115 protein-coding genes, 1 pseudogene and 2 riboswitches (2 of these 118 only partly in view) are annotated in these 115,343 nt (G+C 37.3%); of the genes and pseudogenes, 41 read left to right on the top strand and 75 right to left on the bottom strand.

Annotation, left to right across the window (positions count from 1 at the left end):
- From CZ487_RS06630 to CZ487_RS06620, 3 genes are all read right to left on the bottom strand, one after another.
- Nucleotides 1–774: the 5' portion of an SDR family oxidoreductase gene (locus CZ487_RS06630; protein ID WP_077211340.1), read on the bottom strand. It extends 12 nt beyond the left edge of the window; the window shows 774 of its 786 coding nt (coding positions 1–774); its start codon is at nucleotides 772–774; the stop codon falls past the left edge of the window.
- Between the two features lie 160 nt (nucleotides 775–934).
- Nucleotides 935–2,665: a phosphoenolpyruvate--protein phosphotransferase gene (ptsP, locus tag CZ487_RS06625; RefSeq protein ID WP_077211339.1), complete on the bottom strand. Its 1,731-nt coding sequence runs from the start codon at nucleotides 2,663–2,665 to the stop codon at nucleotides 935–937.
- Complete coding sequence (locus CZ487_RS06620; protein ID WP_077211338.1) at nucleotides 2,665–2,931, bottom strand: phosphocarrier protein HPr; 267 nt, start codon at nucleotides 2,929–2,931, stop codon at nucleotides 2,665–2,667. The genes ptsP and CZ487_RS06620 overlap by 1 nt, the downstream gene beginning before the upstream one ends.
- A 377-nt stretch (nucleotides 2,932–3,308) precedes the next feature.
- On the opposite strand from CZ487_RS06620, the gene CZ487_RS06615 reads away from it, so the two are divergent.
- On the top strand, nucleotides 3,309–3,692 hold the full coding sequence (locus CZ487_RS06615; protein ID WP_077211337.1) for a hypothetical protein: 384 nt from the start codon (nucleotides 3,309–3,311) through the stop codon (nucleotides 3,690–3,692).
- Between the two features lie 107 nt (nucleotides 3,693–3,799).
- On the opposite strand, the gene CZ487_RS06610 is transcribed toward CZ487_RS06615, so the two are convergent.
- Both CZ487_RS06610 and CZ487_RS06605 read right to left on the bottom strand, forming a co-directional pair.
- Entirely contained in the window at nucleotides 3,800–3,985 is a 186-nt protein-coding gene (locus CZ487_RS06610; protein ID WP_077211336.1) for an aspartyl-phosphate phosphatase Spo0E family protein, read from the bottom strand.
- Nucleotides 3,986–4,098: 113 nt separating this feature from the next.
- Nucleotides 4,099–4,293, bottom strand: coding sequence for a hypothetical protein (locus CZ487_RS06605; protein WP_077211335.1), 195 nt, complete (start codon nucleotides 4,291–4,293; stop codon nucleotides 4,099–4,101).
- A gap of 173 nt (nucleotides 4,294–4,466) precedes the next feature.
- On the opposite strand from CZ487_RS06605, the gene CZ487_RS06600 reads away from it, so the two are divergent.
- Nucleotides 4,467–4,655, top strand: a complete 189-nt coding sequence (locus tag CZ487_RS06600; protein ID WP_077211334.1) for a YkvS family protein — start codon at nucleotides 4,467–4,469, stop codon at nucleotides 4,653–4,655.
- Between the two features lie 143 nt (nucleotides 4,656–4,798).
- Here CZ487_RS06600 and CZ487_RS27430 read toward each other — a convergent pair whose 3' ends face one another.
- Nucleotides 4,799–4,909 carry a DUF6254 family protein gene (locus CZ487_RS27430; protein WP_237562811.1) on the bottom strand — a complete coding sequence of 37 codons (111 nt, stop codon included), beginning with the start codon at nucleotides 4,907–4,909 and terminating at the stop codon, nucleotides 4,799–4,801.
- Between the two features lie 191 nt (nucleotides 4,910–5,100).
- Between CZ487_RS27430 and CZ487_RS06595 the strand changes: the two genes are divergently transcribed.
- Both CZ487_RS06595 and CZ487_RS06590 read left to right on the top strand, forming a co-directional pair.
- Nucleotides 5,101–5,718 carry a CPBP family intramembrane glutamic endopeptidase gene (locus tag CZ487_RS06595; protein ID WP_077211333.1) on the top strand — a complete coding sequence of 206 codons (618 nt, stop codon included), beginning with the start codon at nucleotides 5,101–5,103 and terminating at the stop codon, nucleotides 5,716–5,718.
- Nucleotides 5,719–5,856: 138 nt separating this feature from the next.
- Nucleotides 5,857–6,543 carry a hypothetical protein gene (locus CZ487_RS06590; RefSeq protein WP_077211332.1) on the top strand — a complete coding sequence of 229 codons (687 nt, stop codon included), beginning with the start codon at nucleotides 5,857–5,859 and terminating at the stop codon, nucleotides 6,541–6,543.
- A 45-nt stretch (nucleotides 6,544–6,588) separates the two neighbouring features.
- Here the strand turns inward: CZ487_RS06590 and CZ487_RS06585 are convergent, their stop codons facing one another.
- On the bottom strand, nucleotides 6,589–7,629 hold the full coding sequence (locus tag CZ487_RS06585) for a YkvI family membrane protein (RefSeq protein WP_077211331.1): 1,041 nt from the start codon (nucleotides 7,627–7,629) through the stop codon (nucleotides 6,589–6,591).
- A gap of 202 nt (nucleotides 7,630–7,831) precedes the next feature.
- On the opposite strand from CZ487_RS06585, the gene CZ487_RS06580 reads away from it, so the two are divergent.
- Nucleotides 7,832–9,982, top strand: coding sequence for an ATP-dependent Clp protease ATP-binding subunit (locus CZ487_RS06580; protein WP_077211330.1), 2,151 nt, complete (start codon nucleotides 7,832–7,834; stop codon nucleotides 9,980–9,982).
- A 167-nt stretch (nucleotides 9,983–10,149) separates the two neighbouring features.
- Here the strand turns inward: CZ487_RS06580 and CZ487_RS06575 are convergent, their stop codons facing one another.
- The 15 genes from CZ487_RS06575 to CZ487_RS06505 all read right to left on the bottom strand — a co-directional run bounded on the left by CZ487_RS06575 (nucleotide 10,150) and on the right by CZ487_RS06505 (nucleotide 21,664).
- Complete coding sequence (locus CZ487_RS06575; RefSeq protein WP_139339527.1) at nucleotides 10,150–11,583, bottom strand: ammonia-forming cytochrome c nitrite reductase subunit c552; 1,434 nt, start codon at nucleotides 11,581–11,583, stop codon at nucleotides 10,150–10,152.
- Entirely contained in the window at nucleotides 11,576–12,085 is a 510-nt protein-coding gene (locus tag CZ487_RS06570; RefSeq protein ID WP_077211328.1) for a cytochrome c3 family protein, read from the bottom strand. Before CZ487_RS06570 ends, CZ487_RS06575 begins: the two co-directional genes overlap by 8 nt.
- Nucleotides 12,086–12,146: 61 nt before the next feature.
- Entirely contained in the window at nucleotides 12,147–12,653 is a 507-nt protein-coding gene (locus CZ487_RS06565; RefSeq protein ID WP_077211327.1) for a TlpA family protein disulfide reductase, read from the bottom strand.
- Between the two features lie 16 nt (nucleotides 12,654–12,669).
- Complete coding sequence (locus tag CZ487_RS06560) at nucleotides 12,670–12,801, bottom strand: CcmD family protein (protein ID WP_077211326.1); 132 nt, start codon at nucleotides 12,799–12,801, stop codon at nucleotides 12,670–12,672.
- A gap of 17 nt (nucleotides 12,802–12,818) precedes the next feature.
- Nucleotides 12,819–13,529 carry a cytochrome c biogenesis protein gene (locus tag CZ487_RS06555; protein WP_084783142.1) on the bottom strand — a complete coding sequence of 237 codons (711 nt, stop codon included), beginning with the start codon at nucleotides 13,527–13,529 and terminating at the stop codon, nucleotides 12,819–12,821.
- Complete coding sequence (locus tag CZ487_RS06550) at nucleotides 13,529–14,212, bottom strand: heme exporter protein CcmB (RefSeq protein WP_077211325.1); 684 nt, start codon at nucleotides 14,210–14,212, stop codon at nucleotides 13,529–13,531. Before CZ487_RS06550 ends, CZ487_RS06555 begins: the two co-directional genes overlap by 1 nt.
- Nucleotides 14,209–14,913 carry a heme ABC exporter ATP-binding protein CcmA gene (gene ccmA, locus CZ487_RS06545; RefSeq protein WP_077211324.1) on the bottom strand — a complete coding sequence of 235 codons (705 nt, stop codon included), beginning with the start codon at nucleotides 14,911–14,913 and terminating at the stop codon, nucleotides 14,209–14,211. Before ccmA ends, CZ487_RS06550 begins: the two co-directional genes overlap by 4 nt.
- Before the next feature lie 14 nt (nucleotides 14,914–14,927).
- Nucleotides 14,928–15,269: a hypothetical protein gene (locus CZ487_RS06540; protein ID WP_077211323.1), complete on the bottom strand. Its 342-nt coding sequence runs from the start codon at nucleotides 15,267–15,269 to the stop codon at nucleotides 14,928–14,930.
- A gap of 2 nt (nucleotides 15,270–15,271) precedes the next feature.
- Complete coding sequence (locus CZ487_RS06535) at nucleotides 15,272–15,625, bottom strand: hypothetical protein (protein ID WP_077211322.1); 354 nt, start codon at nucleotides 15,623–15,625, stop codon at nucleotides 15,272–15,274.
- An 11-nt stretch (nucleotides 15,626–15,636) separates the two neighbouring features.
- Nucleotides 15,637–16,113, bottom strand: coding sequence for a cytochrome c-type biogenesis protein CcmH (locus CZ487_RS06530; protein WP_077211321.1), 477 nt, complete (start codon nucleotides 16,111–16,113; stop codon nucleotides 15,637–15,639).
- Nucleotide 16,114: 1 nt separating this feature from the next.
- Entirely contained in the window at nucleotides 16,115–18,094 is a 1,980-nt protein-coding gene (locus CZ487_RS06525; RefSeq protein ID WP_077211320.1) for a heme lyase CcmF/NrfE family subunit, read from the bottom strand.
- Nucleotides 18,095–18,124: 30 nt separating this feature from the next.
- Complete coding sequence (locus CZ487_RS06520; RefSeq protein WP_077211319.1) at nucleotides 18,125–18,562, bottom strand: cytochrome c maturation protein CcmE; 438 nt, start codon at nucleotides 18,560–18,562, stop codon at nucleotides 18,125–18,127.
- A 1-nt stretch (nucleotide 18,563) separates the two neighbouring features.
- Nucleotides 18,564–19,529 (bottom strand): hypothetical protein, encoded by a 966-nt coding sequence (locus tag CZ487_RS06515; protein ID WP_077211318.1) that lies wholly within the window; start codon nucleotides 19,527–19,529, stop codon nucleotides 18,564–18,566.
- Between the two features lie 315 nt (nucleotides 19,530–19,844).
- The gene (locus tag CZ487_RS06510) at nucleotides 19,845–21,080 is read right to left on the bottom strand and encodes a hemolysin family protein (RefSeq protein ID WP_077211317.1); all 1,236 of its coding nucleotides are present in this window, start codon (nucleotides 21,078–21,080) and stop codon (nucleotides 19,845–19,847) included.
- Between the two features lie 143 nt (nucleotides 21,081–21,223).
- Nucleotides 21,224–21,664: a MarR family winged helix-turn-helix transcriptional regulator gene (locus CZ487_RS06505; RefSeq protein ID WP_077211316.1), complete on the bottom strand. Its 441-nt coding sequence runs from the start codon at nucleotides 21,662–21,664 to the stop codon at nucleotides 21,224–21,226.
- A gap of 182 nt (nucleotides 21,665–21,846) precedes the next feature.
- Between CZ487_RS06505 and CZ487_RS06500 the strand changes: the two genes are divergently transcribed.
- Together CZ487_RS06500 and CZ487_RS06495 are read left to right on the top strand one after the other, a co-directional pair.
- Complete coding sequence (locus CZ487_RS06500) at nucleotides 21,847–23,355, top strand: PAS domain-containing sensor histidine kinase (RefSeq protein WP_077211315.1); 1,509 nt, start codon at nucleotides 21,847–21,849, stop codon at nucleotides 23,353–23,355.
- Between the two features lie 228 nt (nucleotides 23,356–23,583).
- Nucleotides 23,584–24,807, top strand: a complete 1,224-nt coding sequence (locus CZ487_RS06495) for an MFS transporter (RefSeq protein ID WP_077211314.1) — start codon at nucleotides 23,584–23,586, stop codon at nucleotides 24,805–24,807.
- A gap of 35 nt (nucleotides 24,808–24,842) precedes the next feature.
- Here the strand turns inward: CZ487_RS06495 and CZ487_RS06490 are convergent, their stop codons facing one another.
- The 10 genes from CZ487_RS06490 to CZ487_RS06445 all read right to left on the bottom strand — a co-directional run bounded on the left by CZ487_RS06490 (nucleotide 24,843) and on the right by CZ487_RS06445 (nucleotide 35,970).
- The gene (locus CZ487_RS06490) at nucleotides 24,843–25,370 is read right to left on the bottom strand and encodes a hemerythrin domain-containing protein (protein ID WP_077211313.1); all 528 of its coding nucleotides are present in this window, start codon (nucleotides 25,368–25,370) and stop codon (nucleotides 24,843–24,845) included.
- A 306-nt stretch (nucleotides 25,371–25,676) separates the two neighbouring features.
- Nucleotides 25,677–25,916: an aspartyl-phosphate phosphatase Spo0E family protein gene (locus CZ487_RS06485; protein WP_237562810.1), complete on the bottom strand. Its 240-nt coding sequence runs from the start codon at nucleotides 25,914–25,916 to the stop codon at nucleotides 25,677–25,679.
- Between the two features lie 304 nt (nucleotides 25,917–26,220).
- Complete coding sequence (locus tag CZ487_RS06480) at nucleotides 26,221–26,724, bottom strand: methylated-DNA--[protein]-cysteine S-methyltransferase (RefSeq protein WP_077211312.1); 504 nt, start codon at nucleotides 26,722–26,724, stop codon at nucleotides 26,221–26,223.
- Nucleotides 26,724–28,202: a PAS domain-containing sensor histidine kinase gene (locus tag CZ487_RS06475; RefSeq protein ID WP_077211311.1), complete on the bottom strand. Its 1,479-nt coding sequence runs from the start codon at nucleotides 28,200–28,202 to the stop codon at nucleotides 26,724–26,726. Before CZ487_RS06475 ends, CZ487_RS06480 begins: the two co-directional genes overlap by 1 nt.
- Before the next feature lie 185 nt (nucleotides 28,203–28,387).
- Nucleotides 28,388–30,691 (bottom strand): thiamine pyrophosphate-dependent enzyme, encoded by a 2,304-nt coding sequence (locus CZ487_RS06470; RefSeq protein WP_077211310.1) that lies wholly within the window; start codon nucleotides 30,689–30,691, stop codon nucleotides 28,388–28,390.
- Nucleotides 30,691–31,704: a 2-oxoacid:acceptor oxidoreductase family protein gene (locus CZ487_RS06465; RefSeq protein WP_077211309.1), complete on the bottom strand. Its 1,014-nt coding sequence runs from the start codon at nucleotides 31,702–31,704 to the stop codon at nucleotides 30,691–30,693. Before CZ487_RS06465 ends, CZ487_RS06470 begins: the two co-directional genes overlap by 1 nt.
- 301 nt (nucleotides 31,705–32,005) lie before the next feature.
- A complete protein-coding gene (locus CZ487_RS06460) occupies nucleotides 32,006–32,722 on the bottom strand; it encodes a LutC/YkgG family protein (RefSeq protein ID WP_077211308.1) in 717 nt (238 codons plus the stop codon).
- On the bottom strand, nucleotides 32,722–34,149 hold the full coding sequence (locus CZ487_RS06455; protein ID WP_077211307.1) for a LutB/LldF family L-lactate oxidation iron-sulfur protein: 1,428 nt from the start codon (nucleotides 34,147–34,149) through the stop codon (nucleotides 32,722–32,724). Before CZ487_RS06455 ends, CZ487_RS06460 begins: the two co-directional genes overlap by 1 nt.
- 46 nt (nucleotides 34,150–34,195) lie before the next feature.
- The gene (locus CZ487_RS06450) at nucleotides 34,196–34,912 is read right to left on the bottom strand and encodes a (Fe-S)-binding protein (protein ID WP_077211306.1); all 717 of its coding nucleotides are present in this window, start codon (nucleotides 34,910–34,912) and stop codon (nucleotides 34,196–34,198) included.
- Between the two features lie 329 nt (nucleotides 34,913–35,241).
- A complete protein-coding gene (locus CZ487_RS06445) occupies nucleotides 35,242–35,970 on the bottom strand; it encodes a FadR/GntR family transcriptional regulator (RefSeq protein WP_077211886.1) in 729 nt (242 codons plus the stop codon).
- Nucleotides 35,971–36,291: 321 nt separating this feature from the next.
- Here CZ487_RS06445 and CZ487_RS06440 point away from each other — a divergent pair, with 321 nt between their 5' ends.
- Nucleotides 36,292–37,986 (top strand): L-lactate permease, encoded by a 1,695-nt coding sequence (locus CZ487_RS06440; protein WP_077211305.1) that lies wholly within the window; start codon nucleotides 36,292–36,294, stop codon nucleotides 37,984–37,986.
- Nucleotides 37,987–38,133: 147 nt separating this feature from the next.
- On the top strand, nucleotides 38,134–39,891 hold the full coding sequence (locus CZ487_RS06435) for a B12-binding domain-containing radical SAM protein (protein ID WP_077211304.1): 1,758 nt from the start codon (nucleotides 38,134–38,136) through the stop codon (nucleotides 39,889–39,891).
- 190 nt (nucleotides 39,892–40,081) lie between these two features.
- On the opposite strand, the gene CZ487_RS27675 is transcribed toward CZ487_RS06435, so the two are convergent.
- Both CZ487_RS27675 and CZ487_RS27060 read right to left on the bottom strand, forming a co-directional pair.
- Nucleotides 40,082–40,213 carry a hypothetical protein gene (locus tag CZ487_RS27675; RefSeq protein ID WP_272914190.1) on the bottom strand — a complete coding sequence of 44 codons (132 nt, stop codon included), beginning with the start codon at nucleotides 40,211–40,213 and terminating at the stop codon, nucleotides 40,082–40,084.
- A complete protein-coding gene (locus tag CZ487_RS27060) occupies nucleotides 40,210–40,374 on the bottom strand; it encodes a hypothetical protein (protein ID WP_202617792.1) in 165 nt (54 codons plus the stop codon). The genes CZ487_RS27675 and CZ487_RS27060 overlap by 4 nt, the downstream gene beginning before the upstream one ends.
- Nucleotides 40,375–40,526: 152 nt before the next feature.
- On the opposite strand from CZ487_RS27060, the gene CZ487_RS06430 reads away from it, so the two are divergent.
- Entirely contained in the window at nucleotides 40,527–40,871 is a 345-nt protein-coding gene (locus CZ487_RS06430; RefSeq protein ID WP_077211303.1) for a DUF3905 domain-containing protein, read from the top strand.
- Nucleotides 40,872–40,928: 57 nt separating this feature from the next.
- On the opposite strand, the gene CZ487_RS06425 is transcribed toward CZ487_RS06430, so the two are convergent.
- Nucleotides 40,929–42,287 carry a TrkH family potassium uptake protein gene (locus CZ487_RS06425; protein ID WP_077211302.1) on the bottom strand — a complete coding sequence of 453 codons (1,359 nt, stop codon included), beginning with the start codon at nucleotides 42,285–42,287 and terminating at the stop codon, nucleotides 40,929–40,931.
- A gap of 135 nt (nucleotides 42,288–42,422) precedes the next feature.
- Between CZ487_RS06425 and CZ487_RS06420 the strand changes: the two genes are divergently transcribed.
- From CZ487_RS06420 to CZ487_RS06405, 4 genes are all read left to right on the top strand, one after another.
- Nucleotides 42,423–43,535, top strand: a complete 1,113-nt coding sequence (locus CZ487_RS06420; protein WP_077211301.1) for a CdaR family transcriptional regulator — start codon at nucleotides 42,423–42,425, stop codon at nucleotides 43,533–43,535.
- A gap of 134 nt (nucleotides 43,536–43,669) precedes the next feature.
- Nucleotides 43,670–45,082: a glycolate oxidase subunit GlcD gene (gene glcD, locus CZ487_RS06415; RefSeq protein ID WP_077211300.1), complete on the top strand. Its 1,413-nt coding sequence runs from the start codon at nucleotides 43,670–43,672 to the stop codon at nucleotides 45,080–45,082.
- The gene (locus tag CZ487_RS06410) at nucleotides 45,079–46,404 is read left to right on the top strand and encodes a (Fe-S)-binding protein (protein ID WP_077211299.1); all 1,326 of its coding nucleotides are present in this window, start codon (nucleotides 45,079–45,081) and stop codon (nucleotides 46,402–46,404) included. Before glcD ends, CZ487_RS06410 begins: the two co-directional genes overlap by 4 nt.
- Nucleotides 46,405–46,542: 138 nt before the next feature.
- Nucleotides 46,543–46,746 (top strand): alpha/beta-type small acid-soluble spore protein, encoded by a 204-nt coding sequence (locus CZ487_RS06405; RefSeq protein ID WP_077211298.1) that lies wholly within the window; start codon nucleotides 46,543–46,545, stop codon nucleotides 46,744–46,746.
- Nucleotides 46,747–46,833: 87 nt separating this feature from the next.
- Here the strand turns inward: CZ487_RS06405 and CZ487_RS06400 are convergent, their stop codons facing one another.
- The 4 genes from CZ487_RS06400 to CZ487_RS06385 form a co-directional block, all read right to left on the bottom strand.
- Nucleotides 46,834–47,919 (bottom strand): anti-sigma factor domain-containing protein, encoded by a 1,086-nt coding sequence (locus tag CZ487_RS06400; RefSeq protein WP_077211297.1) that lies wholly within the window; start codon nucleotides 47,917–47,919, stop codon nucleotides 46,834–46,836.
- Nucleotides 47,916–48,668, bottom strand: a complete 753-nt coding sequence (sigI, locus tag CZ487_RS06395) for an RNA polymerase sigma factor SigI (RefSeq protein ID WP_077211296.1) — start codon at nucleotides 48,666–48,668, stop codon at nucleotides 47,916–47,918. The genes CZ487_RS06400 and sigI overlap by 4 nt, the downstream gene beginning before the upstream one ends.
- A gap of 282 nt (nucleotides 48,669–48,950) precedes the next feature.
- Entirely contained in the window at nucleotides 48,951–50,336 is a 1,386-nt protein-coding gene (nhaC, locus tag CZ487_RS06390) for a Na+/H+ antiporter NhaC (protein WP_077211295.1), read from the bottom strand.
- 153 nt (nucleotides 50,337–50,489) lie between these two features.
- Nucleotides 50,490–52,073, bottom strand: a complete 1,584-nt coding sequence (locus CZ487_RS06385; RefSeq protein ID WP_077211294.1) for a peptide chain release factor 3 — start codon at nucleotides 52,071–52,073, stop codon at nucleotides 50,490–50,492.
- A gap of 205 nt (nucleotides 52,074–52,278) precedes the next feature.
- Here CZ487_RS06385 and CZ487_RS06380 point away from each other — a divergent pair, with 205 nt between their 5' ends.
- The 6 genes from CZ487_RS06380 (at nucleotide 52,279) to CZ487_RS06355 (ending at nucleotide 57,292) form a co-directional block, all read left to right on the top strand.
- Complete coding sequence (locus CZ487_RS06380) at nucleotides 52,279–53,370, top strand: aromatic acid exporter family protein (protein ID WP_084783138.1); 1,092 nt, start codon at nucleotides 52,279–52,281, stop codon at nucleotides 53,368–53,370.
- A 61-nt stretch (nucleotides 53,371–53,431) separates the two neighbouring features.
- A riboswitch (TPP riboswitch) is annotated at nucleotides 53,432–53,541 on the top strand.
- A gap of 99 nt (nucleotides 53,542–53,640) precedes the next feature.
- Complete coding sequence (locus CZ487_RS06375; RefSeq protein WP_077211292.1) at nucleotides 53,641–54,651, top strand: ABC transporter substrate-binding protein; 1,011 nt, start codon at nucleotides 53,641–53,643, stop codon at nucleotides 54,649–54,651.
- A gap of 14 nt (nucleotides 54,652–54,665) precedes the next feature.
- The gene (locus CZ487_RS06370) at nucleotides 54,666–54,959 is read left to right on the top strand and encodes a thiamine-binding protein (RefSeq protein ID WP_077211291.1); all 294 of its coding nucleotides are present in this window, start codon (nucleotides 54,666–54,668) and stop codon (nucleotides 54,957–54,959) included.
- 5 nt (nucleotides 54,960–54,964) lie between these two features.
- Nucleotides 54,965–55,720, top strand: coding sequence for an ABC transporter permease (locus CZ487_RS06365; protein WP_419865710.1), 756 nt, complete (start codon nucleotides 54,965–54,967; stop codon nucleotides 55,718–55,720).
- Nucleotides 55,717–56,475 carry an ABC transporter ATP-binding protein gene (locus CZ487_RS06360; RefSeq protein WP_077211289.1) on the top strand — a complete coding sequence of 253 codons (759 nt, stop codon included), beginning with the start codon at nucleotides 55,717–55,719 and terminating at the stop codon, nucleotides 56,473–56,475. Before CZ487_RS06365 ends, CZ487_RS06360 begins: the two co-directional genes overlap by 4 nt.
- Before the next feature lie 40 nt (nucleotides 56,476–56,515).
- Nucleotides 56,516–57,292 carry a TatD family hydrolase gene (locus tag CZ487_RS06355; RefSeq protein ID WP_077211885.1) on the top strand — a complete coding sequence of 259 codons (777 nt, stop codon included), beginning with the start codon at nucleotides 56,516–56,518 and terminating at the stop codon, nucleotides 57,290–57,292.
- A gap of 50 nt (nucleotides 57,293–57,342) precedes the next feature.
- On the opposite strand, the pseudogene CZ487_RS28150 reads toward CZ487_RS06355, so the two are convergent.
- From CZ487_RS28150 to CZ487_RS06340, 3 genes and pseudogenes are all read right to left on the bottom strand, one after another.
- A pseudogene (locus tag CZ487_RS28150) lies at nucleotides 57,343–57,426 on the bottom strand (YjcZ family sporulation protein); the annotation flags it as partial.
- A 75-nt stretch (nucleotides 57,427–57,501) separates the two neighbouring features.
- A complete protein-coding gene (locus CZ487_RS06345; RefSeq protein ID WP_077211287.1) occupies nucleotides 57,502–57,603 on the bottom strand; it encodes a YjcZ family sporulation protein in 102 nt (33 codons plus the stop codon).
- Between the two features lie 106 nt (nucleotides 57,604–57,709).
- Complete coding sequence (locus CZ487_RS06340) at nucleotides 57,710–58,432, bottom strand: protein-glutamine gamma-glutamyltransferase (protein ID WP_077211286.1); 723 nt, start codon at nucleotides 58,430–58,432, stop codon at nucleotides 57,710–57,712.
- Between the two features lie 164 nt (nucleotides 58,433–58,596).
- Here CZ487_RS06340 and CZ487_RS06335 point away from each other — a divergent pair, with 164 nt between their 5' ends.
- Complete coding sequence (locus CZ487_RS06335) at nucleotides 58,597–58,872, top strand: YqhV family protein (protein ID WP_077211285.1); 276 nt, start codon at nucleotides 58,597–58,599, stop codon at nucleotides 58,870–58,872.
- A 71-nt stretch (nucleotides 58,873–58,943) separates the two neighbouring features.
- Here CZ487_RS06335 and CZ487_RS06330 read toward each other — a convergent pair whose 3' ends face one another.
- The 4 genes from CZ487_RS06330 to CZ487_RS06315 all read right to left on the bottom strand — a co-directional run bounded on the left by CZ487_RS06330 (nucleotide 58,944) and on the right by CZ487_RS06315 (nucleotide 62,644).
- Nucleotides 58,944–59,447: a DoxX family protein gene (locus CZ487_RS06330; protein ID WP_077211284.1), complete on the bottom strand. Its 504-nt coding sequence runs from the start codon at nucleotides 59,445–59,447 to the stop codon at nucleotides 58,944–58,946.
- A 155-nt stretch (nucleotides 59,448–59,602) separates the two neighbouring features.
- Nucleotides 59,603–60,337: an exonuclease domain-containing protein gene (locus CZ487_RS06325; protein ID WP_077211283.1), complete on the bottom strand. Its 735-nt coding sequence runs from the start codon at nucleotides 60,335–60,337 to the stop codon at nucleotides 59,603–59,605.
- The gene (locus tag CZ487_RS06320) at nucleotides 60,327–61,316 is read right to left on the bottom strand and encodes a DUF294 nucleotidyltransferase-like domain-containing protein (protein WP_077211282.1); all 990 of its coding nucleotides are present in this window, start codon (nucleotides 61,314–61,316) and stop codon (nucleotides 60,327–60,329) included. Before CZ487_RS06320 ends, CZ487_RS06325 begins: the two co-directional genes overlap by 11 nt.
- 56 nt (nucleotides 61,317–61,372) lie before the next feature.
- A complete protein-coding gene (locus CZ487_RS06315) occupies nucleotides 61,373–62,644 on the bottom strand; it encodes an ammonium transporter (RefSeq protein WP_077211281.1) in 1,272 nt (423 codons plus the stop codon).
- 254 nt (nucleotides 62,645–62,898) lie between these two features.
- Here CZ487_RS06315 and trhA (CZ487_RS06310) point away from each other — a divergent pair, with 254 nt between their 5' ends.
- On the top strand, nucleotides 62,899–63,543 hold the full coding sequence (trhA, locus tag CZ487_RS06310) for a PAQR family membrane homeostasis protein TrhA (protein ID WP_077211280.1): 645 nt from the start codon (nucleotides 62,899–62,901) through the stop codon (nucleotides 63,541–63,543).
- A 37-nt stretch (nucleotides 63,544–63,580) separates the two neighbouring features.
- On the opposite strand, the gene CZ487_RS06305 is transcribed toward trhA (CZ487_RS06310), so the two are convergent.
- The 7 genes from CZ487_RS06305 to nirB (CZ487_RS06275) all read right to left on the bottom strand — a co-directional run bounded on the left by CZ487_RS06305 (nucleotide 63,581) and on the right by nirB (CZ487_RS06275) (nucleotide 73,970).
- Nucleotides 63,581–64,357: a sirohydrochlorin chelatase gene (locus CZ487_RS06305; RefSeq protein ID WP_077211279.1), complete on the bottom strand. Its 777-nt coding sequence runs from the start codon at nucleotides 64,355–64,357 to the stop codon at nucleotides 63,581–63,583.
- Nucleotides 64,358–64,374: 17 nt separating this feature from the next.
- Nucleotides 64,375–65,862: a uroporphyrinogen-III C-methyltransferase gene (gene cobA / locus CZ487_RS06300; RefSeq protein ID WP_084783137.1), complete on the bottom strand. Its 1,488-nt coding sequence runs from the start codon at nucleotides 65,860–65,862 to the stop codon at nucleotides 64,375–64,377.
- Between the two features lie 19 nt (nucleotides 65,863–65,881).
- Nucleotides 65,882–66,691: a uroporphyrinogen-III synthase gene (locus CZ487_RS06295; RefSeq protein WP_077211277.1), complete on the bottom strand. Its 810-nt coding sequence runs from the start codon at nucleotides 66,689–66,691 to the stop codon at nucleotides 65,882–65,884.
- Between the two features lie 137 nt (nucleotides 66,692–66,828).
- Nucleotides 66,829–67,155 (bottom strand): nitrite reductase small subunit NirD, encoded by a 327-nt coding sequence (gene nirD, locus CZ487_RS06290; RefSeq protein ID WP_077211276.1) that lies wholly within the window; start codon nucleotides 67,153–67,155, stop codon nucleotides 66,829–66,831.
- Between the two features lie 31 nt (nucleotides 67,156–67,186).
- Nucleotides 67,187–69,601, bottom strand: coding sequence for a nitrite reductase large subunit NirB (gene nirB, locus CZ487_RS06285; protein ID WP_077211275.1), 2,415 nt, complete (start codon nucleotides 69,599–69,601; stop codon nucleotides 67,187–67,189).
- A 30-nt stretch (nucleotides 69,602–69,631) separates the two neighbouring features.
- On the bottom strand, nucleotides 69,632–71,767 hold the full coding sequence (nasC, locus tag CZ487_RS06280; protein WP_077211274.1) for an assimilatory nitrate reductase catalytic subunit NasC: 2,136 nt from the start codon (nucleotides 71,765–71,767) through the stop codon (nucleotides 69,632–69,634).
- A gap of 61 nt (nucleotides 71,768–71,828) precedes the next feature.
- Nucleotides 71,829–73,970 (bottom strand): nitrite reductase large subunit NirB, encoded by a 2,142-nt coding sequence (gene nirB, locus CZ487_RS06275; protein ID WP_077211273.1) that lies wholly within the window; start codon nucleotides 73,968–73,970, stop codon nucleotides 71,829–71,831.
- Between the two features lie 363 nt (nucleotides 73,971–74,333).
- Between nirB (CZ487_RS06275) and CZ487_RS06270 the strand changes: the two genes are divergently transcribed.
- Nucleotides 74,334–75,536, top strand: a complete 1,203-nt coding sequence (locus CZ487_RS06270; RefSeq protein ID WP_077211272.1) for a nitrate/nitrite transporter — start codon at nucleotides 74,334–74,336, stop codon at nucleotides 75,534–75,536.
- 58 nt (nucleotides 75,537–75,594) lie between these two features.
- Here the strand turns inward: CZ487_RS06270 and CZ487_RS06265 are convergent, their stop codons facing one another.
- Nucleotides 75,595–76,185: a molybdopterin-dependent oxidoreductase gene (locus CZ487_RS06265; protein WP_077211271.1), complete on the bottom strand. Its 591-nt coding sequence runs from the start codon at nucleotides 76,183–76,185 to the stop codon at nucleotides 75,595–75,597.
- Between the two features lie 153 nt (nucleotides 76,186–76,338).
- On the opposite strand from CZ487_RS06265, the gene CZ487_RS06260 reads away from it, so the two are divergent.
- The gene (locus CZ487_RS06260) at nucleotides 76,339–77,382 is read left to right on the top strand and encodes an LLM class flavin-dependent oxidoreductase (protein WP_237562809.1); all 1,044 of its coding nucleotides are present in this window, start codon (nucleotides 76,339–76,341) and stop codon (nucleotides 77,380–77,382) included.
- Nucleotides 77,383–77,424: 42 nt separating this feature from the next.
- Here CZ487_RS06260 and CZ487_RS06255 read toward each other — a convergent pair whose 3' ends face one another.
- Together CZ487_RS06255 and CZ487_RS06250 are read right to left on the bottom strand one after the other, a co-directional pair.
- Complete coding sequence (locus CZ487_RS06255; protein ID WP_077211269.1) at nucleotides 77,425–78,603, bottom strand: toxic anion resistance protein; 1,179 nt, start codon at nucleotides 78,601–78,603, stop codon at nucleotides 77,425–77,427.
- Nucleotides 78,600–79,256 (bottom strand): 5-bromo-4-chloroindolyl phosphate hydrolysis family protein, encoded by a 657-nt coding sequence (locus CZ487_RS06250; RefSeq protein WP_077211268.1) that lies wholly within the window; start codon nucleotides 79,254–79,256, stop codon nucleotides 78,600–78,602. The genes CZ487_RS06255 and CZ487_RS06250 overlap by 4 nt, the downstream gene beginning before the upstream one ends.
- 358 nt (nucleotides 79,257–79,614) lie before the next feature.
- On the opposite strand from CZ487_RS06250, the gene CZ487_RS06245 reads away from it, so the two are divergent.
- Nucleotides 79,615–79,980 carry a group I truncated hemoglobin gene (locus CZ487_RS06245; protein WP_077211267.1) on the top strand — a complete coding sequence of 122 codons (366 nt, stop codon included), beginning with the start codon at nucleotides 79,615–79,617 and terminating at the stop codon, nucleotides 79,978–79,980.
- Between the two features lie 38 nt (nucleotides 79,981–80,018).
- Here CZ487_RS06245 and CZ487_RS06240 read toward each other — a convergent pair whose 3' ends face one another.
- From CZ487_RS06240 to CZ487_RS06205, 8 genes are all read right to left on the bottom strand, one after another.
- On the bottom strand, nucleotides 80,019–80,735 hold the full coding sequence (locus CZ487_RS06240; protein ID WP_077211266.1) for a metallophosphoesterase family protein: 717 nt from the start codon (nucleotides 80,733–80,735) through the stop codon (nucleotides 80,019–80,021).
- Nucleotides 80,736–80,887: 152 nt separating this feature from the next.
- Entirely contained in the window at nucleotides 80,888–81,667 is a 780-nt protein-coding gene (locus tag CZ487_RS06235; protein ID WP_077211265.1) for a DUF2268 domain-containing putative Zn-dependent protease, read from the bottom strand.
- An 86-nt stretch (nucleotides 81,668–81,753) separates the two neighbouring features.
- A complete protein-coding gene (locus tag CZ487_RS06230; protein WP_077211264.1) occupies nucleotides 81,754–82,983 on the bottom strand; it encodes a DUF438 domain-containing protein in 1,230 nt (409 codons plus the stop codon).
- 178 nt (nucleotides 82,984–83,161) lie between these two features.
- The gene (gene trhA / locus CZ487_RS06225; protein WP_077211263.1) at nucleotides 83,162–83,809 is read right to left on the bottom strand and encodes a PAQR family membrane homeostasis protein TrhA; all 648 of its coding nucleotides are present in this window, start codon (nucleotides 83,807–83,809) and stop codon (nucleotides 83,162–83,164) included.
- Complete coding sequence (locus tag CZ487_RS06220) at nucleotides 83,806–84,402, bottom strand: DUF1836 domain-containing protein (protein WP_077211262.1); 597 nt, start codon at nucleotides 84,400–84,402, stop codon at nucleotides 83,806–83,808. The genes trhA (CZ487_RS06225) and CZ487_RS06220 overlap by 4 nt, the downstream gene beginning before the upstream one ends.
- A 214-nt stretch (nucleotides 84,403–84,616) precedes the next feature.
- On the bottom strand, nucleotides 84,617–85,381 hold the full coding sequence (locus CZ487_RS06215) for a sulfite exporter TauE/SafE family protein (protein WP_077211261.1): 765 nt from the start codon (nucleotides 85,379–85,381) through the stop codon (nucleotides 84,617–84,619).
- A gap of 169 nt (nucleotides 85,382–85,550) precedes the next feature.
- On the bottom strand, nucleotides 85,551–85,832 hold the full coding sequence (locus CZ487_RS06210; RefSeq protein WP_077211260.1) for a hypothetical protein: 282 nt from the start codon (nucleotides 85,830–85,832) through the stop codon (nucleotides 85,551–85,553).
- Nucleotides 85,833–85,874: 42 nt separating this feature from the next.
- Entirely contained in the window at nucleotides 85,875–87,119 is a 1,245-nt protein-coding gene (locus CZ487_RS06205; protein WP_077211259.1) for an MFS transporter, read from the bottom strand.
- A gap of 168 nt (nucleotides 87,120–87,287) precedes the next feature.
- Between CZ487_RS06205 and CZ487_RS06200 the strand changes: the two genes are divergently transcribed.
- The 5 genes from CZ487_RS06200 to cysC are packed head-to-tail and all read left to right on the top strand — an operon-like array spanning nucleotide 87,288 to nucleotide 91,113.
- Nucleotides 87,288–88,058, top strand: a complete 771-nt coding sequence (locus CZ487_RS06200) for a phosphosulfolactate synthase (protein ID WP_077211258.1) — start codon at nucleotides 87,288–87,290, stop codon at nucleotides 88,056–88,058.
- Entirely contained in the window at nucleotides 88,040–88,567 is a 528-nt protein-coding gene (locus CZ487_RS06195; RefSeq protein WP_077211257.1) for a histidine phosphatase family protein, read from the top strand. Before CZ487_RS06200 ends, CZ487_RS06195 begins: the two co-directional genes overlap by 19 nt.
- Before the next feature lie 31 nt (nucleotides 88,568–88,598).
- On the top strand, nucleotides 88,599–89,303 hold the full coding sequence (locus CZ487_RS06190) for a phosphoadenylyl-sulfate reductase (protein ID WP_077211256.1): 705 nt from the start codon (nucleotides 88,599–88,601) through the stop codon (nucleotides 89,301–89,303).
- 49 nt (nucleotides 89,304–89,352) lie between these two features.
- Complete coding sequence (gene sat, locus CZ487_RS06185; protein WP_202617791.1) at nucleotides 89,353–90,510, top strand: sulfate adenylyltransferase; 1,158 nt, start codon at nucleotides 89,353–89,355, stop codon at nucleotides 90,508–90,510.
- Between the two features lie 3 nt (nucleotides 90,511–90,513).
- Nucleotides 90,514–91,113, top strand: a complete 600-nt coding sequence (gene cysC / locus CZ487_RS06180) for an adenylyl-sulfate kinase (RefSeq protein WP_077211254.1) — start codon at nucleotides 90,514–90,516, stop codon at nucleotides 91,111–91,113.
- Between the two features lie 12 nt (nucleotides 91,114–91,125).
- On the opposite strand, the gene CZ487_RS06175 is transcribed toward cysC, so the two are convergent.
- Nucleotides 91,126–91,749 carry a YitT family protein gene (locus CZ487_RS06175; protein WP_077211253.1) on the bottom strand — a complete coding sequence of 208 codons (624 nt, stop codon included), beginning with the start codon at nucleotides 91,747–91,749 and terminating at the stop codon, nucleotides 91,126–91,128.
- 373 nt (nucleotides 91,750–92,122) lie between these two features.
- On the opposite strand from CZ487_RS06175, the gene ilvD reads away from it, so the two are divergent.
- The 3 genes from ilvD (at nucleotide 92,123) to CZ487_RS06160 (ending at nucleotide 95,051) form a co-directional block, all read left to right on the top strand.
- Complete coding sequence (ilvD, locus tag CZ487_RS06170) at nucleotides 92,123–93,802, top strand: dihydroxy-acid dehydratase (RefSeq protein WP_161949601.1); 1,680 nt, start codon at nucleotides 92,123–92,125, stop codon at nucleotides 93,800–93,802.
- Between the two features lie 237 nt (nucleotides 93,803–94,039).
- Nucleotides 94,040–94,408 carry a hypothetical protein gene (locus CZ487_RS06165; RefSeq protein WP_077211252.1) on the top strand — a complete coding sequence of 123 codons (369 nt, stop codon included), beginning with the start codon at nucleotides 94,040–94,042 and terminating at the stop codon, nucleotides 94,406–94,408.
- A gap of 28 nt (nucleotides 94,409–94,436) precedes the next feature.
- Nucleotides 94,437–95,051: a spore coat protein gene (locus CZ487_RS06160; RefSeq protein ID WP_077211251.1), complete on the top strand. Its 615-nt coding sequence runs from the start codon at nucleotides 94,437–94,439 to the stop codon at nucleotides 95,049–95,051.
- Between the two features lie 54 nt (nucleotides 95,052–95,105).
- Here the strand turns inward: CZ487_RS06160 and CZ487_RS06155 are convergent, their stop codons facing one another.
- Nucleotides 95,106–95,801 (bottom strand): YetF domain-containing protein, encoded by a 696-nt coding sequence (locus tag CZ487_RS06155; protein WP_077211250.1) that lies wholly within the window; start codon nucleotides 95,799–95,801, stop codon nucleotides 95,106–95,108.
- 182 nt (nucleotides 95,802–95,983) lie between these two features.
- Here CZ487_RS06155 and CZ487_RS06150 point away from each other — a divergent pair, with 182 nt between their 5' ends.
- The gene (locus tag CZ487_RS06150; protein WP_077211249.1) at nucleotides 95,984–96,091 is read left to right on the top strand and encodes a YjcZ family sporulation protein; all 108 of its coding nucleotides are present in this window, start codon (nucleotides 95,984–95,986) and stop codon (nucleotides 96,089–96,091) included.
- Nucleotides 96,092–96,545: 454 nt separating this feature from the next.
- Nucleotides 96,546–97,568 (top strand): ABC transporter substrate-binding protein, encoded by a 1,023-nt coding sequence (locus CZ487_RS06145; protein WP_077211248.1) that lies wholly within the window; start codon nucleotides 96,546–96,548, stop codon nucleotides 97,566–97,568.
- Nucleotides 97,569–97,630: 62 nt separating this feature from the next.
- Here the strand turns inward: CZ487_RS06145 and CZ487_RS06140 are convergent, their stop codons facing one another.
- A complete protein-coding gene (locus tag CZ487_RS06140; protein ID WP_077211247.1) occupies nucleotides 97,631–99,232 on the bottom strand; it encodes a hypothetical protein in 1,602 nt (533 codons plus the stop codon).
- A gap of 248 nt (nucleotides 99,233–99,480) precedes the next feature.
- On the opposite strand from CZ487_RS06140, the gene CZ487_RS06135 reads away from it, so the two are divergent.
- From CZ487_RS06135 to CZ487_RS06110, 6 genes are read left to right on the top strand one after another with little or no spacing between them, the layout of a single operon-like run.
- Nucleotides 99,481–100,188 carry a cytochrome c biogenesis CcdA family protein gene (locus tag CZ487_RS06135; RefSeq protein ID WP_077211246.1) on the top strand — a complete coding sequence of 236 codons (708 nt, stop codon included), beginning with the start codon at nucleotides 99,481–99,483 and terminating at the stop codon, nucleotides 100,186–100,188.
- Between the two features lie 27 nt (nucleotides 100,189–100,215).
- Nucleotides 100,216–100,911, top strand: coding sequence for a response regulator (locus CZ487_RS06130; RefSeq protein ID WP_077211245.1), 696 nt, complete (start codon nucleotides 100,216–100,218; stop codon nucleotides 100,909–100,911).
- Nucleotides 100,898–101,992, top strand: coding sequence for a sensor histidine kinase (locus CZ487_RS06125; RefSeq protein ID WP_077211244.1), 1,095 nt, complete (start codon nucleotides 100,898–100,900; stop codon nucleotides 101,990–101,992). The genes CZ487_RS06130 and CZ487_RS06125 overlap by 14 nt, the downstream gene beginning before the upstream one ends.
- 49 nt (nucleotides 101,993–102,041) lie before the next feature.
- Nucleotides 102,042–102,443: an OsmC family protein gene (locus tag CZ487_RS06120; protein ID WP_077211243.1), complete on the top strand. Its 402-nt coding sequence runs from the start codon at nucleotides 102,042–102,044 to the stop codon at nucleotides 102,441–102,443.
- Entirely contained in the window at nucleotides 102,443–103,069 is a 627-nt protein-coding gene (locus CZ487_RS06115) for a hypothetical protein (RefSeq protein ID WP_077211242.1), read from the top strand. Before CZ487_RS06120 ends, CZ487_RS06115 begins: the two co-directional genes overlap by 1 nt.
- Nucleotides 103,062–103,649 (top strand): redoxin domain-containing protein, encoded by a 588-nt coding sequence (locus CZ487_RS06110; protein ID WP_077211241.1) that lies wholly within the window; start codon nucleotides 103,062–103,064, stop codon nucleotides 103,647–103,649. The genes CZ487_RS06115 and CZ487_RS06110 overlap by 8 nt, the downstream gene beginning before the upstream one ends.
- Before the next feature lie 86 nt (nucleotides 103,650–103,735).
- On the opposite strand, the gene CZ487_RS06105 is transcribed toward CZ487_RS06110, so the two are convergent.
- From CZ487_RS06105 to CZ487_RS27855, 8 genes are all read right to left on the bottom strand, one after another.
- On the bottom strand, nucleotides 103,736–104,215 hold the full coding sequence (locus CZ487_RS06105) for a DsrE/DsrF/DrsH-like family protein (protein WP_077211240.1): 480 nt from the start codon (nucleotides 104,213–104,215) through the stop codon (nucleotides 103,736–103,738).
- Nucleotides 104,216–104,356: 141 nt separating this feature from the next.
- Nucleotides 104,357–104,698, bottom strand: a complete 342-nt coding sequence (locus CZ487_RS06100) for a rhodanese-like domain-containing protein (protein WP_077211883.1) — start codon at nucleotides 104,696–104,698, stop codon at nucleotides 104,357–104,359.
- A gap of 221 nt (nucleotides 104,699–104,919) precedes the next feature.
- A complete protein-coding gene (locus CZ487_RS06095; RefSeq protein WP_077211239.1) occupies nucleotides 104,920–106,863 on the bottom strand; it encodes a CoA-disulfide reductase in 1,944 nt (647 codons plus the stop codon).
- A 315-nt stretch (nucleotides 106,864–107,178) separates the two neighbouring features.
- Nucleotides 107,179–107,967, bottom strand: a complete 789-nt coding sequence (locus CZ487_RS06090; RefSeq protein ID WP_077211238.1) for an enoyl-CoA hydratase-related protein — start codon at nucleotides 107,965–107,967, stop codon at nucleotides 107,179–107,181.
- A 145-nt stretch (nucleotides 107,968–108,112) separates the two neighbouring features.
- Nucleotides 108,113–108,940, bottom strand: a complete 828-nt coding sequence (locus tag CZ487_RS06085) for a CheR family methyltransferase (RefSeq protein WP_077211237.1) — start codon at nucleotides 108,938–108,940, stop codon at nucleotides 108,113–108,115.
- Nucleotides 108,941–108,943: 3 nt separating this feature from the next.
- Nucleotides 108,944–112,192, bottom strand: a complete 3,249-nt coding sequence (locus CZ487_RS06080) for a response regulator (protein WP_077211236.1) — start codon at nucleotides 112,190–112,192, stop codon at nucleotides 108,944–108,946.
- 30 nt (nucleotides 112,193–112,222) lie between these two features.
- Complete coding sequence (locus CZ487_RS06075; RefSeq protein ID WP_077211235.1) at nucleotides 112,223–114,778, bottom strand: EAL domain-containing protein; 2,556 nt, start codon at nucleotides 114,776–114,778, stop codon at nucleotides 112,223–112,225.
- 112 nt (nucleotides 114,779–114,890) lie between these two features.
- Nucleotides 114,891–114,977: riboswitch (cyclic di-GMP riboswitch) on the bottom strand.
- Nucleotides 114,978–115,207: 230 nt separating this feature from the next.
- Nucleotides 115,208–115,343, bottom strand: the end of a protein-coding gene (locus tag CZ487_RS27855; protein WP_273701393.1) for a UGSC family (seleno)protein. It continues 392 nt past the right edge of the window; 136 of the gene's 528 nt are visible here — the last part of the coding sequence; its start codon lies beyond the right edge, outside the window — the gene reads right to left on this strand; it ends in the stop codon at nucleotides 115,208–115,210.

Below are 115,343 nucleotides of genomic sequence, written 5' to 3'. Positions count from 1 at the left end.
AATCATTCCACCATCTACCAAAAATGAACTTCCCGTCATATAACTATTTGCATCAGAGGCTAAGAAAGTAACAACCTTAGCAAACTCTTCTGGTGTTCCATATCTTTTTAAAGGAATGTTTGCCTTTGAGTTTTTTTCTGCCTCTTCTACGGTTATTCCTTGTGCTTTGGCTCTGACAGAATCTAAATGCTTTGTACGGTCTGTAGAAATACGCCCTGGCGCAACCGTGTTGATTAAAATTCCATCCTTTGCAAGTTCTCCAGCCAATGTCTTAGATAAACCGGCAATACCCGTTCTAAAAGTATTTGATAAAATTAGACCAGGTATCGGTTCCTTGATCGAAGTTGATGCGACATTAATAATTTTTCCACCTTGTTTTCGCAGATATGGAAGGGACTCCCTAATTAAACGAATAAAAGATAGAAGGTTCAATTCAAAGGCATTTTGCCACATTTCATCTGTAATTGTATCGAATGAACCGGCAGGAGGACCACCAGCATTATTAACAAGAATATCAATTCCTCCATATTTCTTGACAGTATGATCAACCAAAGTGACAATCTCTTCATTATTCGTTAAGTCCACCTTAAAATAGTTGACCTGCCCCTTTCCGATGGATTTAAGTTCCTCTTGAACTCCAGAAAGCTTTTCTTCATCGCGGCCACAAATCATCACATTTGCACCTTCTTTTAGCAGTTCTTCGGCAATCGCCCTGCCCAGTCCTTGACTTGATGCTGCAACCAATGCTGTCTTACCAGATAAATTAAAGTTCATTGTTACTCCTCCTTCCTCCCCATTATATAGAAAAGAAAGCATAGAAAAAAGAACCGATTATCAACCGGTTCCATAGGGGGAAAATGACAATGATTTAGCTTAACGATATCAACCTAAGTGCTTACCATACTATACCCGCAAATCCACTTTCTAAACCTAGCTAGCTCGTTTTTTTATCACCGTTAACGGCTTCATTAACTGCCTGTATAACCTCTTCCGTTGTAGACATTTCCAAAACTCGGCGAGCTAGTTTTTCCATCTCCGTTTTCTCTAATTGCAGGATTTGTGACCGCGCTTTCAGAATTGAAGTCGCACTCATCGAAAATTCATCCAAACCTAGACCAAGGAGAATAGGAATCGCAGTTTCATCACCGGCCATTTCTCCACACATTCCTGCCCACTTGCCTTCCTTATGAGCTGCATCAATGACCATTTTCACGAGTCGAAGTATGGATGGACTATAAGGCTGATACAAATAGGATACACGTTCATTCATTCGATCTGCGGCCATCGTATACTGTATTAAATCATTCGTTCCAATACTGAAGAAATCTACCTCTTTGGCAAAAGCGTCTGCAATTATTGCAGTAGAAGGAATTTCAACCATTATTCCTACCTCAATATTGTCCGCTACCTTTACCCCTTCATTGGTTAGCTTTTCCTTCTCTTCTTTCAGCAGTCTTTTTGCTTCTCGGAACTCATCTATTGTCGCAATCATCGGAAACATAATTTTTAAGTTTCCGAACACACTTGCTCTCAACAATGCTCTTAATTGTGTGCGGAAAATATCTTGCTCCTCTAAGCATAGCCGAATGGCACGGAAACCTAAAAACGGATTCATTTCTTTAGGTAATTGTAAATATGGCAGTTCCTTATCTCCACCGATGTCTAATGTACGAACTACAACTGGTTTCTCTTTTATTCCCTCTAAGACAGCCTTATATGATTCAAACTGCTCTTCCTCTGTAGGAAGATGATCTCTGCCCATGTAAAGAAATTCAGTACGATACAGGCCTACCGCCTCTCCACCGTTATCTAAGACGCCTTTTAGATCTTTCGGAGTACCAATATTGGCAGCTAATTCAACACGGTAACCGTCCGCTGTTACTGTCTTTTCATTAACAAGCTTGGCCCACTCTGCTTTTTGTATTTCATAGGCTTCATATTCCTTTTTATATTGTTCGACAGCTTCTTGCGTAGGATTAATATGTACTTCCCCTTTTAATCCATCTACGATCACTAAATCCCCATTTTCAATTTCTTTTGTTGCTGTTCTCGTTCCCACAACCGCAGGAATTTCTAAAGAACGTGCCATAATAGCTGAATGGGATGTTCGACCGCCAATATCAGTCGTGAACCCTTTAACGTACTTACGGTTCAATTGCGCTGTATCAGATGGAGTTAAGTCCTCAGCCACAATTACGACTTCTTCTGAAATCATACTAGGATTTGGCAGCTGAACGTTTAACAAATGTGCTAGTATCCGTTTCGTAACATCACGAATATCCGCTGCTCGTTCTTTCATGTATTCATTTTCCATTGCTTCAAACATGGAAACAAATCGTTCAGCGATTTCCTTTAATGCGTGTTCTGCATTTACTTTTTCTGTTTTTATCATGTCTTCAATTGGATTCGTCAGTTCTGGATCGTTAAGAACAAGTAGATGCGCATCGAATATGGCTGCTTTGTCTTCTCCTAGATTCTCTTTAGCATGATCTCTAATACTTTCGAGATCTGTTGTAGATCGATTTAATGCATTTTGAAATCTTTCAATTTCCTTTGTAGGATTTTCTATTGTCTTCTTTTCAAAGGAAAGATTAGGTTCAACTAAGTGGTAAGCTTTTGCGATTGAAATGCCATTGGAAGCAGCAATTCCTTTTAAAAAACTCATTATGAGATTAACCCTTCTTTCATCATTGTTTCTTCAAGACTTCTTAGAGCTTCGTCTGCATCGTTTCCCTCAGCAATAATAGTGATGTCAGCATCTTTACCCACTCCAACTGACATCACCCCCATAATCGACTTTAAATTAACCTTTTTTTCATTGTACACAAGAAGAATTTCGGCATCGAATCTGCTTGCCGTTTGAACCAAAAGGGTTGCAGGGCGCGCATGAATGCCTGATTCAGCGGTAACCTTAAATTGTTTTTCTGCCATAAATAATCATACTCCTTTTATTCAATTATCCAAAAATAATGGGCATTTCTTTGATTAGGAGACCTCCCTAACGTTCATTAAGAAAAATTTTATTTACTATGATTATTTTTTCCGATAACAACTTATTCATGTATATAAAACTTCCATTATCTATTCTGCTTGGATGGTGTATTAATTTAAGATCAGCTACATCAGACCCTAGTGCATAAATTTTTTCACTTATTATCTATAAAATTTTGTGGTGAATTATTGAAAAATCTTCCTTTTATTATTATGATTTTACATAGAGGATGTATTTATCCAATAAAATCTTGCAAGTTCATTAAACCTAGAGGATACATATTGCTCCTATTTTCATATAGGCTAAGGTGATCAAAATGCTATTTCGCAGGGAAGAACCTTTTCGTTTTACATTTGGAGACCCCATCAAGGGGACATTCAGGATTTTACAGATAGATGGGATAAGTGGCCATACAAAGGAAGCGCCTGTTCTAATTTTGGATTTGAGTCCTAACGGAGTTAAGTTCTCTACACATATTAATTTGCCCATTGAAAAGAAACGTTTTTTAGTGGAATTAACTTTTGTCTTAAATGAAAAACAAATTACCATGCTTGCTGAACCAAAGTGGAAAAAGTTAGGTGCTCATTCTTCCTTAACTTATGGTTTAGTGGGGCTTGATAACATCGAAACCAAGAAAGAGATAATTGACGAATTGAAGGAATATTCTAGAAGAACACATCAAACTAAACTTAAAAAATAAAAACACCAGTCCTTTTATATAATTGACCGGTGTTTCTTCATTTTATACTTTATACCTGACTACTGATAGTACCATCAAACTGATCATATACTGTTCTTCATTCATTTTTATTTTGAATGATTCAGTGATTGACTAGCTAAATGTTGTTGCAGGTTTAACAGCTGATCAAGCTCCGTGCTTTTCCTAATGGTTTGGCTGCTTAGAATCCCTGTTTTAGAAGCACTTTCCATCATCTCAGTCCGTTTCCATTCAATTAAACGAATTAGATTATTATCAGAAAGAAGAGTACTCATCAGCATTCACCTCTAACATATATTTACATATATTTTACTACGATTATAATAAAAAATATAGTTCTTTATATACAGATTGGAATATTTTTGATGTATTCCACATCCGTTCGGTTTTAGCTTCTTGCTATTTCTCTATATTGATAAATGACATCTCCGTTTCTTCTTGCAATCCCTCTAAAATGTTTAAAGTCAGGTCTTTTAACAAGAACCTCCCTAATCGATAAAAAGTCCTCTTTTTTCACGAAGTATTCGGACATTTCTCCTCTTTTTAGCTTTTCGAACATGTCATTGATGAACTGCTCGTCCAATTGCCCCACTCCTTTCCCGATAAGTAAATAATAAAATAAAATCCCCTCTTATTTCAAAAAATACTTATTTATGGTTAATTTTTCAGAAAACTTCATAAGATTCTTTACGAATGAGAGAAATTAGTGCAAACTGTTAATAATATAAAATTTGGCAGAAAAAGGAGAGAGGTTGATTGAAAAAGGCAGAAGTCGGAAACGTTATTGAATTTAGAGATGGTCTGCAAGGTGTTGTAGAGAAAGTAAATGAAAACTCTGTAATTGTTGATTTAACCTATATGGGAAATTACCGAGATTTAGAACTTGATCAAAGGACCGTTGTCAACCATAAAAACTATAAAATTATCAAAAATTCTACCTTTTAAAATACGAAATTATTACTACCGTCCAGCCTAAGGTTGCTAACATAGTAATAATAAATTCTATATGTATGATCAAGTGGCTGCCGACGTTAAAGGAGGTGATTAGCACTCTCCCGCTGTCTACAGCCATTTTTTCATTAACAGATTTATCCTTCTTCCTTCGACAGTTCCTTCAAAGATTTCACTTTCCCATGTGGGTTTTGTTCCTGTTTCCTAACTGTCCACTCTCGTTCTTTTTCTCTTTTCGATTTAGTCATTCCTTACCCTCCTTTCATTTTTATTATCGTGAACTAAAATTAGGTTTTTTATCCTACACTATAGATAGTCCGTCACACCCCCTTCTAATACAATGCTGCAAAACTTTCCAACCTTACAGACTAATACCTAACAAAATATTTTATTATTTGATACAATATATCTTGGTTTGTTTGAAAGGGGTTTTAGAATCATGATTATACCTAAGCCGCTAACTGATAAAAAGCTCATCCTTGGGTTCTTTTTAGCTCACCTCTTGCTTTATTTTACTTTTCAAGATAAAAATGTGTTTTGGTATATTTTCACGGCAGCAATGTTATTTCTTATAAGTTATTCAATCTTTATGGAAGAAATTGAAAACCAGCTCACGTTCCTGACAAACCTTTTTTATGGACTGATCTCAGGGATCATCCTTTATGGTTTGTTTTGGGCTGGTAATTCTCTGATACAATTAGCAAATCTCCCTCTGACAAAAGATATTGCACAACTTTATAGACAATTATCACCAAGCCAACTTTGGCATTATATCGTTCTCTTTTTAGTCATTATTCCCGGAGAGGAATTTTTTTGGAGAGGATTTGTCCAAAAAAGATTGCATAAATATCACAATGTCCATTTCAGTGTGATTCTAGCTTCATTGCTGTATGCGTCTGCTCAAATATATTCCGGGTCCGCAATGCTGCCTTTTGCTGCCTTAGTGTCTGGCGTATTCTGGGGCTATCTTTACGCTTGGAAAAATAGTCTTCCACTAGTGATTGTGTCACATTTAATATTCGACCTTTTTCTTTTAGTGATTTATCCTTTAAGTTAACCTCTTGTTAATGTTATCCTTAAAACTAAACGGGCATGCTATCAATATAATGATTACTATGGTCTCTTTTAAATGTAACGTATTTGAGACAAATCACGTCTAATATTTTGAAATGATACTAAATAAGGGGGAGATAACATGAAAAAATTCCTAAAGATATTCTCTTTTATAACCATTCTTGTAATGCTGCTCTCTGCTTGCGGGACGACGGAAAATCCTTCAGAATCAGAGGATGGCAGTGACTCTGGACAAGTTAACCAAGAGGAAGAGCAAACAGCCGAAAATGGCAGTTCTGAGGAACCGGACGAAATAGAAGAAGCTAATGATAAAGGCAGCAGCGATAGCAGTGAAGATGATACTGTCCGTATATTAGAGCAAAATATTGAATATAATGTTAATGGAGAAACTCAAGAAGAGACCGCTTTTCTAAAAACAAGCGATAATCAAAATTACTCTATGTTCGTATTGCCAGATTATGAACTAACCGCCGAAGAACCAAATAAGGATATTGTATTTTTGTCTGAAGACGATGAAATTTCTATGAGAATAGAGTTATTGCCGGATGATGCGGATTGGGATTCAGCGATCAATACCGCAAAATCTCAGCTAGCTGTTGTTAATAATGAGGTTAAAACGATTGAACTCCCTGATGATGAATTCTTCACAAATGGAACAGCTTTTGAAGCTTCTTCCGATACAGATGTCGTGAAAGCATATCTAATTAAAAATGATGAATTATCATTAAAACTTACATTATTCTTGAAAAGTACCGAGGACCACACAGATCCATTCTTAAAAATGGCCCAAACAATCGTAAAGAATTAATGAAGGAAAGACTCGAAAATCGAGTCTTTTTTCTTTTTAAGGAACTCAACCTTCATGGAGCGGTTTCATCCATAACAATACAATAAAAGTGATACTGATATACCCAAATACAGGATATAAGTAGGATAATAATACACCATAGTCAACTAAGCTAATAAAATAGGTGATAGCAAAAATAATCGTTACGATCATCATACTAGGAATACGAATGTAGTTCTTTATTTGCCGTTCAAGCCCAAAGATATTTCCGATCACTGAGGTGAAAATCTCTCCATAAATGATTAAAATAAAGATCCAATAAAACCCTGATGCTAGATTCTTCATAATCACTGCCATAGGAATTTTATACAATTCTACATTAGGCAGCATAACAAGAGTAAAATGACTAGAAAGCAAAATAACTGTCAGAGCAATTCCGCCAAGTATCCCTCCCCATTTCACCGTCTGATCGTCTTTAATCTCTGAAGCAACAGGTACTAATACGGCTTGTGCAAGAGCTAAATTAAATGCCGTGTATGAAAAAGGTGCGACTACAGATTTCCAGCCGTCTTCTGCAAATGGAATATATAATAGCTGATCCATAAAATTGGGCAGCTTCATCGATAAAATCATAAGCATAAAGCTAAAGGCTATCATCATCGGAACAACAAAAGTATTAACTGCAAATAACCCTTTGATTCCAACTAGCATGACAAGTACTGACAGTCCTATTGTGATGACCAGCCCGATGTTTTTTGAGACTCCAAGCTGTTCATCAAAAACGGCTCCAGCACCTGAGAGCATGACTGCACATACCCCTAGTAACATAACAAGCATTAATAAATTAATGATCGTCCCCAATATTTTTCCGAACAAATACTCGTTAAATTCTTGGTACGATTTAGCTCCAATACGAGCAGAAATTCTCATTAGTTTTGAGCCTTGAAAAATTAAAATATAACCACTCATTAATATGCCGATCAGACCTATAAAACCGAAGCGGGAAAAAAATTCTACAATCTCTCTACCTGTGGCAAAACCTGCCCCTACTACGGTTCCAACATAAACTGCTGCAATTTGAAAGGCTGCCCCCCAGTTTGTCTTCATTCCATAGCCTCCTTCCTTTTCAATATATGAAATTCAGGACAAACAATGACGAGCATTTATAGAATCCGATAAATATTTGTTCATAAAAATTTTTTTAAAAAGCACTTGAAAGTCAAAAAAGGTCAAAGTATAATAAAGTCACAGAAGGTCAAATATAGTCAAAGTCAAAGTAAGACATTAATATATTTAGGAGGTTTGTGAAATGCTTTGTCAAAAATGTCAACAAGCAAATGCAAATGTACATTTAACAATGAGTGTTAATGGTGTTGAGAAAGATGTTCATCTTTGCCAAATCTGCTATAAAGCTGAACGAGAACAAATTACATCTGCCTTTGGACCAAGCATGTCAGGATTCTCTCCTTACAACGGTATTCCAATGGATGAGCTCTTCAAAAAGCTCTCTCAATCTTCCAAGCATGATCAAAAGGACATGAAGGGCGCGCCTCCCGGAACAACAGGAGGAAATGGAGGGTTCATTGATCAATTTGGACGAAACCTTACTAGACTAGCTAAGGCGGGTCTCATTGATCCGGTCATCGGCAGAGAAGAAGAAGTAAAACGCGTAATCGAAATACTAAATAGACGTAATAAGAATAATCCTGTTTTAATCGGTGAGCCAGGTGTTGGGAAGACGGCTATTGCTGAAGATTTGGCAGCGAAAATTGCTGACGGTAAAGTACCAAACAAATTAAAAAATAAAGAAGTCTTCCTGTTAGATGTTGCTTCCCTTGTGGCTAACACAGGTATTCGAGGCCAGTTCGAAGAAAGAATGAAGGGAATCATTGCCGAGCTTCAACATAAGAAGAACATCATTCTATTTATTGATGAAATACATCTTCTGGTAGGAGCTGGATCAGCTGAGGGTTCTATGGACGCCGGAAACATTTTAAAACCTGCATTAGCACGCGGTGAACTGCAATTAGTAGGGGCAACCACTCTAAAAGAATATCGAAACATTGAAAAAGATGCAGCGTTAGAACGCCGCTTCCAACCAGTTCATGTTCACGAACCATCAGTAGAACAAGCTAAAGAAATACTAAAAGGTCTTAAGACCAAATACGAAGATTTTCATGAAGTCAGATTTTCAGAAGAAGCATTGGAAGCTTGTGTATATCTATCACACCGCTATATACAAGATCGATTCCTTCCTGATAAAGCAATTGATTTAATGGATGAGGCTGGTTCCACACTAAACTTGGCATCAGACTATCGTTCAACAGAACAAATTGAACAGCGTTTGAAAGAGATTACTAAAGAAAAAGAAGCTGTCTTAAAAGCCGAAAACTATGAAAAAGCTGCAAAGCTGCGTGAAGAGGAAATACAGCTGGAGAAATCCTTAAACACAAGTGCTAAACAGGAACGTCCTGTTGTTAGTCCTGAACATATCCAGCATTTAATTGAAAAGAAAACAGGAATTCCCGTTGGTAAACTACAAGAAGACGAACAAACAAAAATGAAAAATCTATATGATCATCTTGCAAAAAAAGTAATTGGTCAAGATGAAGCTGTTTTAAAAGTTACGAAAGCAATCAGAAGAAGCAGAGCAGGGTTAAAGGCAAAGAACCGTCCAATTGGTTCATTCCTGTTCGTAGGACCAACAGGGGTAGGGAAAACTGAGTTATCTAAATCGCTGGCAATGGAACTGTTTGGTTCTAAAGAAGCCATGATCCGTCTTGACATGAGTGAATATATGGAAAAGCATAGCGTCTCTAAATTAATCGGTTCTCCTCCAGGGTATGTGGGACATGATGAAGCCGGCCAATTAACAGAAAAGGTTCGCCGTAATCCTTATAGCATCATTCTATTGGATGAAATTGAAAAAGCTCATCCAGATGTACAGCATATGTTCCTGCAGATTCTAGATGACGGCAGATTAACGGATAGCCAAGGGAGAGTGGTCAGCTTTAAGGACACTGTTATTATTATGACAAGTAACGCTGGAGTAGGCCATAAAGAAATTAAAGTTGGTTTTGATAAGGACCATTCCGAAGAAGAACTTAATATACTTGACTCATTAGGCAGCTTCTTTAAACCAGAGTTCCTTAACAGATTTGATAGTATTATTCAGTTTAAGGGACTCGAGAAACAACATCTATTAAAAATTGTTGACTTAATGATGGTCGAATTAGATGAGATGTTAAAAGAGCAAGATATGACCATTACAGTTGAAGAAGATGTAAAAGAAATACTTGTTGAAAAAGGCTATAGTCCTTCATTTGGAGCACGTCCATTGCGCAGGGTCATACAAGAACAGCTTGAAGATAAAATTACAGATTTTATCTTAGATGAACCAAATGTAAAAGAATTAAGAGCTGTCCTTCATGATGGCAGTATATCGATTATTAAGAAATAGACAATTACTAACATTATGGTCCCCGCAACTCTAGCTGGGACCGTTTTTTATTAATAGAAACTTCACGCTATTTTATGTCTTTTTATTGACACTTTTAAGGATTCCTGTCAGAATAAAGAAAACACTGTACATAACTACTAAATGCACAGTGTTTTCCTATCAAATTATTATTTTTTTGGAGCAGGCTGCTGTGGAGGGAAATAATCATTTGTTGCATGATCTTTCTTCTTGAAATTATCTGTCTCCTCGTATACAGCCTTCTTCACTTTTTCTATCTCTTTATCTAGTTCCTCTATACTTACACCTTTTTTGACTAACTCTTCAGTTGCAAGCTTAATCGCTTTATTTGACTCATCTGATGAAAGCTTAAGCGTGTCCATAGCTCCTTGAGGATTATGGAAACCAGCTGCACTTTCTGCTGCTACAATATCCCAGAACCATTGACCTTTTCGGACATGTTCCTGTGCTTCTTTAATCTTTTCTTCACTTACACCAGATGTGATCATTTTATTAATATAATAGTGCGCCGTTATCGAAATATCCTCTGAAGCATGGAGTTGTTCCATATGAGTTTCTTGAATCGTTAATACCCTTTCTTCAAGGTCCTCTAAATCCCGATTGCTATGGCAAGTAGCGCAAGACTCTTCCATTGTCTTAAGCGGTGAGGTCCACCAGTGGGAAGTAATTTTCTTCTTACCATCAACCCTCTCATATGGCATATGACAATCGGCACATGTTACACCTGCTTGACCGTGTGGTCCTTCTAAATGCGTTTCGAAGTCAGGATGCTGCGCTTTTAGAATTGGCGTTCCTGAAACATTATGGATCCAGTCTTGATTAAATCCACGATCTTTAGCAACCGTTTCATAGTATTCATACATATCTTCCGGTTTAAAGCCATTTGCCCATGGGAATGTTACTTCACTATTTTCAGGAGCAAAATAATATTCTACGTGACATTGGCCGCAAACATAATTACGCATATCATTTTTTGTTGGATTAGACATATCAATTCCTTGTGATTCCATGGCTTTAATGAAACTCGGACGTGTCACTCGCAAGTCCATTGTTTCTGGATCATGACAGTCAGAACAACCGATTGGTGAATGTCCCATTGCTTCTGCTGCTGGCCAGATGGTTTCATTAAAGTTTCCACCCCAGTAATCATCACCCATTTCCTCGATTAAATGAGGAACTGCAGTTGATTTACACGTAAGACAAGAACCGACAGATTTATCATTGATCCTTGCAATTGCACGAATATCTTCGTTAGCATAAATATGCCCGCGATCTTCATTATACTCAATTGCAAACCCATATCCATTGAAGAGGATTGGTAAGTATGGTTCTTTATCATGATCGAACTTACTGCGTTTCACAGATCCGCTGTATGTCGTATCTTCCATTTCTTCGTTTTTCATATAACTCTCGTATTGAAGCGGGAATATATCCTTGAATGCTTCATTGCTGATTTCATTTTTATCAAGTCCGGTTGTTGCTGTATCAGCTGATGCTTTTTCACTATCAGAGCTAGAACAGCCAGAAACGATAAGAACGATAGCAGCTAGTAGCAAGGAAACCCATTGAAAATTCCTAGCCATTATTCATTGTACCTCCCTTATTTTCTAGTAGCTCACCTGGCTTAGCAGGCTGGAAAAAATCCTCGTTCTTAAAATCATTTCCATGTGGTACGGCCTCATGACAGCTTGAACAGCTTTCCTTTGCATCATGTGATACATTGTCTAACGTACTTTCATGACAGCCTATGCAGTTATCATTGATAATTTCTTCTGAATTATCTGTTGCGTGCAGTACATCGGGAATTTTATCTTCACCGAGTGTATTAAAATACACATGGCCCAATCCTGCTTTTGCCTTATTGTATAACTTATTTGCCATTGTATCATGTGGCAAATGGCAATCACTGCAGGCTAAGTTGGCATGTGTAGATTCTGAAAAGGAATCATGTACATTCGTCATAATATGACAGCTGCTGCAAAACTCAGCACTATCCGTATAAGCAAACGTTTTAATGGTTACAACAGATAGAATAATTCCCGCAAACACTCCTATGAATAACCACAGCTTCTTTTTCTTTAACATTTCATCACCTCCCCTGCCAAAAAATTAATCTATTAAAACACATTTTGTGTTTTAAACATGGCTAAAGAGAGACGTTTTCTTCTATTAACTTAATCAAATTATCTTTTGTTGTGGGACCAGTAAATCTTTCATCGATCGTCCCATCTTTATTTATAATGATCGTTTCAGGCTGCCCAATGACACTATAATCCTTCGATACGGTCTCTTTCGTATCAAGTAAATAAAGGAGCTTGGAATCGGTCTCATTTATATACTTTTCCATTCTTTTTTTTGATTCTCCTCTGGCAACAATAATTAACTTTGCATCAGGGTAATCATTGCCAAAGGCTTCAAGTTCTGGTGCTTCATCTATACAAGGCTGGCACCATGTGGCAAAGAAGTTTAACACAACAGTTTGACCTCTTAAATCTGATAATCTATAACTCTTTCCATCAATATCCTTTAATTCAAAGTCAATTGCTTGATCGCCTGGGGTTGTGGATGCTTTCCCGCTCAGGCCATTCATAAGGAAGCCAAAGACTCCAACAACGATAACGATGACCAAAATCGGTACAAGTTTTTTGCCCATCCTCTTCACCTGCTTTTTATTGTTCTGAATTCCATTCCTCTAGTTGAAAAATTTCTTTTTGTAACTTTTTCTGCCTCTTGCCAAGAATAACAACATACCCTGCGATTAGTACCCATACAACAGAAGTTGCTAAAAATAAGTAGTTCATCTTATTTCCTCCTTAAATTAACTTGCAAGTTTATTCATCAATTTATTTTTTTGATTCCTGACAATCACACGCATTCTCTCAATTTCTGCTCCTTTTCTCATAAGGAAAACGTATAATAATGAAATAGTAAATACTGAGAATAGAAGAGTTATAAGCATCTCAGGTTCAATTCCACCACCAGATTGACCTTTTCCTTCACCAAATACGATAGGATGCAGCTTTGAATTCCACCAGCGAATCGCCATGAAAACAATCGGTACATTTAAACAGCCGATAATTCCAAAAACGGACGAGAGCTTAGCGATCTTCTCCCAGGAACCATCCATTTTTCTTATAAACAAATATGCTACGTAAATAAACCATAGAATTAATGTAGTAACGAGCCGGGGTTCCCAGCTCCACCAAGTATTCCAGCTTGCTCTTCCCCATATCATTCCGGTTATTAAAGTAATGGTTGTGAAAAGAACACCAATTTCTGCTGAAGCACCAGCAAATATAAAATGCTTCATGTTCGGCTTAATTAGATTTCGAACACTATAATACCCAACGACAAAGAATGCGAGAAATGCAACCCAGGCACTTCCTACATGGAAATAAAAGATTTTCTGTGTTACACCCATTACCTTTTCAACAGGTGACCAAATGAAAATTAAGTATAATAATATAAAGAAAGAAGGAACTAGTGCATAAAACAATATACGGTCAATTAAGCTGGAAACCTCTTTCATTATGACCCCTCCATTATGAATTCGAATAATAAAAAACATGCTCCTAAGAACAGCAGATCATACGCTGTCATTAACTGAAGCCAACCGATAGCATCACTGATTTGTTCATTCACGAGCACGATCGTTGTTGCCTGAACCGCTGCGATCATAAGCGGACTTAATAGTGGAAGAAGTAATACCGGCAATAGCATTTCACTATTTTTTGCATTTGCTGCAAGTGCTGATAAAAAGGTACCAACTACAATAAATCCAAAAGTTCCGCTTAAAACAATTAGAATGAACCAAAGCAATGAGCCAGTAAACCGATAATTAAACAAAAGAAAAAGAACTGGAATACTAATTGTCTGCACAATCGTAACGAGCGTAAAATTCGCCAATGTCTTCCCTAAATAAATGCTTGTTACATCAATAGGAGCAGATCTTAACCCAGTAAGACAATTATTTTCTAATTCGGAAACGAAAGAACGGTTTAATCCTAGAGTCCCTGAGAAAATAGTAATCACCCAAATTAAGCCAGGAATAACAGCCTTAACTGTATTATTAGTCGGATCAAAAGCAAAGCTGAAAACCAGGATCACTAATGCTGAAAAAATCACCATTGTCCCAATCGTTTGTTTAGTCTTGAATTCATTGCTAAGATCCTTTCCAGCGATCGTAATAGCATCAGAAAGAATATCTTTCATCCCTCTGACACCGCCCTTGAATACCAATCCTTCATCTTTTCCAAATTTAAATCAGCATTCAACGGTGCGGTATCAATAATTTTTCCTTTTTTTAAAACCGCGACACTGTCTGCTAAAGCTTGTACTTGTTCAAAATCATGAGAAATAAGCAAGACAGATGTTCCTATATTCTTTTTCTCTTTTATAATCATATTTAGAAGTGAAACTGCATCTTGATCTAAGCCAGTATGCGGCTCATCCAGCATAAGGATCTCTGGATCTGCTAACATTACTCTTGCAATTGATAATCTTTGCAGCATACCTCTTGAAAATGACCTAATCGGGACATCCTTAAACAAATGCAGTCCCACTTCCTTTAAGAGTTGATTTGCTTTTGAATCAATACTCTTCACTTTGTATAACTTCCCATAAAACCTTAGATTTTCAAGTGGGGTTAGCGTACTGTAAAGAAAGGATTCATGCCCTAGAAAACCAATCTTTTTCCTGGTTGCTGCTGATTTCTTTTTAATGATTTCACCATCAACGATAATTTCACCGCCACTTGGCTGCAGGAGTCCAACAGTACACTTAAAGAATGTACTTTTCCCAGCACCATTTGGACCGACAACGGCCAGAATTTCACCTTTATTAAGTTTCAGTGAAACACCCCGAAGGATTAATTTATCTGAGAGTATTTTAGTTAGATTCTTTATTTCAAGCATAATTTCCAACTCTTTCATAAAGTGAATTGTTGCAGCTCTTGTTCCGTAACGACAAGATACTTTTCCAATTCTCTTTTCTTATTCTTAAACTGCTCGTCTGTAATACAATGTTCTAGACATTGCCTTTCTAACTCTTTTAATTCTTTTTCAATGACATTTTTTTTCGATAAAAGATACTTAAATTGCTCTTCATCTTTTTCCATTTTATTTGTCTTTACAGCTCTAATTTTAAACACATACACTCCAATGGCTGCCAAAACAACTGCTAATACAAGATGTGGGTCTATTTTATTAATTCCGGGTGTTGTTAACCAAAAAGTAACAATCCACTCTGGATGAAATGCAGGAACGTTCATGATTACCTTCCTCCAAATTTCCTCAGTATTTGCAGCTCTTTCATAATCTCAAGCTCCGCCTGGGCACTGTCATCGAATCCTGATTTTTTCTTTGTATGTTGATGACCCTTCTTCATTAGATTGGCAGCGAGTAGTTGATACTGCTCTTTCAACTGTAGATAGTCTTTTTCTTCCATTTTCATCATTAAGAAATCCATTTCGAGTTCATTCACAGCTCTGTATACGGATTCAAGACTAACCTCTTCTCGAATACTATTATCAGAACTTACTTCTTCCTTCGAAAAGAATGGTGCTGCAACGAAATAAAAGCAAGTCAATATTATAATTGAACATAGAAATAAAAATATATAATCCATCTTTTCAGCTCCTAAAAATGCTTCCGGCGCTCTTCATCAAATATTTTTTCAAGCATTTCTTTTTCAATTTCAGATTCCCATTTAAGATGGTCTCCCTCTTCGTTCATTTTTTCTTTTCCTTTAAGCTTTTTTATCCAGTAAGCAACAATCACTGAGCCTCCGCCAAGACCAGCTAAAGGCATCCCCCAAGCGATAAGCCCACTTTTATCTTGAGATGGCTCTCTTAAAGCGGCTTGGCCATATTCATCAACATAGGATTGCAGAATCTCTGATTCTGTCATTCCATTGTTAAGCATCTCGGCCACTTCCTCAAAGTACATTTGCTTCACTTTACATGTTGATAATTCATCGTTCGCATGTCCTTGCATATCCAGCTGGGAAATAATCGATTGAAATTCCTTTGAATTATAATCATTGTTCGCTAAGGCAGTAACCGGGATTGCCAGAAGAAAAATTCCGATTAATAACAAAAGTCGCTTCGAATACATTCTACACACCAGCCTTAAGCGTTCCTGGCTTTAATTTATACGCCCGGGATGTTCTTCCGCCAATCAGGCTGATTCCTGTACCAATGACCATGATCATTCCTCCAGTCCAAATCCAGCTGACAAATGGATTTACCTTTGCTTGCAGTGTCACTTTATCCCTGTCTTCCCAAGAACTTAATACTACGTAAAGATCTTCTGTTAAATTTGTTTTAATCGCCACTTCCGATGAAGGTTCAGGCCATGTTTCATAAAATATTTTTTCTGGCTTTATCTCTCCAACCCTTTCTCCTTTATGATTAACATCAAGAGTTGCAGCGACGATTCCATTCCCATTTTCTGTATGCTCTGTCAGCCCTTTGAAAGTTAGTTCATATTGCCCGATTTTAAAACTTTCACCGGTTTCAACCGTTTGTAATACATCTTTCGGATAAGCAGTGGAGGAAATAACCCCTATTGCTATTACTGCAATACCAATATGCACGATATATCCGCCATATCTCCTTTGATTTTTCAGTAATAATCTAAGAGATGCTTTGGCAGCATTTTCTTTTGTCGCTTTCATACGAGCTTTAATTCCACTTACGAACTCTTTAATATGCGTTGCAAACATAAATACAGCAGAAGCTAAGCCTATGATTGGAAAAATACCTTTCACACCGACAGCTATAAGGACGATAGCAGTAACAATCCCTGCCGTAAGAGGCCAGATAAGATTTTTTAAAAACTTCTCTACTGTTGCTTTTTGCCATGCAATTAATGGACAAATTGCCATCAACACAATAAGGCCAAGCATAATTGGTGCCATAACCTTATTGAAATAAGGTGGTCCAACATTCACCTTTGTTCCTGTAATTACTTCTGAAATAAGCGGATACATGGATCCCCAAAACACTGCGAATGCCCCTGCAACTAAAATCAAATTATTTAATAGAAACGAACTTTCCTTTGAAAAATAAGATTCAATAGGATTTGTTTCTTTACGAATTAATTGATACCTTGTCATCACAACATAGATAGAAAGCAATGCCATAAAAGCCATAAATATTAAGAAATAGGTTCCGAGATTGCCATTACCAAATGCATGAACACTCGTTAATATTCCGCTTCGAACTAGGAACGTTCCAAACAGGGTCAACACATACGACAGAATCACCAAGCTGATATTCCATGTCTTTAGCATACCTTTACGTTCTTGAATCATCACGGAATGCAGGAAAGCAGAAACGGTTAACCATGGGAGAAAACTCGCATTTTCTACAGGGTCCCACGCCCAATATCCTCCCCAGCCAAGTTCAAGATAGGCCCACCAGCCACCGATTATATTCCCGAGTGTTAAAAACAACCAAGCTACCAAGGTCCATCGTCTAGTCAATTTAATCCATTCAGCATCAACACGTTTTAGCATTAGTGCCGCAATAGCAAATGCAAACGGTACAGCCAAACCTACGTATCCTAGATATAGCGTCACAGGATGCAGAATCATCCCTGGATGCTGAAGCATCGGATTCAAGCCTTTTCCATCACTTGGAATAGTTTCCGACATCTCAAAAGGGTTCGCACTCATTAAGATCACGAGGAAAAAAAATAGAATATTAAGCAATAGAATGCTAGATGCATACGGCATCATTGGATTTTTCTTTTCCTTCGAAAACACTAGAAAGCCTGCGTATAAGCAAAGCAGCAGCAGCCATAAAAGAAGTGATCCAGCATTTCCTGCCCAAAAAGCAGTTAGCTTGTAAACCATTGGAAGATTTTCACTAGTATAAGCGGCTACATATTTATATTGAAACTGACTTGTTCCTAATATATAAAGCAGTAGAAAACTTGCTGCGCTCGAAAGCAATACCAATGATAAAACTCCGCCTCTAGCACTTTCAAGCCATCTATTATTCTTCTTCCTTATGCCGAGAATGTTGGCAAAGAGAGAATAAATTGATATCAAGATTCCAAGATAAAGCGCTGTGTTCCCTATCACATACATGGAGTAACCCACCTATCTGTATTATTCTTGCTAGTCATTTAACAACTCCTGATGTGTTTCAACATCATAATTTTCCATATCTTCCCCCTCATATTTTGAAGGACATTTTGTTTGTACTTTTTCTGCTTCAAAAACACCCTCTTCATTCACAAACCCTTCAACAATGACAATGACGTCGTCACTAAAATTGTCTGGCTTAATCCCTTTATGAAAAACTGGCAGCGTTACATCGTTTTCATCATAAATAGAAAATTCCAATTCAATCTTATCTGCGTCCCATTGCACAGAATCCTTATTTAAGAGGCCTTGCGTCATAATATAATCGCCTTTATATTGATCTCTATTGTCAACAATATCTGAAATGGTTATCTCTTTACTTCCAGCACTCGGCATAGAAGAAAACATCATAATCATTAGAGCAGCTGCCCCCAAAATTAACCCAGTTAAGATTTTCTTGTTTTTTGACACGCTACTTTCCTCCTAATCTATTAAGCAATTGATTATATTCTTCTTCTGTTATACTTCCATCGATTAACAACTTACGTAATTTTGCCTTTTTAAGTTCAGCATAAGGATCTTTTTTACCATTTGGTTTCTGTCCGCTATTTCTCGAACGTTTCTTCAATAAAATAAACAGGAAAGTGATTGCCGATACAGAAACACCGCCAACAACAGCAATGGTTTTTCCTGCAGGAATTTGTGCTTCATTTTTCTTTACTGCCGCTTTCTCACCAGACGAACCAGCCATTTCTTCCAACATTTCAAAAGTAGTTCTATCATCAGCACGTTCATATTCAAGTTGAATGGTCTTCTCGGCACCTGGTTTCATTCCTTGCACCTGATAAACAAACATATTCATGTTATAGCTATTTTTCTGATGTGATTCCGCAGCTGGCTCAAGTGAAAAACTTTCTGTTTTTAGCGGTTCTACGAATATCAAGTTCAGCAGTCCAATATCAGCAAAGCTTTGGAAACTGTACTCTAATTTATTTACTTCTTTAACTTCTTTAATGCTGTCTGTATAGTACTCGATTACAAATTTATATAATTCTTTTGGTGCAATCTCCTCTGACGTTTCCCACGAAATAATTCCAGCTTCTTCATCTAACTCATACTGAATTTCATACATTTCTTTTAAATCCTTTGAATAATCAGCAACGAAGCCAATTTTGAAGTTTTTTTCATGCATTGGAAGGGGGATCTCAATTTTTCCTTTCTGTGGAATTTTACTATTGTTTATTAATGATCCATGATATCCAACGAGTAATGGTGTATGATTTTGCTTTTCATCTTTTGGATGATAAGTGTACTCTGGCAGAACTTGAATCGTTAGTTCCTCCATTTGGAGCGGATTTATCTCCTCTGCATAAATGTTTCCCTGGCACATTAACAGCAGGCTTAAAATCAGACCCGTCATATATGAAGTTTTTCTCATTTACGAACTTCCTTTCTTTCCTTTTTCGTAATATTAATTTCAATACCGATTTGTGAAGAATTTCACATTTTTTGTTTCAACCACAACATAAATTAACGTGTTCTGTTACAATCCGACTTTCGTTTTTTATTAAAATTATTGATAAAAATAGTAAAACTTATATATATATTTAAACCATTTTTGAACATTTGCTATCTGTGAAAAAAATCACGCATTCCTCACATCGTATTACTAATTTGTGAACAACTATATTTTTGCAAGAAAATGCAAAAAAAGCTCCATTGAATAGGATTACATCCCTCAATAGAGCTTTGATTAATTCACATGTGATTTTTTTGTAATTTGAACTTGCTTGAGTTTATTGTCCTCAATTTTTTTAACTAAAAAATGCAGATGATGATATTCTAATGTCTCACCTTCAAATGGGAAATGTCCTAACTCTTTAAATAAAAACCCTGCTAAAATATCCTCATCTTCTGGAATTTTTGTTTTGAACACTTCATTTAGGCGGCGGATTCCCAATTTCCCGTGGCAAATGATGTGGGAATCTGTCAGTTCATCGATTAACACTTCTTCGTCTAAGTCTGTTTCATCTTCAATTTCCTGTCCGATCATTGCTTCAATAATATCTTCATGACTAATAATCCCTTTTGTTCCACCATATTCATCTAAAACAATCGCCAAATGTTTTTTCTCTTTGAGCATCATTTTAAACAACTTTTCAATTGACAGAGCTTCTATCACAAATAGTGGATGGTTATCTGTAAATTCCTCCAAAACCTTGGACGGTTCCAGCCCCCATGCTAGCAGCTGTTTAGAATGGAACACGCCTACAATATTATCCATATCCTCTTTGTATACAGGATACCTTGTATAGTTATTACTGATAACGATATCCCTTACTTCTTCGTAAGTAGAATTTAACGGGATTCCTACTATGTCCATTCTAGGTGTCTTTAACGCATCACGTACATCTAGATTATAAAAATCAATTACCCCTTTGATTCTGGTGGTCTCTTCATTTTGGAATGTCCCTTCTGTTGTAGCAATATCCACCATAGTCATTAATTCTTCTTTCGAAATAGAAACTTGCTCAGCATTATCTTTCGCTAGAATTTTTATTACAAAACCAGTAAATTTCCCTAACAAAAAAGTTAAAGGTTTTAAAAGAAACATTAAAAATGAAATGACGGGAAACACCAAGAATGCTATTTTTTCTGAAAGCGACGCAGCTATTGATTTCGGTAATACTTCACAAAAGATAATCAATACAACGGTTAGTACCCCTGTTGCAATCCCTACATTTATCCCGTACTCAAGAGCGATAATGGTTACCAATGTTGGCAGCATGATATTCGCAACATTATTTCCTATTAGGATGGCACTGATTAATTCGTCAGGCTTTGAAATGATCGCTAATAATTTTTGTGCTTTATGGTCGTCATTTTCGGCTCTAGTCTTGACTTTCATTTTATTAACAGCTGTCAGAGCAGTTTCACTGCCAGACAGAAAAAAGGACATGAACAGAAATAATAATATAGCAATGAACAAACAAATTCCCTCCAAGACAATATGTAAAGTTTCTAGTGATATTTCTATACTCTCCGAATATAAATTCGCTATTTATATAAATATACAGAATTGCAATAAAAAAAGCCAACAACTGGTTGGCTGGAAAAGGCGAAACTTTTGACTTAATATTTACTTACAGACAAACCCAGCTTTTTTAATAATTCAATAGCCGTGTCTTTTTCTTCTGATGATAATCCGGACATTAGTTCATGAATTTTTCTTTCATGCTCTGGAAATACACTTTCAATGAACTCTTTACCGCTTTCTGTAATTTGGGCAAAGGTTACCCTTCGATCATTTGGGCAAGCAACTCTTTGTAAATACCCTTTATCCTCAAGCTTATCCACCACATAAGTAATACTGCCGCTAGCTAGGAGGATTTTCCCGCCAATTTGCTGAAGCGGCTGATCTCCTTTATGGTAAAGCAGCTCCAGAACAGCAAATTCAGTAGGATTTAACCCGTATGTTTGAATTAATTTATTTGCATGTTCATTGACTGCTCGAAATGCTCGAGACAAGACTATAAACAATTTTAATGATTGCTTTGAATCCTCAATATTCATTTTCTCAGTTCCTTTTTATATAGGTAATTTGCATTATTTAATATTTTCACTTAAAACTATTATAAAAAACTACTACAAAATCTGTCAAATTGTTCATTAAAGATTGTAACAATAAATTTTAATTTAATGGTATGGTATAATATTTCATTGTAGTTGAAAAACTTTTATTTGGGGACTTTTTAATGAAATATAAACAGAAACGAAATATATTATTATATATGATGATAGTCCTGCTGCCAACGATCATTGGAAGCTTTCTTCTGATTAAAGAAGAACTTAATGAAAATCAGCAAATTAGGGTTGAAGAGGCTAACTGGGTTGCTTCAATCCATGCATCTCATTGGAATCAATTTGTAAATGAGTCCGTTACCACTCTTGAAATGCTTCTTTTAACAGCGTCTTCCATTGTGGATGACTATCGTCAAATGGAACCTCTTCTTATACGCACACATCGAACTGAACCTAGGTATGGAGGTATTTACCTTTTAGATAAGGATGGATCAATTTTAGCAGGTTCAAATCAAGAATTGGGAAAAAATGATTTAAAAAAGGAAGATTATATTCAAGAAGTCATTCAAACAAAGGATGTTATTATTTCTGATCACACTTTTTTTATGAATAATGGACAAAATGTGATCGGCCTTGCAGCTCCTATCGTTGATGAGAAAAAAGATTTATCAGCGATGATCGTTTTTTTATTACGAGTGGATTATGTTGAAAATATTATGAAGGTGCTAACGCCTGATTCTGAATTGCTTGTCATGAATAGCCAGCAAGAAGTTCTTATGAATTTCAACACCCCCAAAGAGCATGCTGAAAATGATCATCGTCAATGGATTTCTACCCCTATCGATAGGCTTCCATGGAGCATTAGAGTGAAAATAGCTGACGCGGACGTTAAAGACATCGTTTACTCGTCATTATTGATTACTGGAATTATTTTTTTTCTGTCCAATATAGCTTTTCTTTTCGTCAAATACATGCTGCTTAAACGCGAGGCAGCTATTGAAAAGAAAGAAAATGAAGCACAGAAACTTGAATTAGTCGGAAGCTTAGCTGCAAGTACTGCACATGAAATTCGAAATCCACTGACAGGAATTAAAGGGCTTATTCAGCTTTTAAGCGAAAAGTATAATTCTGAAAGTGATCAGCTTTATTTTAATGTGATTAACCAAGAGATTAGCAGAATCAATGAAATTGTCAGCGAATTTTTAATCCTTGGCAAACCCACCGCTCAAAAAATGAACACGGAAAATTTGAATGTAATCCTAAAGGAGTTACACCCTATTTTATCTTCAGAAGCGAATTTAAAAAATATCAAACTCATTTGTTCAGTACCACCGGAACCTATCTTTATAAAATGTACAAAAGACCAAATGAAGCAGGTCATTCTTAATATCACCAAGAATGCTGTAGAGTCTATGGATAATGGTGGAAACTTAACTATACACTTAGCTAAAAAAAAGCAAGTTGGAGAGATTATCATTCAAGACAACGGTGTTGGAATTCCTAAAGAAGCGATTGAAAAAATCTTTACACCATTTTATACGTCAAAGGATACCGGTACAGGCCTAGGTCTTGTTGTCTGTAAACGACTCCTAGAATCCTTCGGAGGACAAATTGACGTATCGAGCGAAGAGGGAATCGGAACTATTGTAAAGATTACACTTCCGTTGGTTAAAGAAAAATGATATAGAAAGACTATATTCTCTAGAGGATGAACACGGAACCAAGTGTTCATCTTTTTTTTAGAAAAACGACCCTAATGTCCACCCCAGAAACACAAAACGGCATAACTGTCCACAGACGGTACCTGGTACCTTAAATGGGTACCTTAAATGGTCATTAAAAGTTTTTTCCATTTTCAAATTTTTTCTAGTAAAATAACATTATATTAATTTGGAAAGAAGGATTGAACGATGAGTCAAGCAGCTATACCTTCCCAATCTCTACAAAAAGAACAAGAAGCTACAAATTATAAGATTTTATTTATTATTGGGATCTGTCATTTATTAAACGACTCCATCCAAGCTGTTATTCCGGCCATGTTTCCGATTTTAGCAAACTCAATGGGACTCACTTTTACACAACTTGGTATTATTGCTTTTTCCTTAAATATGGTTTCATCGATTATGCAGCCAGTAATTGGAATGGCCACCGACAAAAAGCCAATTCCCTATGCACTGCCAATCGGCTTAACATTTACCTTATTTGGTGTACTCGGACTATCATTAGCGCCATCTTTCATATGGATCGTGTTAGCTGTATTATTTATCGGACTTGGATCAGCTGTATTTCATCCAGAAGGATCCAGGGTTGCTTATATGGCAGCTGGGCCGCGAAGAGGCTTAGCACAGTCTATCTATCAGGTTGGAGGAAACTCTGGTCAAGCCTTAGCCCCCATGATTACAGCGTTAATCCTTGTACCCTTAGGACAATTTGGTGCTGCATGGTTTACGTTGGTTGCAGCTTTAGCCGTAGGACTGTTAATTTACATCGCAAATTGGTATGCAGGGAAACTGCGAATTGAGCACGCGAATGCAAAAGGTAAAGTGAATGCATCAGGAACTGCAAGCAATCCTTTTACAAACAAAATTATCTTTTATCTTGTTTTACTTATGCTCTTAATATTTGCCCGTTCTTGGTATGTATCCGGCATTACCAATTATTACGCATTCTATACCATCGATTCATATGGTTTCTCAATCGAAAAATCGCAAGTGTACCTGTTTGCCTTTTTAGTTGCCGGAGCTGTGGGAACATTTTTCGGTGGTCCTTTAGCAGATCGTTTTGGTAAGAAAAATGTAATTCTTTTTTCGTTAGTAGGAGCTGCTCCACTGTCTATTTTAGTCCCTTTTGCTTCCCCTGCTCTTGCTATCATTTTATTGGTCGTGACGGGATTCATTTTAATGTCAAGTTTTTCTGTAACAGTTGTCTACGCCCAGGAGCTTGTTCCAGGTAAAATCGGGCTGATGTCAGGGTTAACTGTTGGGCTGGCATTTGGAATGGGAGCGATTGGATCGATTGTTTTAGGTTATTTAGCTGATAAAATTGGTCTTTCATTAACCATTATTTTAACAGGTTTCCTTCCACTGATTGGTTTGTTAACATTGTTATTACCTAACGACCGAAAGCAATATTAGCTTAGGTATACAAAAATAAGGATGGTTTCCCATCCTTATTTTTCATTACATAATTTTTGTTTTAATTCTTCTTTTTCCTCACTTGAAAGCATTTTTTCAGCCATCGGATAAAGAACATTTTCCTCTTTAGCAAAGTGATTCACTAAAGTATAATTTGCATTTATGATGAGGGAAACATTTTCTTTTATTTCATCCGCTGAAAGCTGCTCTTTTTCTTTCGCATTATCCAAAAATTGATTAATATTTCTTTTCGCTTCTTCATGTTCATATTCCATCACGACTATAGGACCTACACCTACTCCAAGATATTCTTCCATCTTTCTGAATAAGTAGTCTTCTTCACGGGTTGAATGATACTCTAATTTTTCCGAAAAAGATTTCACATCTTCAGCCAATTGTAAAAATAGCTTTTCCTTATCGTCTTGCGCTTCCACTTCTTTACAAAGTGTTAACAAGTCAGATAAAAGGGCAAGTAATGGCGGATGCTCCTTTTTCAACTGAGCTAAGCCCTCTGACAGTTCAACAATCTCGTTCCCCAATAATCCACTAGGACAACCTTGCATGACATTTTCCCCTTTCAACATTGGATAGCTATTATTATATACCCTTACATAATTAAAGGTTGTGATAGCCATCACAAAGGGGAAGTCTTTTTAATAACATAGGAACCTTTAAGGTTAACAATCTTCCATAAGAAACAAGTCTTAACTAATTGTCTGGAAGCAGATACTCCTAACCATATACTTTCTTAATTTTCTTAAAAGGACAAAATAAAAGGAAGACTTCCGAGAGCCTTCCTTGCTTATATGATTGGATTACGGTTATTTTCATATGAATAGAGTCTTGCTGGTACTATTTCAAAGATGTGCTTACACATTTACCAATGCTTTTGGCCATATCAACATCATTTGCTTAAAAACAATTTTCACTTCTTGTGTGTGGTGATTTGCTTTTTGAAAGGTACATTGATAATCATATATAAGTCTATCAAGTTCTTGGCTGTAACGGATAGTATCGACACTAGTAAAACCATTTTTTCTTGCAGATTCGATCATTTTCTCTCTCTTCTTTTGGATCTCCTCCAGCATTTCCTCATTATTCTGATCCACCAATTCTTCCTCCTAATTCTATCCCTTATCCTTTATCTCTTTAACTTAATAAAAATACATTACTTGAAGAATTATTACAAGAATTTCTAGAAATGTAAATAGAATCGCAAAATTAGACAAAGTTTTTTTCTCGAAAAAATTTAGCTAAAAATGTAAGCGATTACCCGCTAATATTTCGACATTATTAGCACTTCGTTATATGGCTTTTTCTCTGTATGAAAGATTCTTAATTCCTTTTTGCATACTAATAGGGTGACCGCTTAGCAGCAGCCACCCCCGTTCTATTATGTCAATTGTTTTTATATTATTTACGAAAGTGAGCTCCTTCTAATAAAAGGAGTTCTTCCTTTATATCTGTTCTCTTTCCAGCATAACCAGTTAATGATTGATTCTTGCCAATCACTCGATGACAAGGAACCAAGATCGGGAGTCTGTTAGCTTTATTTGCCTGTCCGATCGCTCTAACAGCTTTAGCATTCCCGATTGCTTGTGCAATTTCCTGGTAGCTTCTTGTTTCTCCATAAGGAATATCATTTAATACTTCCCATACAGACATTTGGAATGGTGTCCCGTTTTTTTCAACAGGTAAGTCAAATGTTGTTCTTTTATTTAAAAAGTATTCTTCTAACTGTGCTTTAGCGGTTAGCAGTAGAGTATCCTGGGGATCAAATTCTATAGTTTCTTGGTTTTCATCTTTTTTAAAATCATCCTCCCCCATATGAACTGCCACTATTTTTTGACTTTGAGACACAATGTAAATAGCACCGATTAGACTTTGACAAATAATGTACTTCCGTGTTTCTGACATTAATCTTTTCCTCCCTGTTGAAGAGGTAAATAGATATGAAAGATTGTTCCCAAACCTTCCTCACTTTCGACCTCGATCACTCCTTGATGTTCAGCAATAATACGGAATGAAACCATTAAGCCTAAACCGGTTCCTTTTTCCTTTGTTGTATAGAATGGTTCCCCAAGTTTTTGCAGCTTTTCAGGCGTCATACCAAAACCCTCGTCTTTAATAGATATATGTATTTTTTCACCTTTCAACTGGTTAATGGAAATAGTAATCTTACCGCCTTCTGGCATAACTTCAATTGCATTTTTAATCAAGTTAATGAATACCTTTTTTAATTGATTAGGTTCACAAAATAGATTAGGAATATTATATTCGTAATCCATACAGATTTGTATATTATGAAGTACTGCTTGTGCACCTAATAAGTCTACCGTCTCTCTCATAATTTGTACAATGTCTCTTTCTGAATATTGTACTGCCTGCGGTTTGGCCAAAATGAGGAATTCGTTGATAATTGAATCAATTCTATTCAATTCGTTTATAATGACATCGTAGTAAAGGGAATGTTTATCTTTTATCGTAGGTTCCAACAATTGAATAAAGCCTTTTAAAGCTGTCATCGGATTGCGAATTTCATGTGCAATTCCGGCTGCAAGCTCCCCAATTACATTCAAAGTGTCAGATTTTCTGAGCTCTTCTTCCAGTTGCAATTTTTCAGTAATATCCTTAAAAGTGATTAAGTTTAGATCGGAAAAAACATTATGCTTCATGGAGAACTCAAAATGCTTTTTAACACCTGATTTTAACGAAAAGGAGATTGCACCTTCCGATTGTCCAGCTCTTTTAAAAGTATCTAAATATTCATCTGCTTTCTCTTTTGTTACCCCTAGATTCTCTAATGCGCTTAAGAAGGATTGCCCAACTAGGTCCTCCTTAATTACATCTAGCATCTTTGCAGCGGAAGGATTAACGTCAACAATTTCTTCATTGTCATCTCTCCATAGAATGAAACCCTCTAGTGCACCTTCAAAAACATTTCGAAACTTGTTTTCTCTTTCCCTCAGTTGCTGTTCCATTTCATATCTTTCCGTTACATTTCGAAAAATAGTCATATGGTTTCCATCAACAGCATTCAGTTTTGATGTGAATTCAAGATATTTCTTTTGTCCGTTCGGCATTATATATAATAACTCATCTCGAACAGAGCCTTCTGTTCTTAATGTCTTTACGACTTTATCATATCGACCATCATGATCGATAACAAATTCAAATATTCTTCGTCCCTTTAAATCTTCAATACTGCTTTCAAATATTTTACATGCAGATTCATTGGCATCTATAACTCCTTCATCATTCCAGAAAACAATCCCATCAATGGCCTCTATAAATAAATCCTTATATAACTCAGCATTCTTTTTCTCAAGTTCTCGTATGCTACTTTTCTCGGCTACTGATTGTTCGTCCTCGTCGAAAAATCTCCTCTCCTTCACCGTACTCCTCCTCATAGCTACTTCAATAATCTGTTTATTCTACAAAAAAAGGAAAAAACCTGCAAAATTCCGAGAAAAATGTTGGATTGTACGATTATAAGAGGTATCTCAAAGAAAAGAGAAGACCCAATCAGCAGGAATCTTCTCTTGTTCAAATATTATTTTATTAAATAGATTTAGCTTTCTTACAAAAATGGATTTTCATGTTTAGCTTTTAAGCGCAGCCATCTTTTTTCTATTTCTTGCTCAAAATCAAATAAAATTGCCTTGTTTTCATCTTTTAACAGATGCTTTGTCTTACCCATGTATTTTAACCATTCAGAGAGATGAATCTTCTTCTTTTTGTCTTCAGGATTATAGGTAATATTCGTAACTCCTTCTTCCACTTCATAAAGCGGGAAGAAATTACAATTTACTGCAGCCTCCATGATCGTATTCCCATAACGATCCTCAGATTTCCAGTTTAATGGGCATGTTATTAATATTTTCCCATAAACAGTACCAACATTTTGAGCATACCACTGAGCTTTTGCAGCCTTTTTAACGAGATCCTGAGGAAATGCTTCTGTGCCCGTAAAAACATATGGAATATTCGTTGATGCCATAATCTGTGGTGTATCTTTATGATGGAATGCCTTACCTTTTTGTGTTTTTCCTACATTTGTTGTACTTGTCATATTTCCAATTGGTGTAGAGTAAGACATTTGCGATCCGGTATTCATATAACCTTCATTATCATATTCAAGAATAATTAATTTATGGTTTCGAAGCGCAGTTCCAATCGCTGACCCCATTCCGATATCCATTCCGCCGTCCCCTGTAATCATAACAAAGGTTGCATCATCAGATACATTTACTTCACCTCTTCGTTTCAACTCAAGAAATGCTTCTAGTGTCCCTGATAATGTAGCAGCTCCGTTTTGGAAAAGGTTATGCATCATCGTTTGCTTATGAGATGTATGCGGGTAAGCCGTTGTCGTAACATAAGCACAGCCTGTTTGGAATAAGACAACGACATCTCCTTCGATCCCTTTAAAGAACAATTCTAAACCGCCAAAAATACCACAGCCTGGACAAGCACCATGTCCGGATGCAAGACGTTTTGGCTTCGATGTTAACGCACGAAGCGGCGGCATTTTTACCTTTAGCTTATTCGTCTCTTCGTCTTTTGTAACTTTGATTAACCCTGAGTTAAAAACGTCCCCGTGCTGAGGCGTTATAACAGGTTTTAATACATTATTAGGATCTCCTGGAACATGACCATAATAATCAAATGGTTTTTCAGCATATCCTTTTTTCATCGCATCAATAGCCATTGAAAAGAAATTCTCGGCATCATCCGCATAGAAGTCCTTTCCTCCAAGTCCAAATACTCGGCTGAGTACAATTGTTTTATTATCTTTATCTTCTTGAATGGCAGATTTTACTTCATGCGTTAAATTCGGACCATGTGCGCCATAAGAGTCTGCTCTCTCACCAACTAACAATGCTTTTACATTTTTCAGGGCATCCTTTATAGCTTCTGCTGGAAATGGACGAATAATATTCGGACTAATAACCCCAGCTTTTATTCCCTGGCTGCGCAGTTTATCGACAACATCTTTTGCTGATTCTGCTGCTGAGTTTAATAAAAATAAAGCAACATCTGCATCATCCATTTTATAAAGATCAAGTACAGGATATTTACGGCCAGATAATTTTTCATATTCTGCAGCAATTTCTTGGAAGACATCGCCTGCAGCATACATCGCTTGCGATTGCTGGAAGTGATTGTTTGTTAAATCTTCTCCATTCATATGAGCACCGATTGTAACCGGCTTTTTCGGATCTCGGGCAAAATGATAGCCAGTCGGACATTCACCGACAAAATCTTGTACAACCTTACGATCTTTAAAATACTCCACTTTTCTCTTTTGATGCGAAGTAAAGAAGCCATCATAAGCCACAATAACTGGTAAACGTACTTTAGAATGTTCCGCAATTTTCAATGCCATGATATTCATATCATAAACAGCTTGCGGAGTTTTAGCAGTTAAAATGACCCAGCCTGTATTTAAAGCAAAGTATAAATCTGAATGATCCCCTCTAATATCTAGTGGGCCGCTGACAGCTCTTGTGACCAAATTTATAACCATCGGAAAGCGTGTTCCAGATTGGACTGGAAGCTGCTCGATCATATACAAGAATCCATTTGCACTCGTAGCATTGAAGACACGGGCACCTGTTGCTGCTGCTCCGTAACAAATTCCGGCTGACCCATGTTCACCATCTGCTGCAATTAATTTGATATCGTGTTCGCCCCGTGCCTTCATTTGATCTAAATATTGGGCAACTTCTGTTGATGGAGTAATCGGAAAGTAACCCATTATGTGATAATTAATCTGAGCTGCGGCCATAGCAGCCATTTCATTTCCAGATTCAAATGTCATGACTTGTTCTGCCGCAGTGTTCTCTTCCGTAACCTTCAATTCTCTTTCTAAAATAGCCATCAAGAAATCCCCCCTGCTACATACGGAAAGTTCTGTTTCACTCTGTGTGCATCTGCATAACCGATCGTTTCACGAAGATCCTTTAATGCAGTTGTTGGACATGCTTCAACACATTTTAAACAGCCTTTACAGTATTGATAATCAATTCCTTTAAGGAACATTTGCTTTCTTCCTCGTTTATCTTCTCCTTCTTCCCAAACAAAACAGAAGTCCGGACAAACATTGTCACATGCCGCACAGTTAATACATTGTTCTTGATCAAACTCAGGTAAAAACCCTTGACGGGAGCCGCTTAAATCTTTAAGAATACTGTTTCCTTGAGAGGTCAGAACACCGCCCATTGTTTGTGTCTCATAACCTAAAACTGGCTGTGGACGACTAAAGGCTTTTCCGTTTGCATTTGCTGGTGTTTCAAAGTGCTTAAATTGCACTTCGTTGAAGCCTCTCTCAAATGTACGAATATTAGGCTCTACTAAATGAGGATACTTCTTTTCAAAGGTTTTCCTGATAACACTTTTCATTGCTTCAGGATCTAAGAAATCACAAATGCGAAATAGAGCGCCAAGCATAGCTGTGTTAACCTTTGTTTTTTCCTCAACAGCAATCCCTAATGCATCTACAATGGCAACAGTACCGTATTTTATATTTAAATCATTTTTGATATCATCAAAATTTCTAGTCGAATTTACTAATACAATTCCATCCGCAGATAATCCACTTACCACATCAACCGTTTTATATAGTGCTTCATGAAAAACGCCTATAACATGCGGTTGTTCAATTGGACTGTGGTCACGAATTTCAACATCTGCATCGCAAAATCGTATAAAACTTTTTACAGGTGATCCTTTCTTTTCGGATCCATATGAAGAAAAGTTAGATCCGTTAAGACCAAGCCCCAAAACTCCAGCTTCTGCCAGCATTTTACCAGCTAAATTTGCACCTAAACCACCGATCGATTCTAAACGAATCTCAAAGAAACCTAATTGATTCTTCTTCGGTAAAATAGACATATTCTCCCTCCTTATATGTAACAATGATTATTTATTTTAAATAATTTTCTCTCTCTTCCATATTTTAAATAAGTATAATTAGAATTGCTGTGATAAAAATCATACACAATATATTTTTTTCTGAAACAGTTAAAATAAACTCCAATTACACCTACATATTACAATACACCTTGTTTATATAACAGAAAAATTATTGTATTATAACAGGGTAGTCTCACTAGTGTTATATCCATATAGCAAAATCTTTGTTCTTGCATAAAAAAGAGACCTACACGATTGTGTAAGTCTCTGCTTCACTTTATTACATATCTTCTACAATGATATATGTTGCTTTAATCGGTCCATGAACACCCACTACAAGGATCATCTCGATATCCGCCGAGTTACTTGGACCTGTGATAAAGTTAATACATGAAGCGACTGTTTCTCCACTTCTAACTTTTTCACTAATAATTCGTGCAGCTTGTGTCATTCTAGGGACGATGGTACTCTTTGGTATTAAAACAATTGAAGTGGCTGGAAGGAAACTTACCGTCCTTCCTTTATCCTTACTGCTGAATAAAACAGCAGTTCCAGATTCTGCTAAAGTTACATCACTTACTGTGATTCCAACATTAGCATAGTTAGCTTTGTCTATGTTTTCTTTACCTTTTGTGTGATCCCAGAAGTGAAGGTCAACTCCAGATTCAGGCCATTCTTTATTCATTAAATTCGTTAAGCCGAATTGGTCAAACCTTTCATCTTTCCAAGCTACGATTGGTCCTCCACCATATTCATTAACCACTTTTTTAATTGATTCTGTAAGATCTTTCGAATTTGATAAGACGAAATTTGTATGAATGTTTTTACATTGTTCTTTTAACACTTCCACAAGTTCATCCTGTGTAGCATTCTTAAGCACTTCATCCTGTGGATTATATTTCCACTTAGGACGTTCAACACTTGTTTTTCGCTCTCGTCCAAGTCGGTTGGCAATATGACCTAAGAAAGCATCACGATTTTGAATAGTTCCGTTCATTAATTAGCCCCTCCTTTTGGACGATTTTTAAACCAATCCCGGAAATTCTCTTTATTTGGTGCAGGGAAATCACGAATATTTGTCCATGCTTTTAATGGGCCTGGACCTTTTGTAATTTTATCTCCATCTGTAAAAGGTGATGTAACAGTTGGAGCAATCTTAGTGGCAAATTTAAATAAAGACGGAGAAGATGCTCCAAAAGCGTAAGCCTTCATTAATAATTTTTCACTTACTGGCGCCCTTCCTTCTTTTTCTACGATCACTTGACGGTGTTTATGCAGCAGCTCATGCAGTGGAATTTTAACCGGACAAGCTTCCGTACAAGCCCCGCATAAAGTTGAAGCATATGGCAATTCTTTAAAGTCATCATATCCGCCTAAAAGTGGTGATAATACTGCTCCAATTGGACCAGAATAGATTGAACCATAGCTATGACCGCCAACATGACGGTAAACAGGACATGCGTTCACACAGGCCGCACAACGGATACATTGAAGGACGGATTGGAACTCACCGCCAAGAATTCCAGATCTGCCATTGTCTACAACAACAAGGTGGAACTCTTCAGGACCATCTACATCCCCTTCTTCCTTAGGTCCCGTAACAGTAGTGATATAACTTGTCAACTTCTGCCCTACCGCACTTCTCGTTAATAAGCTAACAAGCACTTCCATTTCTTCAAAGGTCGGAACAAGTCTTTCCATTCCCATTACCGTAATTTGCGTCTTAGGCAATGCCATAACTAAATCCGCATTCCCTTCATTGGTAACCAATGTAACCGATCCCGTTTCTGCAATTGCAAAGTTACAGCCTGTAATCCCAACATCTGCATTTAGATATTCTTGTCGAAGTTTTTCACGGGCATGCAGCGCAAGCTCTTCTGGCTCATCCGATTTATCATATCCATGCTTTTCTTTAAAAACGTCACGGATCTGTTGTCTATTTTTATGTAGTGCAGGCACTACGATATGAGATGGCGGTTCATGATCGTCAACTTGTAAGATGTATTCCCCTAAGTCCGTTTCAATTACATCACAGCCAGCTTCTTCTAAAGCGGCATTCAAGTTGATTTCTTCTGTTACCATTGATTTTGACTTAACAATTTTTTTAGCTTCTTTTTTCTCAACAACATTCTTAATATATTCACTTGCTTCCTCAGCTGTTTGAGCAAAGAAGACATGTCCGCCTCGTTTTGAGACATTTTCACTTAATTGATATAAATAGTAATCTAAGTTCTCAAGAACATGCTGGCGTATTTCTTCTCCATGGGAACGCCAATCCTCCCAATTGCCGAGTTCTTCAGCAGCACTAAGACGACGTGATTGGAATCTTTCCTGGGCACTTGAAACAGCGCCGCGCATAAAGGAATCTTTTATGCCAGTCCCAACACGATCATTAAATTCCCCTGTGCCAATTTTCATTGCCATTGGTATTTCCCCCTTTTTCTCGATGCAAGAATTTTACTGCGCGACATCATCGACTGTTAAGGACCTCTGCAATATGCATTACCTTAATATTCTTGCCTTCACGATTGATTCTTCCGCCTATATTCATTAAGCAGGCTGCATCTGCACCAACCAAATACTCTGCTCCTGTTTCCTCAACATGTTCCACTTTTTCATCCACCATTTGCTCTGAAATATCAGGCATTTTCACGGCAAAAGTACCACCGAAACCACAGCATTGTTCTTTGTTCGGAAGTTCTGTAAATTCTAGACCTTTAACATGTTTCAATAGTTCCATTGGTGGTTCTTTTACGCCTAATAGACGTGTCATATGACAAGAAGTATGATATGTAGCTTTTCCGTTTAAACGTGCCCCTACATCTTTTACTTTTAAAACCTCAACAATAAATTGGGTAAATTCGTACGTTTTGTCGGCAAGTGCTTGTGCTTTTGGTTTCCAAACAGGATCATCTTTAAAAACATGGGGATACTCTTTAAAGAAGTACGCACAAGATCCAGACGGACAAACTATATATTCAGCATGTTCAAATGCTTGAATCATTTTTTTCATAGCAGCTTTTGTTTCTTCAACATAACCACTGTTATAAGCTGGCTGGCCGCAGCAAGTTTGTGCTTCTGGAAAATCTATTTCACATCCCAGTCTTTCTAATACTTCAACTGTTGCTTTTCCTACATTCCCTTGAAACAAATCTACCATGCAGGTAGCAAATAGGGTTACTTTCATTATTCCCGCTCCTTCTACATATCATATAATCAGAACCTCATAATCTTATGTTGATTAACAGGTCATCTGATGACTAGTAATTGGAAGTTTACAATTCTCCACTAGAATAATACTACTACACTTTATTCATTTTTTGAAAGAGTTTTCATTAAAATTTGTACACAGGAAATATTATCCTAAAAAAATTATGGAATGACCATGTTCACAGCTTATAAACAGTATTAATAGGGTAATCTAAAGGGGAACCGGCAAAATCCGGTTTCTTCCCTCTATTTATATTATTCCACCATATAGTTAGTTAATATATTATTAAATTCCCCTTATTTAGCTCAAGCATTCTTTCCAGTTTCTTCAAAATATTTATTCAATATCGCCTCCACATTATCTAGATGTGAAAGCATAGCCTCTCTAGCCTTATCCTCATTCTTTGCTTCAATCGCTCTAAAAATATCAACATGCTGCTCATACAGCTTTTCACTTGTTGTTTGTTTTGAGTAGAACCATATCCTGCGCGTTTCTTTTTGCGTTTCAATCATGAGCCCTGAAACCTGTTCTAATAAATTAGATAGCAATGGATTATGTGAAGCAGCTGCTAAAGTTAAGTGAAATTTAAAGTCAGCTTTCTCCCCTAATTCTCCGTCTCCTTGTGCCTTCTTCATCTCATCTAGTACCATTGCCATTGCTTCTATATCTTCTTCCGATCTATTTTTAGCAGCTGATGCCGCAGCACCTGTTTCAATAATTTTTCTGACTTCTAAAAGATGAGCGATATCTTCTTTGTTCATCAAAATAGCTGTTGATAACGGAAATATCAATTCTTTCGCTTCAAACCCTTTTACAAAGGTACCTTCCCCCTGCTTCATTTCCACTAATCCCATTGCCTTTAACGCAGATAGAGCTTCTCTTATTGCCGATCTGCCAACATTAAAGTTTTCCGCTAACTGTTGGACAGAATCTAATTTATCACCTGGATTTAGTTGACCCGTTCTAATCAACTCATGAAGAGTTTCGGCAACTTCCTCGTAAATTTTTTTAGGTTTTATCTGTTTATACTTCATCCGGCTCACCTGCTAATCCCCTTTTTTCATAACTGAATTTATAGATCTATTATACATAAAATTTAGAAAATAGCGCCTTTATTTTTGTTGGTATTTTTTCATAAAAATTTCACAAAAACGCCACAATCTTTTCATAGATATATTGAAATTTTATCATAAACAAAATATAATTTTAACACTAGTCATCAGATGACCTAATCATCTTATGCTATGAAAACATGAAAACGATTACTTTTTGAGGAAAGGAGCGTAACAGAACATTTTTGGGGGACTTTAATTATAAGACCTTTGACATCTATATGAAAATCGGGGGAAAGAATCGTGACATTCACTCAAAACTTTACAGCCGTTGGTGACAGTCTTGCTTTATCAGCTTTAATTGCTATTATTCCAATTCTTTATTTTTTCTGGGCTCTAGCCATCAAGAGAATGAAAGGCTACATTGCTGGATTGACGACTTTACTTCTTGCTCTTATTCTAGCTGTCTTTGCTTATGGAATGCCGGTAATGCCAGCAGTTATGTCCGCAACTCAAGGAGCCGTATACGGACTATTGCCTATCGGCTGGATCATTATTACTTCAGTATTCTTATATAACTTAACAGTAAAAACAGGGCAATTTGATATCATTCGCCACTCTGTTTTATCTATAACTGAGGATAGACGTATTCAGGCACTACTTGTCGCCTTTTCTTTTGGTGCATTTTTAGAAGGAGCTGCTGGGTTTGGAGCTCCAGTTGCAATTTCTGCAGCCTTATTAGTTGGTCTTGGTTTCAACCCTTTATATGCAGCTGGTCTTTGTTTAATTGCAAATACAGCACCTGTTGCTTTCGGCGCTATCGGAATCCCGATCATCGCAATGGAAGGTCCTACAGGTGTCCCTGCAATGGAAATATCTAAAGTTGTAGGCCGACAATTACCACTGCTTTCTGTATTTATCCCATTCTTCCTTGTTTTTATCATGGTAGGATTCAAGAAGACGATTGAAGTACTGCCAGCCGTTTTAGTGTCTGGTATTACTTTCGCATTAACACAGTTTTTAAGTTCAAATTTCTTAGGCCCTGAATTGCCCGATGTTCTCTCAGCCCTTATTTCTTTAGTGGCACTAGCTGTATTTATGAAATTCTGGCAGCCAAAAAACATTTACCGTTTCTCTGAAGAAAAGGCTGCAAATGCACCTGCTGCAGCTAAAGCACTTATTGCCAAAAAAGACAGCCAATTCACTGGAGCACAAATATTTAAGGCGTGGTCTCCATTCATTGTCTTAACTGGAATTATCTCGCTGTGGGGAGTACCTGCAATTAAAACAGCTTTAACTGGTCATTACGAAGGAACAAATGTCATACTGCAAGCGGTTAATTCTCTTGGACATGCTTTAACCTTTATGCCGGAAGTTCCTTTCTTGCACAATCAAATCTTTAATGATGCAGGAGATCCAATTGCTGCTGTATATAAGCTTGAAATCTTAGCTGCAGCGGGAACTGCCATCTTAATTGCAGCCATTATTACGAAATTTATTGTTCGTATTTCTTGGGGCGACTGGGCAAAAACATTTGCGGATACTTTGAACGAATTAAAATATCCAATCATTACGATTTCGTCGGTTGTAGCCTACGCATATGTTACGAATGCAGCTGGCATGACGACAACTTTGGGGATGGTACTAGCAAAAACAGGTGCTCTCTTCCCATTCTTTTCACCAGTCTTGGGCTGGCTCGGCGTATTTATCACGGGTTCAGACACTTCCGCAAACCTGTTATTTGCTAAATTACAGCAAGTTACAGCAACTTCTGTGGGAATGGATCCAACTTTAGCACTTGCTGCTAACGCAAGCGGCGGTGTAACAGGTAAGATGATTTCACCTCAATCGATTGCTGTTGCCTGTGCTGCTGTGGGTCTAGCTGGCAAAGAATCTGAGTTGTTGCGCTTCACCTTAAAGCATAGTATCTTCCTATTATTAATAGTTTGTACCATTACGTTCCTTCAGAGCAATATCTTATCTTGGATGCTTCCATAGGAACTTTAAAAGCTCTCTCCTAACTGGAGGGAGCTTTTATATGTTCTGTTTCGTTTTTCTTCTATTATTTTTGTCTACAATAGGTTATAATAAAAAATTGTTATTTTAACAAATAAGACTACTCTTATAAAGGAGTTTTCAATCTATATGAATATAATTTGTACCACTTTGAATGCCAAGTTCATTCATACCAATATTGCTATAAGATATTTAAAAGCATTTGCAGAGCCTGAGTTCGATGTTCAAATTGCTGAATACACGATTAAGGACCCCACGATGAATATTGTCACGGACCTCATCCAAAAAAATCCTAATCTTATCGGTTTTAGCTGTTATATTTGGAATATAGAAGAAACGATTAAAGTCATCAAAATGATCAAGAAAATTGACCCTGCTATACACATTGTCGTTGGCGGGCCAGAAGTCACATATGATGTCGTGGAATGGATGGAAAAGGTTCCTGAGTTTGACTATATAGTCATTGGCGAAGGGGAAGAAACCTTTAAGCAATTATTACGCACTATAAATGGTGATGATGTTTTAAGTAACACACATGGCATTGCTTATCGTGAGAATGGAATTGTCCGGATCAATCCGCAAAGAAATAAGCTTGATTTACGAAACCTCCCTTCACCCTTTCGTTTTGAAGAGGACATCCAGAATCTCTCCAAGCGTGTTACTTACATTGAAACGAGCCGAGGATGTCCGTTTAGCTGTCAATTCTGTTTATCTTCAATAGAAGTGGGAGTTCGTTATTTTGACCGTGAAAAAATTAAAGATGATATTCGCTATTTAATGCAAAATGGGGCCAAGACAATTAAGTTTGTCGATCGTACCTTTAATATTAGCAGGAGCTACGCATTGGAAATGTTCCGCTTTTTGATTGACGAACATCTTCCAGGCACAGTTTTTCAATTTGAAATCACCGCTGATATCATGAGACCAGAAGTAATAGAATTTTTAAATCAAGAAGCTCCTCCAGGGCTTTTCCGTTTCGAAATCGGTGTTCAGTCCACCAATGATTACACGAATGAATTAGTCATGAGAAAGCAAAACTTTGAAAAGCTGACAAGAACAGTCACAATGGTGAAAGAAGGCGGAAAAATTGATCAGCATCTTGATTTAATTGCTGGACTGCCTGAAGAAAATTACGATTCCTTTAGAAGGACTTTCAACGATGTTTTTGCATTAAGACCGGAAGAGCTGCAGCTTGGTTTCTTAAAGATGCTGCGCGGAACTGGCTTAAGATTAAATGCAGAAAAATACAACTATATTTATATGGATCATTCGCCATACGAAATCCTTGGTAATAATGTTCTGACATTCCAAGATATTATTAAGATTAAACAAGTGGAAGACGTTTTAGAAAAATATTGGAATGATCACCGAATGGATCATACGATTGAGTATTTAGTTTCGTCCGTATTTCCTACTCCTTTTGACTTTTTCCAGGAGTTTGGATCTTATTGGGAATCTCAAGGATGGTCAAGAATCGGTCATCAACTTGAAGACCTGTACAAACGGTTATACCAATTTCTTCAATACAAGGGCACGGAAAAAATCGATATAATCGAAAGTTTAATGAAGCTGGATTACTTAAAAGGCTCAAAATATAAACCTAGAAAACCTTGGTGGGGGACAAGCTATGATAAGGCCGAAAGATCTTCGCTTTATCAAAGTATTTTGAGGCAGCCTTCACTTCTGGGAAGTGATTTTGACAAGATGCAAGTAGCAGAGAAAGAGTTGTACAAACATACAATTCTCGAGAAATTTGCATTTGACCTAGAGCATTACTTGAATACAGGCACTCTATTGAAAAATCCAATGCCAGTACTAATCTATTTTGATAGTGCACAGGAAAAGGCTTCTTTTTTTGTATATTGTAGTGAAAAAACTGAGTATTAATTTAAAACAGGGTCGACTCTTATAGAGTTGACCCTGTTTTTAATAGGCGTGGTTCGATAAAAACGAAGGATATCGGTCACTTTTGGGTGTATATCGGTCAAAATTTTATTTTATCGGTCAGATTTCAAAAATATCGGTCAGATATTGATATTATCGGCCGCTTTTTCGATATATCGGTCAGTTACCGCTTTTACTTCTTCTTTTTAGATTTTTTCTTATGGTCCTGATTGCTAGCAGGAACTTCATACTGCTTTGCTGCATTCATATCACCAAATTCATTGCCAAACTCAACATTTACGATTTCTTTTGTTATTTTTGTCATTCCGACCGTCCCTCTCTCCCCTGCTTAGAATTTCGATTAGCACCCTTCATTGGGTTTTCGCCGTGTGTGAATTCTGCTGAAAACTCAGATTCCTGAAGATTTTTCTTTGGAGTTTTGCTATATTTTTCAACTGCATTATGTTCAGCCTTACGTTTTGCCAAATAGACTACCTCCCTGATTAGAAAGTTACATATTTATTTTTCACATTTTTAATATCTCTACACTTCCATTTATTTCTTTAGAGTTTTATCTCATAAAAAAGAAGATAAGACCTGAAACTAATATCAAACCGAATGAAAGGGAGACCAGTCAAATGGCTAAGAAAAAACAATTAAAGAACCTTTCGATTGATGAGACATTACCACATCAAATAAGCGCACCTGACTTTAAGGATACGGGGATTAAAATGGATCCTCCCTTCATCAATGAACACGGCGTAGTGATTGGAGACAGCCATTATTCTTCCCCGAACTCACCATTAGAACAATGGACTGACGATACTGACCCAGCCATCATGTCTGGGGATGAATGGGTTCATCCTACAAATGATATTGGATGGAACACAACGGAAAATAGGGAACTTTTAGAAAGCAAAAAACCACCCAAGGCCTATCCATTCATGCATCCTACAAAAGATGTAAGCCATGGAAAGGATTAAAATATCGATAAAAAATAATCCAAGGGAATTCCCCTGGATTATTTTTTATATCTTAAATTATCCTATAATAACTCTTTCCTTCGGATAACGATAATTTACTTCTCGTTTTTTACCGCCAATCATGAATAAGAAAGAAGTTAAACCGATCCTTCCTATGAACATCAGAACCATAATGACACATTTCCCGAAACTGCTTAGCTCAGGAGTAATTCCCATAGACAACCCTGTTGTTCCGAATGCAGAGCATATTTCAAAGAGAAGCGCTAATAGTGAGTGTGTTTCTGAAATTGATAATAAAATCAATGAAAAAACACATAAACCTACTGCTAATAAGGAAATAACAAGAGACTTGGTTACATCATCTTCGTGTACTTCTCGCTTAAAAATTTTTATATTTTTATTTCCCCGCGCAAAATGGTATAAGAATAACATATTTAACGCAAATGTGGTTGTTCTTATCCCGCCTCCAACAGAACTTGGGGAAGCCCCAATAAACATCAAAATACCCATAATAATTAAGGTAGGCTCAGAAAATTGACTGACATCGATCGTTGCTAATCCGCCGCTTCTGGTTGAAGCAGACTGAAAGAGAGAGTAAAAAAAGGATTTATGCCACGATACGTCTCTAAAAGCATGCTGAAATTCTAATATCCATATTGTTAATGTGCCGACCACTAACAGAGCAATAAAAGTAACGGATGTTAATTTTGCAAATAAGGTAAACCGAAAAGGCAGCTGTTCTTCCTTATCAGGAAATAAATAATGTTTTAATTCAATAAGGACAGGAAAGCCGATAGCTCCTAGCGTGATCAAAATAATATTGATAAGCTGGACAAAATAATCACTTGCGTAAGGCACTAGTGATTGTCCTGTTATATCAAAACCACCATTGGTAGTTGCACTTATAGATGCAAATAACCCATGAAGAAAAGCTTCTTCCCAGCTGGGATAATAATTTAAAAAATACAATCCTAGAATAACCGTTCCGATTAGCTCTATTAATAAAATGATCTTTAATATCTCCCTAATTAATAAGACTAAACCAGCCAAGTTCGTTTGATTATGGTCGGCCATAATCAGTCTTCTAGATTTTAAGCCGATTTTTCTCCCAAGAAGCAGCCAAAAAAAGGTGCCTAGCGTCATCACACCAATACCGCCAAGCTGAAGCACAAACATCAAGATAAATATCCCGAACACACTGTACGTTTCAGAAATATTGATTACTGATAATCCTGTTACACTTACGGCACTAACAGCAGTAAACAACCTATCGATAAAAGGTACTTGTACTCCGGGTTGATGAACAGCCGGAATGCTTAATAATGAAACAGAAATAATAATAGCCAGAGCATAATAACCGACTAAGACTTGAGCAGGCGTCAAATTCTTAAAGATCTTTTTAGTTGCTGTCCACATATTTTTGCTATCCTTTCGCCATTTCTATCCCCCTATCATAAAGAATATCTCCCTAATTTTAAAGTCTTATTAAAAAATTTACGTATCATATTAATTTTCCTATAATGAATTAATGGATCATTAGGAGGAATAAAGATGCTTATACAAGAACTGGCAGAAAAAATTGTCAGTGAGGTTAGAAAATTATTAAATGAAGATATCATAGTTGTCAACACACAGGGAATCATTATTGCCAGCACTGATCCTGACCGGGTTCATACCTTTCATGAAGGTGCCTTTATTGCATCCAAGAAAAAGGATAAATTGATTATTACTCAGGAAGATCAAGCTATTCTGAGAGGTGTAAAAGCTGGGATAAATTTGCCGATTTTTTTCCAAAGAGATGTTGTCGGAGTCATTGGAATAACAGGAGATCCAGAGACCGTTTCTCCTTATGGTGAAATCATTCGAAAAATGACCGAGCTTCTAATAAGCGAAAGTTACTTTACCGAGCAATTTGACTGGCAATCTCGTTCAATTGAAGCTTTTCTATTGGATTGGATTCAGTTTAAAGAATGGGATGATTCATTTACAGATCGAGCAAAGCTTCTTGACATCGACCTGTCAGTAAACCGCAGAGTAATGATAGCAGAGTTCAATCAAGATTCCACTCTGTTACATCGAGATGGCTGGCTTTCCATTCTAGCTTGGAATGAACGAAATCAACATGACATCATCGCTAGATGGGGAAACAATAGAGTGATTTATCTTTCCAACAGCAAGGAGCTTGAGCGTTCGGATACCCGCAGTAGGGCCTTCAGATTTCAAACATTCCTTTCAGAACGACTGCATACAGTGGTGAGTATCGGGATTGGATCAAAAGTAAGTCCTTCACAAATCCAACTTTCGTATCACCAGGCAGAACGTGCCTTAAAGGCTAGAAAGAAAGACGGAGAAGTCGTATTTGATGAAGATCTGACATTAGAAATGGTATTAGATGATATTAAACAGCATACAAAGAAAGAGTTTGTGCTGCGGACGATAGAACCTCTATTGGAAGAACAAGAGCTTATTACAACATTAAAAACTCTTCTTCATCATGATTTTAATTTAAAAGAAACAGCACAATCCTTACATATACATATCAATACCCTCCACTATCGGTTGAAAAAAATTTCAGAATTAACAAACTTAAACCCACGAAATACTGATGATTTATTTATCCTTTACCTAGCGCTTCTCTTTTTAGATGAACATACAAAAAAGTAAAAGAAAAATGTTTATATTTTATATATTTATACATAGCGGGTTTTCCCGCTTTTTTCTATACTTAATGTAGTTACTTTTAATAACGCTTATTATTTTGTAAGCGTTTTATAATGAGTTTATGGGGGAATCTCTTCATGTTAAAAGAAGAAATAAGAAAGAAGTTAATCGCAGTAGTTGGAGAGGAAAACTTCGATGACAGTAAAGTGGGCAGACTTGCTTATTCATTCGATGCGACACCGAATTTTCAAGCGATGCCTGATGGTGTTGTCAGCCCGAGAAATACAGAAGAAGTCTCGTCATTAATAAAGATTTGTAATGAATATAAAATCCCAGTTGTACCTCGTGGTACAGGTACTAATTTATGCGGAGGAACATGTCCCACTGAAGGCGGAATCGTGTTTCTTTTTAAACATATGAATAAAATTCTTGAGATCGATGAAGAAAACTTAACAGCTACTGTACAGCCTGGAGCCATTACTCTTGATCTAATCAATGCAGTAGAAGCAAAAGGATTATTTTACCCGCCAGATCCTGGTTCAATGAAATCTTCTACTCTTGGCGGTAATATTAATGAAAATTCCGGCGGGCTTCGCGGTCTAAAATATGGTGTCACAAGAGACTATGTTATTGCATTGGAAATCGTACTGCCAAATGGCGATATTATGCGATCAGGGGGCAAGCTTGCAAAGGATGTCGCAGGCTATGATTTCACTCGACTGTTCGTCGGATCAGAAGGAACGTTAGGAATTATTACGGAAGCAACACTTAAACTTGTTCCGAAGCCAGAAACGAAAAAAACGATGCTTGCCCTATACCAAGACCTAGAAGCAGCAGCTCGTTCTGTTTCAAAAATTATTGCCAGCAAGATCATCCCAACAACATTAGAGTTCTTGGATCAGGCAACAATCACTGTCGTTGAAGACTATGTTAAAATCGGACTTCCTACAGATGCAAAAGCTGTTCTTTTAATCGAACAAGATGGATCACCGGAAGTTGTTCAAAAAGATATCGAAAAAATGACAGATATTTGTAAAAGTGAAAATGCGGTTTCTGTTCAGGTAGCTCAGTCTGACGAGGAAGCAGAACAATTAACAACAGCTAGAAGATGGGCCTTATCAGCTCTAGCAAGACTAAAGCCAACAACCATTCTTGAAGATGCGACAGTACCAAGATCAGAAATTGCCAATATGGTAAAAGCGATCAATGAAATTGCTAAAAAGTATGATTTAAATATTTGTACCTTTGGCCATGCCGGTGATGGAAACCTCCATCCAACTGTTCCAACAGATGCTAGAAATAAAGAAGAAATGGAACGCGTTGAGAAGGCATTTGAAGAAATTTTCATTAAAGCTGTTGAACTAGGCGGTACAATTACAGGTGAACATGGGGTTGGAATTATGAAAGCTCCATATCTTGAATTAAAGCTTGGAAAAGAAGGAATTGCAGCAATGAAAGCTGTTAAAGCAGCACTAGATCCGAACAACATTATGAATCCTGGGAAGATATTTGCAAAAGACAGTAGAAAACGTGTGGTGGTTGGAAAATGACAACAGTTCTAGAACAACAAACAATCCAAGATGAATTCAAAAATAGGATGAACGAAGATGAATTGTTAAATTGTATGCGCTGCGGTTTTTGTTTACCTTCATGTCCAACATACATCACTTCTGGTTATAAAGAGACACATTCTCCGCGGGGACGTATCGCTTTAATGAAAGCTGTTGTGGACGGTCTTATTGAACCAGACGAAGACTTTGAGAAATCACTTAATCAATGTCTTGGCTGCCGTGCCTGCGAACCTGTATGCCCTTCTGGTGTCAATTACGGTCACCTGCTTGAAGAAGCACGTGATATCATTAACCAGAACAAAAAGCATTCTTTACCTGTACGAACTGTAAGAAAAGTGGTATTTGATGGTCTATTTCCACATCCAAATCGGATGAGAACGGTAACAGGATTACTGGGCTTTTATCAACGCTCTGGTTTACAGAAAGTAGCAAGGGCAGCTGGTGTCATGAAATTGTTTCCAGAAAGCTTAGCAACAATGGAGAGAGTTCTTCCAAAAGTTCCGACAATGAGAGAAATGAAAAATCGTCCAGAGTTTGTTCCTTCACAAGGAACAACAACAAAACGAGTGGCTTTCTTTACTGGCTGCCTAATGGATACGATGTTTCTTGAGACCAATAATGCAACCATGAAGCTGCTTCAATTAGCTGGCTGCGAAATTGTCATACCAAAAGATCAAAGCTGCTGCGGTGCCTTACATGGTCATAGCGGCGAAAAGGACGGTTCCAAGGAGCTTGCGAAGCAAAATATTAAAGCGTTTGAAGATTTAAATGTCGATTATATCATTACGAACGCTGGAGGGTGCGGGGCATTTCTTGTTGATTATGATCATCTCCTAAAGGATGATCCGCAATGGAAGGATCGCGCTGTTGATTTCAAAAATAAAATCAAAGATATATCACAAATCCTTTACGAAGCAGACTTTCATAAAAAGGTTAAACTTCAGCTTCCATATCAAATCATTACGTACCAAGATTCCTGCCATTTACGAAATGTGATGAAAACGGCGTCTGCACCACGTGAGCTTCTTCGTGCAATAGACGGAATTGATTTTAAGGAAATGAAGGATGCCGACCGCTGCTGTGGTTCAGCAGGAATATACAATATTGTGGAATCTGAAATGTCCATGCAGATATTGGATTATAAAATGGAACAAACGAAAGCAACACATGCGACAACCGTCGTGACAGCAAATCCAGGCTGCCTTCTGCAAATGAAGCTTGGAATCGAAAGAGAAAACTTGAGTGATAAAATGAGAGCTGTTCACATTGTTGATGTATTATTAGAAGCAGTAGTTAAATAATTGCAGGAAGAGCTGGTGTCCATCAGCTCTTTTTTTGCAGCTATAAGAAATCTTAGTCATATTTTCCACACATGAAAGAAGGATATCATGCAACACTATTCATACGGGGGAAAAATTAATTTTTTAGGAGTGAGAATTATGGCAAGGAGCAGTAACAAATTGTTAGTGCCTGGAGTAGACCAATTTTTGGATCAAGTGAAATATGAAATTGCCCAAGAATTCGGAGTCACCCTTGGCTCAGATACAGTTTCACGCGCAAATGGGTCTGTTGGAGGAGAGATTACAAAGAGACTCGTCCAACAAGCTCAATCACAATTATCTGGCGGAAACAATCAAGCTTAAAAAGATCCATTATAAATTAATATAGACTGGAATAGTCCGGTTGTGTATACAACCGGACTACCATCATGATTACGTATCTCAATCGGGTTATTCCTTATTGTTCTCTATGTTACCTTCACGGTTATGTGATGAATTGTTCTTATCCCTGTTTTTATTTTTATTACTTTGATCATTCATATTATGATCCTGTTTACTGTTATTCCCATTGTTTCGGTTTTTTTCACCGTTGTTTTTGTTTTTCCCATTGTTACGGTCTTTTTCATTACTTTTATTCTTATTATTGTCTTTTCCTTCTTTGTTTTTACCTGGCGGAATTTTATTACTATTTTGTTTCACATCTTGGGACTTATTTTGGTTTTCAGCTTTTTTCTGTTGCCCAGGTGCTATATTCCTCGCCGGAGTATTCTTTATTCCATTGCTGTTTTTAGGCTCCACTTTTTCTGGCTTCTTGTTGTTACTTGGGAGCTGTTTCTTTTCTGTCTGATTTTTGTTCTTCTCGGTCTTTTCTTTAACAAATTGACCGACCGTTACTCCACTTTCTTTTGCAAGTTCACGGTCCTCTGTTGTAGCTTCAACTGAGATAATTTTAACCTCATCTTGCTTAATATTTTCTTCTAATTTTTTAATGGACCGATCAAGTTTTTCCTCACTTGTCTCAATGATTTTACCCGTGTGAACAGTGCCAATAACAACGTCTTTTTGAGCTGCTAAATACCCTTGCTCTTTAATCACCGTTAATAGTTGACCTGTTACATCATTGAGTGATGTATTTTCCCAATCTTCAATTGTTTCAATGACTTGTTTTCCGCTCTCATTATAGGCGGTCAGTTCAATCACTTTCAGCTGGTCATTAACACCTATTTCAATACTTGGGTTCACATCAATAGACATGTAGGCATATACCTGATTTTGATTATGAAAAGGAATAAATGAAACAATAGCAATGATAAGTGCGACAGCCATCGCCATCGCTGCAAATGACTTCCCTTTTAACCCGTTAAAAATCGAAAACGACCACAGTTTCTCCTTTTCCGTCTCTTGGATGGGCGAGAAATAGATTTCTTGCCCGATTTCATAATAATGCTCTTGCTTTTTTGCCCGCAAAAACTCGCCTTCAGGGGTTAACATTGTTAAAAAACGATCATTGATTTCCATTATTATACCTTTTTTCACGTTTCCAACACCCCTTTTATATAGTCTTTTAAAAAGATATAATCACCGATGAAAATTAGCGAAATAGCGATAATGTATTTACGATTTCTTTCAATCGTTTTTCTGCTTACTTCCACCTTGTCTTCTAATTGTTTAATTGGCAATCTCTTCTTTTCCAATAAGAGCTTCTGTAATTCAGGATCACTCACTAAAGTTTTCGCAACAATCATCGCATTTTTCCGTGCATCAGCATGCTTGGGAGACTGCTCAATGAGTTCATTGAAGGATAAACCGAAATCTTTAAGAATTCCAGAAAATTGAATAATTTCCTCTCTTCTTTGCTCCGCTTCCTTTATCTTTTGAAATTCATCAAGAGACAACTCTGCTTCTATTGATGACTGCGGACTATCTTCTTCCAACTCATCCCTCGAATCTAGACTTAATCCCTGATTCTTCGGTTGTCTGCGAATAAAGTCAATAACGCGGCGCTTAATGAGAACATCCGCAAAACTTAACAGGGAACTCCCTTTATCGGAATCATATTTTTGAATCGCTTCGTTAAAAGCGATTAAGCCTATGCTAAATTCATCATCTGTTTCGCTAATATACCTCTTACATACGGACGAAACTGATTTTGCAATAAACGGTTTATAAGAAGAAATCAGCTCATTTTGCAGAGTCGTATCACCTTGCTGAATTCGATGAACGGTTTCTTCAAGTGTTCGTTTTTTCTTTTTAGCCAAAAACAATAAACCAAGCAACAGTCTCACCCCTTACCCTTATCTCCATATATTACGATATCGGAGATATTTTTTTAAGGGTAAGCTTTTGGAAACTATTAAAAAATCCCCTCATCAGCCCATAAAAGAAAGATGCGTGGAATAGTTATAAGATCATAATGTTAGTTATCTTTTGCTCATATAGCATCTCCTTAGATGTTAGTAAAGCGGCCGCTTTCTTTACTAAATAACTACGAGAGATAAATGAGAATTTCTGGGGGTTAACTAAAAAAAAGCGAGAAGAATCCACAAAGGCATTTCTTCTCGCTTTTATTATGATTTGTTCTTAACAATTGTAAACCCGGTGAATCCATAAATGATTGTCAAAACCGGTGATATTAAACAGAAAAATGTGAATGGTAAATATTCAAGAGTTGGTACTCCTAAAACACCTGTTAAAAAGACACCGCATACTCCCCAAGGAACAAGTGGGTTAATAACAGTTCCAGCATCCTCTAAAATCCTTGATAAGTTTTTTAAATGCAATCCTGCTTTTTTGTACGAATCCTGAAAAGTGTTTCCTGTTAACAAGATCGATAAATATTGTTCTCCCACTAATAGATTAATGCCAATCGCTGTCATAACTGTAGAAAAAATAAGTGCAGGCACTTTAAAGAGCAAGTGGGCAATCCCGTTTAATAAAGCAGGCACAACACCCAGCTTAAATAATAGGCCCCCTAAAGCTAAAGCAAGCAATACTAACGAAATGGAGAACATCATGCTTTCCATTCCACCTCTAGCCAAAAGAGCATCTACTTCCTCTACACCGCTGCTAGAACGATATCCCGAGAACAAAAGCTCCATCATGAACTGAAATGTAAAATCTTTTTGAACAAAAATAGAAAGCAGGAGTGCAGAGATAATCCCAATTGCTAGTGTCAACATGGCTGAGACCCTCATTATAGCTAGTATACTTAATAATAGAAACGGGATAATCGAATAGAAATGAACCAAGTCTAGTTTTAGAAGCGTTTCTTTTAGCAGATTAATCTTTTCAAAACTCGCAGAAGCATCCTTAGGCGATAAAAAAGCAAATAGAATAAAAGATATAACGAACGCCGGAATGGTCGTCCATGTCATATTTTTTATATGCTCAAATATGTCTACCTTCACAACCATCGATGCAAGATTTGTTGTATCTGATAGTGGAGACATCTTATCCCCAAAGAACGCTCCTGAAATAACAGCACCGGCTGTGATCGCAATGGAAAGTTCTAATGCTGAACTAACACTGATAAATGCCACGCCCAGGGTTGCAGCTGTAGTCAAGGAACTTCCAATGCTCATGCCGATGATCGCAGTGACAACAAACGCAATCGCATAAAAATAACTCCCATTAACGACTTCCAAAGATAAATAGATAAAAGTAGGAATCGTTCCGCTAGCCATCCAGCTTGCGATCAGCATTCCAATAAAGAAGAACAGCATAATCGCACCAAGACCTGATTTAGCCCCTTCTATCATCCCTTTTTCCAGTTCACTCATCGGAACTTTTTTTATAAGCCCATACAAAAACAAAATAAAAATGGCCATCACAACTGGAACATGCGGCACAATATTATATTTGATAATAGTAAAACTAAGTCCTGTTAGTAATATTAACGTTAAAATCAGTGCCTCTGATGATTTCAGCTTTATAGCAGCTTGTGATTCATTCATGTCGATAATCCCCCGTGTTTTTTGCACTTAAACGCTTTTTAGCACTAAAGTATTTTGCTATTTTAATATATTATTTTTATTCCTCTAAGTCAATGTATACTTTCTCTCAAAAGAAAAGATCCCCTTATCAAGGGGACCAACTTTATCAAGCTGTTATGATTGATAATCATCCATAGGATTATACAATTTAACATCCGGGTTTTTATCCTGGAACCATCTTAATGCAAAGTCATTCTCAAACAGGAATGCTCTTTTATCATATCTGTCTTTTACAAGCAAACTTCTAGATGCAGATAAATTTTCATTTACCGTCTCATTTTCAACCCATCGAGTAATCTTAGAACCTAATCGTTCCATAATCACCTCGACGTTATACTCGTTCTTCATTCGGTGTTCAAACACCTCAAACTGAAGCTGTCCCACTGCGCCAAGCAAATAATCTTCCGTTTTAACGGTTTTAAAGAGCTGAATAGCCCCCTCCTGTACCAGTTGGTTAATCCCTTTATGAAAATGTTTTTGTTTCATGACATTTTTAGCAGTCACTCTAACAAATAATTCAGGTGTAAACTGCGGCAGCTTCTCATACTGAAAATTATTTTTGCCAACTGTGAGAGTATCCCCGATTTGATAAGTACCTGGATCATACAAACCAATGATGTCCCCGCTGACAGCTTCATTTACCGTACTGCGGTCATCAGCCATAAATTGTGTGGATTGCGCCAATTTCATCGTCTTACCTAATCGAGGAATGTTGACTGTCATGCCGCGCTCAAACCTTCCAGAACAAATCCGCAAAAATGCAATCCGGTCACGGTGAGCAGGGTTCATATTTGCTTGAATCTTAAAGATAAATCCGGAGAAGTCTTCGGAAAGTGCATCAATTTCCCCTTCAGTTGAATTTCTTGATTGTGGAGGGGGAGCAAATTCCAAATAGGCATCCAAAAATGTTTGTACGCCAAAATTAGTTAAAGCACTTCCGAAGAAAACGGGTGTCAACTCACCATTTGCAATACGTTCACGCGAAAATTCATTTCCAGCTTCATTTAACAGCATCATCTCTTCCAGAGTTTCGTCATAAAGAGAAGATTGTTTTAATTTGTGATCACCATTAATTTCTCCGTCTTCATTAAGACTGATATACCGGTCTGAATCTTCAACACGAAACTGTTCAATCCGATTGTAATACCGATCATAAATCCCTAGAAAGTCTTTTCCCATACCGATCGGCCAATTCATTGGATAGGATTCAATTCCCATTACCTCTTCTAGTTCTGAAAGTAACTCTAGCGGAGATCTCCCTTCACGGTCAAGCTTATTAATGAAGGTGAAGATTGGAATCCCACGCATCCGGCAAACTTTAAAGAGCTTTAAGGTTTGTTCCTCAATCCCCTTAGCAGAATCTATAATCATAACAGCGCTGTCTACAGCCATTAATGTACGATACGTATCTTCACTGAAATCTTGGTGACCAGGTGTATCCAAGATATTCACTTTGCAATCTTTATAATCAAACTGCATGACACTTGAGGTAACAGAGATTCCCCTTTGCTTTTCGATCTCCATCCAGTCACTTGTTGCAAATTTACCTGTTTTCTTCCCTTTAACCGTTCCTGCATCGCGAATCGCACCACCGAACAGCAGCAGCTTTTCTGTTAAAGTGGTTTTCCCCGCATCCGGGTGGGAGATAATCGCAAATGTCCGGCGGGATAAAACCTCATCCTTAAGATTTGTTGTCATAAATTTATTTCCTTCTTTCATCCATGGCATATTAATATTAAATTAGTCCGCATCACAATATTATAGCAAATGACCAGCTATTTAAACAGATTATTTAAGAACACTTGACCTGGCTCTACCAGTAATATACAAATATTATATACTTCTTAAAATATCAAGTATTTACCTAAAAATATAAAATAAAACTTTAAAACAAGAGGTTATTATGGTGTTTTCCAAATTTAAATTTGCCGGAGGCAGAGTTGTTAAGACAGGAATCGGTGTTTTTGTTACTGCCTTAATATGTCAAGCCTTCAACTTCAACCCTATTTTTGCCGTTATAACAGCAATTGTAACGATTGAACCAACTGCTTCAGACTCTATCAAAAAAGGTGTCATTCGATTTCCATCTGCTGTAATTGGCGCCGGATATTCAATGATTTTTGCTGCACTTTTTGGAGACCAGGCCATTACTTATGCATTGGCAGCTATTTTTACAATCGTTACCTGTCACAAATTTAAGCTTGAGGCCGGTATACTAGTTGCTACGCTGACGGCTGTCAACATGATCCCGATTACTCATGATCACTATTTAGCTGCTTTCGTAGAAAGACTTGGCACCACAACAATAGGCCTTACCGTTTCAACATTGGTGAACATTTTAATTCTTCCTCCTCACTACACTGGGGCAATCACGAAAAGTACAGGAATTTTGTTTGAAAAATTGGGAAGCTTACTCCTGCAAATAACAAATGATATTTTACATAAAAGAAGAAATAAAAACACTTACGAACAATTCAATTCTCTTATGAAGGACTTGGAAAAAACGGAGCAGCTTTGTCAATATCAAAGAGAAGAATGGAAGTATCACCGCCATACAAAACAGGAACTTCGTGAATTTCATTATGAACATAAGAAACTAATTGTTCTAAGGCAGATGCTCTATCATATTGGGAATTTGATGTATGTGCCATTTGACAAAGATAAAGTAGATATAAAGGAAGATTCCTACATTATTACTTTTATTACAGGATTAGCACATTTCTTGCAGGAGAGAAGTTTTAGTATGAATGACCATCCTGAATGGTTAATACCAAATATACGCAAAGATTCATCTTCTTTAAGGAATGAATTATTTAACCCCGCTCATGAAGGGTCTAACAGTTTCTCTCCAGAGACAATTCTGTTTTACGAATTAACGGCACTTCAGGAGTTGGCACAGCAGCTCTCACATATCCAGCAGTTTGAATCTAAGCATGGTCACTTCGACTTATCGATTAGGAAAAATAATACTGTAGAAAAAAGTCATGAATCCTGAAAAAATCACTGAGGCAATGAAAATATTCTGTTATAATATTGGAAGAAGATAGTGAAATAGGAAAGAATAGTAGGGGAACCGGTGTTGCCGGTTGAGATTGCTTCCATAAGAAGCTGACCCTTTGAACCTGATCTGGCTAAGACCAGCGTAGGGAACATATTCAAACAATATAAATATTTATTGTTTTGCTAATATGCGCCCAGGTTCAAAAGCCTAGGGTGCTTTTTGTTTTCCTTATTCTTCTTAAATTTAACACAAGGAGTGTTTTGCATGAAAAAGATTTGGCTGATCACTTTATTAGCGCTTTTCTTTATTGGAGGGTGTGGAAATGCGGCTAAAGATAATGCTGACCTAAACGAACCTAACCATCCTGAAAAAGAAGCATTGGACAAGGTTACAGTCGTTCTTGATTGGACACCAAATACGAATCATACAGGTCTTTATACAGCACAGGAAAATGGTTACTTCGAAGAGGAAGGACTAGAAGTTGAAATCATGATGCCTGGTGAAGCCGGGGCAGATCAATTAGTCGCTTCAGGAAAAGCAGAATTTGGTGTAAGCTACCAAGAGGGCGTAACATTGGCGCGGGTTCAAGGAGTTCCACTTGTGTCAATTGCAGCTATCATCCAGCACAATACCTCTGGTTTCGCATCACTTGCAGAAAAAAACATTAAAAGTCCAAAAGATTTTGAAGGAAAATCTTATGGAGGATGGGGCTCACCTATTGAAAGATCGGTTATTGAATCCCTTATGAAGCAGGAGAACGCTGATGTTGAAAAAGTTTCTATTGTGAATATCGGTGATACGGACTTTTTTACAGCCGTTCGACAAGACATCGATTTTGCTTGGATTTATTACGGATGGACGGGTGTTGAAGCAGAGATTAGAGGAGAGGATATTAATATGGTCTACTTAACGGATTACTCTAATAATCTCGACTACTATACGCCTGTGCTAACTACAAACGAAAATATGATTGAAGAAAATCCAGAGACAATTAAAAGCTTTTTAAAAGCAGTTGCTAAAGGGTATCAGTTCGCAATACAACAACCAAACGAAGCGGCTGATATATTGTTAAAGGCTGCCCCTGATTTAGATGCTGAACTCGTGAAAAAAAGCCAGGAATGGTTAGCACCTAAATACCAAGATGATGCTGATAAATGGGGATTGCAGAAACAAGAAGTTTGGGAAAACTATGCGAATTGGATGTTTGAGAATGGGCTTTTAGAAAAAGAATTAGACGCGGAAAAAGCATTCACAAATGAATTTTTACCAGAATAGAGAGGAGAATTAAAGTGGCAAATTCACTCATTAGTATTCAAATCATTCCTAAAACCAAAGACGGTGAAGACGTCATTCCTTATGTAGATGAAGCAATTTCAATTATTGAAGCATCTGGAGTTAAATATGAGGTTCATCCACTTGAAACGACCATGGAGGGTGAATTACATGAGCTATTGAACATAATCGTAAAAATGAATGAAAGAATGATTGAACTCGGCAGCAGCAATGTCATTTCCCAAGTAAAGATTCTTTACCAGCCTCAAGGAATTACAATGACAAATTTAACGGAGAAGTATCGACAGTGAATAATATGATTTTAAAAGGATGGAGACCCGTTTTGGTTCTTCTCCTTTTATTAATTGTTTGGGAATTAATCGTTAAACAGACTGGTGTACCGGATTGGCTCTTTCCAGCACCTTCGCAAATTTTTCAAGAAGGATGGAATGGATGGGAACAATTCTATCCACATCTTCTGGCAACTCTAAAGCTTTCATTGATAGGTTTCTTGATTGGTTCAGGGACAGGACTGATAACAGCAATTATTCTTCATTTATTGCCAGGTCTTAGAGATTCTATTTATCCATTATTAATATTATCCCAGAACATCCCTATTATTGTTCTTGCTCCACTCTTGGTAATTTGGTTTGGCTTTGGCCTCATGCCGAAGATCATCGTAATTGCGCTGGTTTGTTTTTTTCCAATCACCGTCGCTTCCCTAGATGGATTCAAGCAAACAGCACCTGAGTTAAAGCATTATATGAATATGGCAGGTGCATCAAAAAGTCAGCTATTTTGGAAACTGGAACTTCCCTACGCCACTCCATCAATATTCTCCGGTTTAAAGATCTCGGCTACATATAGTGTAATGGGAGCAGTTATTTCAGAATGGCTTGGAGCAAAACATGGAATAGGTGTCTATATGACTTTAGCTTCTTCATCATTTCGAACTGATCGAGTTTTCGTAGCGATTTTTTGGATTATGATCTTAAGCCTATTGTTTTTTGGTCTCATTAAGGCAGCTGAACGCACCCTAGTTCGTGGACAGTTCAAAGGAGAAATAAAATGACATTGCTAAATATCTCAAATTTGTCAAAGAGTTTTGGAAACGAAACGATCCTCGCACATCTTAATCTTTCTGTGGCAGAAGGTGAGTTTGTCTCCATTTTAGGTCCTTCCGGAAGCGGAAAAAGCACGTTATTCCACTTAGTTGGCGGTATACTTGCACCTGATGAGGGTGAAATCAACTTAAATGGAGACGTTATTTCTGGTAAGAGGGGCTATATCAGCTATATGCCGCAAACCCCCTCCCTTCTTCCATGGAGAAACATTCTTCATAATGTAACTCTTGGGCAAGAGCTGCAAAGAAAAGCTGATAAGGAAACCGCAAAAGACATGCTAATGAAGGCTGGGCTTCAACAATATATGAATGCTTATCCTAATGAGCTTTCAGGAGGAATGAAACAGCGAGCCGCATTTATTAGAGCTTTATTAAGTCCACAATCGGTATTATGTCTTGACGAACCATTCTCTGCTTTGGACGAATTAACGAGACAGGAGATGCAAGAATGGCTTTTGGGTACATGGGAGGAATACAAGAAAACTATCCTTTTCGTTACCCACAATATCGAGGAGGCCTTATTTTTGTCAGATAGAATCATTATTTTATCTTCGAAACCTGCTCAAGTTAAAGCGGAAGTGACCGTTCCTTTTTCCCGCCCGCGGGAAAAAAAGCTTCTCCTTGAAGACGAATTTTTTAAATGGAAAAGAAAGGTTTATAATTTGCTTACATCGACAGCTGATGAGTATATCACAAGGACATAAAGTTACTTCTCAATATCGAAGAGGAAGGCTGGTATACTTGATGAAACTTAAACTTGTGGACGCACATATCCATTTAGATCAATATAAAGATGATGATATTAACCGCCTAATCAATCATTACAGTGCTCTGCATGCACTGATTACCGTATCCACTGACCTGAATTCTTGTAATAGAAACTTGGAACTTTCTAAGAATTACCCTCAAGTACATGCAGCATTCGGTTTTCATCCTGAGCAGCATCTTCCCTCTGAGGAGGATTTACAGACGCTGATTGCTTGGATGGCTGAACACAAAAATCAAATGGCAGCTATTGGAGAAGTAGGTCTTCCCTATTATTTAAAGCAGGACAAAAAAGAAGCAGCATTCCCTTACAATCAGTACGTGGAGCTGCTTGATTGTTTTATCCAACTATCAAAAGAATGGGAAAAACCAATTGTCCTTCACGCTGTGTACGAAGATGCTGAAGCTGCTTGCGATCTACTTGAGAAATATTCAATAAAAAAGGCTCATTTTCATTGGTTTAAAGGAGATATGAAAACCATCCTAAGATTGGAACGTAACGGATACTATATCTCTGTTACACCCGACATTACCTATGAAAAGGAGATACAAGAGCTAGTACAGCACTTTCCTCTTGAACAAATTATGGTTGAAACTGATGGTCCTTGGCCATTTGAAGGTCCTTTTAAAGGACAGATGACACATCCTAAAATGATGAAAGAATCACTAAAAAAGATTGCTTCCCTTAAAAAACTTCCATTATCTGTTGTCACGGAAAAGATCCTCCAAAACTCAATGGATTTCTACTTCCATTAAAATATGTAATTCAAAAAAGCAGGGTAAAACCCTGCTTTTTCGCTATTTTATTACCACTTAAAACATGCAGCACCTACGATGATTAGTAAGATGAAGAGAACAACAATTAAAGCGAACCCTCCACCATAGCCGCCTCCGTAGCCATAGCCACCACCATAAGGATATCCATATCCGTAAGGCATTAAATCTCCTCCTTTATTAATTTCGGCTTAATAATAGCCGCCGTATCCCCAAGAAGCACCAATGATAATTAATAAAATAAACAGCACCACTAATAGAGCAAATCCGCCGCCGTATCCATGTTCAGACATTTATAAAAACCTCCTTTTCGTATTTCAATATATCCTATTCAATTGCCTTAGGATGTGGAATAGACAGATGACCATTTTCAGCAGTGGAAATGGTAACCAATTCATTTCAATAAGCAAACTTTGATAAATATTGAAAATCTAAAGTGCTATATTGTTCTAATAAATAAGCTGACCTTATCGCATTTGGCTTTCTCAATGTATTTAAAGATTGAATCATTTCTTCTTTTGTTCCTATGCCAATTCCATGCCCAAAGTAAAGATCCTTCCCCATGTAAACTGTATTCTCACCAATCCAAACAGGATATTTATAATCTGGATTATAAAAATATAAAACGTTACCAGGAATATAATCTGTACCGGCTTTAGTGATAATCTTTAAATCTTCATCGTAACTCCAATCCCAAACAAGTAAGTTTCTAAACAACTGATTAAAAGCTTGTATATTAATGGACTGCAGCACTGCGTAGTAATAGATGAGAACAATCGCAGTTGAACATTCAAATGCATATTCATGTCCATTTTTAAAAATATCTGCAATAGCTGCTGAAGGAAGTACATTCGGTCTAAGAGCATAACCCCTTCTCGTCTTTATCCAGTAAAGAGGGTTGAATTTTGAATTTTTAAATATGTTAAATTCCGCTGCGCTATTTGAAAGCTTAATAGCTGCTTCAATAATGTTTGACCTTAGCAGGATTTCAAATCTAAGCTGGTTCATAGAAATATAATATCGGGGATACTTGCTTGCTTGCAGTTCTTTAAAGATAGTACCCTCAATTTCTGAGAGACTATGGGGCGGGTCTTCTAATAAAGTACCCATCATTATGATCATTCAAGTCATCACTCCAATCGTCATTATTCCTACAATATATGCGGATTGTCCTTCATCCGTTTAATATGTATTACCACTTTGCTGACAAGTTCGATTAATTACTTGTCCTTCTCCAAACAATTGCTGCATAGAATAATGTAGCAATAAACAATGGGGAGGTAGCTATGTTACATTTTTTAGAAAAAGCGATTATCGGGATGGCATTACTTAGAATTCTCTCGGGCAGTATTGAAATTATTGCTGCGATGTTAATTTTAAAAGTAAATGAGGTTGAAAAGGCTCTCGTTATAAATAGTTCTCTTGCTTTAATCGGACCAATCATCCTCATTGCAACAACAACGATTGGTCTATTTGGAGTCGCTGAAAAGGTTTCATTCACGAAGATGTTGTGGATTTTTTGCGGGGTAGGATTAATTCTATACGGTGTTAAGAGCAATTAATCACTTTATCAAAAAATAAAAGACCGCCTTTTGTATAGAATTGGCGGTCTTTTCAGTGTAATTGTGTCAAATTATAGTTTCGCAACTGTGTGTTGTTCCCCTTTTCCAAATTTTTCTTGAACGAAAGGTACGATAAATCGATCAAGTCCAATCTTACCAGCGTTATAACCTGCTACTAAAATAAAGATAGTTAGTAACACCATTTGTGCATTTGTACTAACTGTTCCTGAGAATAAAAATGCAAAATTCATGACAATTCCAAAGAACGCTGCAACAGTTGTGAAACATCCTAAAATTAATCCAAGACCCACTAGGACCTCACCCCATGCGACTAGGAAGCTGAAAAGACCCGCATTGGGCAATGCGACACCTTCTAAAAAGCTCGCCCACCAGGCTTGTACAGCTGGATGATCGCCGCCAGCCTTTGCAATTGAACCTTGAAGAAATCCAGATGCATCAAATCCATCTACTACTTTATGAAATCCTGCTGTTAACCAAGAATAACCCAAATACAATCGAATGATAGTTAATAACACTCCAGAAATCTGACTTTCTCTTAACCATCTGACAAACATGCTAATCACTTTCCTTTCTTCATAAAATAATGAATGATTACACTTATAAAATATCATAAAAAGATATGAAAAAAGCAGATTGTAGAACTCGTTCACAATAGTGTAAAATCATTATGACAAAGAAATGAATTTTGAATTTCACGCCAAAAAAGCCTCTAAAAAGGCCTTTTATTCCTAGCAAGCTGGCTGTATACATCATGCAAGGTTTCACACCCAACACTTGTTACGACACGGGCGTAATGTTCCCACAACTTCGCTGTTAACTTAGCGTCTTCTAATGCATGATGACGACCTGTTACCGGAATTCCAATATGTTCACATAAATCTTCTAGTGTAACCTTTGTTAATTCAGGTTCGGCTACACGGAATAAAAAGGAGGTATCTACGATTCGGTGTTTGAAAGGTGTCCGAAACAATTTCCAACTTGCGCTTTGCAGAAAACTTCTTTCGTGGTTCGCATGATGCGCTACAAGGATAGATCCTTGAACATATTTAAGGAAATTAACAAAGACATTTGATAGCATGGGAGCTTCCTTCAAGTGTGAAGACGTAATCCCTGTTAACTTCTCAATTTCTGGCGGCAACTCTTTTTCGCAATGTACAAGTGAATAAAAAGTATCTTCCTCCTTGATTTCACCATCCGTTATTTTTACAGCACCTATTGAAATAATTTCATCACCTTTGTTTGGAAAGAAGCCCGTTGTTTCAATATCAAACACAACAACATCCAATTTTTTTAAATGAACCTTTAAACTATCCTCCTGATCCATTTCTTTCTGCATTCTTCTTAAAAAAGCAATTTGCTGTGAATTCTGTATATCTCCAAGACCATCTAGACGTGGTTTTCCTTGAATTCCTCTCAATAATCTTATAAAAGGTTCAAATGCCATGATTATCACCCTTTTCAATGAGATTGCAGACATAATTATGCAGTTTCTTACCGTCCTTTATGATTCTTTTAATCTCTTTTCGTTCACTTTTACTGAGTTTATCCACATCCAAGAAATGCGTTCCTTCATATGTCTCACCCTGATGAAAGGAAAATCGATATTTTAAAAGTTCTATGAAATTATTTTTGCTGGTTGTTAAGATAGGTCCATATTTTTTATTCGCATTAATTAAACCATTAATCCGGTGAATTGTAGATGTTGCTTTAAGTCCTTCCTTTATAGATAACAACCGGATGGCATTTACATAAGGCAGAAAAGCAGAATACTTTAGGTCCAGCTTCCCCTGATGAATGCCATGCCCCTCCACCATCAATTGACCAAGTGGACCTATTACGTTTTTGATATGCTTTACATTATCCATCAGACGTTTTAAAACGCGGGGATGTTCCTTTTGGTATTCATAAATAAAACCCTTTAAATCATGTACATAATAAATCTCACCAGTTAACGTTCTCGCGTCATAAAATATTTGTAAATTCCGAATAGACTCCCAACTGCCTTCTTCCATCCACTGTAAAAGTTGTTCTTTCCATTTATCTCTAGATTTACGCCAGCGAGGATTTGAACACATTACATTTCCTTGACAGTACGGGTACCCAACTTCATTTAATCCATATGCAATTTCATTACCTAATTCCTTAAAATAAAGATTGTTTTCTTCACTAGATACTTCATAAATTATGCCATGATCTTGATCACTAATTATACTTTGCTCAAATCTTCCCCCACTTCCTGTCACGAACCACGAATATGGACAAGGAGGGTTTCCTTTTCCTAATTGAGCAATCGCTATATCAAAGACCCTCTTCATCACCATATCGTGAAATTTATTTAATGCATCAGACTCATTCAAACACAGAGAGATATTTTCTTCTTTCCATTGTTTTATATTTTCATAAGTTTCTGCTGCCGAACCCACACCAGCACCCCCTTATCCAAAAGACCAAAGACCTCTCGAGGGAGAGGCCTTCTCTTTTAAGAACTGATTTTAGAATTATTTGCTGTCATTTGTTCTGGATATCCGTAGCTTCCGTGTTCACTAATATCCAAGCCCATAATTTCTTCTTCTTCTGTAACACGAAGTCCGCCCATTACCTTATCCATTACTTTAAGAATAATGAAAGCAACCACAAAAGCATAGATCCCAGAAGCGACAACACCTAAAGCTTGAACACCTAATTGTTCAAAACCACCGCCGTAGAACAATCCTGGAAGTCCCCAGCCAACACCAGATGACAATTCAGGTAGTGCGAATAATCCATTTGATAAAGTGCCCCAAACCCCAACTGTACCGTGAACAGATAATGCAAAGATAGGATCATCGATTCTTGCTCGATCAAAGAACTTCATACTGAATACTACCATTATACCACCTATAAGACCGATGACTACTGCTGCCCATGGTGCAACGAATCCACATGATGCAGTGATTGCAACAAGCCCGGCAAGTGCACCGTTTAATGTTGTTGGAACATCCGCTTTTCCAGTTACCACCCAAGCTGTGAACATCGCCGCAACTGCTCCAGCCGCAGCTGCTAATTGCGTATTTAAGATAACAAAACCTAAAAATCCATCTGCGACACCAAAAGTACTAGCACCATTAAATCCAAACCATCCAACCCAAAGAATAAGAACGCCTAATGCAGTAAAGACTTGATTGTGTCCAGCTAGATCATTGGAAGAACCATCTTTATTATATTTCCCGATACGTGGTTTTAAGATCATGGTTGCAGCCAATGCAGCCATCGCTCCAGTTAAGTGAACCACAGTTGAACCGGCAAAGTCTTGCTTTCCATGTTCAGCTAACCAGCCGCCGCCCCAAATCCAGTGAGCCACTACCGGATAAACAAAGGCTGAAAATAATAATGCGAAGATGACATATACAGATAATTTCGCTCTTTCAGCAAACCCACCAAATGCAATTGTCAGAGAAACTAACGCGAACATGACTTGGAAGGAAAAATCCACCGCAGGGGTTAAACCTTCTTCAACCGTTGAAGCATCACCATAAAAGAAATTTGATAAACCGATAAAACCGTTACCTTCACCGTAGATAAATCCATATCCAACTGCCCAGAAAACTAACGTCCCAATTCCAGCTGTAAAAATGGTCTTGCCAGCAATATGACCAGCGTTCTTCATTCTTGTTGAACCTGCTTCTAATAATATGAATCCACCAATCATAAAAAATACTAAAATTGCACCAATTGCTACCCACAAATTATCCATCAAAATTATTGCATCCATAAATCCTTCTCCCTTCTTTTCTTAATGTTAGATTTCTTACTTGTTAATGTTAGAAAAGCTAACATGAGTTAATTACTTATTATTTTACCTTATATTTCATATCTGTCAATAAATTTTTGCAAAATTTTAAATTATTTTGTTAACTAACCTTACATGTTTTTTTCGGTAATAAAAATCGTTGACTACATTTCATATTACGTATATCATTACAAGTAGTAATAGAAACTACATAAAATAACCAGGAGGTTAAATCATTGAAATATGCACGTGAACCTATTAATGGACTTACACATTTAGCTGCAGCTATTTGCTCATTTGTTGCCCTCATTGCCATGATCATTAAAGCCTCTCTCACTTCTGGATCAGCACTTTCAATAACTGCCGTGATTATTTTTGGTCTTAGCATGATTTTGCTTTACTCCGCTTCTGCTACCTACCATTTGGTAATCGCAAAAGATAAAGTCATCGCATTCCTAAGAAGGATAGACCATTCGATGATATTCCTTTTAATCGCGGGCACTTATACTCCGTTTTGCTTAATAAGTTTAAACGGAGTAACTGGATGGGTGTTATTCTCAGTTGTTGTCTTTATTGCTTTATGTGGAATTATTTTCAAAATGGTTTGGTTTAACTGCCCAAGATGGCTGTCGACATCCATTTATATCGCTCTTGGCTGGCTGGCTATCTTCGTGGTTTCTCCCCTTTCAGAAGCATTAAGTTCTAAAGGGATCTTCCTCTTAATAGCCGGAGGTATACTCTATACAATCGGCGGGGTTATCTATGGAATAAAACCTAACATTTTTAAAACAAAATATATGGGATTTCATGAGATATTTCATATTTTTATTATGCTGGGCAGTACCGCACATTTCCTTTGTGTTTTCATGTATGTCCTATAATAAGAATTTCTGCAGGAGCATAAAAAAACTAGGTTGATCAACTTGTGATCTTCCTAGTTTTTTTAGGTTTATCCTCTTTTTTAAAATCAAGCTCTGACAACCTTTCCTCTAATATCCTTTCCATCAAAGGATGATTTCCAAGATAATTACATAGTATAAACCTTTTATTTCCGTTATTTGATATCTCACTAATTTTCTTGTTCAAGGTCGTCATTAGTATTCCAGTAAACAATAAATAAGGGATAATGTAAATCTCTTTTGCATCTGAATTTTCCGCATCACGAATGGCTTCTTCAAAACTTGTACCTGAACCAGTTAAATAACAATCCTTAACTAAAACCGATCCTATTTTTTTCTTAAGCATTTTCGCAATGTTACTAAGGTCATTTTTAACACTAGGGTCACTGCTCCCCCTCCCAACAAGTAAGACGAAGGAATCTTCAGATATTTGACTAGCTTTTTCCCAAAGTCGTTCCGTTACGATGTCAATCATATTGGAATGCACACCAATTGGTCGTCCATACCGAATCTCTACAGATGGGTATTTTTCACGCAGCCGCGAAAGAGCCTCCGGAATATCCTTTTTTGCATGTACTGCTGTTAGCAGCAATACAGGAATGACCTTTATTTTCACAGCTCCACGATTCACACATCGTTCGTAAGCTTCTTCAATTGTCGGCGAGGCCAATTCAAGAAAACCATATTCAGTGATTTTATTTTTATTTTTTTTCATGCATCTCTTAATAAACGCAATCGCTTCCTCATTAGCCTTTTGGAGCCTGCTCCCATGACAAACATAAAGAATCGCTTCCATTTTAACCTCCAAACAACCTAAATTTTGACCATATTAAACCTTTGGTCCCTATATCCATTAATTAGATTTTCAATACCGGGTTCCATGGGCTTAAAATCAAGTGGATGTCCCCAATTTTCAGTCCTTTCCCTAGATCCTTTACCCATCCCGCAAATCGAAGCATCTTTTAAAATTTCTCCAATCGGAAAACCCCATTTTTCACCAACACTCATGACCGCTTCAACTGATGATCTATTCGGAAAAATAACCGTATCAATCGAAGCTTCATCAAACATTCTTTTTAGTATCGGAATAAATTTTTCATCTATTTCTACTTTACTTGTTTGAAAATAATCATGTCGAACAAGTTCAATCTCGCGAATCATCCTCTGTTCACCTACACGACGATCTCCAACCACTAAAATCTTCCCATATTGCTCCATCTTCATATTTTTATAGCTGCACGCAATAAGACCTCTTGATTTTAATGTCTCTAGTGACTTATTTGACAAACAATACAAATTTGCCCTAATATTCCGAATATCTAAGCCATATGAAACTACTATATCAAAAAATTCATCAATACTGTCCGAGGAAGTGAATAAAATTTGATCATAAGAAAAAATTTGATTTAATATTTTTGTATCAGCAGGGACTTTCTTTCTAATCCACTTCGGAAACTCAATCACATCTGCTCCCTGCCCTTGCAGTTTCTCCGCAATAGAGCTTCTGCCCGCATTCGTTCGTGCTAAAAGAATTTGTCTCCCATAAAAAGGTTTTTTCTCAAACCATTGAATATTCTCTCTTAATGACACAATCTGACCAACTAACGTAATTGCTGGATTCTGGAAACCGTTTTCTTTGACCTTGTTTACTATATCAGAAAGGGTGCCCTGAAGAGTTCTTTGCCTTCCATATGTCCCCCATTGAATGAGGATTACAGGAGTATCCGCAGATTTCCCATGATGAATTAGATTCTCACATATGTAAGGAAGATTAGAAACTCCCATATAAAAGGCAATCGTTTCAGAACTGCGGACCAAGCCACTCCAATCAATAACAGGCTTTCCTCCCTCTGATTTATCGTGTGCTGAAACAATCGTAAACGATACTCCAAATTTCCGGTGAGTAACTGGTATTCCCGCATATATCGGGGCAGCAATCCCCGAAGTAATACCAGGAACGATTTCAAACGGGATCTTATAGGAAGCAAGCACTTCTGCTTCTTCCCCTACCCTTCCAAATACTCCAGGATCGCCTCCTTTTAGCCTAACAACTATCTTCCCTTCTAACGCTTTTAGAACAAGCTGTTCATTAATCATATCCTGGTCTAATGTATGCTTAGAGGGAAGTTTCCCGCAAAAAATAAATTCACAATGAGAGGGGGCGGATTCTAATAGTCTTGGGTTTATTAAGCGATCATATAAAATCACATCTGCTTGTTCAATTACTTTAAGACCTTTAATCGTGAGTAACCCTGCATCCCCAGGTCCTGCACCAACAAGGAAAACTTTACCCTTCATCATCTCTCCACCCCTATATTTTCTATGCTTTTTGATGATAATAATTTGCTAATTCAACAATTGCACTTCCCATTCTTTCCAACTGCGGAAACACCACTTTATTAATTCCTTCTTCACGCAGTGCTTGTGCAGTTACTTTTCCAACAGACAAGGCAACAACCTCATCTTCAAACTTCTCTTTGAGTTCACGTTCCAAATTTCGTTCAGCACTGAAATTCACAAGGTTGCGCACTTGCGGTGTACTCGTAAAAACAACAGCATCCACATCACCATTCAAAATTTCAGATAATAATTTTTCCAATACATCCTTTTCTGGGGCTATATGTATATAAGGAAGGATTTCCTTATACTCAGCATGCTGTTCTTCCAGCCATTCTCTCAAACGCGGTGCGGGATCTCCGTGTAATTGAAGAGCGACTCTGCTTTTTTCAAGAGAATGAGCCGAAAGTTCACGCACCAATCCTGCAGTACTGCCATCATCATCCCGCACAAGCGGTATCAGTTCTAGTTTTTTTAACATATTGACGGTTTTGTATCCCCTGGCAGCTATTTTCATCCCTTTAAGACTGCGCAGAAATTCTTCCTTCATATTGTTTTTCTCTGCAGCGTTAAGTAAGGTTTCAATCCCTATTCCGGTAGTAAAAATAACCCATTCAAACTTCCCTTCAACAAGGAGATACAAGTCTTCTTTTAACTTAGAGTCATCAAGAATAGCCGTCCCTTGCGCAGGTCTGCTGAGAGGAACTCCTCCTTGGTTCTCAACCAGTTTGCTCATTTCATCAATTTTTCGCGAACCAAGCAGTGCAATTACTTTTCCCTCAAGCTTTTTCATAAAAAATACCTCCAACTATTAATCTTATAAAGCACGCTAACAAAGCAGATTTGAATTCGGATAATTGTTAACATCCGATACCTTTCCACTTTTTAGTCTTGCTCCAGCGCCAAGACGCTGGAGTTACTTTGTTAACATTATTCTTCTATTATAAGATAGACTTCCTCTCCTTCAATAGCTGTTTGGTAAGATTTAACACAACCTTTATCCGGTTCCTGCACTTTCCCATCGTCTAAACAAATTTTCCAATCATGCATCGGACAGAAAACAAACTCCCCACTCACGATACCTTCAGATAAAACACCACCTTTATGAGGGCAGCGATTTTCAATTGCACGTATACGCCCGCTTGATAATTTAAATACCGCAACTTCCCTATCCCCAATCAGAACTGTTTTTCCTAATTTTTCCGGTAATTCATGAACAAAACCTATTAGAATTTTTGTCACATTTTTGTTTACCATTTAGAACACCTCCATTGATATGGTTTTAGATTTATGATCGTACGAGTTCTTCAAACAATTCCCTTTTTGTCTGATCGTCCTGAATGATTTCTTTCCACGGATCTTTGTAAACTGACAACGTTTCATCCATTCGTTCATTCAATTCTCTTCTTTTATCCTTGTCATCCAGCACTGTTTTGATATGATCTAATCCCATACGTTCCACCCAAAATGAAGTTCGTTCTAAATAGTTGGCTGTTTCCCGATAATATTGCAGATAAGCACTTGTAACTTCCATTAATTCCTGATCAGATTTAACTTTATATAATAAATCCCCACCGCGAATATGATTTCCCCCATTACCGCCAACATAAATTTCCCATCCGCCGTCTATACCGATAAAGCCTATGTCTTTAAAACCAGATTCTGCACAGCTTCTTGGACAGGCAGAAACAGCCATTTTTACTTTATGAGGAGTTTGAAGTCCTTCAAATTTCTTTTCTAATGCTATTCCCATCCCAAGGGAGTCCTGTGTTCCGAAGCGGCAGAATTGTTCCCCTACACATGTTTTCACCGTTCGCAGTGATTTGCCATAAGCATATCCCGAAGGCATATCAAGATCTGACCAAACTTTAGGCAGATCTTCTTTTTTTACACCTAGTAAATCAATACGCTGTCCACCAGTCACCTTCACTAACGGAATTTCGTACTTATCAACCACATCAGCTATTTTTCGCAAATCATCCGCATTTGTAACCCCACCATACATTCTAGGAACAACTGAGTAAGTGCCATCCTTTTGAATATTGGCATGCATCCGTTCATTGACGAACCGAGATTCCTTTTCATCCTTATATTCTGTTGGATTTACCATTCCTAAATAGTAATTTAGGGCCGGACGGCATTTTGAACACCCTTCTTCAGTACCCCAGCCAAGGACATTCATCACTTCCTTTGTATGTGTTAATCCTTTTGAGCGAATTTCTTCTACAATTTCATCTCGAGATAGTGTGGTACAACCGCATATAGCTTCTTTTTCTCCATCGATATCAACATCAGACCCAAGCGTGTACTGTATCAAATCTGCGACAAGAGGCTTACAGCCCCCACAAGAACGAGAAGCATTGGTACATCCTTTTACAGCATCCACAGTCGTACACCCTTGAGATTGAACAGCATCTACAATAGCACCTTTGGAAACACCATTACACCCACACACAATCTCATCTCGATCCATACTTGCTACTAAACTTTCAGTCGCTTCTTGACCAATAGGCTGTAAGATTGAAATCTTCGCCGTATCTGAGACATCTGCCTGCTTTTGGATCATTGCGAATAGCCGGTTCCCTTCTTGTGTGTCACCAAAAAGCACTGCCCCAACAATCGTATTGCCGCGAAATACAATTTTCTTATACACTCCATCCTGCTCGTCGTAAACTTTCAATGCCTTTTTCTCATCATCTTCACTAAAGTCACCTGCAGAAAAGACCTCTACTCCAGAAACTTTTAATTGCGTAGACAAGACCGACCCTTTATACGGTGCCGTTTCAATTCCACACACATGTTTAGCCAACACTTTTCCTTGTTCATACAACGGAGCTACCAACCCATATGGAATTCCATTATGTTCTGCACATTCCCCAACAGCATAAACATGAGGAATATTCGTCTGCATATAATCATTTACCACTATTCCGCGGTTGACTTCAATCCCGCTTTCTTTGGCTAATGATGTATTCGGTCTAACTCCGACCGCCATGACGACGATATCTACGTCCAACGTTGAGCCATCTTTAAATTTCAAACCTTCAACCCGGTCATTTCCGATAATGCTTTCTGTATGTTTTTCAAGGAGAAAATTCATCCCTTGTGCCTCTAATTCTTTTTGAAGCATCTTTCCTGCCGTCATATCTAGTTGTCTTTCCATTAAATACGATTCTATATGAATAACGGAAACATCCATTCCTAAATTCAAAAGACCACGCGCCGCCTCTAACCCTAGCAAACCTCCTCCAATAACAGCCGCTTTCTTGTATTTCTTGGAAGCTAAAAGCATCTTTTCTGTATCTTGAATGTCACGGAATGCTGTTACTCCTTCTTTATCTGCCCCTGGAATAGGTAGAATAAAAGGATTAGATCCAGCAGCTACTATCAAATCGTCATAGCGAACGGTCCTGCCAGAATCAGAGATTACTACTTTTCTTCCCGTTTCAATTTTCGTAATACTTTCGCCTGTGTACAATGTAATTCCATTTTCTTTATACCAGTCCCAGTCATTTAACGTGATATCCTCAACGCTAGTATCACCTTGCAAAACTTTCGACAAAAGAATCCGATTATAATTTGGATATGGTTCACTACCGAAAATAGTAATTTCAAACTGATCCCTGGAAATGCTTAAAATCTCTTCAATTGCTCTTACGCCTGCCATCCCATTACCTACAAGAACCAACCTCTTTTTATCCATCTAAAGTGCTCCCTTCAAATTATAAATAAATTAATCAAGCGGACGTATGTTTACAGCACATACTTTAAATCCAGGCATTCGGCAAACAGGGTCAAGTTCATCCGATATCAAAACATTGACATTTTGTGTCTCAGACCAATGAAACGGAACAAAAACAGTATCCTGCCGAATCATTTCGGTTAATTTACTCCTAACAACTATCTTCCCTCTTTTCGATTGCACCTCTACTAACATCCCATCTCGAATGTTATATTCTTCAGCTGTTCTCGGATGAATTTCAATAAATGATTCAAAATTTCTCGCTGAAAGCGATGGACTTCTCCTCGTTTGAACACCTGTCAAATAATGCGACATGACTCTGCCTGTAGTTAAAGTTAAAGGATATTGTTGGTTATTAATGTCTTTTGGAACTTTAGGCTGATTTGAAACAGGAATCATGACCGCCTTTTCGTCCTGATGATAAAAAGTCTCGTCAAATAGTCTTTTGGTGCCCGCATCGTTAACATCAGGACATGGCCAAAGGATCCCTCTTTCTTGTTTTAGGCGCTCATAGGTAATCCCGTAATAATCAGCAACTCCCCCTTTGCTGGCAATTCTAAGTTCATTAAATATATCTTCTGGTGAAGAAAAAGAAAAATATTCTTCTTTGTTTAACGCCTTAGCTATCTCACAAAGTATTTCCCAGTCATGTTTAACTTCTCCAGGAGTCTGGCGGTTCGCCTCTCGAAACACCACTCTACCTTCTAAGTTCGTCATTGTCCCTTCATTTTCCAGGTAAGAGGAAGCGGGCAAAATTAAATCTGACATGGCAGCACTTTCAGATATGAACATATCTACAGTTACTAAAAAATCCAATTGAGCTAATGATTTTTTAACGAAATCGGCATTTGGGTTTGAAACAATTGGGTTGGATCCCATCAGAAGCATGCCCTTAATTTCACCGTGAGTTATTTTTTCCATCATTTCATAAGCCGAAACTCCCTTTCTCGGCAATTCCTTCTCAGGAACTCCCCATACATCTGCAATGTGCTGACGATGTTCCCTGTTTTCAATAGAGCGATATCCAGGTAATTGATCTGCTTTTAGACCATGTTCTCTACCGCCTTGACCATTTCCTTGACCCGTTATCGCTCCGTAGCCACACGCATACTTTCCAATTTTTCCTGTTAATAAAAGAATATTCAAGAAATTCCTTACAGCCATGTACCCATCTGTCTGTTGTTCGACCCCTCTGGCTGTAAAAATCATCCCTGTCTCAGATTCCCCAAACATAACAGCAGCTTTGCGAATTTCAGAGAGTGAAATTCCAGTTAGTGATTCAATCTCCTCAAAGTCATAGGATGAAACATTAGATTGAACCTCATCATACCCCATTGTTCGGTTGGTAATAAATTTTTTATCCATATAATTCCCTTCAATTAATACCTTCAACAAGCCGTTTGCGAGAGCTGCATCCATTCCCGGTTTTATTTTTAGATGTAGATCAGCTAGTTTAGCAGTGGCGGTTTCACGCGGATCAACAACAATAATATACGAGCCGTTTTCTTTTGCTTTTTCAAAATACCGCAATATTGTCGGTTGACATTCCGCAATATTCGTCCCAACTAATAGGATGCATTTGGAGTCTGGTATTTCTGATAAAGAGTTCGTAAATCCCCGGTCGATTCCAAATGCTGCATTTGCCGCAGATGCAGCAGCCGACATGCAAAACCTCCCATTATAATCAATATATTTCGTCCCCAAGGCAACCCTGGCAAATTTCCCCATTAAATAGGAAACTTCATTGGTTAACGAACCTCCTCCATACAATGACAAACTATTTGAACCATACTGAGATTGGATTTTACGAAACCTTTCATTAATAATAGAAATTGCTTCATCCCAAGAAATCCGATTAAACTTACCGTTTTGCTTATATAAAGGATACATCACTCGCTCTGGATGAAGCACATGCTGATGTGCGTTCACCCCTTTAACACAAATTCTCCCCTGCGAAGTCGGATTATCTTTTCCAGTAACTCTATATTTCTTTCTCTTAACAATGGATTGTTCAATCAACTGCATTTTACATTGCATACTGCAAAAAGGACATTGTGTATCATATACCTTTTCTGATTGGACTTCTTGCTGCTTTGACCGGAAGTATTTTAATAATAATTCTGTCATGCTCATTCCTCTCTTCTTTTCAGTGAACGATCACGGCTATCCATTAGACATTCCATAAGCGTTATATGCTAGTAGTTTCAGCTGGCATAGGATCTCTTCTGTTTCTTATCATGACAGCATCCTTTTCCAATCGCTTAAGAAGCCATTTTCTTGCCTCATGGTCAAACAACACCTCTCTTATGTGTATCAAGCCAAGTCTCTCTATCCATTTCCCTGTCGGTTCCCAATATTTCGCCGTTTCTCGGTAATACTGAACAAACCCACACACATCTTCAAATACTCCAACTTCGCTGGCTGCTATTGATAGCAGCTCTTTCGAAGTTGGATTGGATCCTTCATTTCCTCCAACATAGACCTCCCATCCTCTAGGACTCTTGATAACTCTTACATCTTCCGGCATCGACCTCGAACTGCCATGAGTACACGGGTAAACTCCAATCGTTAATCTATAAGGTGTAGTTAAAAACTCTATCTTATCTTTAATAGTGTTTGCCATTCTATAATGTTCTTTTACCGAGCAATGACAATCCTGTGGAATTGCATAAGCCTTAACAGCCCTTACAGTATTTTCTTGAATACTTTCTAAATCCAAATTCACCTCTTGTGATTCGGGATAAATCATCCCCAAATAATAATTTAATGCTGGTCTGCATCTATGACAGCCTTCTTCAGAACCCCATTCAAGCACACCCTTTATTTCCCCACCAGACTTTAGCCCGTGAGTTTGTATTTGCTCAACAACTTCATCTTCAGTTAACAATGTACAGGAACACATTCCTTGCTCGACAGTCATTTCGCTGAACTGATCACTCTTAATATAAGCTAGCAGTTCAGTTATCAACGGTTTGCAACCACCGCATGAACTAGAAGCCTTTGTGCATTTTTTTATTTCCTCGACCGTTGATAACCCGCCTTTCCTGACAGATTCTATGATTGTTCTTTTCGTTACACCATTACAGTTACAAACCAGACTATTTTGCGGCAGATTAGCCATTGAAAGATCTTGATTTTCACACTCAAGCAGAAGGAGTTTTTCTTTATCAGTAAGTTCTTTTTTCTTTTGAATCCACTCCAGTATTCTCGTACTTTCTCGAGTATCTCCGTATAGAACCGCACCCATAATTGTTTTACCTTGGAAGACAAGCTTCTTATATATTCGCTCTGATTCATCATAAGCAGTTAATATCTTCCCATCCCTCACTTCTAACTGTCCTGCCGAAAACACATCAACACCTGATATTTTTAATTTTGTAGATAGTGCAGCAGCCTTATACCTTTCACTGTTTTGTCCACAAATACGTCTAGCTAAGATTCTTCCTTGCTCATAAAGAGGTTTGACAAGACCATACACCACTCCATTGTGCTCAGCACATTCACCTAAAGCGTATATGTCTTTCTTGTTCGTTTCTAAATAATCATTCACAACGATGCCATGATTTATTTGAATACCACACTCTTTCGCCAAAGTAATATTCGGCCGAACCCCCGCTGCCATGACGACTAGATCAGTATCTACTACGCCACCATCCTTAAACATTACTTTTTCAACTCGATTATTTCCGGTAAATTTACTCGTCTCTTTTTCTAAAAGAAATCTCATCCCTTGTTTTTCGAGCTCCTTTTGAAGAAGCCGTGCGGCCACACTATCTAATTGCCGGTCCATAATGAACGGCGAAAGATGGACCACATGAACTTCTAATCCCAAGTGAAGAAGCCCTCTTGCTGCTTCTAGCCCCAAGACTCCTCCACCAATTACAACCGCCTTTTTACACCATTTAGAAGATTCAATTATTTTCTCGCAATCTTCAATTGTTCTAAATGTCATAATTCCCTCTAAATCATTTCCTGGAAGAGGCAGAAGAAAAGGAATAGATCCGGTAGCTAAGATTAGTTTGTCGTAGGAGATATGCCTGCCTTTGTTTGTCATGATCGTTTTATTATCACCATCAATACAGGTTACAGTCTCATTTACAAACAGTTGAATGTTATTATTCCGGTACCATTCAGAATTATGAGTCGTTATATCCTCAAAAGATGCCTCCCCCTGAAGAACCGAAGACAAAAGAATACGATTGTAATTTTCATGTGGTTCGCTCCCAAAAATAGTAATAGCAAAGCGATCGGGACTACGCTTTATTATTTCTTCTACACACCGAATCCCCGCCATCCCATTGCCGACAAGAACTATTTTTTCCTTATGCATTTGATACCTCCGTAAAAGTTCTTAATTTGTATTTGTATATCTATTTTTTTGCCACCGCTTTTTGTTATGTTAGATGATATCACATTAGATGTTAAAATACATCTCCTTTCTCGGATTTTATTATTTTTACTACTTTTTAACCACTTTAGCTTAAGGCGCTAAGGTTGTGTCCTTCCCTTTATTACCACCGTAAGAAAGCAATTTCTTCTCGATAAAATCAGTATACTGCAAGATTTTATGTATTCATTATTGTTTGTAAGAAAACCTTACACGTTTTTTGTGCTTATACAATTCATTATGCTATTATTTTTTTGAAAACTTAGATCTTTTTTAAAAACTTGCCAAATGGAGAGGAGCTGCACTATGAAACTATCTGAATTAAAAAATGGTCACCCGAAAACACTATTTTCTTCCTTCCTTTATTTTGATGTCAGCTTTATGATTTGGGTGATATTAGGAGCCTTAGGAGTATTCATTACTGAGGATTTTAATCTATCACCTGCGGAGAAGGGATTAGTTGTGGCGATCCCAACACTAGCCGGTTCTTTTTTTAGGATTGTCATGGGGATACTAACTGATAGAATAGGTCCAAAAAGAACTGCTACTATGGGCATGATCATTACAACAATCCCGCTTCTATGGGGATTCATGGCTGGAAATACACTTTCCGAAGTGTATATGATTGGGATACTGCTGGGCGTAGCCGGAGCGAGCTTTTCTGTAGCTTTACCCATGGCAAGCAGATGGTATCCACCCCACCTGCAAGGACTTGCAATGGGAATTGCAGGGGCAGGCAACAGCGGTACACTAATCGCCACATTATTTGGTCCACGTCTCGCTGAAAATTTAGGTTGGCATACAACAATGGGACTTGCTCTGGTCCCACTAGCAATCACATTTATTATTTTTATTACTATTGCTAAAGATTCACCAGCTCAGCCTGCTCCACAACCGTTAGCGAATTACTTTAAAGTTTTTGCTTATAAAGATACATGGTTTTTCTGTTTACTATATAGTGTAACTTTTGGTGGATTCGTTGGTTTAACAAGCTTTCTAAGCATGTTCTTCGTAGATGAGTATAAAATATCCGGCGTCCAAGCCGGCGACTTTGTTACACTGTGTGTTGCAGCCGGCAGCTTTTTCCGGCCAGTCGGAGGGATGATTTCTGACCGCATTGGAGGAGTCAAAGTCTTATCCGGATTATTTATAATGGTCGCCATTTGTATGGTCGGAGTCAGCCAGCTTCCCCCGTTACTGGCGATGATTCCATTGCTATTTGTCGGCATGATGTGCTTAGGAATGGGAAACGGAGCTGTATTTCAAATCGTTCCACAACGATTCCAAAAAGAAATTGGCATGGTTACAGGAATTGTCGGGGCTGCAGGCGGAATAGGAGGTTTCTTTTTACCAACCCTGCTTGGTACGTTAAAAGGAATAACCGGTTCATACGCTCTAGGTTTTATCATTTTCTCAGGAATCAGCTTATTCGCTTTAGCCGCCCTGCTCCTAGCAAGCTACTCATGGAAAAAGTCTTGGCATAGTAACAATAATGCGGTAAAAATTTAATTCAAATTAGAAAAATCCTGAACTGTACAAGTTTCAGGATTTTTTTTACTTTTATATATTATCGGTATCTTTCTTCTTTGAATGGATTAGCAGTCATTGAGTAGCCTAATTCCTCCCAAAAACCAGCTTCATCGTCCCTCATAAAGCGAATACCGGTAACCCACTTTGTTCCTTTCCATAAATAAAAAGAATCTGGCGGAATAAATCTTAGGGGAAAGCCATGTTTTGGACTAATATCCTGCCAATCATGATTTTCATCTTTAAAGCGGTAAACGAATAGTGCATCATCTCCGAGCAGCGGCTGCAACGGTAAATTAGCACAATATCCATATGGATCACCATTGTAGTAACCATACAACATAACATAGTTAACGTCATTATTTAGTTGCACTAAGTTCACAAACTCCCTCATCGGTATCCCTTCAAAAGTAGTACCAAATTTGGACCAAGTTGTAACACAGTGCATATCAACGGTTGTTATTTTTTTGGGTAATGACATGACTTCATGGAAACTTAAATTTTTCTCATTCTCCACATGTCCAAATAGACGAAAATTCCATGTCTCTTCGTTAAATTGATATATGTCTCCTTGGTGGAGTATGGGCCAGCTTTCCGTTTCAAATTGACCGGGCGGCAGCTTTTTTTCCATTTTAAATTTTCCTCCCTCTTTCACTGATGACAATGATAAACCTCACTTTAGTGTGAGGCCGTGCATCTTATTTTGATACTACCATATTACTTGTTAAAATTAGTTAAGTGGAATTTTAATCCCAGATAATTAATTAGAAAGAAGATGATATCTTTGTTAAATCCTGATTCTTCGAATAACATTAAACAAATTACTGACATACCTTATTCGATCCTTGATCTTGCCCAAGTTCCTGAAGGTGGAACTCCAAGTGATGCATTAAAAAATACACTTGATTTGGCACAACATGCTGAAGAATGGGGCTATACCCGATTTTGGCTTGCAGAACATCATAATATGGAGGGAATTGCCAGCTCTGCAACCTCTGTCGTAATAGGACATGTAGCTGGCGGGACTTCGAAGATACGAGTTGGTTCTGGCGGTATCATGCTTCCAAATCATGCCCCCTTAGTGATTGCAGAACAATTCGGAACACTAGAATCGTTATTTCCGGGCAGAATTGATCTCGGACTCGGCCGGGCACCAGGGACTGATCAACTTACGGCCTACGCCTTAAGAAGAGACCGTTTTAGCAATGGTGATGATTTCCCAAATCAATTAGAGGAACTTAGATCCTACTTCAATCCAACCATGAATGCTGAAAAAAATCATGTTCGTGCTATTCCTGGAGAAGGGCTCAACATTCCGGTTTGGCTGTTAGGTTCAAGCGGCTTTAGTGCACGACTTGCTGGAGAATTAGGATTACCTTTTTCATTTGCAAGTCATTTTTCACCAGAAAATACTTTGCCTGCACTAGAAATATATCGAAACCATTTTCGTCCATCAGAAGTTCTAGAAAAGCCTTATGCAATGGTAGCTGTAAACATATTTGCAGCTGATAGTGATGAAGAAGCAGCATTTCTGTCAACTTCGATGCAGCAGCAATTCTTGGCATTGATTCGAAACATGCCAGGGAAATTAAAGCCCCCTGTTGAAAACATAAATGAACTTGCGACTGAATACGAAAAAGCTCTGCTTCAACAAAGACTAGGTGCCTCTATTATTGGAAGTCCTAAATCTGTAAAAACGCAGCTGCAAGCATTCTTAAATAAAACAAACGCTGATGAAATCATGATAGCTTCAGGAATATTTAACCATCAAGCACGGCTGCGGTCATTCGAAATCGTTAAAGAAATCACAAGCTTAACACAAGCCTAGAAGGAGAAAAGACCATCTTTCCACCAGATGGTCTTTTCTCACTTACTGATCTTCTTTGATCATCAACAGCTTTTGTTTCAGGTTATTTTCCATGGCGGTAAGCTCATATTCTGCTTGGCGCCGCTTATTTCTACCCTCTTCCTGGATACGCATGGTTTCTTCAAGGGTTGTGATTAAACTTTCCTGTGTTTTCTTTAATGTTTCGATATCAACAATTCCTCTTTCATTTTCCCTTGCTGTTTCAATAGTATTTGTTTTCAGCAATTCAGCATTTTTTAATAAAAGCTCATTTGTCGTTTTGGAAACTTGCTTTTGTGCTTCGATTGCCCGGCGCTGTCTTAATAGTGTCAAGGCAATTGCAACCTGGTTTTTCCACAGCGGAATCGCAGTCATAATAGATGATTGAATCTTCTCTACGAGTGCTTGATTCGTATTTTGGATTAATCGAATCTGCGGTGCACTTTGGATCGTAATTTCTCTGCTTAATTTAAGATCATAAAGCCTTTTGTCAAGGCGATCCGCAAATTGCAGCATATCATTAACTTCTTGAAACTTCATTTGATCCTGTGAAGCTTCAGCACTTTTCTTCAATTCAGGTATGATTTTCGTTTGCATTTCCTCAAGCTTTAATTCTCCCGCAGCAATATACACATTAAGGGCATTAAAGTAATCTTTATTATGTTCATAGAGTTTTTCGAGATAGTTGATGTCACCAACAAGTGAGTTTTTACTGCGTTCCAGCTGGACAGTTATTCGATCAATTTGTGCTTCTGTTTTTTGATACTTAGTAAGGACTTCTTGAACTGAATTTGATATTTTTCCGAACATTTTTGAAAAAAAGGATTTTTTCTCTGATTTCAATTCATCCGGATTCACATCATTTAATTTTTTCATTAGATCACTAATAATTTGACCAACTTCACCTGCATCCTTCTTTTGGACATGCTCAAGCATTGTATGGGAAAAAGACAACAATTTCGCTTGTGCTTGAGATCCGTAAGAAATCATAGCCTGGTGATTTTTAGGATCAATTTGCTTTGCAAGCTGAAAAGCCTTTTCTCTATTTCCCTCTGGAAGCACATCAATCAGTTTTACTTGCTTTGGCTCCTGTGCCCGAGTCATTTCGCTGTCATTCTTTATTTCTTCGGAAAACGGATTAGAAAGCAGCTCATCAAACACACTATTGGTATCGCCATAGAGGGATTCATTTTTTTCACTCATTTTAAATTCCCGCCTTCATCAAAATTTTGAGAATCCTTTATTGTTTTGATCGAACGTTTCGCGACATCCACTTCAAAGTTAAGCTGGTCAATATCATTTGATAAGATCTGATGCAAATCTCTTTCAAGTGTGAGAGTTAATTCTTCCATCGTACGCCTTGTCTCTACTAGCGATTGATTTAGTTCGCGGTTTTTTGACGGCTGCGACGACAAAAACGAATACTTTTCTGCCATTTCTACAAAAGAATCTAAATGAGAATAGAAAAACTTTTCACCAAGATAAAACCGTCTTGGTTCTTTTTTGGTAATACGATAGATCTTTCTTGTTATCCGAAGCACTTCAATATTATGTTTTAATTGAGGAATACTTCTAACGGCAAATAACGCTTTATTTAAACGGTTGATTTTAAGTTTTGCATCTTTTAAATTTCGCTCAATATACTTAAATTCTTTTCTCGTTAATCCTTGCGATTTAATAAATCGATGCTTGGAGACTCCTTTAACAGTTTGATAAACAACTGCCCCGCCAGCCAGTGAGATCACAGTTGACATCCAAAATGCTAAATCAAAGCCAAAAAAACTAATAATCCACATTAGTGCTGTTGATGGGATGGTAATGGATATTCGTAAAAGCACTGAAACAAACGGATTCATGATATTCTCTCCTTACTAATCAGCCTCTATATTATTACGTATTCATAGAACTCAAAGTTTCATTTTATTCATTAAAAAGAGAAATAGCACTTATAACTGCGTAAGCAAAACAGAAACTCTCTACCTTAATAATACCAGAATCTTTAAGCTTCCCAACAGACCTTTAATGTAAAGTGTCCTACGACCTAAGGCGTAGTTACCCTTAAAAGAAATTTACAGAGATAATCTTTAGTTATATCAAGTTTTAAGTATTATCTCCCAGCTATGCCATTTTTGTCATGATGCGAGAAAGTATACAAAGTGTTCTTAACAGGAACAATACGATTGTTAGAAAACAACGAGGGGAGTGTTCATACAGATGTCTGAACAGTCACTATATGAAAAAGCAGGCGGTGCCGAAGGAATTGAAAAGGTGGTCGAGTATTTTTATCATGATTTAGTGTTAAAGGATCCTACTGTCAATCAGTTTTTCGAAAATACGGATATGGACAAGCAAATTAAGCATCAAGCTAAGTTTATCAGTTTCGCATTAGGTGGACCTAACCAATACACTGGTGCATCTATGGCAAAAGCTCATGAAGGGATGGACCTTCAGCCGGACCATTTTAATGCGATTGCAAGTCATCTTCATGATGCACTTGCTCATTTTGGACTAAGTGAATCCGATATCGATCAAGCCTTAACAAAGGTTGCTACACTCCAAGATGATATTTTATATAAATAATTGTCATAAAGAAACGCCGTCAAAAAAATTGGCGGCGTCTATCTTTTTCCATTCCGTACAAAAGAAATAAGCTGTTCCGCATTCGGATACCCCTTCTCACTGTACAGTGCTGCTGCTTTTTCTATATCAAAATCAACTCTTTCAATAGAAGCACGAAGCTTTCCAGATTCAATTTCAACGATGGCATAGGAAGCTTTTGGGAGCCCATCAAACGGTAAACCTACACTCCCCGTATTAATTAGCATTTTACCATCAATACTTCGAATAAACGGATTGTGAATATGACCATACACGTATACTTGACCATCTGCCTTCATCATTTTTTTAGTGATCGTCTCGTTATCTGCATCAGGCAGAACAATATCAAATAAGCTATCAGCTGTCGCGTGAAAAACTTGAATGGTTTTGTCCTCTGCTTGTAAACTCAAACCATGGGGCAGCTTCTCCAAATAAGAGATATCAAGATCGTCAAGTTTAGAAAGCGTCCACTCTCTTTCTATATTCATCATTTCTAGCGCGTCGTCTGGTACTTCTCCTTTATGCACACCTCTGACTACCCATTCATCCGCATTTCCTTTTACCACTTTACTGTCTAAAGAACGAATCAATTGCAATGATTCTTTAGGCTGTGGACCGCGATAACATAAGTCTCCTAGTACTACAATCTCGTCCACATTCTGATCTTCAATATCCTGAAGCACTGCTTCAAGTGCAACAGCGTTTCCATGAATATCTGAAATAAATGCATATTTCATAAAACAACCTCCCCTATCATTAGATTTCCTTTAATATCCATATTAAAGGAAGTATCGTTAAAAGTCTCCTCAAATGCTTCTTCAAATTATGGACTATGCTTAGTAAACAAAAACACTGTCCATTTGTCATGAACAGTGTTTGACTAGTCATTTCACAATTCAATCCCTGCAATCTTTTCTGTCTCGATTTTCATAAGCTCTTTAATAACATCATTTGTATCTTCCATATACTTCCTAACCAAATAATAACCAACACAGTATCCAGCCATTTTCGGATAAAGTCCTAATCCATAAAGAATACGTCGATGTTTACGGTCTTCTTTCGGTAGATCACGATTTGGAAGCAATAAGTTTTTCCATAACTTCTCAAGCTGTACATCAGAGTAATAAGTAGTCCATGATGCTAAAAACTCATTCCCTATCCTTTCACGTACAGCATTTTCAGCCAATCCTTCCATTATAATCGTATCCAAAAGGACGAAATTTTCTTCTTTTTTTGGGATGTGAGCTAACCGGCAAACATGATTATATTCATGCGTAAACAAAGCTCTTATTTCCTTTTCTTCGTTATTCTCGGTTAGAAATAAAAATAATTTATCTTTAAATGCCAGCCCTGATTTTCCATTAAAATCACTAGCTATCACTTTATTATTTTGATCAGAAGGGAATATATAAACCGGAACATCTGGTCCTTCCCATAACCTTCGCAGCCTTTGTTTTTCTTGCTGAACCATTTCCCAAACTTTATTTTCTCGCAATTTAATAACTGTTTTTATACCGTCTTTTACAGGCTGATACATACCATGGCGAGTTAAATAATGGTAGATGCTAGAAGATCGAGCATCCGAAAATAATGATTTCATTTTTTCGCACATTTTGAGTGGCTGATCATAGCTTTCTAATAACCATTGGTCCGTTCTGATAACCCCCATATGGATCCCTCGCAATTGTTTTATGTCTGCTAATACAATATGCAGACCTCAAGGAGATGTTTAATGGTGTTACCAGCAAGCTTACATTAGGCTAAAATTCGTTTTTCCCCGTCTAACTCTTTAATAGGGCTAATATTTTGTGTGAATTCTAATGTTCCCACGTATCCGCCATTTTCATCTCGAACAGCAAAATAACGAATATAAACAAATTTATCTTTGACTTTAATCCAAAAATCCTCGCTGTCTTTTTTACCAGCTTTAAAATCACTTAAAAGTTCTTCTACAACATGGACACTTCTCGGAGGATGGCAATTTTGAACAGTGCGGCCAATTACAGCTTTGGTACGGGCAAAGATTCTTTCTTTACCATGAGAAAAATAACGAACAACATCTTCATGGTCGATAAAGGTGATATCTACAGGTAAATGATTGAGCAGAAGTTCAAGCTGCTTTAACGATAGTATTCCAGTCTCCATTTTGATAAAACCTTCAGAAATAGCTTTCTCACCAATTGCCTTTCGTTCCGGCTTCCATCCTGCTGCAGGTGCTATTAAGCAAAAACCAATTTCATCACTCTCATGCGCGATTTTAACCCACTCATCTTCAGTGAAGTTCTGTAATGCCATTGGAAACAGAATATTTTCCTCTCTATAAATCATTTCCAATAATTCTTTCATGCAAAATTGAGTTCCTTCAATGATAGCTTGCTTATCACCATCATAGCTTCCTAGTTTTTTCCTTACATCTTTAATTCCATCACGTATAAAATCATCAATTCTCCACATCATATTCGTTGGCCCATAAATACCGTACTTTTCAAGATACGGGAAGATCAAATTCTCTTTTCGGCTATAATGCTTATCAATATCTAGTAAGAGATTGGTATCTTCCATTAACTTGTACACATTTTCAGACGAATCCTCTTCCGCAAACTGGGCTAGATGTACTTGAAGTCGATCTTTAATTAGCTTTGCAACTTCTTGGTTTTCCATTTTAAACGTATGAACAGGGTGTCCTGGTTCGTCTTCTGGATGCTGATACCGTACTTTTTCCTGAATTGATCCTTTGAAGATCTCTGTATGCAAGTTATACAATCTCTTTACTTCAGCTGTAGTCATACCTTCCTCTTCAATAAAGTCATGCGGAAGCTGTGAAATTTCCTCAACGTTAATCTTTCCAATTTCTTTATCAAATTGAGCTTTAACTTCAGCTGGATTTTTGCCGTTATGCAAATCGATAAAGATTTGTTTTAACATAGCTAATCTTTCTGTTCGTTCTTCGGTCATTTGTTCACGATTATTTATAAGTTCACTCATGAGATTAACTCCTCCTGTGCTGATCTTCAGTTAATTTACGTAAAGAATAGCATGCATTCATGATATTGTTTGTGATGTTCATCACGGAGAATGAAAATCATTCTCTTTAATGATTTTTTATCCGTTTAGGAGGAAAAAGATTAAAAAAAGAATAACGCGACGGCGTTATCCTTTTACACTAATTTATTGGCAATAAATAGAATAAAATACAGAAAAAATGCAGTGTACTACCTGCGATAACAAACAAATGCCAAACGGCGTGGTGAAACTTAAATCCTCTCCAAACGTAGAAGATGGCTCCTACTGTATAGAGAACTCCACCGATGGCCAGCAGCAATAGCCCATTAGGTGAAAGAAAATCAACTAATGGCTGCCAAGCAAAAACAATCAGCCACCCCATTACAATATACAGCAATGTTGAATACAAAAGGAATTTTTTCACAAAAAATGATTTAAATACTGTCCCGATAATGGCTAGTCCCCATACAATTCCAAAAATAGTCCAGCCCAGCCAACCTTCAACCGCAATAAATAAAAAGGGTGTATAAGATCCAGCAATAAAAAAATAAATCGATGAATGGTCAAATATCTCAAACAGATCCTTAGCCTTTCCAGCAGGTAAACTATGAAGCATCGTCGAAGACAAATACATTAACAGCATCGTACTTCCAAACAGTGTAAAACTCACAACATGCCAGGTATTCCCGTATATTGAGGAGAACACAATCAAAATCACAAGTGCAGCAATACTAAGTAATGCCCCGATTCCGTGGGTTATGGCATTGGCAATTTCTTCTCCCTTTGTAAATGTATGTGTTTCGCTCATTTTGTATCCTTCCTTCCAGCTTCCTCTACGATTTCATCAACCAATCTTTCGGCTGTTCTTCTATAAATATTGCTAATATTTACAAGTGATAATATTAGCAATAACTTCTCTAGATACTGAAATTGAGCCTGATCTTCCTCAAGCACCTCAATTTCTGTTTTTACTTCTTTCGCCCTCTCTTGTACATCTTCTTTAAATCTGTCCTCATTTTTATCGCTTAATTTGAGATAGCTATCATAAAACTCTTCTAGCGGAAAATCATTGTTTGCTATATGTTCATTCAATTCCTGCATTGCTTCTTTAATATCATTGATTGAGAGTGTCCCTTTAAGCTGATAAATTAAACTGATCAATATGAGATGTTCACGGGAGTACTTTTTATTTTTAATCGGAAAAAACAATTTTGCTTTCGCATAGTTGTTAATCATTGTTTTTGTTAAGATCTTTTCTTCATCATTACGTTTTACTGTGTTAAATTTTTTTTCAAACAACTGAATGACTTGATCCATATATAAATCAATATCCGGGATATCATTTAAATTTATTTGTGTGTGTAACCCTATTTTTTCAAGAAACTCAGATAATTCGTTCACTACTAAACCTCTTTTCAGTATTTCTTACTTCATATTTTAACGCAGCCTCAGCAAAAAGTAAATAACTAAACCACATGTTGATATACAAGTATCATATTATGTAGTATTTAAAACTACATATGTCATTCAACAAAAAAACGGTCATCATTTTTTATCTGATGACCGACGTCCCCTTTAGTCATGTTCTACATCATCCAAGCATTTCTAACACTTCTCATAATAAAGTTATTCCACTAATCAAGATCATCACAGCGACAATTGCCCTTAACGGCTTCGCTGGAAACTTTGATGATAAGTTGCTGCCTAAAATAACGCCTGGAATTGAGCCAACCAGGAGATTGACCATCAATAAATAATCAACATTCCCTATCCCAGCATGCAGTGAGCCAGCGACCGTGACTAACAAAAAAGCATGAGCAATATCCGTCCCGACTAATTCAGATGTTTTTAATTTATAAAGAAACAACATAGCCAGCGCGAACAAAGAGCCCGAACCAATTGACGTTAGTCCCACGAGAAATCCTAAGCCTGCCCCGATTGTAATCGTTAGTAACTTTTTGTTTTCGATGGGCTTTCTCTGAAATACGTTCCACTCAAATCTTTCTTTTAAGAAAGTTTTGATTAACGTGGCCAAAGCTACTAGTATTAGCACATAGCCTAATGCATGCTTGATAATTGCTTCTTGATTGTGAAAAAAAGTATCAAAAAGCTGCAACGCTCCTACTGCAAGAATGGCACTTGGAATACTCCCGATTGCCAAATATTTTACTAATTGTAGATTGATCGTCTTTTGTTTCCAGTGCTGAAATGACCCAAATAATTTTGTAATTGAATTGTAAGCTAAATCAGTTCCCACTGCAATTGATGGGTTAATCCCCAGTATAATTAATATCGGGGTTAAGAGGGCTGCACCACCAACTCCTGTGAGTCCGACCAAAAACCCGACCATTAGCCCCATTATAATAATTGCAATGCTCATGCGGCGCACTCCCCAAACTGCTCTTCTCTCTCTATACTACAAAAGTTCGTAATTTCAATTTATGTAAGGGTTATACGCCTTGTTACTCTCCCTCTTAACTAGGACATTCCCAATTATCCAACAATAAAAAGTCCAGCTGATTAAACCATACAGCTGGACCGGCCTTTCTTTATTCACTCTCTTCTTCATTCAATTTAATCTTTTTACATCCCACATATAAGCAGGAAAAAATGTCTAATCCCGGCTTCGCTTTAGCCAGCCCCTTAATATATGGAGTGACGAGGTCTTTAAAATCAGATCCTACTCCCTCCTCTTCCAATATTCCATAAACGTAAAGTTTCTTTTCATCAAATAGAAATGCTACATTGCCAACTGCTTTGTTCGATGAATCAACCACATTGAGAACCTGGAATTCTGGGGTAATCACTTCTGGTGAAAAGTAAATTTGCAAACCCATCTCTCCTTTTTTAAGAATCAAAGTCCCCTGCTTATATTAAGTAAATTGCAGTTTTTCAAAGAGTGTGTCATTCTCTTCTGATGGTTCTTTTTTCTTAACATGTATTAGAGTCAAACTAAGCAAACCTGCAAATAACGTCAAACCAGCAGTTGTAAGGAACATGCCTGTGCGGGACCATTCCATTAATGTACTATAAATGGGAGGACCTATCGCAACACCAAGAAAACGGACAGACCCATATAACGAAGTCACAAATCCTCTCCGGTCCATTGGAACCGAGCCGGTAATAAAACTATTAATGCATGGCAATACCAATCCTGTTCCAATACTGCTTATAACAAGAATAGCAAAGAAAGGGACCAAGCTTTTGAATAATGTAAGAGTGGAAAATGAGATTGTCATTAAAAGCAAACCTAAAACGATTAACTTTTTCATTAACGGCATTTTCTTGCCAATTTTACTTCCGGTAAAATAAGATGTGGTTGTCATAAATAAAAGAGGAATGGCTAAAATACCTCCTTTTAACACACCATCTATGCCGTAATCCTTTTCAAGGATATCGGAAATATAAAACAAAATTCCAAATAAAGTAAACAAACAAGTTGCTCCAGTAAAGTAGGCGGCAAATAACCAGCGGCCTTCCGTTTTGAAAACAGACGCCAATCCTTTAATATATTTGCCAACGGGTGGCGGCTCTTTCTCTGCTTTTTTCTCTTTTACAAAAAATATGGTAAGAAAAACTGAGATAAGGCAAAATACTGGGAAGGCAAAAAATGCTGCATACCAAAAAATTAAAGCTAACAAAGATCCAATAATAGGACTGATCACTTTACCGAATCCATTGGAAGCTTCCACTAAACCTAGAACTTTACTTTGTTCTCCCCCTTTAAACAAATCCCCTGTTAATGCCATTGCAATGGGAGCTGTTCCTGCAGCACCAAGCCCTTGCATTATTCTTCCTGCGAGAATCCATGTATACGCATTTGAAAACCATGCCGCTGCAGCTCCTGCTAAGAGTCCGCCGCTACCATACAAAATTAGAGCGGGGATGATGACAGCTTTGCGCGAGAAACGATCAGATAAATATCCTAATATAGGAATAGATATCGCGGCAGCAATTGAAAAAACAGAAATGATTAAACTGATTTTGAACTGTGATACATCCAATTCTGTTTTCATTTTGGGTAATACAGGGATTAACATGGAGTTCCCTAAAACAAGAATAAGCGGGATTGAACCAATTGCAAAAATAGTCATGCCTTTATTTTTTTGCTTTGGCATGAGAGTCCACCCCTAACATGAAAGATTAACCTTTACTATTGTTTGATAGGCGGCGTTAGATTATTCAGCAGAGTTAGTGCCCAAATATTATAGAAAAAGCCCATAACATACACATTCACCCATTTTTTGAATAATCTATCCTAGAAAAATGGAGGAGGCTCTTTTCCTATGGATTTTTTGAAATTACCGCAAAGAACAACAGGGGACAGAACTTTTGGCTTAACATCTATTATAGATTTTGGAACTCCAATCGGTGAACTAACCAATATTTTAGAGGATTATCATCCATTTATTGATATCGCGAAAATTGGAATTGGGTCCGCTTATATCACACCAAACCTGCAAAAAAAAATTGATTTATACAAGGCTTACAACATTAAACCTTACTGCGGCGGAACACTTTTTGAAAAGTGCTATTCTCAAAATAAAATACCTGAATTCCTGCAGTGTCTTCGAAATTTAGGGATACAATGGGTTGAAGTTTCAAACGGCACAATAGAGATTCCTTTAGTACAACGGCTTGATTTAATACAAAAAATAAAGAAGGATTTTAATGTCATAGCAGAAGTGGGTTCAAAAGATGGGGATAAAGAATTGTCTATTTCCCAGTGGAAGAAAGAGATGCAGCTCCTGCTCGAAGCCGGCAGTGAATATGTGATAACTGAAGGAAGAGATTCTGGTTCCGCAGGAATTTACAGTAGTAACGGTGCCGTTAAATCTAATCTAATTCGCGAGTTAATAAAAGATATTGATCATAAGAGAATTATTTTTGAAGCCCCAACACCGAAACACCAGATGTATTTTATTAATGAAATTGGAGCAAATGTGAATTTAGGTAATGTCAAATTAAACGACGTCTTAGTCCTCGAAGCACAGCGATGCGGGCTAAGAAGCGAGACCTTTTTTTTGGAGGACAGTGAATGGAAATTACCGTTATAAGACATCTTCCAACACATTGGAATAAACAGAAAAAGCTGCAAGGCAGAAGAGATATTCGTATTTTACCCGTAACAGAATCGATCCAAAAAGAAATCAACGAAAATCAGCAGCTGTTAAAGGCACTTTCCCCTTTTGATTTAATCTTGGCTAGTACGCTTGCACGAACTCATGAAACAGCTCAGCTTTACGGTTATGCAGCTGAAGCAGACAGCCTCCTAGATGAGCTTGATTTTGGTCCATTCGAAGGACGCAGTAAGGATCAGCTTATTGAACACTATGGTCAGCAATGGATTGAAAATCCAAAAGAATTAAAACTAGGTGAAAGTATTGCACAACTTGAAAACCGAATTATTTTATTCCTAGAGAAGTACAAAAGGTACAATCATATTTTAATTTTTGGACATGGATCTTGGATTAGAGCACTCTTATCATATTGCCGATATGGCGACATTAACCACATGAATAAAATCATTGTGAATAACAATCAATGCATAACCTTGAGAATCTAAACAGAGTTTGACAAAGAACGGAGGAATCATTTTGTCTGAACCTATCACGTATGAAAATTGGGTTGAAGAATGTAATATCTTCGAAACTCAACCGGATTACTTAGATGTTTTAAAATGGGCCTATAACGAATACAAAGATGACATCGTCTATGCTTGCAGCTTCGGAGCAGAAGGAATCGTACTAATAGACCTCATTTATAAGGTGAACAAAAAGGCTAAAATTATTTTTCTAGATACCGGACTCCATTTCCAAGAGACCTATGAACTAATTGATAAAGTAAAAAAACAGTACCCTTCACTTACAATTGAAATGGTGAAACCAAAAATTTCTCTGCCAGAACAGTCAAAATGGTATGGAGATGAGCTATGGAAACACCATCCTAATCTCTGCTGTCATATGAGGAAGGTAGCCCCACTCCAAGAAGCATTAAGCGGTGTTAAAGCTTGGATTTCGGGTTTAAGACGGGAACAATCTCCAAGCAGAAGTAACACTCAATACGTCAATAAAGACGAGAAATTTAAAAAAGTTAAGATCTGTCCCCTTATCCATTGGTCATGGGATGACATTATGAACTATATCAAATTAAACAATCTTCCATATAATCCTCTTCATGATCAAGGTTACCCTAGCATTGGGTGTGCTCCATGTACTCAGCCAGTCTTTGATGAAAATGATCAGCGTTCCGGCAGATGGGCCGGTCTTTCGAAAACAGAGTGCGGACTGCACCAATCGTAGAGATAGAATGGAAATAAAAAGAGAGATTTCAATTGGGGAGGAAAAAATCGTGAAAGAATGCATCCCACATGGTGGAATATTAATAAATCGCATCAATCTTGAAGAAGAAATTTATGAGGATCGTAATTTTGTAGAACTAGATATATTAGAATTAAGTGATCTCGAGTTAATTGCAAATGGCGGTTATAGTCCTCTTGAAGGATTTATGAATAAGAAGGATTATGAATCAGTAGTACTAAATATGAGACTCTCAAGCGGCTTGCCCTGGTCCCTGCCAATTACTTTAGCTGTATCAAAAGAAAAAGCTATGACACTAGGAATTGGTGAAACGATAAATCTTAAATACAATGGTCATATCTATGGAGTCATGGAAATTAGTGAGATTTTTTCTCCGAATAAATTAAGAGAAGCAGAGCATGTCTTCCAAACAACAGATCTTAATCATCCAGGAGTTAAGAAGTTGTTTTCTCGGGCAGAGTACTATCTTGGAGGAAAGGTTACTTTAGTAAAAAGACCAGAAAAAAACCAATTCGATTCTTTTTACTTAGACCCAAAACAAACAAGAGAGAAATTCAAGCAGCTTGGCTGGAATACGATCGTTGGTTTTCAAACAAGAAACCCCGTTCACCGCGCTCACGAATATATTCAAAAATCTGCACTAGAAGTTGTTGACGGACTCTTTTTAAACCCACTTGTTGGAGAAACAAAATCAGACGATATCCCAAGTGATATCCGCATGAAAAGTTATCAAGTGTTACTAGAACATTATTATCCAAAAGATCGAGTTTTTCTATCGGTTTTTCCCGCGGCTATGCGTTATGCTGGTCCAAGGGAAGCCATTTTTCATGCGATTGTCCGTAAGAATTATGGCTGTACTCACTTCATTGTCGGAAGAGATCACGCTGGTGTAGGTGATTATTACGGAACATACGATGCACAAAAGATATTCAGTCATTTTTCCATAGAAGAGCTGGGGATTCAGCCGCTATTTTTCGAGCATAGTTTTTATTGTAAAAAGTGTGAAAATATGGCTTCTTCTAAAACCTGCCCGCATAATAAAGATTCACATGTCATACTTTCTGGGACAAAGGTCAGAGGAATGCTAAAGTCCGGTATTCATCCTCCTAAGGAATTCAGTCGTCCTGAAGTCGTTGAAATCCTCATTAAAGGGATGCAGGAAGCAGATACAAATTTTCAGAGGGTGTAGAAAATGAGAAATGACCAAAACATCACATGGCACCATTCTACTGTAACAAAGAAAGACCGTCAGCTAAAAAATCAGCATAAGAGCTGCGTGTTATGGTTCACAGGGCTTTCCGGGTCTGGGAAATCAACATTAGCTAATGCGATCGACCAGAAATTGTTTCAACAGCATATTCAAAGCTATGTCCTTGACGGGGATAATATCCGCCACGGCCTAAACAAGGATTTGAGTTTTGGTGCAAACGACCGAAAGGAAAATATACGTAGAATCGGTGAGGTAGCAAAGTTATTTGTCGATAGCGGCCAAATTGTATCAACTGCTTTTATTTCCCCTTATCAAGAAGATCGGCAGCAGGTACGAAAAATGTTTGAAGAAGGAGAATTTATTGAAATCTATGTGGCCTGCCCCATCAATGTGTGTGAACAACGGGATCCAAAAGGGTTATACAAGAAAGCTAGAAAGGGAGATATCCCTAATTTCACAGGGATTTCTTCTCCATACGAAGCTCCAGATAATCCTGATTTAATCATCGAAACAGACAAAACGACCATTGAAAAATCAGTTGAAGAAATAGTAACTTATTTAGAAAGTAAGAAGATCCTTTAATTTAGGATCTTCTTACTTTTTCCTCCAGTTTAGAGTCAGCACATCTCCTTTAGGAAGACGCATTTCATAAATAAAATCGATAATATTCGTTGAAAAAAATTGACAGATAATAGCAAATATAACAATTTTATAATCAATCACAAGTGCCGTTAATAAAAATATTATTAAGTTAATTCCCATCATGACTTTACCTGGACTCCAATTCTTATATGAAGCAATCATTAACGCCGGGATAACCATCCCTCCGCTGGAAGCTCCAGCCCTGATCAACAAACCGACACCAATCCCAAAGAAAAGACTGCCTGCAGCTATATCTACAAGTATATGCACATGTGGAATTTGAACCTGTGTAGTGATGTAACTGACCGTTGCCGATGTCGTAGCTACAGAAAAAATTGTTCGAAATGTCCAAGTATAACCAAAGTATTGCAGTGCAAAAACTAAAAAAACAATATTTGCCAGCCATAACGAAAAACCTAAAGGAGTATGAAACCAGTGATTCATTAGAATGGCTATTCCCGCGGCACCACCAGATGGTATTGAGTGAGGAAACAAGAAGAACGACATGGACATTCCCTGCATGACAGCACCGAAAAGTAAACAGCAATAGGTTATAAAGGTTTTTTTTAATTTCATCGCTTCTGTGACGATTCCTTCATTATTAAATGTTTATACTCCATTTTTAATTCCCTCCTGGGTCTATCTCCTTGTCCATTTTATGTGAGACCAAAAAAGAATATGTTCTCTGAAATGACAATAATTGAGACTGATTATCTATCAAACTTGTTTTTCAATATTCCCTAGCAAATATTTCTAATAGACTCTTTCAGCAATGATTTAATAAGCCTCAAACACTAAGAACATACAGTTTCCATTATCCCTCTTCGACCCTTTATCAAAGCAAATCAATGCAGGAAAAACTATATCTTAATTCTGAAAATAGTGATAAAATGAGTAAAAGTTAATAAAATTTTCACAATAGTTGTTGCAAGAAGGGAAGGGAAATAAATTGACAGAATTACGTAGTAATATGATCAAACAAGGATTCGATCGTGCACCACATAGAAGCTTGCTTCGTGCCGCAGGTGTGAAAGAAGAAGATTTCAATAAACCATTTATTGCTGTTGTCAATTCCTATATTGATATTGTTCCAGGACATGTACATTTACAAGAATTCGGAAAAATTGTAAAAGAAGCGATCCGCGAAGCTGGCGGTGTTCCTTTTGAAATGAACACAATCGGTGTTGATGATGGAATCGCAATGGGACATATTGGAATGCGTTACTCATTGCCTAGCCGCGAAATCATTGCAGATTCAGTTGAAACAGTTGTAGCTGCTCACTGGTTTGATGGAATGGTTTGTATTCCAAACTGTGATAAAATCACTCCTGGAATGATGATGGCTGCCATGCGTTTAAATATCCCAACGATCTTCGTTAGCGGTGGACCAATGAAAGCTGGCGTAGATGCTGCTGGTAACGCGCTTGACTTAACATCTGTATTTGAAGGCGTAGGAGCATACCAATCTGGTCAAATTGACGAAGCTAGATTAACAGAAATTGAGCAGGTAGCTTGCCCAACATGCGGATCTTGTTCTGGAATGTTCACGGCAAACTCTATGAACTGCTTAGCAGAAGGACTTGGTCTTGCACTGCCTGGAAATGGTACGATTTTGGCAGTAGCTGAAGAAAGAAAAGATTTTGTTAGAAAATCTGCAAAGCAATTAATGGAACTAATTGAAAAAGATATCAAACCTCGTGATATCGTTACAATTGATGCAATTGATAATGCATTTGCATTAGACATGGCTATGGGCGGTTCTACTAACACTGTTCTGCATACACTAGCTTTAGCAAATGAAGCTGAAATTGAATATTCATTAGAAAGAATCAATGAAGTTGCTGGCCGCGTGCCGCATCTTGCAAAAATTGCTCCTGCATCTGATTATCATATTGAAGATGTTCACAATGCGGGCGGTGTTAGTGCAATCATTAATGAACTTCTTAAAAAGCCAGGTGCGATTAACGGAGATTGCCTAACCGTTTCAGGTAAAACATTACGGGAAAATGTTGCTGGCTGCGAAATCACAGACCATAATGTTATTCGTCCGCTAGATAACCCACATTCTGAAAAAGGCGGACTGGCTGTACTATTTGGAAACTTAGCTCCAGAAGGATCGGTTATTAAAGTTGGTGCCGTAGATCCAGAAGTAGGCGGCTATCATAGAGGGCCTGCTATTTGCTTTGATTCACAAGAAGAGGCACTTTCTGGAATCATTACAGGCAAAGTTAAAGAAGGCGATGTAGTGGTAATCCGCTATGAAGGACCAAAAGGCGGACCTGGAATGCCTGAAATGCTTGCACCTACATCACAAATCGTAGGCCGCGGTTTAGGCGCTAAAGTTGGTTTAATTACAGATGGACGTTTCTCTGGTGCTTCAAGAGGAATTTCAATCGGCCATATTTCTCCAGAAGCTGCGGAAGGCGGACCAATCGCATTTGTTGAAGATGGAGATATCATTGAACTTGACTTAAATAATCGTAGTATTCAATTAGAAATTTCTGATGAAGAAATGGAAAAACGAAAAGCTAATTGGAAAGGCTTTGAACCAAAAGTGAAAAAAGGCTACTTAGCCCGTTATTCTAAGCTTGTTACAAATGCAAGTACAGGTGGAGTTATGAAAATCTAAGTTTAATCGAGTAATAAGTGTCCTGGACTTTTGTTTGGGACACTTTTTTGTCGATAAATTAACCGTTTTTCAAAATGATGGAAATATTCGCTTATTTGATGCTCTTAATATTACTTAAATGATAATGTTCTATTCGTTTAATTAAATGGTTGATGTTTACAGTGTTTGTTGCAAAGAAGAAGCACAAAATACCAAAGGAACTTGCTTCCACCCATTCTACTTATACGGAGGGATTTTATGCATACAACACAGCATGGTTTCCAACAAGCTAACCAAGCTCGACAAATTGCCCAGCAATTGATCCAACAAACTCAGCAAGGAAGCCAGCAATATCGTATGATGCTGCAAAAAGAACAGCAGAATGTCCAAATGCTTGAACAGATGCTCCAAAGAGAAAGACAAGCTGTTCAAGTGCTTGAACAAAGTCTTCATAACCATGAATTGGCCGTACAACGATGCCAAGAGGTCGTTAATATTTGTAACCAAATTCAACAAGGACTATCTCACTCCTCTGGATTTGGAACCCAAACAGCAGGAGTTTCACAGCAGCCGATGTTTGGCCAAAGCCATAGTCATAATACATTCCAGCCTACATTTCATCAATAAATCTTTAACATAAAAGGGAGGAAAAATCATGAATTTTGCCGCACACGAACTTCTTGAAACTTCTGAAGCGCTTAGAACGAAAGCAGCAGAAATCGAACAGCATGGTGCCTTTGCAAATATGTGTGACGATCAACGATTAAAATCCATCCTTGTGAAGCACCAGCAGCAGATGATGACGGCCTACCAACAAGGAATAAATTTAATGCAAGGAAAAGGAGCTATGGTGACACACCAGCATCCTAATTTCACCATGCAAAATCTTAATACTGACATGCAGCAGCAGCAAGTGACGATGTCCACACCGATGACTAATGCAAAAACATTGTCAGATCAAACAATTGCAACTCTTGCTCTAAATACACATAAGTCCGGTTCTGTTATGGGCATGCAGTGGGCAAATGAATGTGTTGATCCAAACCTTCGAATGTACCATGTGAATGGTGCCAATATGTGTCAGGAAATGGCATACGATATTTGGACATGGATGAATCAGAATGGTTATTACCAACCCCCAACTTTCAATACGCAACAAACTGCCCAAATGACAAGTATGTTCCAGCCGGCAGGCAATATGCAGCAGCAACATCCAATGCATCAAATGCCATCTACTATGAATACCTTTAACCAAGGTAATCTTCAGTAATAACAAATCAAAAGACCTTGCATGAGCTGGCAAGGTCTTTTGGTATTAGGATATCTAATGAATATCATTCTTATTATCTATATAAAGACTTCCGTCAGGCTGTACTTCCGCGAAAAAGACATCGGTTACAGAATAAACTCCGGCTTTTTCGAGTTGTTTCTCTAGCCAGCTGGAATCCAAATGCAATTTAGATAAGTTTTGAGTTATTACCTTTCCATCAGATATGACTTGTGTAGCCATTTTAAACTTCTTTGGTTGTTGATAAAAAATATTTGCATCGCTTTTTGTCAAAGCTTGTTTCTCTTCTTTTTTCATCACAGATAGCCGCCCGCTTGTCTCCAAGATAGCATAATCAACATCTGACATTGCGAATACATTTTTTTGACGAAGCATTGCTGATAGTTCATCAACATCCATACGAAGCCTACGCAATGCACCTTCCATAATTTTCCCCTCTTTTATGACCATTTCAGGTTGTCCTGTTGTAATTTTTCTTGCTACTTTTGATTTAATATCTATAATACCCATAAAAATTGTAAAAATGGACCAGCCAACTAAAGCTAAAACACCATTTTGAATGCTTAAGTTTTGATTAACCGCAAGATTTGCAGTAATCGAACCAATCGAAATCGCTGAAACCCAATTAAAAAAGGTCATTTGACTAATTTCTTTTCTGCCCATTATTCTTGCCAGCACAAACAGTACAAAAAATGCAATCGTAATTCTCATTAACAACTCGCCAGTTCCCATTTACATCCCCCATTACTTACCTATTATTATTATCCCATTTAGTTTAATCACTTTGTTTTTTTTATATTCAGCATTGAACTGATTAGATATAAATCTATTTTTGACCTATTTATAATAAAAGCCTTGTCCATAAGCAAGGTTCTTTCATAGGATATATTGACTCTAACAAAGGAGGTGATCTTATGGGTTACTCCGGAGGTGGATACGGATCTAACGGTTTCGTTCTTTTAGTAGTCCTTTTCATCCTGCTTATTATTGTAGGCAGCAGTTATGGCAATGGCGGCTACTAAGTCATTTGTAAACTACATCCTTTAAGGGTGTAGTTTACTTGTTTTTCTAAGGAATTAGCGATCGTAAAGTGCAAAAAATCAGACTATTATATCCTTGTATAATAGTCTGATACCTTCATTTATAAAAACAAGACATTAGTTATGTAAAAGGAAGCCATAAAGGCTTCCCATCTGATGGTATTACAAGAGTCACAAGGGATATGGCTTAGGATAGACTATGACAAGCTCTCCACTTTGGTTAGGGCGTTTACTCCCCTATTTTTAAAAAGGCTTTCTTTCTATAAATTAATTAAATTAAATATTAAATTACCTTATTCTATTAAAATATATTGTCAAAATATTATTAATTATGTAAAATAGATGTATTAAACAACTTTTGCTTTAAAGCATTAAAGTGATGCATCAACTTTATTGCTAAAGTAGGAAATGTATAGAAAAAATAGGGGGACTTAAAATGAAGAAGATTTTTGCTTTGCTGCTTTGCAGTGCAATGTTGTTACTTACTGCATGTGGCTCAGGAAGTCAAGAAAGCAGCAACAATGAGAGCAACAGCAATGAAAACAACAGTAAAGAAGAAGAAATTGTGAAAGTTGGAATCATCCAATTAGTTGAACATCCTTCATTAGATGCTGCAAGAGAAGGTTTCGAAGCTGCTTTAGCCGATGCAGGTTATGAAGACGGAAAGAATATGGAACTTGATTATCAAAATGCTCAAGGGGACCCGAATAATAACTTAACAATTGCTCAGAATTTAGTTGCTGACGAAAATGATGTTATCTTAGCGATTGCTACTTCTAGTGCACAGGCCGTTGTACAAGCAACGAGTGAAATCCCAGTTTTATTTACCGCAATCACAGATCCTGTTGGAGCAAGTCTTGTTGAAAGCTTAGAAAGCCCAGGCGGAAATGTAACTGGTACATCTGACACTCATCCAGACGCAATTAAAAAGACAATTGGTGCCATAAAAGAATTTTTCCCAGATGCCAAAAATGTTGGGGTTATTTATAACTCTGGAGAACCTAATGCAGTTGTTAACGTAGAAAACGCAAAAGTTGCGATGGAGGAAATTGGTCTGACACCTGTTGAAGCATCTGTTTCGACAAGTGCTGAAGTAAAACAAGCTGCTGAATCCTTACTAGATCGTATTGATGTTTTCTATATTCCAAAAGACAATACAGTCGTTGCTGGACTTGAATCAGTAATGACTGTTGCGAATGAATATGATATCCCAACATTTGTTGGTGAAGGTGATTCCGTGAAACGCGGTACATTCGCATCATATGGACTTGATTATCATGATCTTGGATACTCAACTGGAAAAATGGCTGTTGAAATTCTAAACGGTAAAAAGCCTAGTGAAATCCCAGTAGGCTTCCCAGAAAATCTTGAACTAGTAATTAATAAAAAGGCCGCTGAAGAAGAAGGAATTACCCTAACAGAAGAAATGACAAAAGATGCTGTTATAGTGGGAGAATAATGAAGGATAACATGCTGTTGTGCGTTTCAACAGCATGTTTTTTTATTAAAAGTCTAGAACGATTATTCTCCGATAAGCATGGGCGCGAACTCCTTCGTATCACCCTTAATCTCCCCAGAACGGATGCACCACTCTCTAAATGTCTCTTCTTCATATTTTTCAGCTATAAATCGTTTGATTATCTCTACCAAAAGTGGACCAGCGTCATTAAATGGGACTCTTGCTTTCCATAATTCATTAAAACCTCCATTTAATCCATGTTCTGCTCCTAAATATAGGTCAGCCGCTTCCACTGGCTTGCCATTTAGCTTTATCTTTTTTCCAATAATTCCAATTTGGCCAGTATGAGGGTTTCCACATGAATTGGGGCACCCTGAAGCATGGATGGTAAGTCCTCCTGCCGCTTTTAATACTTGATTACCAATTTTTTCATCGAGGTAATCGGCCAGCTCTTTCGCCCGTGTCTTTGTATCAATTAATGCAAACGGACAAAATGTATTTCCTGTACAAGCAATCAAACCTCGATTAAATGGACTTGGATTGATTGATAGTTCTGATAGAACAGCTTCATTCTTAAATTCTGGGATTCTGTCTTTTTTAACATTCGGAATAATAATATTCTGATCTGTCGTTAGACGCACTTCTCCATTTCCATACTCCTCTGCCATGCAGATTAACTCTCGAATTTGTGTTAAATATAACCGGCCAGTGACTACATTCATGCCGGCATACACATAGTTACGGTTATTTTGTGGATGAATTCCAATATGATCAGACTGTGGATGGGGATTTGTAAGCTCTTCCCCTCCTTTTTCTAGTTTGAAAGAAAGAATACTTTGCAATCTGTCTTTAAAAGCATCTATGCCCCACTCATCAATTAAAAATTTCAGTCTTGCCTTATTACGTTTTTCTCTATTTCCAAATTCTGAGTATAGATCTATAATACGGAGGCAGACTTCCTTCACTTGCTCTTCCTTGACAAAACTATCAAGAAACCACGACTTTTGAGTACCCCAAGGACCCAAACCACCTCCAATCCATACATGAAAACCGACAACACCATTTTTTTCTGCTGGAGTGAATGAGATATCATTAATTTCTGCATGTGTGCAGTCATCCTTACAGCCAATGATCGTGATATTGAGCTTTCTTGGAAGATTGGCATATTTCCAGTTTCCGATAAGGGCTTCATGTACTTCTTTTACGATTGCACGTGTATCGATTACTTCACTTGCACCTAGCCCTGCAACTGGACAAGTTGTTATATTTCGGATATTATCAAATCCTGTTTGCATGCTTGTAAGACCAACTTTATTTAACTTTCCTAAAGCTTCTGGAACATCCTCAAATTTGACCCATCGTAACTGAATCGACTGTCTAGTGGTAATATCAAGAAAATCCCGCCCATATTTCTCGACAATCTCTGCAAGTACTTTCAACTGACTGACTGTAAATTTGCCGTTTTCCAAAATGCCTCCAGGGACACGAACACGAATCATAAAGTACCCTGGGGTCTTTTTTCTGAGGTAAACACCATAATATTTTAAAAGTTGAGCATCATCATTTGTAATTTGCTCCCACCCTGATTTGCCATAATGTAAAATTTTACTCCAAATTTCTTCAAAACTCGTATTCGCCTTCAATTCTTCAACTTTAGTAGCCATATTAACACTCCTCACATAGCGTTTGGTCTATGACCACATCATAACAATAGTCCAATAATAACTCACTCATGTTGTAAGGTAATCTAACATAGTTTCTATGATGGTCTGCAAGTAAACAGATAACTGCCAAACTTCCTTCAATCTAAGAATTTTGAAAGTTATTTTTATAACATACTTTTTTATCAATCTAAATTCATAAAACTTTAACAAACCATGTGCATCATTAAGATTCGAAAGGAGTGTTATTGATGAACGAAGTTGGTATATTATTTGCTTTATTCGGAGGAGCCTTATCTTTTTTTTCACCATGCGTATTTCCACTTTTACCTGCCTATGTCACACATTTAACAGGTGGAAAAATAGAGAACTCTATAATAGAGGTAAAACGGAGAACTCTTTATGTTAGATCTATTGGATTTATTATTGGTTTTAGCATTATTTTTATAGTTTTAGGGGCATCTGCAAGTTTTATTGGGACATTATTGATGAGTTATCGAGTATTAATCATGCAAATTGCAGGGTTATTAATCATTATTTTTGGCCTTCAAATGGCAGGATTGTTAAAATTTAAGTATCTAATGAAGGAAAAAAGAATTCAGACTGGGACTCAACCGAAAAGTATCTTTAGTTCCATACTGCTGGGAATGGCATTTGCTGCCGGATGGTCTCCTTGCGTGGGACTGGCTTTATCGTCCATCCTATTACTAGCAAGCTCTTCAGATACTTTGAATCAAGGAATTTTATTACTTGGTGCATATTCACTTGGAATGGCTATCCCCTTTCTAATCATCTCAATCATTATTTCTTACTCACTAAATGCAATAAAGAAAATTAATAAATACTTATCAAAGCTGGCATTTGTTAATGGAATGATAATGGTTTTACTAGGTTTCCTTGTATTAAGCGGACAAATGCAGAAAATTAGTGCCTGGCTGTCTGCTTATAGTTTATTTTAAACCGGTAGTTGGGAGGTTATTAAATCTATGCAAAAAAACCTGATTGGTAAATCAGTATTGATAGTTGAAGATGATCCGAAGATCCGTGAACTTGTAAAAATTTATTTAATAAAAGAAGGTTATGAAGCGATCGAAGCAGTAGATGGCATTGAAGCGAAAGAAAAAATACAGCAGTTAGATCCTTGTATATTAATACTGGATCTTATGCTTCCAGGGATTAAGGGTGAAGAAATTTGCAGATGGGTTCGTGAAGATTTAAAAAGCATGGTACCAATCATTATGCTTACTGCAAAAGTATCCGAAAAAGATCGAATTAAAGGATTCAAACTAGGTGCTGATGATTACGTTGTCAAACCATTTAGTCCTGCAGAGCTCATGGTGAGAATTGAAGCGGTATTAAGGAGAACGGCGAGCAGATGCGGAAAACTAAGCTTTACCGGCTTAACCATTAAACCAACAAAGGGAGAAGCTTGGATTAACGGAGAACAACTCCACTTAACGTATTCTGAGTATAAGCTTCTTCATACATTTATGCAGCATCCAGAACAAGTATTATCAAGAGAACAAATACTAGACTTTATTTACGATCATAATCAAAAGACAGTTACAGACCGTACAATTGATGTCCATATTAAAAATTTACGGGAAAAGATTAGAGAAAAAACACCTAAAGATTATATACAAACGGTTAGAGGAATGGGGTATAAATTTGTGGCTCATTAAAAGACTGTCTAATTTACTGTCAAAGCTCGTTGCCTTGAATAGTCTTGTAATTCTACTCGTCATTATGCTTGCAGCATTTTCCGTTACTCAGTACGCCTGCTTCTTAGTCAACTCCGAAGCAATTGTGGGGCAGCAATTAGTTGATACACTGAATGGATTTCTTTTAAAAGTCAGCATTCTAGCCTTTATTATCGCAGGACTATTTCACTATTTTACAGTAAAGAGAATCGTGGAACCAATCAAACATCTATCAAAAGCCTCTAAGGATATTCAGGAAGGTAAAATTCCTTCCAACATCAGCATGACTTCATCCGGAGAGATATTAGAGTTAATTGAGAACTTCAATTCTATGTCCGAAACACTCATGGCTGCTCAAGAACAACGTAATAATATGCTTCGAGACATTGCGCATGAGCTTCGTACGCCATTGACCAATATGAATGGTTATCTTGAAGCACTTAAGAATAATGTTATAGAGGGGAACGCTGATTTATTTGGATCGCTTCTTGAGGAATCTCGCCGCATAACAAGAATTGTTGAACTGTTAACTGAATTAAATTCATGGGAAAAAGGGAATTATTTTTCAGATAAACAATTCAATATTATTAAAATTGATCGCGTTTTAAAAGACACCATTACGTCCTTTCAATTAAAGATGCAAGAGAAGTTCCAAAATATATCTATTCATATAGACGAGGCAGCAATAGTAGGAAACAGCGATGGACTCATACAAGCCTTTTCCAATATCCTGCAAAACATCCTAGATTATAATACTGGAGATGAACTGGAAATTTTGGCAGTGAAAAAAGATAAAACATGCAGGATTACCTTTTCTCATACTGGTCAGTTTATTAATCATGAAAAAAAAGATCTTATCTTCGAACGATTTTACCGTCTGGAGGAATCACGAAGCACTAAATCTCATGGAGCAGGACTAGGCCTGGCAATTGCCAAGAGCATCATTCTAGCACACGAAGGGAATGTTGAGTTAGAAACAGACGGTACACACCATAAATTTAAAATAGAGTTCCCACTCAAAGAAAAATATGAATATCGGACGCTTGAAAAAGAAGATTCTTAATCAGTTCTTAACAAAACAGCTTCATAATTGCTCTTGAGGAGGTGCAGCTATGAAATTTATAATCGAAAATGAAAAACTAATTGGAAATCTAGAATTCGGAGCTCTTGACATATCACCAAACGCACAGGTTGGTTATCGTCCATTCGAACTTTTTGTATCTTCACTAACAGGGTGCAGCGGCACACTGCTTAGGGATATTCTAGTAAAAAAGAGACAGCCTTACGATAAGATTGAAATGGAAGTTTCCTCTATACGGAATCCAGATCAGGCAAACCGAATTGAGCAAATTTCAATAAATGCTCTTGTTTATACTGAGAAGCCATTATCAGCAGACCAAAACGATAAGATTTCAAAGCTAGTCGTTAAGAATTGCGGAATGATACAATCTGTCATTAATTGCATTGAAATCGTCTTTACTATTAAGTCAACGGAAACAACTGGTGATGAGTAGTGACATATTTTGAAATAGGCAACTTAACAATTCCCTCTATTTGGCTTGCAGCTGTTATAAGCCTTTTCATAGGATCACTATTCAAAAGACTTTATACAAGAGAGAAAGTTGGCGAATGGTACTGGAATGGTTTTTTTCTCTACTTTCTAGTATGGAAGCTGAGCTATGTTCTGTTTAATTTCAAAATCTTCTTAAATATGCCACTTTCCATCGTTTATTTCAATGGAGGAACAACAGGACACATTCTTGCTTTAGCATCGCTTTCTTTCTACATTCTTTTTATGGCAGGGATAAAGCATCCTTCTATTTATAGTGAAGGAGTACCGGTTTTCCTTTTTTATTTTATTTCCTATGAAGTGGTTATCAGTCTATTGGAGCAAAACTACATGGAAGCACTTGTACATTTCGTTTTACTGGCAAGCTGCTGTGCTTTATTTAACCATTTTAAAAATAAAAATTCGCCTATATCAAAACAAATTTTCATCTTGATATTCCTATTGGAATTATTGATCTTTAGTTTTTTCCAATCCTTTCTCACATTAGAAACGTTGACCTTTACTTGGATAGCTGTTACTATGCTTATTCTTTATATGAATCCCAAAAGGAGAGATAACTGTCATGAATAAAAATCTTTTATCTATCGCAATTATTATCTTGGCAGTTGCCATTGTAGTTGTTAATTTTATGAATTCATCTAAATCGGATGTTAACAAGGAAGCAGCTGTTGATGAAAATGAAGTTAGTTCATTTGAAGACGCTCCTGGAATTGACCTTAGCTCAGTAAAAGAAGGAAATCCTGCACCTGACTTTGAATTAACTACATTAGAAGGTGAAACAGTAAGATTATCTGACTATCAAGGTAAAAAAGTTATTTTGAATTTCTGGGCAACTTGGTGTCCTCCTTGTAAGGCTGAAATGCCTCATATGCAAAACTTCTATGAAGAAAACAAGGATAAAGGAATTGAAATATTGGCAGTGAATCTAACTAACATGGACAATGGATCTGAAGCGATTGAAAGCTTTGTTAAAGATTACGGACTAACCTTTCCAATACCGTTAGATCAGGATGGAGAAATAGGTGCTGCGTATCAGGCTTTCACGATCCCTACAAGTTATATATTAGATACTAAGGGAATCATTACCAAGAAAATTGTCGGACCTATGGATGAGAACATGATGGAGAGTTTGACAAAAGATATTAACTAAACAATAAGAGACAAAGAAAAAGCCACGTTTCAACTCGACTTTTTCTTTGTCTCTTAAATTTACTTTTTGACTAGCTCTATATTCTATTAAATAAATAGGTTTACATTTCCGTCTTCAGCATCAGCCAAATATGCTGCAACACCTGCTAATTCGATATTATCTAGTAGTTCTTCCTGTTGAAGTCCTAACAAGTCCATAGTCATTGTACAAGCTACTAACTTAACATCTTGTTCTTGCGCCATCTCAATTAATTGAGGTAACGGCAGAGCATTATGCTTCTTCATAACATCTTTAATCAGCTTAGGGCCGATTCCAGCAAAGTGCATCTTTGAAAGCCCCATTTTATCTGCACCTCTTGGCATCATTTTCCCAAACATTTTTTCCATAAATCCTTTTTTCACAGGAATATTTTCTTCTTTACGTAATGCATTCAAGCCCCAAAAAGTATGGAAAATGGTTACTTCATGATCATAAGCAGCTGCTCCATTTGCAATAATATAAGCCGCCATTGCTTTATCATAATCTCCACTAAATAATACGATCGTTGTCTTTTTCTTCTCTGACATAATATCCTCCTTAAGTGTATATGTTTTATATTTTAAATTACCTTAATGGGTATTTTATTTCGTAAAAAAATACTGCTACCCCTATTGGTATATTAATGATAGATTACAAGATTGTCAACCTATATCTCTTCAAACAAAGGTTTATTTACTGCAATCACAAACCGTTAATGAATAACCTACTACTACAAAACCTTTTTTTCTCAATAAGCGAATACTGATGTTTTTTTCTAAATGATTTGATGCTACCACAAAAATCTTCGAATGGTTTATTTCATGATAATGTCTTTTAATATAGGCAATAGGTATGTTGATGCCGTTCAGTATCTGGTCTTGGTACGATTCATTGTAATCTCTTACATCGACAATTTTAAATGTCTCATTTAGGTTGCATAATTCTCTACATTTAACACCTGCAACAGGGATATATCTAATAAAAATCAGCCCCAAAAATATAAGTAATAATCCCAAAATTAATATTGTCATTTCATTTACCTCATTCCAATAAAGTTCCTGCAAACAATATATTATACCCCTATTGGTATTATGTCAATTTTATAAATAATGGTAAAAGATGTTCTCCTTCTGGCTGAAGTAATTTAGATCGCAAAGGTTATGGACACCATGCGATTTCCAAAGTTTAAGAGAAATTTAAGAAAGCATGACTCCCTCTACAGAAGTCATGCCCTGCTAACTAATTATTTAAGTTATTTCTTCTTAATCCAAAATTTAATTAATGTTCCATCTTGTTCTGTTTTTAAAATGGAATGCCCTGCATTTCTTGCCCAAGCTGGAAGGTCTTTTAAAGCCCCTCTGTCTGTCACATGCAGTTCAATGACTTGATCGCTTTCTAATGTATCGATTCCCTTCTTAAGCTTAACAATCGGCATCGGACATGTTAGCCCTGTTACATCCACAACTGAATCGACCTTGAAAGGATTATTATTTTCCACAACCGCTTCACCTAAGTCATTTGTAGTTGTTTTTACCTCTTGGGTGATATTGCTGCCGAAAACAGATGAATAGGTTTTCCAACCACCGTCAACATTTTTCACTTGGAAACCGTTATTTTTTAGAATTCGGCTCGCTAAATATCCACGTAATCCGACTTGACAGCTAACATAAATAGTCTGATCTTTTGGCAGTCTATCTAAATTTTCTCTTAGTGAATTTAAAGAGATGTTTTCTGATCCTTTAATAAAACCAAATTCACGTTCCATCGGTTCACGGACATCAATTAGAAGCCCTCCATTAGCAATGATTTCATCAATTTCATGCCATTGAACTTGTTCTAGTTCACCTTCCATAATATTTGTTGCCACATAACCTGCCATATTTACCGGATCTTTAGCTGATGAGAATGGCGGTGCATACGAAAGCTCTAAATTTGTTAAATCCTCAACTGTTAATCCTCCTTTAATCGCAGTAGCAATGACGTCAATACGTTTATCGACTCCATCCATCCCAACTGCCTGCGCACCGAAGATTTTTCCTGTTTCTTTATCGAATACTAATTTAAGTGCAATTGGTGCTGCTCCAGGATAGTAGCCAGCATGAGAACTTGGGTGAATATGAACGACCTCATATTCAACACCTAACTGTTTTAATGTTTTTTCATTGTTTCCAGTTGCTGCTACAGTGAAGTCAAAAACCTTCGCAATGGATGTTCCAAGTGTACCTTGATACTTTTCTTCTCTACCCATGATATTATTGGCAGCAATACGGCCTTGACGGTTAGCAGGACCTGCTAGAGGTATCATTGCTTTTGTACCGCTCATATAGTCCACAACCTCTACTGCGTCCCCTACTGCATAGATGTCTGGATTGGATGTTTGAAGATATTCATTAACAATAATCCCGCCGCGTTCCCCTAAATCAAGACCCGCGTTTTTCGCTAACTCGTTCTCTGGTCTTACTCCAATAGAAAGGATCGTCATATCTGTGTCAATTTCAGATCCATCAGCTAAAATGATTTTTTTTCCTTCATTTGTAAATGATGCAACACCATTTTTTAGAATTAAGTCCACACCTTTTTCTTTTAAATGAGAGTGAAGAATGCTTGCCATTTCAAAATCAATTGGAGCCATAATTTGATTTGCCATTTCGATAATAGTTACTTTGATGCCGCGGTCAACTAAGTTTTCAGCCATCTCTATTCCAATAAAACCGCCTCCAACCACAACGGCTTTTTCTGGTTGTTCTTGGTCAACATAGTTTTTAATTTTATCTGTATCTGGAATATTTCTCAGCGTAAATAATGTATTATTTTCCTTTAACCCTGGAATTGGCGGTACGATCGGTCTTGCTCCAGGTGATAATAATAATTTGTCATAATTTTCTTCATATACTTCGTCAGTTTTTAAGTTCTTGATTTTAACTTTTTTATTTTCTGGATCTATGCTTGTTACTTCACTTAAGTTACGGATATCTAAATTAAAACGATCTGACATACCTTCAACAGTCTGTACAAGTAACTTGCTGCGATCCTTAATTGTTTCACCAATATAGTAAGGAAGACCACAGTTGGCAAAAGAGATATGTTCTCCTCTTTCAACCATAATAATCTCTACATCTTCACTAATTCTTCTAAGTCTAGCTGCCGCTGTTGCTCCTCCTGCTACTCCACCGACAATAATCACTTTGTTTGCCATGGTATCCCTCCATAATTTATATATTTAATAGTAAATGAGTTTTTCTAGTATTAACCTAGTTCCTAGAACGTTCTTCGTTATAGGTTATATGGTATTTCACATACCTATAAGGGTATTATATAACATAGAGATCTATTGTAAATACTTTTGTATAGTTTTTCACATTTTCTTCACATATGAGATTACTCAAAAATAAAAGTAGAATTTTAAGATTGTAGAAATTGGAGGGGATGTATTAAGTAAGGAACAAGATTAAGGCAAGTCCCTCTCACTGAAGTAAAATATTGAGAGCAATACTCGGGAGGGAACCCATCCTTATTTGGTTTCTTTAGCGGGGTGATCATTCCAGATAGGAGGTCTTTTTTCAAAGAAAGATCGGATGCCTTCTACTGCATCAGGGTGTTTACTATTTCTTACAATGACCTCGGTTGAATATTGAAGTGCTTGAAAGTCTTCCATATTAAGCTGTTGATAAAATTGTCTCTTACCAATTTCAATAATATTTAAGCTTTGTTTCGCAACATCTCCCGCCAATTTATCCGTTTCTTCATCTAATACAGCTGCAGGGACGACCTTATTTACAAGTCCATGCTCCAGTGCCTCTTGAGCAGACATTAAATTGCCCGTAAATAATAATTCAACAGCCTTTTTCCTGCCAATATTACGGCTTAAAAAAACAGCCGGTGTACTGCAAAATAACCCGCTATTAATACCAGGGGTTCCAAACCTTGCTTCTTCACTTGCTACTGCCATATCAGAAGCAGCTACTAATTGACAGCCTGCAGCGACCGCTACTCCCTCTGCTTTTGAAATGATCAATTGAGGAATTTCTCTCATCGTCTTCATCACTTGTTGGCAGGTTTGAAAAATGACAAATACATCATCTTCTGTATTATTTTCTATTTCACGTAAACTATGGCCGGCACAAAAAGCCTTCTTTGCCCCTTCAATAATAACAACCTTGCATTCTCTCTTTTTACCAATTTCTTTTAAAACTTGTTCTAATTCTTGAAGAAGCTTTAATGATAAGGAATTAAATTCTTTCGGATTTTCTAGCGTAATATAGGCGATAGTTTCATTTTGACGTATTGATAAAAACTCCATGATTTCACTCCTCATAAATAATATTAATCCCGTACATAGTATATTCGGCAGCTGCCGTGATTTACCTTCCATTTTAAATGGTTATCATCTTATGAAAAAGACCCTGTTCCAGCTTTACTACAGCTGGAACAGGGTCAATCTTTGATTACTTCACTTTCCTATACAGCTTCTGACCTGGAGCGATCATTTCATAGCAATCTTCTTTGTTGGTGTAGTCGATGGTTTCCGTCTCCCCTAGACCAAGTATTCCAAACATCCCTAAACTTTCGTAAAAAAGGTCTTGGACCTTTCGTTGTAATGACTTATTAAAATAAATTAAAACATTTCTGCAAAAAATCACATGAAATTCATTAAAAGACGAATCTGTAACAAGATTATGCTGAGCAAAGATCACATTCTTAGTTAGGTAGGAGTGGAATTTCACTCCATTGTCTTTAGCGATATAATAATCTGAAAATGCATTTTTCCCGCCTGATCTAATGTAGTTATTCGTATATTTCCTCATATTTTCTAATGAATAAACTCCTGCTTTAGCGGTTTTCAACACATCAGGATTAATATCAGTTGCATAGATTTTCGTCTTCTCATAAACACCTTCTTCATGCAGGAGGATGGCCATTGAATAGACCTCCTCACCTGTTGCGCATCCCGCATGCCATATTCGGACTGATGGATATGTTCGCAGTATCGGGACAACATTCTCTCTAAAATGATGAAAAAACGTTGGATTACGAAACATTTCTGTTACATTTATCGAGAAATCGGACACCAGCCTTTTCAAGCATGCTGGATCATGAAGAATTTTTTCTAAAAGGCCCGTTATAGAAGTTAAATTCTCTGCATGAACTCGATGCCATATTCTTCGTTTTAATGAGCTATAAGCATAGTTTCTAAAATCATATCCGCACCAAGAATATAAGCCCTGTAAAAGCAGTTCTATTTCAATTTTCTCTAAGTCTTCATTATGATTCATACTTTACTTCAAACCGCTTTCTTGTGAAAATAACCAAACTCTAATCAGGGAAATCAGTTTATCCGTGTCAATTGGTTTCATTATATAATCAGACGCACCAGCTTCTATACATTTTTCCCGATCTTCTTTCATTGCCTTTGCTGTCAATGCAATTACTGGGAGATGTAAGAACTCCGGCACAGCTCTAATTCTTTGAATTGTTTCATAACCATCCATTTCTGGCATCATGATATCCATCAGAATTAAATCAAATTCAGAATCAACTTTTAGTATTTCTAAGCATTCCACACCATTTTCTGCGAATGTAATTCTTAATCCGTATAATTCAAGTATGCTGGATAATGCATATACATTGCGAACATCATCATCAACAAGCAGAATCTTTTTGCCCTCAAGCGCAGGATCAATACTAATCTCATCGACTTCACATTCTCTCTCTTTTGCCTCTTCACTGCCTGAGTTCAAATAGATAGCAAGTTCATCCTTCAAACGCTGAGGGGAGTGCACATCCTTAATAATAATACTGTGCGCGTACTTATTAAGGTACATCTCCTCCTTGGACGACAATTCCCGCCCAGTGTAAATAAATACCTTCACTTCATCGTATTCTGATTTAGATTTAATCTTTTCCAATAAAGCAAAGCCAGATGTATCACTTAATCCTAAATCCAGGACAATACAGTCAAATTGATCTACTTTAAGCTCTTCAATGGCTTCTGTTCCAGTTGAAACAGCTTTAATAATAACGTTCCGGTCCCCAATGAACTCCATCAAACTATTTCGCTGAACTTGATCATCATCAACAATCAATAGTCTTTTAATATCATGACTAGTTTGTAAAGGGGCTGTCTCAATAGGTTGTTCTGCCAGAGTAACCGGGGATTGCTCATCCACTTTTTCAATTGCTGCGGCCGCTTCTTCAACAGAAAACAGCGACTTTTCATTGATTTCCTTCTCATTATAGTCACTTACAGAGAAGGTAAAGGTGCTCCCTATCCCTAATTCACTATCAACGGTAACATCTCCGCCCAAACGATCGGCAATTTCACGGCAAATCGATAACCCTAAACCAGTTCCGCCAAATTTTCGGCTTGTCGTTCCATCAGCTTGCTGAAACGCTTGGAAAATTAGTTCTTGCTTGTCCTTCGGTATGCCTACCCCTGTATCTTTGACAGAAAACAAGAATTCGTTACGATCATCATTCTGTATACAATCAATAGCAAGCGTCACTTTCCCTTTAAGTGTGAATTTAAAGGCGTTTGATAGCAGATTTTTTAGAACCTGCTGTAATTTTTGCTGATCACTGAAAATAAATCGCGGAAGTTTTTCTCCTAGTAGAATATCGAATTGTAAACCCTTATCAATAGCTAACGGTCTAAAGGTTGCTTCAACAAATTCTGCTAAATCTTCAATATAGACCTCGCTGGGATTCACATCAACTTTACCGGATTCGATTTTGGCTAAGTCAAGAATGTCATTGATTAACGTTAATAAATCATTCCCAGAGGAGTAGATCGTTTTAGCATATTGTACTTGCTTTTCAGTCAAATTCCCGCCTTGATTATCTCCGAGTAATTTAGACAGCAGCAATAAACTATTTAAAGGAGTTCGAAGTTCATGTGACATATTTGCTAGAAACTCAGACTTATATTTAGAGCTTAATGCAAGTTGTTTTGCTTTCTCTTCTAATTCCGTTTGATACATTTCCATTTCTTTATTACTTAACTCAATCATCTTGTTTCGTTCTTCTAATCGAACAGCCTTTTCCTTCAATTCACTATTGGTCTGCTCTAGTTCTTCCTGCTGGAGTTGGAGCTTTTCTTCTGATTGGCGAAGGGACTGAGTTTGCTCCTCAAGCTCTTCATTGGTAATCCGCAATTCCTCTTGCTGTGATTGTAACTCCTCGGACTGTGCTTGTATTTCCTCCATCAACATTTGAGATTCTTCTAATGCCTTAGCTAATTGAATTCTTCTCATAAGACCATCGATAATAATCCCCAGGCCTGCAATTGTTTCTTCTAAAAAGGTTTGCTGTGTTGACGTAAAGGGTTTAAAAGAAGCCAATTCGACCACAGCATTTACATTTCCTTCAAAAATGACTGGCAGCACATAAAGATTCAACGGAGGCGCTTCTCCTAACCCTGATTTCACAACAACATAATCTGCGGGAACATTCGTTAAGATAATCGGTGTTTTTTCTAACACAACTTGCCCAACAAGACCTTCTCCCTCAGCGAATGTATTAGAAAGATGCTTTCTTTCCTTGAAAGCATAAGAAGCAAGCAGCTTATATTTTAGGTCATCATCTTCTTTCTCCCCGTCTTTTATATAAAAGACAGCTTGACTTGCCTCGGTCAACGGTACTATTTTTGTTAAAAACGTTCGGGCCAATGTTTCAAGATCATGCATACCGGTTAAACTCGTTGTAATTTCTGCAATATTCGTCTTAACCCAAGTAAGATCTTGTTCTTTTCTGGTCTGTTTATCAAGTGATTCAACCATTTTATTAAAAGAAGCAGCCACCTCATCTATCTCATCATTTGCGACGACTTCCACCTTTGTATTTAGATCTCCGTTTCCATTTGCTACCTTGTTCATAACACTTGAAACATGATTCAGCCGTCTCGCAAGCTGCCAGACACTGCGAAATACTAGACCAATCACGACTAAAAGTCCCGCTAACGTAATGATGCTCCCTGTAATAATTTGCTGCCTATAATCCATTAAGAAACTTTGAAAGGACGAATTCATATTCTCTTCAAAAGTATCGGTCAAATCATTAATGACTTGTAAAAACTCATTATGAATCGCACGTCCATCATTAATCATTAATACAATGGCTTCTTCCCGATCACCGCTGGAAATTAGGTTCACAACCTGATCACTATAAACAGTAAAATCTTGATTAATATTCTTTAAATTCCCTATCAATTCTTCATGCTCCGTCGTTTTCACCTTTGTCTCAAACAGTGAAATACTTTGCCGGACATTCTCACTCTGCTGTTCTAACAATAGTAATTCCTTTTCAACAGCTTCTTGGTCAGTAAGAATGACGATATCCCTTAAAGTAATCGCCATATTCTTAATTTCTCTATGAATTTGACTCGCTAAAAATGATGATTCGTAGTTTGATTGTGCCGTTTCACTCATTTTTTGAAGGCCTGAAATTTGAAACCAGCTTGTACATATCAAAAGAAAAATTAGCAGAGGCAAAGTACTTAAGACCATTAATAACTTTGTTTTAATTTTCATATGGAGCTCCTTGAACTGTAATTAATTCTTTTATTGCCTTTGCTCACTTACGCTGCTTCCCGGATTTAATCCATGTTCCATACAAGTTTGATAGACTTTCGCCATTGCCTGAAGACGGTCATTAACCGTTAGTTTTTGAAAAATTCGTGTGATATGATTCTTAACTGTATGCTCACTTATAAATAAGCTATCGGAAATTTCCTTATTATTAAGACCTTTTACAATCAGCTCGAATACATCCATTTCCCTTATTGATAGAGAACAAGACTCTTTCAGATGATGTAATGCTATATCCATAATGTCTTTATTATCTTCAAGGCTGCTGCCTTCTAGCAGCGATGGATTGTCAGCCTCTATTTTCCTACCTGACTCTTTAGCTTCTAAAAGGGTTCTATCGTTATTTTTTCTGTCATTATCTTTAAGCTGACTTTCAAGTAGGAAAGATTCGAATTCATTTGCAGGAACAGGCGGACTAAATAGATATCCTTGAATAATAGAGCAATTATGTTTACGCAGCATATTTAATTGTTCATCTGTTTCGACACCTTCAGCAATCACGGACATATTTAAACTATGAGCTAGTGAAATAATGGTTGAAATTAACAGTGAACTTTCTTTTGAGCCTGATGATAAATCTCTTATAAACGATTTATCAATCTTAATTGTATTGATTGGGAAGCGTCTTAAGTAACTAAGTGAAGAGTAACCCGTTCCAAAGTCATCCATGCTTATCACAATCCCGAGTTTTTTAAGCTTATTTAATGCGTTACTAACAGTACTCTCATTTCCCATTAAGACAGTCTCTGTTATTTCAATTTCTAATACTTCAGGTTCGACACCCACCTCGCTTATGATGTTTTCAATGATACTGATAAGATCTTTTTGCAGGAATTGCTGTGCAGAGAAATTAACAGCAATTCGGATAGGATTTAATCCTTTTTGTTGCCAGACCTTACTTTGTTTTAAAGCTGTCCTCAGTACCCATTCACCAATAGCAACAATCTGACCAGTTTCCTCTGCCAAAGAAATGAATTCCGAAGGTAAAAGTGTCCCCCAGCCAGGGTGTTCCCAGCGTATCAATGCCTCAGCACTTGGAATATCTCCTGTTTCGATATTCACTCTAGGTTGAAAGACAAGCGAAAACTCTTCTCGTTCAATGGCTTTTCGCAATTCATTTTGCAAAATAAACGATCGATAAGATCTAATATCCATGCCTGAGTGATAGACTTTATACTGATTCTTCCCTTGTTCCTTAGCCCGATATAACGCAGCATCCGCACTCTTTGATATACTTAGCGCATCTTCCCCATCATAAGGAAAAACACTAATTCCTATACAAGTCGTAATAAATAATTCATATTGATCCACATAAAAGGGCTTTTTAAACTCTTCTAGAATCATTTCAGCCGTTTCTAAAGCTTTCTCCCTGTCAGTATTCGGCAGCAAGATCGTAAATTCATCGCCGCCAATACGGGAAACAAAATCGGTCTCGTCCACGGTTGCAGATAATCTTTGCGCAATGCCCTGCAGGACCTTATCCCCGATGAAATGACCGAGAGAATCATTAATATATTTAAAACGGTCCATATCGACATACATAATAGAAAGAGGCTGGTTAGATTCTCTAGCGGCATGAATCATTTCATTCAAAACATGATTAAAAAAACGTCTATTTGGCAGTTCTGTTAATCCATCATGGTACGCCATATGAGAAATTTTTTCTTGATATTGTTTCTGTTTTGTAATGTCTCGAATCGTACATGCGATGATAAAACGGTCCTGTACAATTCTTTTCCCAATTTGAATTTCAGCAGGGAATGTTGTTCCATCCCTTCTAGTAACGACCACTTCATTTAAGTTGTCATACCCAAGCGAATGTTCTAGATTATTAATCGAAGCTAGAACATGATGGATAAAATCCTTTGATGCATGATTTTTAAACAGCATCGAAATATTGCTGCCTATAATGCTGTTTTCATCATAGAGAAACATCCTCTCAACCGAAGGGTTCACTTTCATAATTTCCCCTTCTTGGTCAATGATCAGCATAGAATCAAGCGATGTCTCGTTAATAACATTTGCCAGCGCTTCTGAAACTCGTAATTCGCTAGTGATGTCAGAGAGCTTCTCATAGGCAGTCTCTAATTCCTTTTTCTTTTCAGATAAGTTCTGAGCCTGTTGAATCAGCATCTGATTCATTTTATACAATTGAACGAATCCATCTACTTTTGCTTTTAAAATAATCGGATCAAACGGTTTAAGAATATAGTCAATCGCACCAATAGAATAGCCGGTAAATATATGCTCTGATTCCAGACTATTTGCTGTAATGAAAAGTATTGGAGTATTTTTTGTCTTTTCACGCGCCTTTATAATTTTAGCTGTATGAAATCCATCCATACCAGGCATCTGAACATCTAATAATACCGCAGCAAATTCATACTTAAGTAAAAATTTTAATGCCTCTTCACCCGATGAAGCTTTGATTAAATGGTATTCTTCTCTTTCAATAATAGCTTCCAGTGCTAATAGATTTTCTGCTCTGTCATCCACTAGTAGAATATTAATCTTTTCATCGCTGCTCAAAATAATAGGTACACTCCTTTATACAACCTAATTTCACCGGTGTGTCTTTTTCTTATATAAGAAAAAGACTACATAAAATGCAGCCTTAAATAAACAACAATCCTGTTTATTTTCCGGCAGCCCGACTGTCATAGCCCTTCTGGACTTTAGACTCGAAGCTTTGCGTCCTTACCTTTCGATAAGTTTGCCTTTTTCACTATGTTCATAGGGTTAATTATATTCTACTATAAAATGCTCATATATTATGTATTACATAGAAATTTTATTAGCAAATTTATACCAGCTATCTTCTATGATAATTAAGCCAAATGGATCATGGCTTTCCTTGAATTTCCTAAATAAAACTTTCGCGTATCCATGTTTCTAAACCAGAAAAAGCGAGTGTAATTCATTTTTCGAATTTACACTCGCCTTGTCGTGCTCAACTCATTATTCGGGTAGTAAAATATTTACGATTTCCTCTATTGCTTTGTCAGCCCATTCCTCAAGTACGACTTTTTCTGTTGCAGCAATTGGGTGAGGAATAATTACAAACGGATAATCTGGAATTCCTTGTGAAACTGCC

Origin of the sequence: Robertmurraya dakarensis (genome assembly GCF_900156875.1) — a bacterium.
GTDB lineage: Bacteria > Bacillota > Bacilli > Bacillales > Cytobacillaceae > Robertmurraya > Robertmurraya dakarensis.
The sequence above is the reverse complement of the archived record's forward strand: the minus strand, read 5'-3'. Positions and strand labels throughout refer to the sequence as shown.

Excerpts from the sequence above, each read along its gene's own strand:
- ptsP (WP_077211339.1), bottom strand. The coding sequence starts at position 2,665 with ATGAGTTTTTTAAAAGGAATTGCTGCTTCCAATGGCATTTCAATCGCA.
- CZ487_RS06620 (WP_077211338.1), bottom strand. The coding sequence starts at position 2,931 with ATGGCAGAAAAACAATTTAAGGTTACCGCTGAATCAGGCATTCATGCG.
- CZ487_RS06615 (WP_077211337.1), top strand. The coding sequence starts at position 3,309 with ATGCTATTTCGCAGGGAAGAACCTTTTCGTTTTACATTTGGAGACCCC.
- CZ487_RS06610 (WP_077211336.1), bottom strand. The coding sequence starts at position 3,985 with ATGAGTACTCTTCTTTCTGATAATAATCTAATTCGTTTAATTGAATGG.
- CZ487_RS27430 (WP_237562811.1), bottom strand. The coding sequence starts at position 4,909 with ATGACTAAATCGAAAAGAGAAAAAGAACGAGAGTGGACAGTTAGGAAA.
- CZ487_RS06595 (WP_077211333.1), top strand. The coding sequence starts at position 5,101 with ATGATTATACCTAAGCCGCTAACTGATAAAAAGCTCATCCTTGGGTTC.
- CZ487_RS06590 (WP_077211332.1), top strand. The coding sequence starts at position 5,857 with ATGAAAAAATTCCTAAAGATATTCTCTTTTATAACCATTCTTGTAATG.
- CZ487_RS06585 (WP_077211331.1), bottom strand. The coding sequence starts at position 7,629 with ATGAAGACAAACTGGGGGGCAGCCTTTCAAATTGCAGCAGTTTATGTT.
- CZ487_RS06580 (WP_077211330.1), top strand. The coding sequence starts at position 7,832 with ATGCTTTGTCAAAAATGTCAACAAGCAAATGCAAATGTACATTTAACA.
- CZ487_RS06575 (WP_139339527.1), bottom strand. The coding sequence starts at position 11,583 with ATGGCTAGGAATTTTCAATGGGTTTCCTTGCTACTAGCTGCTATCGTT.
- CZ487_RS06570 (WP_077211328.1), bottom strand. The coding sequence starts at position 12,085 with ATGTTAAAGAAAAAGAAGCTGTGGTTATTCATAGGAGTGTTTGCGGGA.
- CZ487_RS06565 (WP_077211327.1), bottom strand. The coding sequence starts at position 12,653 with ATGGGCAAAAAACTTGTACCGATTTTGGTCATCGTTATCGTTGTTGGA.
- CZ487_RS06560 (WP_077211326.1), bottom strand. The coding sequence starts at position 12,801 with ATGAACTACTTATTTTTAGCAACTTCTGTTGTATGGGTACTAATCGCA.
- CZ487_RS06555 (WP_084783142.1), bottom strand. The coding sequence starts at position 13,529 with ATGAAAGAGGTTTCCAGCTTAATTGACCGTATATTGTTTTATGCACTA.
- CZ487_RS06550 (WP_077211325.1), bottom strand. The coding sequence starts at position 14,212 with ATGAAAGATATTCTTTCTGATGCTATTACGATCGCTGGAAAGGATCTT.
- ccmA (WP_077211324.1), bottom strand. The coding sequence starts at position 14,913 with ATGCTTGAAATAAAGAATCTAACTAAAATACTCTCAGATAAATTAATC.
- CZ487_RS06540 (WP_077211323.1), bottom strand. The coding sequence starts at position 15,269 with ATGAACGTTCCTGCATTTCATCCAGAGTGGATTGTTACTTTTTGGTTA.
- CZ487_RS06535 (WP_077211322.1), bottom strand. The coding sequence starts at position 15,625 with ATGGATTATATATTTTTATTTCTATGTTCAATTATAATATTGACTTGC.
- CZ487_RS06530 (WP_077211321.1), bottom strand. The coding sequence starts at position 16,113 with ATGTATTCGAAGCGACTTTTGTTATTAATCGGAATTTTTCTTCTGGCA.
- CZ487_RS06525 (WP_077211320.1), bottom strand. The coding sequence starts at position 18,094 with ATGTATGTGATAGGGAACACAGCGCTTTATCTTGGAATCTTGATATCA.
- CZ487_RS06515 (WP_077211318.1), bottom strand. The coding sequence starts at position 19,529 with ATGAGAAAAACTTCATATATGACGGGTCTGATTTTAAGCCTGCTGTTA.
- CZ487_RS06505 (WP_077211316.1), bottom strand. The coding sequence starts at position 21,664 with ATGAATATTGAGGATTCAAAGCAATCATTAAAATTGTTTATAGTCTTG.
- CZ487_RS06500 (WP_077211315.1), top strand. The coding sequence starts at position 21,847 with ATGAAATATAAACAGAAACGAAATATATTATTATATATGATGATAGTC.
- CZ487_RS06495 (WP_077211314.1), top strand. The coding sequence starts at position 23,584 with ATGAGTCAAGCAGCTATACCTTCCCAATCTCTACAAAAAGAACAAGAA.
- CZ487_RS06490 (WP_077211313.1), bottom strand. The coding sequence starts at position 25,370 with ATGCAAGGTTGTCCTAGTGGATTATTGGGGAACGAGATTGTTGAACTG.
- CZ487_RS06480 (WP_077211312.1), bottom strand. The coding sequence starts at position 26,724 with ATGTCAGAAACACGGAAGTACATTATTTGTCAAAGTCTAATCGGTGCT.
- CZ487_RS06470 (WP_077211310.1), bottom strand. The coding sequence starts at position 30,691 with ATGGCTATTTTAGAAAGAGAATTGAAGGTTACGGAAGAGAACACTGCG.
- CZ487_RS06465 (WP_077211309.1), bottom strand. The coding sequence starts at position 31,704 with ATGTCTATTTTACCGAAGAAGAATCAATTAGGTTTCTTTGAGATTCGT.
- CZ487_RS06460 (WP_077211308.1), bottom strand. The coding sequence starts at position 32,722 with ATGAACGGAACTATTCAAAATCGTGATGCTTTCTTAGGTCATATTGCC.
- CZ487_RS06455 (WP_077211307.1), bottom strand. The coding sequence starts at position 34,149 with ATGGCAATGAAAATTGGCACAGGGGAATTTAATGATCGTGTTGGGACT.
- CZ487_RS06450 (WP_077211306.1), bottom strand. The coding sequence starts at position 34,912 with ATGAAAGTAACCCTATTTGCTACCTGCATGGTAGATTTGTTTCAAGGG.
- CZ487_RS06445 (WP_077211886.1), bottom strand. The coding sequence starts at position 35,970 with ATGAAGTATAAACAGATAAAACCTAAAAAAATTTACGAGGAAGTTGCC.
- CZ487_RS06435 (WP_077211304.1), top strand. The coding sequence starts at position 38,134 with ATGAATATAATTTGTACCACTTTGAATGCCAAGTTCATTCATACCAAT.
- CZ487_RS27675 (WP_272914190.1), bottom strand. The coding sequence starts at position 40,213 with ATGACAAAAATAACAAAAGAAATCGTAAATGTTGAGTTTGGCAATGAA.
- CZ487_RS06430 (WP_077211303.1), top strand. The coding sequence starts at position 40,527 with ATGGCTAAGAAAAAACAATTAAAGAACCTTTCGATTGATGAGACATTA.
- CZ487_RS06425 (WP_077211302.1), bottom strand. The coding sequence starts at position 42,287 with ATGTGGACAGCAACTAAAAAGATCTTTAAGAATTTGACGCCTGCTCAA.
- CZ487_RS06420 (WP_077211301.1), top strand. The coding sequence starts at position 42,423 with ATGCTTATACAAGAACTGGCAGAAAAAATTGTCAGTGAGGTTAGAAAA.
- glcD (WP_077211300.1), top strand. The coding sequence starts at position 43,670 with ATGTTAAAAGAAGAAATAAGAAAGAAGTTAATCGCAGTAGTTGGAGAG.
- CZ487_RS06410 (WP_077211299.1), top strand. The coding sequence starts at position 45,079 with ATGACAACAGTTCTAGAACAACAAACAATCCAAGATGAATTCAAAAAT.
- CZ487_RS06405 (WP_077211298.1), top strand. The coding sequence starts at position 46,543 with ATGGCAAGGAGCAGTAACAAATTGTTAGTGCCTGGAGTAGACCAATTT.
- nhaC (WP_077211295.1), bottom strand. The coding sequence starts at position 50,336 with ATGAATGAATCACAAGCTGCTATAAAGCTGAAATCATCAGAGGCACTG.
- CZ487_RS06385 (WP_077211294.1), bottom strand. The coding sequence starts at position 52,073 with ATGACAACAAATCTTAAGGATGAGGTTTTATCCCGCCGGACATTTGCG.
- CZ487_RS06380 (WP_084783138.1), top strand. The coding sequence starts at position 52,279 with ATGGTGTTTTCCAAATTTAAATTTGCCGGAGGCAGAGTTGTTAAGACA.
- CZ487_RS06375 (WP_077211292.1), top strand. The coding sequence starts at position 53,641 with ATGAAAAAGATTTGGCTGATCACTTTATTAGCGCTTTTCTTTATTGGA.
- CZ487_RS06365 (WP_419865710.1), top strand. The coding sequence starts at position 54,965 with ATGATTTTAAAAGGATGGAGACCCGTTTTGGTTCTTCTCCTTTTATTA.
- CZ487_RS06360 (WP_077211289.1), top strand. The coding sequence starts at position 55,717 with ATGACATTGCTAAATATCTCAAATTTGTCAAAGAGTTTTGGAAACGAA.
- CZ487_RS06355 (WP_077211885.1), top strand. The coding sequence starts at position 56,516 with ATGAAACTTAAACTTGTGGACGCACATATCCATTTAGATCAATATAAA.
- CZ487_RS06345 (WP_077211287.1), bottom strand. The coding sequence starts at position 57,603 with ATGTCTGAACATGGATACGGCGGCGGATTTGCTCTATTAGTGGTGCTG.
- CZ487_RS06340 (WP_077211286.1), bottom strand. The coding sequence starts at position 58,432 with ATGATCATAATGATGGGTACTTTATTAGAAGACCCGCCCCATAGTCTC.
- CZ487_RS06335 (WP_077211285.1), top strand. The coding sequence starts at position 58,597 with ATGTTACATTTTTTAGAAAAAGCGATTATCGGGATGGCATTACTTAGA.
- CZ487_RS06330 (WP_077211284.1), bottom strand. The coding sequence starts at position 59,447 with ATGTTTGTCAGATGGTTAAGAGAAAGTCAGATTTCTGGAGTGTTATTA.
- CZ487_RS06325 (WP_077211283.1), bottom strand. The coding sequence starts at position 60,337 with ATGGCATTTGAACCTTTTATAAGATTATTGAGAGGAATTCAAGGAAAA.
- CZ487_RS06315 (WP_077211281.1), bottom strand. The coding sequence starts at position 62,644 with ATGGATGCAATAATTTTGATGGATAATTTGTGGGTAGCAATTGGTGCA.
- CZ487_RS06305 (WP_077211279.1), bottom strand. The coding sequence starts at position 64,357 with ATGGAAGCGATTCTTTATGTTTGTCATGGGAGCAGGCTCCAAAAGGCT.
- cobA (WP_084783137.1), bottom strand. The coding sequence starts at position 65,862 with ATGATGAAGGGTAAAGTTTTCCTTGTTGGTGCAGGACCTGGGGATGCA.
- CZ487_RS06295 (WP_077211277.1), bottom strand. The coding sequence starts at position 66,691 with ATGAAAAAGCTTGAGGGAAAAGTAATTGCACTGCTTGGTTCGCGAAAA.
- nirD (WP_077211276.1), bottom strand. The coding sequence starts at position 67,155 with ATGGTAAACAAAAATGTGACAAAAATTCTAATAGGTTTTGTTCATGAA.
- nirB (WP_077211275.1), bottom strand. The coding sequence starts at position 69,601 with ATGGATAAAAAGAGGTTGGTTCTTGTAGGTAATGGGATGGCAGGCGTA.
- nasC (WP_077211274.1), bottom strand. The coding sequence starts at position 71,767 with ATGACAGAATTATTATTAAAATACTTCCGGTCAAAGCAGCAAGAAGTC.
- nirB (WP_077211273.1), bottom strand. The coding sequence starts at position 73,970 with ATGCATAAGGAAAAAATAGTTCTTGTCGGCAATGGGATGGCGGGGATT.
- CZ487_RS06270 (WP_077211272.1), top strand. The coding sequence starts at position 74,334 with ATGAAACTATCTGAATTAAAAAATGGTCACCCGAAAACACTATTTTCT.
- CZ487_RS06265 (WP_077211271.1), bottom strand. The coding sequence starts at position 76,185 with ATGGAAAAAAAGCTGCCGCCCGGTCAATTTGAAACGGAAAGCTGGCCC.
- CZ487_RS06255 (WP_077211269.1), bottom strand. The coding sequence starts at position 78,603 with ATGAGTGAAAAAAATGAATCCCTCTATGGCGATACCAATAGTGTGTTT.
- CZ487_RS06250 (WP_077211268.1), bottom strand. The coding sequence starts at position 79,256 with ATGAATCCGTTTGTTTCAGTGCTTTTACGAATATCCATTACCATCCCA.
- CZ487_RS06245 (WP_077211267.1), top strand. The coding sequence starts at position 79,615 with ATGTCTGAACAGTCACTATATGAAAAAGCAGGCGGTGCCGAAGGAATT.
- CZ487_RS06240 (WP_077211266.1), bottom strand. The coding sequence starts at position 80,735 with ATGAAATATGCATTTATTTCAGATATTCATGGAAACGCTGTTGCACTT.
- CZ487_RS06235 (WP_077211265.1), bottom strand. The coding sequence starts at position 81,667 with ATGGGGGTTATCAGAACGGACCAATGGTTATTAGAAAGCTATGATCAG.
- CZ487_RS06230 (WP_077211264.1), bottom strand. The coding sequence starts at position 82,983 with ATGAGTGAACTTATAAATAATCGTGAACAAATGACCGAAGAACGAACA.
- trhA (WP_077211263.1), bottom strand. The coding sequence starts at position 83,809 with ATGAGCGAAACACATACATTTACAAAGGGAGAAGAAATTGCCAATGCC.
- CZ487_RS06215 (WP_077211261.1), bottom strand. The coding sequence starts at position 85,381 with ATGAGCATTGCAATTATTATAATGGGGCTAATGGTCGGGTTTTTGGTC.
- CZ487_RS06205 (WP_077211259.1), bottom strand. The coding sequence starts at position 87,119 with ATGCCAAAGCAAAAAAATAAAGGCATGACTATTTTTGCAATTGGTTCA.
- CZ487_RS06200 (WP_077211258.1), top strand. The coding sequence starts at position 87,288 with ATGGATTTTTTGAAATTACCGCAAAGAACAACAGGGGACAGAACTTTT.
- CZ487_RS06195 (WP_077211257.1), top strand. The coding sequence starts at position 88,040 with ATGGAAATTACCGTTATAAGACATCTTCCAACACATTGGAATAAACAG.
- cysC (WP_077211254.1), top strand. The coding sequence starts at position 90,514 with ATGAGAAATGACCAAAACATCACATGGCACCATTCTACTGTAACAAAG.
- CZ487_RS06175 (WP_077211253.1), bottom strand. The coding sequence starts at position 91,749 with ATGAAATTAAAAAAAACCTTTATAACCTATTGCTGTTTACTTTTCGGT.
- CZ487_RS06165 (WP_077211252.1), top strand. The coding sequence starts at position 94,040 with ATGCATACAACACAGCATGGTTTCCAACAAGCTAACCAAGCTCGACAA.
- CZ487_RS06160 (WP_077211251.1), top strand. The coding sequence starts at position 94,437 with ATGAATTTTGCCGCACACGAACTTCTTGAAACTTCTGAAGCGCTTAGA.
- CZ487_RS06155 (WP_077211250.1), bottom strand. The coding sequence starts at position 95,801 with ATGGGAACTGGCGAGTTGTTAATGAGAATTACGATTGCATTTTTTGTA.
- CZ487_RS06150 (WP_077211249.1), top strand. The coding sequence starts at position 95,984 with ATGGGTTACTCCGGAGGTGGATACGGATCTAACGGTTTCGTTCTTTTA.
- CZ487_RS06145 (WP_077211248.1), top strand. The coding sequence starts at position 96,546 with ATGAAGAAGATTTTTGCTTTGCTGCTTTGCAGTGCAATGTTGTTACTT.
- CZ487_RS06140 (WP_077211247.1), bottom strand. The coding sequence starts at position 99,232 with ATGGCTACTAAAGTTGAAGAATTGAAGGCGAATACGAGTTTTGAAGAA.
- CZ487_RS06135 (WP_077211246.1), top strand. The coding sequence starts at position 99,481 with ATGAACGAAGTTGGTATATTATTTGCTTTATTCGGAGGAGCCTTATCT.
- CZ487_RS06130 (WP_077211245.1), top strand. The coding sequence starts at position 100,216 with ATGCAAAAAAACCTGATTGGTAAATCAGTATTGATAGTTGAAGATGAT.
- CZ487_RS06120 (WP_077211243.1), top strand. The coding sequence starts at position 102,042 with ATGAAATTTATAATCGAAAATGAAAAACTAATTGGAAATCTAGAATTC.
- CZ487_RS06110 (WP_077211241.1), top strand. The coding sequence starts at position 103,062 with ATGAATAAAAATCTTTTATCTATCGCAATTATTATCTTGGCAGTTGCC.
- CZ487_RS06105 (WP_077211240.1), bottom strand. The coding sequence starts at position 104,215 with ATGTCAGAGAAGAAAAAGACAACGATCGTATTATTTAGTGGAGATTAT.
- CZ487_RS06100 (WP_077211883.1), bottom strand. The coding sequence starts at position 104,698 with ATGACAATATTAATTTTGGGATTATTACTTATATTTTTGGGGCTGATT.
- CZ487_RS06095 (WP_077211239.1), bottom strand. The coding sequence starts at position 106,863 with ATGGCAAACAAAGTGATTATTGTCGGTGGAGTAGCAGGAGGAGCAACA.
- CZ487_RS06090 (WP_077211238.1), bottom strand. The coding sequence starts at position 107,967 with ATGGAGTTTTTATCAATACGTCAAAATGAAACTATCGCCTATATTACG.
- CZ487_RS06085 (WP_077211237.1), bottom strand. The coding sequence starts at position 108,940 with ATGAATCATAATGAAGACTTAGAGAAAATTGAAATAGAACTGCTTTTA.
- CZ487_RS06080 (WP_077211236.1), bottom strand. The coding sequence starts at position 112,192 with ATGAAAATTAAAACAAAGTTATTAATGGTCTTAAGTACTTTGCCTCTG.